Source organism: Streptomyces sp. NPDC088910, assembly GCF_044749865.1.
Lineage (GTDB): Bacteria > Actinomycetota > Actinomycetes > Streptomycetales > Streptomycetaceae > Actinacidiphila.
Genome location: NZ_JBIVIV010000001.1, coordinates 1 through 114385 on the forward strand (window position 1 = coordinate 1; position 114385 = coordinate 114385).

100 protein-coding genes and 2 riboswitches (1 of these 102 cut by a window edge) are annotated in these 114385 nt (G+C 72.1%); of the genes, 33 read left to right on the forward strand and 67 right to left on the reverse strand.

The window, feature by feature from the left end; genetic code table 11:
• Positions 1 to 238: 238 nt before the first annotated feature.
• From ACIP4Z_RS00005 to ybaK, 3 genes are all read left to right on the forward strand, one after another.
• Positions 239 to 1744: an oxidoreductase gene (locus ACIP4Z_RS00005; RefSeq protein WP_401304985.1), complete on the forward strand. Its 1506-nt coding sequence runs from the start codon at positions 239 to 241 to the stop codon at positions 1742 to 1744.
• Positions 1745 to 1907: 163 nt separating this feature from the next.
• Positions 1908 to 2666, forward strand: coding sequence for an LON peptidase substrate-binding domain-containing protein (locus ACIP4Z_RS00010; protein ID WP_355334061.1), 759 nt, complete (start codon positions 1908 to 1910; stop codon positions 2664 to 2666).
• A gap of 20 nt (positions 2667 to 2686) precedes the next feature.
• Entirely contained in the window at positions 2687 to 3208 is a 522-nt protein-coding gene (gene ybaK, locus ACIP4Z_RS00015) for a Cys-tRNA(Pro) deacylase (RefSeq protein ID WP_401303721.1), read from the forward strand.
• 36 nt (positions 3209 to 3244) lie between these two features.
• On the opposite strand, the gene ACIP4Z_RS00020 is transcribed toward ybaK, so the two are convergent.
• The 4 genes from ACIP4Z_RS00020 to ACIP4Z_RS00035 all read right to left on the reverse strand — a co-directional run bounded on the left by ACIP4Z_RS00020 (position 3245) and on the right by ACIP4Z_RS00035 (position 7370).
• Positions 3245 to 3895: a hypothetical protein gene (locus ACIP4Z_RS00020; protein WP_401303724.1), complete on the reverse strand. Its 651-nt coding sequence runs from the start codon at positions 3893 to 3895 to the stop codon at positions 3245 to 3247.
• A 34-nt stretch (positions 3896 to 3929) separates the two neighbouring features.
• Positions 3930 to 4751, reverse strand: coding sequence for an ABC transporter permease (locus ACIP4Z_RS00025; RefSeq protein ID WP_391043990.1), 822 nt, complete (start codon positions 4749 to 4751; stop codon positions 3930 to 3932).
• Positions 4752 to 4929: 178 nt separating this feature from the next.
• Positions 4930 to 6012, reverse strand: a complete 1083-nt coding sequence (locus ACIP4Z_RS00030) for an ABC transporter ATP-binding protein (protein ID WP_401303728.1) — start codon at positions 6010 to 6012, stop codon at positions 4930 to 4932.
• Positions 6013 to 6119: 107 nt separating this feature from the next.
• Positions 6120 to 7370: an NYN domain-containing protein gene (locus ACIP4Z_RS00035; protein ID WP_391043988.1), complete on the reverse strand. Its 1251-nt coding sequence runs from the start codon at positions 7368 to 7370 to the stop codon at positions 6120 to 6122.
• A gap of 226 nt (positions 7371 to 7596) precedes the next feature.
• Between ACIP4Z_RS00035 and ACIP4Z_RS00040 the strand changes: the two genes are divergently transcribed.
• Positions 7597 to 7773 carry a hypothetical protein gene (locus ACIP4Z_RS00040; RefSeq protein WP_355334079.1) on the forward strand — a complete coding sequence of 59 codons (177 nt, stop codon included), beginning with the start codon at positions 7597 to 7599 and terminating at the stop codon, positions 7771 to 7773.
• A gap of 164 nt (positions 7774 to 7937) precedes the next feature.
• On the opposite strand, the gene dnaE is transcribed toward ACIP4Z_RS00040, so the two are convergent.
• Positions 7938 to 11492, reverse strand: a complete 3555-nt coding sequence (gene dnaE / locus ACIP4Z_RS00045) for a DNA polymerase III subunit alpha (protein WP_355334082.1) — start codon at positions 11490 to 11492, stop codon at positions 7938 to 7940.
• 210 nt (positions 11493 to 11702) lie between these two features.
• Here dnaE and ACIP4Z_RS00050 point away from each other — a divergent pair, with 210 nt between their 5' ends.
• Positions 11703 to 12398 carry a hypothetical protein gene (locus ACIP4Z_RS00050; RefSeq protein ID WP_401303733.1) on the forward strand — a complete coding sequence of 232 codons (696 nt, stop codon included), beginning with the start codon at positions 11703 to 11705 and terminating at the stop codon, positions 12396 to 12398.
• Between the two features lie 55 nt (positions 12399 to 12453).
• On the forward strand, positions 12454 to 13236 hold the full coding sequence (locus tag ACIP4Z_RS00055) for a thioredoxin domain-containing protein (RefSeq protein WP_401303736.1): 783 nt from the start codon (positions 12454 to 12456) through the stop codon (positions 13234 to 13236).
• Between the two features lie 96 nt (positions 13237 to 13332).
• Here ACIP4Z_RS00055 and ACIP4Z_RS00060 read toward each other — a convergent pair whose 3' ends face one another.
• Positions 13333 to 13986 carry a dienelactone hydrolase family protein gene (locus ACIP4Z_RS00060; RefSeq protein WP_355334701.1) on the reverse strand — a complete coding sequence of 218 codons (654 nt, stop codon included), beginning with the start codon at positions 13984 to 13986 and terminating at the stop codon, positions 13333 to 13335.
• A gap of 42 nt (positions 13987 to 14028) precedes the next feature.
• On the opposite strand from ACIP4Z_RS00060, the gene ACIP4Z_RS00065 reads away from it, so the two are divergent.
• Complete coding sequence (locus ACIP4Z_RS00065; RefSeq protein WP_401304987.1) at positions 14029 to 15135, forward strand: mechanosensitive ion channel family protein; 1107 nt, start codon at positions 14029 to 14031, stop codon at positions 15133 to 15135.
• 67 nt (positions 15136 to 15202) lie between these two features.
• Here the strand turns inward: ACIP4Z_RS00065 and ACIP4Z_RS00070 are convergent, their stop codons facing one another.
• The 4 genes from ACIP4Z_RS00070 to ACIP4Z_RS00085 form a co-directional block, all read right to left on the reverse strand.
• A complete protein-coding gene (locus ACIP4Z_RS00070; RefSeq protein ID WP_355334089.1) occupies positions 15203 to 16792 on the reverse strand; it encodes a Na+/H+ antiporter in 1590 nt (529 codons plus the stop codon).
• 78 nt (positions 16793 to 16870) lie between these two features.
• Entirely contained in the window at positions 16871 to 17812 is a 942-nt protein-coding gene (locus ACIP4Z_RS00075; protein WP_355334093.1) for an RluA family pseudouridine synthase, read from the reverse strand.
• 67 nt (positions 17813 to 17879) lie between these two features.
• Complete coding sequence (lspA, locus tag ACIP4Z_RS00080) at positions 17880 to 18551, reverse strand: signal peptidase II (protein WP_401303740.1); 672 nt, start codon at positions 18549 to 18551, stop codon at positions 17880 to 17882.
• Between the two features lie 104 nt (positions 18552 to 18655).
• Positions 18656 to 19513, reverse strand: a complete 858-nt coding sequence (locus ACIP4Z_RS00085; RefSeq protein ID WP_401303743.1) for a TraR/DksA family transcriptional regulator — start codon at positions 19511 to 19513, stop codon at positions 18656 to 18658.
• A 582-nt stretch (positions 19514 to 20095) separates the two neighbouring features.
• On the opposite strand from ACIP4Z_RS00085, the gene ileS reads away from it, so the two are divergent.
• Positions 20096 to 23263: an isoleucine--tRNA ligase gene (gene ileS / locus ACIP4Z_RS00090; RefSeq protein ID WP_401303746.1), complete on the forward strand. Its 3168-nt coding sequence runs from the start codon at positions 20096 to 20098 to the stop codon at positions 23261 to 23263.
• A gap of 125 nt (positions 23264 to 23388) precedes the next feature.
• Here the strand turns inward: ileS and ACIP4Z_RS00095 are convergent, their stop codons facing one another.
• From ACIP4Z_RS00095 to mraZ, 17 genes are all read right to left on the reverse strand, one after another.
• Positions 23389 to 24561 carry a DivIVA domain-containing protein gene (locus tag ACIP4Z_RS00095; RefSeq protein WP_355334102.1) on the reverse strand — a complete coding sequence of 391 codons (1173 nt, stop codon included), beginning with the start codon at positions 24559 to 24561 and terminating at the stop codon, positions 23389 to 23391.
• A 46-nt stretch (positions 24562 to 24607) separates the two neighbouring features.
• Entirely contained in the window at positions 24608 to 24895 is a 288-nt protein-coding gene (locus ACIP4Z_RS00100) for a YggT family protein (protein WP_355334104.1), read from the reverse strand.
• Positions 24896 to 24958: 63 nt separating this feature from the next.
• The gene (locus tag ACIP4Z_RS00105) at positions 24959 to 25597 is read right to left on the reverse strand and encodes a cell division protein SepF (protein ID WP_188282131.1); all 639 of its coding nucleotides are present in this window, start codon (positions 25595 to 25597) and stop codon (positions 24959 to 24961) included.
• Positions 25598 to 25690: 93 nt separating this feature from the next.
• On the reverse strand, positions 25691 to 26443 hold the full coding sequence (locus ACIP4Z_RS00110) for a YggS family pyridoxal phosphate-dependent enzyme (protein WP_401303751.1): 753 nt from the start codon (positions 26441 to 26443) through the stop codon (positions 25691 to 25693).
• Positions 26440 to 27201 carry a peptidoglycan editing factor PgeF gene (pgeF, locus tag ACIP4Z_RS00115; RefSeq protein WP_391043968.1) on the reverse strand — a complete coding sequence of 254 codons (762 nt, stop codon included), beginning with the start codon at positions 27199 to 27201 and terminating at the stop codon, positions 26440 to 26442. Before pgeF ends, ACIP4Z_RS00110 begins: the two co-directional genes overlap by 4 nt.
• Positions 27198 to 28418 (reverse strand): cell division protein FtsZ, encoded by a 1221-nt coding sequence (ftsZ, locus tag ACIP4Z_RS00120; protein ID WP_401303754.1) that lies wholly within the window; start codon positions 28416 to 28418, stop codon positions 27198 to 27200. The genes pgeF and ftsZ overlap by 4 nt, the downstream gene beginning before the upstream one ends.
• 250 nt (positions 28419 to 28668) lie before the next feature.
• A complete protein-coding gene (locus ACIP4Z_RS00125; protein ID WP_391159762.1) occupies positions 28669 to 29460 on the reverse strand; it encodes an FtsQ-type POTRA domain-containing protein in 792 nt (263 codons plus the stop codon).
• A 119-nt stretch (positions 29461 to 29579) separates the two neighbouring features.
• Positions 29580 to 30671 (reverse strand): undecaprenyldiphospho-muramoylpentapeptide beta-N-acetylglucosaminyltransferase, encoded by a 1092-nt coding sequence (gene murG, locus ACIP4Z_RS00130; protein ID WP_355334117.1) that lies wholly within the window; start codon positions 30669 to 30671, stop codon positions 29580 to 29582.
• A gap of 6 nt (positions 30672 to 30677) precedes the next feature.
• Positions 30678 to 31961 carry a putative lipid II flippase FtsW gene (gene ftsW, locus ACIP4Z_RS00135; protein ID WP_355334118.1) on the reverse strand — a complete coding sequence of 428 codons (1284 nt, stop codon included), beginning with the start codon at positions 31959 to 31961 and terminating at the stop codon, positions 30678 to 30680.
• A 97-nt stretch (positions 31962 to 32058) separates the two neighbouring features.
• Entirely contained in the window at positions 32059 to 33489 is a 1431-nt protein-coding gene (murD, locus tag ACIP4Z_RS00140) for a UDP-N-acetylmuramoyl-L-alanine--D-glutamate ligase (RefSeq protein WP_355334707.1), read from the reverse strand.
• 62 nt (positions 33490 to 33551) lie between these two features.
• Positions 33552 to 34616 (reverse strand): phospho-N-acetylmuramoyl-pentapeptide-transferase, encoded by a 1065-nt coding sequence (mraY, locus tag ACIP4Z_RS00145; protein ID WP_188282125.1) that lies wholly within the window; start codon positions 34614 to 34616, stop codon positions 33552 to 33554.
• Positions 34613 to 36073: a UDP-N-acetylmuramoyl-tripeptide--D-alanyl-D-alanine ligase gene (gene murF / locus ACIP4Z_RS00150; protein WP_401303759.1), complete on the reverse strand. Its 1461-nt coding sequence runs from the start codon at positions 36071 to 36073 to the stop codon at positions 34613 to 34615. Before murF ends, mraY begins: the two co-directional genes overlap by 4 nt.
• Positions 36070 to 37683 (reverse strand): UDP-N-acetylmuramoyl-L-alanyl-D-glutamate--2,6-diaminopimelate ligase, encoded by a 1614-nt coding sequence (locus tag ACIP4Z_RS00155; RefSeq protein ID WP_355334124.1) that lies wholly within the window; start codon positions 37681 to 37683, stop codon positions 36070 to 36072. The genes murF and ACIP4Z_RS00155 overlap by 4 nt, the downstream gene beginning before the upstream one ends.
• 2 nt (positions 37684 to 37685) lie before the next feature.
• The gene (locus ACIP4Z_RS00160) at positions 37686 to 39812 is read right to left on the reverse strand and encodes a penicillin-binding transpeptidase domain-containing protein (RefSeq protein ID WP_391043961.1); all 2127 of its coding nucleotides are present in this window, start codon (positions 39810 to 39812) and stop codon (positions 37686 to 37688) included.
• A 66-nt stretch (positions 39813 to 39878) separates the two neighbouring features.
• On the reverse strand, positions 39879 to 40373 hold the full coding sequence (locus tag ACIP4Z_RS00165; protein WP_401303762.1) for a cell division protein FtsL: 495 nt from the start codon (positions 40371 to 40373) through the stop codon (positions 39879 to 39881).
• Between the two features lie 356 nt (positions 40374 to 40729).
• Entirely contained in the window at positions 40730 to 41707 is a 978-nt protein-coding gene (rsmH, locus tag ACIP4Z_RS00170; protein WP_401303765.1) for a 16S rRNA (cytosine(1402)-N(4))-methyltransferase RsmH, read from the reverse strand.
• Positions 41708 to 41905: 198 nt separating this feature from the next.
• Positions 41906 to 42337, reverse strand: coding sequence for a division/cell wall cluster transcriptional repressor MraZ (mraZ, locus tag ACIP4Z_RS00175; RefSeq protein ID WP_355334133.1), 432 nt, complete (start codon positions 42335 to 42337; stop codon positions 41906 to 41908).
• 290 nt (positions 42338 to 42627) lie between these two features.
• Between mraZ and ACIP4Z_RS00180 the strand changes: the two genes are divergently transcribed.
• From ACIP4Z_RS00180 to ACIP4Z_RS00195, 4 genes are all read left to right on the forward strand, one after another.
• Entirely contained in the window at positions 42628 to 43191 is a 564-nt protein-coding gene (locus tag ACIP4Z_RS00180; RefSeq protein ID WP_355334136.1) for a carbonic anhydrase, read from the forward strand.
• A gap of 152 nt (positions 43192 to 43343) precedes the next feature.
• Positions 43344 to 44366, forward strand: coding sequence for a MoxR family ATPase (locus ACIP4Z_RS00185; RefSeq protein WP_188283215.1), 1023 nt, complete (start codon positions 43344 to 43346; stop codon positions 44364 to 44366).
• Positions 44366 to 45889 carry a DUF58 domain-containing protein gene (locus tag ACIP4Z_RS00190; RefSeq protein ID WP_401303769.1) on the forward strand — a complete coding sequence of 508 codons (1524 nt, stop codon included), beginning with the start codon at positions 44366 to 44368 and terminating at the stop codon, positions 45887 to 45889. The genes ACIP4Z_RS00185 and ACIP4Z_RS00190 overlap by 1 nt, the downstream gene beginning before the upstream one ends.
• Positions 45886 to 48288, forward strand: a complete 2403-nt coding sequence (locus tag ACIP4Z_RS00195; RefSeq protein WP_391159775.1) for a transglutaminaseTgpA domain-containing protein — start codon at positions 45886 to 45888, stop codon at positions 48286 to 48288. Before ACIP4Z_RS00190 ends, ACIP4Z_RS00195 begins: the two co-directional genes overlap by 4 nt.
• Positions 48289 to 48740: 452 nt before the next feature.
• On the opposite strand, the gene ACIP4Z_RS00200 is transcribed toward ACIP4Z_RS00195, so the two are convergent.
• From ACIP4Z_RS00200 to ACIP4Z_RS00210, 3 genes are all read right to left on the reverse strand, one after another.
• On the reverse strand, positions 48741 to 49169 hold the full coding sequence (locus ACIP4Z_RS00200; RefSeq protein WP_355334142.1) for a DUF3040 domain-containing protein: 429 nt from the start codon (positions 49167 to 49169) through the stop codon (positions 48741 to 48743).
• Between the two features lie 247 nt (positions 49170 to 49416).
• Entirely contained in the window at positions 49417 to 50187 is a 771-nt protein-coding gene (locus tag ACIP4Z_RS00205; RefSeq protein ID WP_391043951.1) for a methyltransferase domain-containing protein, read from the reverse strand.
• A gap of 151 nt (positions 50188 to 50338) precedes the next feature.
• Complete coding sequence (locus tag ACIP4Z_RS00210; protein WP_355334148.1) at positions 50339 to 50836, reverse strand: SAV_6107 family HEPN domain-containing protein; 498 nt, start codon at positions 50834 to 50836, stop codon at positions 50339 to 50341.
• A 164-nt stretch (positions 50837 to 51000) separates the two neighbouring features.
• Between ACIP4Z_RS00210 and ACIP4Z_RS00215 the strand changes: the two genes are divergently transcribed.
• From ACIP4Z_RS00215 to ACIP4Z_RS00230, 4 genes are all read left to right on the forward strand, one after another.
• Positions 51001 to 51615, forward strand: coding sequence for a TetR/AcrR family transcriptional regulator (locus ACIP4Z_RS00215; protein ID WP_355334150.1), 615 nt, complete (start codon positions 51001 to 51003; stop codon positions 51613 to 51615).
• A gap of 281 nt (positions 51616 to 51896) precedes the next feature.
• Positions 51897 to 52505 (forward strand): DUF4126 domain-containing protein, encoded by a 609-nt coding sequence (locus tag ACIP4Z_RS00220; RefSeq protein WP_355334153.1) that lies wholly within the window; start codon positions 51897 to 51899, stop codon positions 52503 to 52505.
• Between the two features lie 35 nt (positions 52506 to 52540).
• Positions 52541 to 54058 (forward strand): phytoene desaturase family protein, encoded by a 1518-nt coding sequence (locus ACIP4Z_RS00225; RefSeq protein ID WP_401303774.1) that lies wholly within the window; start codon positions 52541 to 52543, stop codon positions 54056 to 54058.
• Between the two features lie 219 nt (positions 54059 to 54277).
• Positions 54278 to 56560 (forward strand): germacradienol/geosmin synthase, encoded by a 2283-nt coding sequence (locus tag ACIP4Z_RS00230; protein ID WP_401304989.1) that lies wholly within the window; start codon positions 54278 to 54280, stop codon positions 56558 to 56560.
• A 24-nt stretch (positions 56561 to 56584) separates the two neighbouring features.
• Here the strand turns inward: ACIP4Z_RS00230 and ACIP4Z_RS00235 are convergent, their stop codons facing one another.
• The 5 genes from ACIP4Z_RS00235 to ACIP4Z_RS00255 form a co-directional block, all read right to left on the reverse strand.
• On the reverse strand, positions 56585 to 57547 hold the full coding sequence (locus ACIP4Z_RS00235) for a hypothetical protein (RefSeq protein ID WP_391159781.1): 963 nt from the start codon (positions 57545 to 57547) through the stop codon (positions 56585 to 56587).
• A gap of 44 nt (positions 57548 to 57591) precedes the next feature.
• On the reverse strand, positions 57592 to 58509 hold the full coding sequence (gene metF, locus ACIP4Z_RS00240; RefSeq protein ID WP_355334163.1) for a methylenetetrahydrofolate reductase [NAD(P)H]: 918 nt from the start codon (positions 58507 to 58509) through the stop codon (positions 57592 to 57594).
• A 612-nt stretch (positions 58510 to 59121) separates the two neighbouring features.
• Positions 59122 to 59787 carry a thiamine phosphate synthase gene (gene thiE, locus ACIP4Z_RS00245; RefSeq protein ID WP_401303778.1) on the reverse strand — a complete coding sequence of 222 codons (666 nt, stop codon included), beginning with the start codon at positions 59785 to 59787 and terminating at the stop codon, positions 59122 to 59124.
• A gap of 28 nt (positions 59788 to 59815) precedes the next feature.
• Positions 59816 to 60190, reverse strand: a complete 375-nt coding sequence (locus ACIP4Z_RS00250) for an Rv2175c family DNA-binding protein (RefSeq protein WP_355334168.1) — start codon at positions 60188 to 60190, stop codon at positions 59816 to 59818.
• A gap of 65 nt (positions 60191 to 60255) precedes the next feature.
• Positions 60256 to 61428: an NAD(P)/FAD-dependent oxidoreductase gene (locus ACIP4Z_RS00255; RefSeq protein ID WP_401304991.1), complete on the reverse strand. Its 1173-nt coding sequence runs from the start codon at positions 61426 to 61428 to the stop codon at positions 60256 to 60258.
• Between the two features lie 109 nt (positions 61429 to 61537).
• A riboswitch (TPP riboswitch) is annotated at positions 61538 to 61650 on the forward strand.
• Here ACIP4Z_RS00255 and thiO point away from each other — a divergent pair.
• The 6 genes from thiO (at position 61646) to ACIP4Z_RS00285 (ending at position 67640) form a co-directional block, all read left to right on the forward strand.
• Positions 61646 to 62917: a glycine oxidase ThiO gene (thiO, locus tag ACIP4Z_RS00260; RefSeq protein ID WP_401303780.1), complete on the forward strand. Its 1272-nt coding sequence runs from the start codon at positions 61646 to 61648 to the stop codon at positions 62915 to 62917. Its footprint overlaps the riboswitch before it by 5 nt.
• A complete protein-coding gene (gene thiS / locus ACIP4Z_RS00265) occupies positions 62914 to 63120 on the forward strand; it encodes a sulfur carrier protein ThiS (RefSeq protein ID WP_188284340.1) in 207 nt (68 codons plus the stop codon). The genes thiO and thiS overlap by 4 nt, the downstream gene beginning before the upstream one ends.
• Before the next feature lie 3 nt (positions 63121 to 63123).
• Entirely contained in the window at positions 63124 to 63936 is an 813-nt protein-coding gene (locus ACIP4Z_RS00270; RefSeq protein ID WP_401303784.1) for a thiazole synthase, read from the forward strand.
• Positions 63937 to 64163: 227 nt separating this feature from the next.
• Entirely contained in the window at positions 64164 to 66152 is a 1989-nt protein-coding gene (gene pknB / locus ACIP4Z_RS00275; protein ID WP_401303786.1) for a Stk1 family PASTA domain-containing Ser/Thr kinase, read from the forward strand.
• 40 nt (positions 66153 to 66192) lie between these two features.
• Positions 66193 to 67047, forward strand: a complete 855-nt coding sequence (locus tag ACIP4Z_RS00280; RefSeq protein ID WP_401303788.1) for a deoxyribonuclease IV — start codon at positions 66193 to 66195, stop codon at positions 67045 to 67047.
• Between the two features lie 92 nt (positions 67048 to 67139).
• Entirely contained in the window at positions 67140 to 67640 is a 501-nt protein-coding gene (locus tag ACIP4Z_RS00285) for a DUF4396 domain-containing protein (protein ID WP_401303791.1), read from the forward strand.
• 4 nt (positions 67641 to 67644) lie between these two features.
• On the opposite strand, the gene ACIP4Z_RS00290 is transcribed toward ACIP4Z_RS00285, so the two are convergent.
• Entirely contained in the window at positions 67645 to 68259 is a 615-nt protein-coding gene (locus tag ACIP4Z_RS00290; protein ID WP_355334188.1) for a sulfite oxidase-like oxidoreductase, read from the reverse strand.
• Between the two features lie 159 nt (positions 68260 to 68418).
• Between ACIP4Z_RS00290 and bfr the strand changes: the two genes are divergently transcribed.
• Positions 68419 to 68898: a bacterioferritin gene (bfr, locus tag ACIP4Z_RS00295; RefSeq protein WP_188284346.1), complete on the forward strand. Its 480-nt coding sequence runs from the start codon at positions 68419 to 68421 to the stop codon at positions 68896 to 68898.
• A gap of 57 nt (positions 68899 to 68955) precedes the next feature.
• Here bfr and ACIP4Z_RS00300 read toward each other — a convergent pair whose 3' ends face one another.
• Both ACIP4Z_RS00300 and ACIP4Z_RS00305 read right to left on the reverse strand, forming a co-directional pair.
• Positions 68956 to 69285, reverse strand: coding sequence for a (2Fe-2S)-binding protein (locus tag ACIP4Z_RS00300; RefSeq protein WP_391159792.1), 330 nt, complete (start codon positions 69283 to 69285; stop codon positions 68956 to 68958).
• Positions 69286 to 69436: 151 nt separating this feature from the next.
• On the reverse strand, positions 69437 to 70786 hold the full coding sequence (locus tag ACIP4Z_RS00305; protein WP_355334194.1) for a class II 3-deoxy-7-phosphoheptulonate synthase: 1350 nt from the start codon (positions 70784 to 70786) through the stop codon (positions 69437 to 69439).
• 375 nt (positions 70787 to 71161) lie between these two features.
• Between ACIP4Z_RS00305 and ACIP4Z_RS00310 the strand changes: the two genes are divergently transcribed.
• On the forward strand, positions 71162 to 73927 hold the full coding sequence (locus tag ACIP4Z_RS00310; protein WP_401304993.1) for an N-acetylmuramoyl-L-alanine amidase: 2766 nt from the start codon (positions 71162 to 71164) through the stop codon (positions 73925 to 73927).
• Positions 73928 to 74189: 262 nt separating this feature from the next.
• Complete coding sequence (locus ACIP4Z_RS00315; RefSeq protein ID WP_391043925.1) at positions 74190 to 76142, forward strand: chorismate-binding protein; 1953 nt, start codon at positions 74190 to 74192, stop codon at positions 76140 to 76142.
• An 84-nt stretch (positions 76143 to 76226) separates the two neighbouring features.
• On the opposite strand, the gene ACIP4Z_RS00320 is transcribed toward ACIP4Z_RS00315, so the two are convergent.
• From ACIP4Z_RS00320 to ACIP4Z_RS00340, 5 genes are all read right to left on the reverse strand, one after another.
• Complete coding sequence (locus ACIP4Z_RS00320; protein ID WP_391159794.1) at positions 76227 to 76883, reverse strand: uridine kinase; 657 nt, start codon at positions 76881 to 76883, stop codon at positions 76227 to 76229.
• 154 nt (positions 76884 to 77037) lie between these two features.
• Positions 77038 to 78066 carry a 6-phosphofructokinase gene (locus ACIP4Z_RS00325; RefSeq protein WP_355334200.1) on the reverse strand — a complete coding sequence of 343 codons (1029 nt, stop codon included), beginning with the start codon at positions 78064 to 78066 and terminating at the stop codon, positions 77038 to 77040.
• A gap of 71 nt (positions 78067 to 78137) precedes the next feature.
• The gene (locus ACIP4Z_RS00330) at positions 78138 to 78821 is read right to left on the reverse strand and encodes a response regulator transcription factor (protein ID WP_188285457.1); all 684 of its coding nucleotides are present in this window, start codon (positions 78819 to 78821) and stop codon (positions 78138 to 78140) included.
• Complete coding sequence (gene macS, locus ACIP4Z_RS00335) at positions 78818 to 80140, reverse strand: MacS family sensor histidine kinase (protein WP_401303799.1); 1323 nt, start codon at positions 80138 to 80140, stop codon at positions 78818 to 78820. The genes ACIP4Z_RS00330 and macS overlap by 4 nt, the downstream gene beginning before the upstream one ends.
• 25 nt (positions 80141 to 80165) lie before the next feature.
• On the reverse strand, positions 80166 to 81014 hold the full coding sequence (locus tag ACIP4Z_RS00340) for a lysophospholipid acyltransferase family protein (protein WP_401303802.1): 849 nt from the start codon (positions 81012 to 81014) through the stop codon (positions 80166 to 80168).
• 265 nt (positions 81015 to 81279) lie between these two features.
• Between ACIP4Z_RS00340 and ACIP4Z_RS00345 the strand changes: the two genes are divergently transcribed.
• On the forward strand, positions 81280 to 82104 hold the full coding sequence (locus ACIP4Z_RS00345) for an alpha/beta fold hydrolase (protein ID WP_355334207.1): 825 nt from the start codon (positions 81280 to 81282) through the stop codon (positions 82102 to 82104).
• Entirely contained in the window at positions 82097 to 82777 is a 681-nt protein-coding gene (locus ACIP4Z_RS00350; RefSeq protein WP_391043914.1) for a hypothetical protein, read from the forward strand. The genes ACIP4Z_RS00345 and ACIP4Z_RS00350 overlap by 8 nt, the downstream gene beginning before the upstream one ends.
• Before the next feature lie 34 nt (positions 82778 to 82811).
• On the opposite strand, the gene ACIP4Z_RS00355 is transcribed toward ACIP4Z_RS00350, so the two are convergent.
• The 6 genes from ACIP4Z_RS00355 to ACIP4Z_RS00380 all read right to left on the reverse strand — a co-directional run bounded on the left by ACIP4Z_RS00355 (position 82812) and on the right by ACIP4Z_RS00380 (position 87886).
• The gene (locus ACIP4Z_RS00355) at positions 82812 to 83657 is read right to left on the reverse strand and encodes an endonuclease/exonuclease/phosphatase family protein (protein WP_401303806.1); all 846 of its coding nucleotides are present in this window, start codon (positions 83655 to 83657) and stop codon (positions 82812 to 82814) included.
• Positions 83658 to 83661: 4 nt separating this feature from the next.
• A complete protein-coding gene (locus ACIP4Z_RS00360; RefSeq protein WP_355334214.1) occupies positions 83662 to 84603 on the reverse strand; it encodes an ROK family glucokinase in 942 nt (313 codons plus the stop codon).
• A 55-nt stretch (positions 84604 to 84658) separates the two neighbouring features.
• On the reverse strand, positions 84659 to 85063 hold the full coding sequence (locus ACIP4Z_RS00365; RefSeq protein ID WP_355334216.1) for a DUF5304 family protein: 405 nt from the start codon (positions 85061 to 85063) through the stop codon (positions 84659 to 84661).
• A gap of 148 nt (positions 85064 to 85211) precedes the next feature.
• Positions 85212 to 86495, reverse strand: a complete 1284-nt coding sequence (locus tag ACIP4Z_RS00370; protein WP_401303810.1) for an ArsA-related P-loop ATPase — start codon at positions 86493 to 86495, stop codon at positions 85212 to 85214.
• Between the two features lie 4 nt (positions 86496 to 86499).
• Positions 86500 to 87015 carry an SRPBCC family protein gene (locus ACIP4Z_RS00375; protein ID WP_401303812.1) on the reverse strand — a complete coding sequence of 172 codons (516 nt, stop codon included), beginning with the start codon at positions 87013 to 87015 and terminating at the stop codon, positions 86500 to 86502.
• A gap of 109 nt (positions 87016 to 87124) precedes the next feature.
• The gene (locus tag ACIP4Z_RS00380) at positions 87125 to 87886 is read right to left on the reverse strand and encodes a metallophosphoesterase (protein ID WP_355334223.1); all 762 of its coding nucleotides are present in this window, start codon (positions 87884 to 87886) and stop codon (positions 87125 to 87127) included.
• 243 nt (positions 87887 to 88129) lie between these two features.
• On the opposite strand from ACIP4Z_RS00380, the gene ACIP4Z_RS00385 reads away from it, so the two are divergent.
• Complete coding sequence (locus ACIP4Z_RS00385) at positions 88130 to 89926, forward strand: AMP-dependent synthetase/ligase (RefSeq protein WP_355334225.1); 1797 nt, start codon at positions 88130 to 88132, stop codon at positions 89924 to 89926.
• A 10-nt stretch (positions 89927 to 89936) separates the two neighbouring features.
• Here ACIP4Z_RS00385 and ACIP4Z_RS00390 read toward each other — a convergent pair whose 3' ends face one another.
• A complete protein-coding gene (locus ACIP4Z_RS00390) occupies positions 89937 to 91574 on the reverse strand; it encodes a GMC oxidoreductase (RefSeq protein WP_401303817.1) in 1638 nt (545 codons plus the stop codon).
• 119 nt (positions 91575 to 91693) lie between these two features.
• Positions 91694 to 92824, reverse strand: a complete 1131-nt coding sequence (locus ACIP4Z_RS00395; protein WP_355334230.1) for a glycosyltransferase family 4 protein — start codon at positions 92822 to 92824, stop codon at positions 91694 to 91696.
• 91 nt (positions 92825 to 92915) lie between these two features.
• On the opposite strand from ACIP4Z_RS00395, the gene ACIP4Z_RS00400 reads away from it, so the two are divergent.
• A complete protein-coding gene (locus ACIP4Z_RS00400; protein WP_391043902.1) occupies positions 92916 to 94205 on the forward strand; it encodes a glycosyltransferase 87 family protein in 1290 nt (429 codons plus the stop codon).
• On the opposite strand, the gene ACIP4Z_RS00405 is transcribed toward ACIP4Z_RS00400, so the two are convergent.
• The 6 genes from ACIP4Z_RS00405 to ACIP4Z_RS00430 all read right to left on the reverse strand — a co-directional run bounded on the left by ACIP4Z_RS00405 (position 94202) and on the right by ACIP4Z_RS00430 (position 101524).
• On the reverse strand, positions 94202 to 95335 hold the full coding sequence (locus ACIP4Z_RS00405) for a M48 family metalloprotease (RefSeq protein WP_401303821.1): 1134 nt from the start codon (positions 95333 to 95335) through the stop codon (positions 94202 to 94204). The two genes, ACIP4Z_RS00400 and ACIP4Z_RS00405, sit on opposite strands and share 4 nt — an antisense overlap.
• 137 nt (positions 95336 to 95472) lie before the next feature.
• Complete coding sequence (locus ACIP4Z_RS00410) at positions 95473 to 96753, reverse strand: hypothetical protein (protein ID WP_401303823.1); 1281 nt, start codon at positions 96751 to 96753, stop codon at positions 95473 to 95475.
• Positions 96754 to 96806: 53 nt separating this feature from the next.
• The gene (locus ACIP4Z_RS00415) at positions 96807 to 97865 is read right to left on the reverse strand and encodes an NlpC/P60 family protein (RefSeq protein WP_355334242.1); all 1059 of its coding nucleotides are present in this window, start codon (positions 97863 to 97865) and stop codon (positions 96807 to 96809) included.
• Between the two features lie 224 nt (positions 97866 to 98089).
• Positions 98090 to 99118, reverse strand: coding sequence for an NlpC/P60 family protein (locus ACIP4Z_RS00420; protein WP_355334244.1), 1029 nt, complete (start codon positions 99116 to 99118; stop codon positions 98090 to 98092).
• Positions 99119 to 99464: 346 nt separating this feature from the next.
• On the reverse strand, positions 99465 to 101120 hold the full coding sequence (locus ACIP4Z_RS00425; RefSeq protein WP_401304995.1) for an NYN domain-containing protein: 1656 nt from the start codon (positions 101118 to 101120) through the stop codon (positions 99465 to 99467).
• A gap of 89 nt (positions 101121 to 101209) precedes the next feature.
• On the reverse strand, positions 101210 to 101524 hold the full coding sequence (locus ACIP4Z_RS00430) for a hypothetical protein (RefSeq protein ID WP_391043890.1): 315 nt from the start codon (positions 101522 to 101524) through the stop codon (positions 101210 to 101212).
• Positions 101525 to 101661: 137 nt separating this feature from the next.
• Between ACIP4Z_RS00430 and ACIP4Z_RS00435 the strand changes: the two genes are divergently transcribed.
• Positions 101662 to 102441: a rhomboid family intramembrane serine protease gene (locus ACIP4Z_RS00435; protein WP_355334249.1), complete on the forward strand. Its 780-nt coding sequence runs from the start codon at positions 101662 to 101664 to the stop codon at positions 102439 to 102441.
• Positions 102438 to 102719, forward strand: coding sequence for an Lrp/AsnC ligand binding domain-containing protein (locus ACIP4Z_RS00440; protein WP_188281460.1), 282 nt, complete (start codon positions 102438 to 102440; stop codon positions 102717 to 102719). Before ACIP4Z_RS00435 ends, ACIP4Z_RS00440 begins: the two co-directional genes overlap by 4 nt.
• A 70-nt stretch (positions 102720 to 102789) precedes the next feature.
• On the opposite strand, the gene ACIP4Z_RS00445 is transcribed toward ACIP4Z_RS00440, so the two are convergent.
• Both ACIP4Z_RS00445 and ACIP4Z_RS00450 read right to left on the reverse strand, forming a co-directional pair.
• Positions 102790 to 103377 (reverse strand): TetR/AcrR family transcriptional regulator, encoded by a 588-nt coding sequence (locus tag ACIP4Z_RS00445; RefSeq protein WP_401303828.1) that lies wholly within the window; start codon positions 103375 to 103377, stop codon positions 102790 to 102792.
• Positions 103378 to 103396: 19 nt separating this feature from the next.
• Positions 103397 to 103951 (reverse strand): GNAT family N-acetyltransferase, encoded by a 555-nt coding sequence (locus ACIP4Z_RS00450; RefSeq protein WP_401303831.1) that lies wholly within the window; start codon positions 103949 to 103951, stop codon positions 103397 to 103399.
• A gap of 54 nt (positions 103952 to 104005) precedes the next feature.
• Between ACIP4Z_RS00450 and ACIP4Z_RS00455 the strand changes: the two genes are divergently transcribed.
• Positions 104006 to 104902 (forward strand): NAD(P)-dependent oxidoreductase, encoded by an 897-nt coding sequence (locus tag ACIP4Z_RS00455; protein ID WP_401303834.1) that lies wholly within the window; start codon positions 104006 to 104008, stop codon positions 104900 to 104902.
• Here the strand turns inward: ACIP4Z_RS00455 and ACIP4Z_RS00460 are convergent.
• The 6 genes from ACIP4Z_RS00460 to ACIP4Z_RS00485 all read right to left on the reverse strand — a co-directional run bounded on the left by ACIP4Z_RS00460 (position 104899) and on the right by ACIP4Z_RS00485 (position 112088).
• Complete coding sequence (locus tag ACIP4Z_RS00460; RefSeq protein WP_401303837.1) at positions 104899 to 106269, reverse strand: aminotransferase class V-fold PLP-dependent enzyme; 1371 nt, start codon at positions 106267 to 106269, stop codon at positions 104899 to 104901. The two genes, ACIP4Z_RS00455 and ACIP4Z_RS00460, sit on opposite strands and share 4 nt — an antisense overlap.
• A 164-nt stretch (positions 106270 to 106433) precedes the next feature.
• Positions 106434 to 106550: riboswitch (SAM riboswitch) on the reverse strand.
• Between the two features lie 111 nt (positions 106551 to 106661).
• On the reverse strand, positions 106662 to 107726 hold the full coding sequence (gene trpD, locus ACIP4Z_RS00465; RefSeq protein ID WP_401303840.1) for an anthranilate phosphoribosyltransferase: 1065 nt from the start codon (positions 107724 to 107726) through the stop codon (positions 106662 to 106664).
• A gap of 176 nt (positions 107727 to 107902) precedes the next feature.
• A complete protein-coding gene (locus ACIP4Z_RS00470) occupies positions 107903 to 109537 on the reverse strand; it encodes a cytochrome bc complex cytochrome b subunit (RefSeq protein WP_355334263.1) in 1635 nt (544 codons plus the stop codon).
• Positions 109534 to 110595, reverse strand: coding sequence for a Rieske 2Fe-2S domain-containing protein (locus ACIP4Z_RS00475; RefSeq protein ID WP_355334266.1), 1062 nt, complete (start codon positions 110593 to 110595; stop codon positions 109534 to 109536). Before ACIP4Z_RS00475 ends, ACIP4Z_RS00470 begins: the two co-directional genes overlap by 4 nt.
• Positions 110592 to 111401: a c-type cytochrome gene (locus ACIP4Z_RS00480; protein WP_355334269.1), complete on the reverse strand. Its 810-nt coding sequence runs from the start codon at positions 111399 to 111401 to the stop codon at positions 110592 to 110594. The genes ACIP4Z_RS00475 and ACIP4Z_RS00480 overlap by 4 nt, the downstream gene beginning before the upstream one ends.
• A 66-nt stretch (positions 111402 to 111467) precedes the next feature.
• Complete coding sequence (locus ACIP4Z_RS00485; protein WP_355334271.1) at positions 111468 to 112088, reverse strand: heme-copper oxidase subunit III; 621 nt, start codon at positions 112086 to 112088, stop codon at positions 111468 to 111470.
• A 224-nt stretch (positions 112089 to 112312) separates the two neighbouring features.
• On the opposite strand from ACIP4Z_RS00485, the gene ACIP4Z_RS00490 reads away from it, so the two are divergent.
• Positions 112313 to 112738, forward strand: coding sequence for a hypothetical protein (locus tag ACIP4Z_RS00490; RefSeq protein ID WP_355334273.1), 426 nt, complete (start codon positions 112313 to 112315; stop codon positions 112736 to 112738).
• A gap of 16 nt (positions 112739 to 112754) precedes the next feature.
• Here the strand turns inward: ACIP4Z_RS00490 and ACIP4Z_RS00495 are convergent, their stop codons facing one another.
• Both ACIP4Z_RS00495 and ACIP4Z_RS00500 read right to left on the reverse strand, forming a co-directional pair.
• The gene (locus ACIP4Z_RS00495) at positions 112755 to 114032 is read right to left on the reverse strand and encodes an Ig-like domain-containing protein (protein ID WP_355334275.1); all 1278 of its coding nucleotides are present in this window, start codon (positions 114030 to 114032) and stop codon (positions 112755 to 112757) included.
• Between the two features lie 169 nt (positions 114033 to 114201).
• Positions 114202 to 114385: the end of a cytochrome c oxidase subunit 4 gene (locus tag ACIP4Z_RS00500; RefSeq protein ID WP_188281472.1), read on the reverse strand. 215 nt of this gene lie beyond the right edge of the window; only the last 184 of its 399 coding nucleotides appear in the window; its start codon lies beyond the right edge, outside the window; it ends in the stop codon at positions 114202 to 114204.

Below are 114385 nucleotides of genomic sequence, written 5' to 3' on the forward strand. Positions count from 1 at the left end.
CGCCCGGAGGGCGGGGCTGGCGGTGTCTGGTGCGTGCGATCGCAAGGCGGAGGGTCGTCCTCATAGTGGGCCTATTCGGATGAGCCCGACAACGCGGCGAGCGTGCGTGCCAGGCGCCGCCAGCCAGGCGAGACTTTGCGGACACGCCCTAGCGTGGCGGCGGGTCGTGGGAGGGGGAAGGGTGAGCGAGCGTCGTGGTGAGGGGCCGCCGGGCGACTGGACGGCTGTGGAGCAGGGGATGTGGCGGGCCTTCCGGCTCGGTGCGGCCTTCGGGGCGGGGGCCGGGGGGACGCCCGCGGTACGGGCCGACGCCGTCGCGCAACTGCTGCTGGACGGGCCGCCGCCGGAGCCGGGGCGGGTGGCGGCGCTCAAACTGGCGGGCCTGCGGATCACCGGCCGTCTGTCGCTGGCGGGCGGCACCGTCGCCCCCTACGTGCAGTTCGACGACTGCCGCTTCGAGGACCAGGTGCTGCTGCCGGAGTGCCGGGCGGGCAGTGTCCGGCTGGTGCGCTGCCACCTCCCGCGGCTGGAGGCCGCCCGGCTCCAGATCACCGGTGACCTGCATCTGCCGCAGTGCGTCGTGACCGGCGGCATCCGCCTGACCGACGCCCAGATCGGCACCGACCTCCTGCTCAACCAGCTCACCGTCCGCCGCGACCGCCACGGCCGCGCCATCGCCGCCGACGGTCTCACCGTCGGCCAGGACCTGGACGCCGAACTCCTCGACCTGCGCGGCGAGTTCAGCCTTCGCAGCGCCCGCGTCGGCGGCCGTCTCAACCTGCGCGGGGCCACCCTGCGCAATCCGTACGGCCGCGACGCGCTCAACGCCGCCCGCACGACGGTCGAGCACACCGTCTACCTCACCACCAGTTGGCCCGCGAACCGCTCGCCCGACACGACCGCGGCTCCCGGCGGGACGGACCCCGCGGGCGGCGGCGAGCCGTCCGGCACGGCCCGCAGGGAGTTCAGCGCGGAGGGCGGGGTACGGCTGGACGACGCCCGGGTGGGCAACGCCGTGGTGATCGACCGGGCGCGGTTCCGGCTGGGGGAAGGGCAGCAGCTCTCGCTACGGCGCTTGCAGACGCCCGAGTTGCGGATCACCTTGGGGACGCCGCCCAGCGGGACGGTGTCGTTGGCGGGCGCGCGGGTGGGGCGGCTGACCGACGCGCCGCAGAGCTGGCCGGGGCCGGGGCAGGTCGATCTGACGGACTTCTCGTACGAGGCGCTGACCCCGCGCACCGCCTTCCCGCTGCGCGAGCGCGTCGCGTGGCTGAACGCGGCGACGCCGGAATACAGTCCCGGCCCGTACGAGCGGCTGGCCGCCGCGCTGCGGGCGGGCGGCGAGGACGCGCACGCCCGCGAGGTGCTGCTGGCCAAGCAGCGCCGCCGCCGCGAGTCGCTGCCGCCGGCCGGGCGGGCGTGGGGGTGGCTCCAGGACGTGACGGTCGGATACGGCTACCGGCCCGGCCGGGCCGCGGTGTGGATGGCGGTGCTGTGGGCGCTGGGCGCGCTGTACTTCGCCCTCCACAAGACGCCGCCCCCGGCGGGGAACGACTACCGGCCGCATTGGAGCCCCGCGCTCTACGCCCTTGACCTGCTCCTGCCGGTGATCGACCTCGGCCAGGACAACGCGTGGCGGGAGGTCGGCGTCAACCAGTGGGTGGCCTCCCTGCTCACCCTGCTCGGCTGGACCCTCGCCACCACGGTCGCCGCGGGCGCCTCCCGCATGCTCAGCCGCGGTTGAGCACGGGCGGCTGCCCTCGGCCGCGGTCGAGCCGGACGACAGCCGTCAGGGCCGGGCGGGCGCCGTGTGCGGGAGAGCCGGGCGGCAGCCATGAGGTGCGTCACCCCCGCTCAACCGATCGGCGGCGTTTCGGGGCCCGCCGCGGCACCGAGGGGCGCAGCGGATGCCTAAGGCGGGCGTACTGCCCGTACCCTTGCTCACTGTGACCGATCGTCTTCCGCTCTTCCCGCTCAGTACGGCGCTCTTTCCCGGCCTGGTGCTGCCGCTGAACGTCTTCGAGGAGCGGTACCGCGCGCTCGTGGGCGATCTGCTGGCGCTGCCCGAGAACGCGCCGCGGCGTTTCGGCGTGGTGGCGATCAAGAACGGCCAGGAGGTCGCTCCGACGGGCCAGGACGGCGGGGACACCGGTCCGGCCGCCGGTCTCGGCGAGGACCCGGAGGCGGCGCTGTACGGCTACGGGTGCATCGCGGACGCGGCGGGCATCGCCGAGCGCGACGACGGCGGGTACGAACTGGTGGCCACGGGTCTGATCCGGTTCAAGCTGCTGTCGGTGGACGCGAGCGGGCCGTATCTGACGGCCGAGTACGAGGAGCTGCCGGACGAGCCCGGCGCGGGCGCGGGCGCGCTGGCCTCCGAGGTCTCACGGGTGTTCGGCACGTATCAGAAGCGGCTGGCCGGGGCGCGCGAGCGCACGCTCGCGCCGGGGCAGGAGTTCCCCGACGACGCCACGGTGCTGTCGTATCTCGTCGCGGCGGCGGTGGTCGTGGAGACCTCGGTGAAGCAGGAGCTGCTGGAGGCGGCGGACACCGCCGCCCGGCTGACGGCCGAACTGCGGCTGCTGCGCCGCGAGAGCGCGGTGATCGACAAGCTGCCGTCACTGCCCGCGGTGGAACTCACCCACCAGGCGATCAGCGCCAACTAGCGCGCATCAGGGGGTCGGCGATGGCGAAGAAGGCGCGTACGGCCGGAGGCACCCCGGCCACGGTCGCCCTGGAGAAGGCGGGCCTGCCGTTCACCGTGCACGCCTACGCGCACGACCCGGCCTCCGAACTCTCCTACGGCGCCGAGGCCGCGGCGGCGCTGGGCGCGGCGCTCGGGGTGCCCTCCGACGAGGTCCGGGGCCGGGTCTTCAAGACGCTGGTCGCGGAGGTGGACGGCGCTTTGACCGTGGCGGTCGTCCCGGTCGCGGGCTCGCTCGACCTCAAGGCGCTGGCCGCGGCGGTCGGCGGCAAGCGCGCGACGATGGCGGCGCCGGCCGACGCCGAGCGCAGCACCGGTTACGTGCTCGGCGGGATCTCCCCGCTGGGCCAGCGCAAGCGCCTGCCCACGGCCCTGGACGCCTCGGCGCTCGGCTTCCCCACGGTCTTCGTCTCCGCGGGCAAGCGCGGCCTGGAGCTGGAGCTGTCCCCCGCCGACCTGGTGACGCTCACCTCAGCGGTGACGGCCCGGATCTCCCGTATCTGACCGGGACGTCTCGACCTCGCCTTGAGCGGGAGAGCGTCACTGCGCCGGGGGCGGCGGCGGAGGCGGCGGCGCGCCCCACGGCTGCGGCGCCACGTACACCGGCTGCGGGTCGCGCGGCCCGAAGAGCGAGGTCAGGCCCAGGTGCACCAGCATCGCCGCCGCCGACCAGGCGACCAGCGCGCTCTTGGCGCGCAGCTTCAGCGGCCCGTCGAAGACGACGTTCGGGCCGACCTCCTTGGCGTGTGCCTTGATGTGGACGGTCGGTCCGAGGGCGATGCCCAGCCGCCAGCCGACGATGGAGGCGAGAACGCCGCCGACCGCGAGGCCGAGGACCACGGCGACGCCGCCGCGGCGGTACCAGAGGAAGACGCCGAGGGCGGTCAGCGCGCCCAGGCACAGCGCGATCAGCACGAAGGTGCCGTCGCCGCCGATCGCCTCTTCGCCCTCGGTGTCCTTGAGGTAGATGTACTTGCCGTCCGAGATCAGCGGGACGCGCGGTGACAGCCACGCCCACAGCAGCCCGAGGAACACCCCGCACACCGTGACGGCGACCGCGACGAGCGCGGCGCGGCCCAACTCGGCGACCGGTGAGGGCCGGTCCCCCTTGCCGTCGCCTCCACCGGGGCCTGCGCCCGGGTACGGCGGGAACGGCGGCGGCTGGTCATGCGGCGTCAGGGGTGCGGTCACCCGCCCATCGTGCCAGGTCTGCCTGTCCGTCGCTTCATCGGCAGGCCGCCCTGCGGTAGGCCCAGGTGGCGACGGCCAGCGAGCCGACGCCGACGGCCGCGCACACGGACAGGTCGCCGACGACCGCGGCCCAGTGCGGATGCCCGCCGAAGGTGCGGGCGAACGCCTCGACGCCGTACGTGGAGGGCAACAGATCGCGCGCCCAGGAGATCGGCGCGGGCATGTGCGAGGCGGGCAGCACGCCGAGCAGCAGCGCCGCCGACATGCCCAACTGGCCGAAGAGCGTGGCGATCTCCTGCCGCGGCGCGAGCAGCCCGAGGGCCGCGCCGAGGCCGGAGAGCGCGGCCCCGGCCAGCGGGATCACGACGGCGAGGATCCACAGATTGGCCAGCGGCAGATGGAACAGGACGCAGCCGGTCACGGCGGTCACGAGGGTGCCGGGCACGGTGAAGGACGCGTACGCGCCCGCCGCGCCGAGGACGACGGCGGCCGGCGGCACCGGCAGCGTGGCGTAGTGGTCGAGTCCGCCGGACGCCCTGAGCTGTCCGAAGTACTGCGCGAGCAGATTGAGCGCGACGAAGGCGACCACCAGGACGCTGGAGCCCGCGACGACCGAGCGCGCCGCCTCCCCGTCCCCGCCGTCGACCACTCCGCGCATCATCACCATGATCCCGACGGACTGGAAGGTGGCGACGAACAGCAGCGGTATCCGGGCCACCCGGGCCCGCGAGAGCTGCGCGCGGTAGACCGCGCCGAAGGCGGGCCACAGCCGGGCCCGCGGCGCGAGCGGCGCGGCGCCGGACTGCTGCGCGGCGACGCCCCGGGGCGCGGGAACGGTTTGGGTGAGCACGCTCATACGCAGGCTCCACGCGTCGGTGCGGAACACGGCGGGGCCGTGTCGTACGGCGAAAGCACGGGGTCGCACCGCCTGGGGGCGGGTGCGTACGGCCGGAGGGCGGGGTCGTACGGCCGGAGGGCGGGTGCGTACGGCGCGACCGCCGGCCGGGGCGGCGCGGACCGCGGGGGGACCCGTCTCATGACTTCACCAGGCCCTCTCCCCTGCCGCCGAGCGCGAGGTAGACGTCCTCCAGGCTGGGCATCGCCAGGGTGAAGTCGTCCAGGGCGGCGAAGGCCGGTCCCCCGGTGACCTCGGCGACGGCGGCGCGGGCCCGCTCCTGGGGCAGCCGCAGCGTCCAGCGGCGGCCCGAGATGTCGGCGAGCGGGTGCAGGGCGGCGATGGCGGGCAGCGACATCGGCGGCTCGTCGCGCCACACGAGGTCGAGCCTGACCTCGTCGGCGACCAGCGACCGCAGGCCCGTGGGGGTGTCGCAGGCGATGACCTTGCCGTGGTCGAGCACGGCGACCCGGTCCAGGACGTTCTCCGCCTCGATGACGTTGTGGGTGACCAGCAGCACCGTCGCGCCGTACTCGGTCCTGCGGCGGCCGACCGCGGCCCACACCGCGCGCCGGGCGACCGGGTCCATGCCGGTGGTGGGCTCGTCGAGGACCAGGACGGGCCGCTGGCCGACCAGGACGGCGGCGAAGCAGGCCAGCCGCCGCTGGCCGCCGGAGAGGCGCTTGATGGGGCGTCCCGCGATCGGGCCGAGTTCGAGTTCGTCCAGGACGGCGTCGCGTTCGGCGCGGGCGGCGCGCGCGTCCAGGCCGCGTAGCCGTCCGGTGGTCTCGGCGGCGAGCGCGACGGTCAGCTCGTCCAGCGCGGACGACTCCTGGCCGAGGTAGCCGACCAGCCGGGAGGCCCGGTCAGGGTGGCGTACGAGGTCGTGGCCGAGCAGGTCGATCGATCCGGCGTCGGGCCGCAGCAGGCCGGTGAGCTGGCGGACCAGGGTGGTCTTGCCCGCGCCGTTGGGGCCGAGGATGCCGAAGAGTTCGCCGCGGCCGACGTCGAGGTCGATGCCGTCGTTGGCGCGTACGACACCGGGCCTGGGCGCGGCGGCGGTCTCGGGTGCCTGGTCGGCGGCGGTACGGCGGCGGCGCAGCCCTCGGCCCCTGGCCGCGGAACCGGCCGGGTACGTTCTGACCAGACCGCGCACGGTGCACACCGTGTCGCGGGCTGTGGCGACCGCTGGGGGCGCCGTCTCCTCCGTGCCCGTACTCACGAGGATCGAGAGTACGCGCCGCACGCGGCATCCGGCGCAAGGGGGCCCGGTTCACCCGCTTTCCCCTCGGAGCCGACCGAGGCGCGGGAGGGCGCGGGCCCGGCCGCTCACTCCCCCGCGGGTGCGTGCTCGGCGACCGCGTGGGCGTCGACCTCGCGCCAGAATCCGGCCCTGATCGCGTACCGGTCGTGCTCGTCGATCTGGTCGTCCTTGTGGGCGAGCAGGCCGAAGCGGGCGGCGTAGCGCAGCAGCTCACCGTCTATGCGGTGCGGGACGCGGGGGTAGTGGGTGGAGAGCTGCTGGAGCTGGGAGGTGTCGGTGAGGCGGGCGATCCAGCGGCGGGCGAAGACCTGGCCGACCTCGAAAGGGTCGCCGCTGACCGCCGTGATGTCGGCCTCGCGGTCCGCCCAGCGCTGCTCGGCGGAGGTGAGCTGGGCGAGGGTGGGCAGGCCGCTGGTGTCGGGCAGGTCGGCGCCCGCGCCGCGGTCGGTCCAGCCCTTGTCCGACGACCAGCGCAGGGTGGCGCTGGGGGCCGGCTGGGCCGGCGGCGGCGCGGGGGCGGCGTGGCTGCGGCCGAGATCGGCGAGATCCTTCGGGGTGGGCACGGTGGGACCGGCGGGTTCCGGCGGGGCAACCTTGCCCGGCGGTGTGCTCTCGGCCGCCGCCGGTTCCGGCGCGGTGCCGTTCTTGCCCGGCCGCTCCTCCGGGGGCGCCAGCCGCTCGCCGCCCGAGGCCGACTCGGGCAGCGGCGCGGAGAGGATCGCGGCGATCTCCGGGCGCGGGCCGGGCGGCGGACAGACGCCGGGGATCTCACGGGCCCTGATCGCCGCGGTGATCCACTGGCGGTCCAGCACGCGCCGCTCGTCGGCCTCCGCGACCAGGTCTTCCGACTGGTTGTAGTCCCCGTCGGCGGCCTGGACGGCCCACAGGTGGACGGCGACGCCGTGCTCCTTGGCGGACATCATGCCGGGCAGCAGATCGCCGTCACCGGTCACCAGGACGACGTCGGAGCACGCGCGGTTGCGGGCCAGCTCCGACAGCTCGGCGTGCATGGCGGCGTCCACGCCCTTCTGCGCCCACCGGCCGTCCGTCCGGGTGAGTGCGCCCAGTCGTACGGTCACTCGGGGCATCACCCGCAGCCGACGGTGTTCCGGTTGCGGAACCCGGTCGGGTGCGCCGTCGAACCAGTAGATCCGCAGCAGTGGCTGACCGGTCTCCAACTCGGCACGTTCGCGCAGGCCAGCGACGACGGCGGCATGATCAACGGTGATCCGGGACCGGGAGGGTTCACCCGCCAACAGACTCGCCGCAGCACCCAGTAGGTAGCCTGCGTCCACCAGGACGACGCAGCGGTCCATGTTGCACCTCTTCCGGTCGCCCCCCGGCACGGATTTCCCCCGAGTCTGCCCGAATGCTCGGGGGTTATGACCTCGAACCCGATCATCGGCGTGGCGGTGGTCACTTTTCCGGCCGCCCCACTCCGTCAACTGCCCGAAATGCGCGCTTCGTACTCCCATGCAAATCTGATGGCGGCCGATGGGCCACCAGGCCAACGGCCGACATCCCCCACTAGGAGAGACGATCGTGGCTAAGAACAAGAACCAGAACCGTCAGCGCGAGAACCAGAACCAGCAGCGCGGCGCCGCCGCCACCGAGGAGCGGGAGCGCACGCAGCGCCCGATGGACGAGAACCAGCCGGAGATGGCGCCCGCGCAGGACTTCTCGCACAAGCAGAACAAGCAGAAGTTCGGCCACAACTAGTCCCACCGCGTGGTCGCGGGGGCACCCCTCCACCAGGGGTGCCCCCGCACTCACATCACGCGCGCCGGGCTCGCGCGGCCCGCGCCCCGGCGGTCAACGCGCCCCCGGCCCGGCGGTCAACGCGCCCCCCGCTCCGGCGGTCGACCCGCCCGCCGCGCCGGTGATCAGCCCGCCTGCTGCTGCGCGGCGCCCAGGCACGCGGGGCCCAACAGGGCCTTGAGGTCGCCGAAGAGCGAGGGGTCCGCGGTCACCCGGTGCCGGTCGAGCCGCAGCACCGTGGTCGTGCGCGCGCCCTGGAGCTTCACCCGTACCTCGGTGTTGCCCTTGTGGCTGGAGAGCACTTCGCCGAGCCTGGCCACCAGCGGCGGGGTCACCTTGACCGTCGGGATGGAGATCATCACCGGCGCGTTGGTGCCCACGTCCGACAGGTCGGGGACCATCAGCTCCATCGCCACCAGCCGCGGGATGTCCTCCCGCTTGTCGAGCCGCCCCTTGACGAAGACCACGGCGTCCTCGACGAGTTGGGTCGAGACCAGTTGGTAGGTGGCGGGGAAGAACATGCAGTCGACCGAGCCCGCCAGGTCCTCGACGGTGGCGATCGCCCACGCGTTGCCCTGCTTGGTCATCTTCCGCTGGAGCCCGGAGATGATGCCCCCGATGGTGACGATCGCGCCGTCGGAGTAGTCACCGGCCAGCGCGGCGATCGCGGCGTCCGTCTTGTCGTTGAGGATGTGCTCGATGCCGAAGAGCGGATGGTCGGAGACGTAGAGGCCGAGCATCTCCCGTTCCTGCGCGAGCAGATACGTCTTGTCCCACTCGATGTCGGAGAAGACCACGTCCATCCCGAAGGCCGGGGTGTCGTCGCCCTCCTCCCCCGCGCCGCCGAACAGGTCGAACTGGCCCTCGGCCTCCTTGCGTTTGACCTGCACCACGTTGTCGATCATCGTCTCGAAGTGCTCGGTCAGACCGCGCCTGGTGTGCTTCATCGTGTCGAACGCGCCGGCCTTGATCAGCGATTCGACGGTCCGCTTGTTGCACGCCACCACCTCGACCTTGTCGAGGAAGTCCGGGAAGGTCGCGTACCGCCCCTTGGCCTTGCGGCTGCGGACCACCGACTCCACCACGTTCGTCCCGACGTTGCGCACGGCGGTGAGGCCGAAGACGATCGTGTCGTCGCCGCGCGGTGTGAAGTTGGCGTTGGACTCGTTGACGTCCGGCGGCAGCACCTTGATGCCCATCCGGCGGCACTCGTTGAGATAGAGCGCCATCTTGTCCTTGTCGTCCTTGACCGAGGTCAGCAGGCCCGCCATGTACTCGGCCGGGTAGTTGGCCTTGAGATACGCGGTCCAGTAGGAGACGAGGCCGTACGCGGCGGAGTGCGCCTTGTTGAAGGCGTATCCGGCGAACGGCACCAGCACGTCCCAGACCGCCTGGATGGCCTGGTCGGAGTAGCCGCGCTCGCGCATGCCCGCCTGGAAGGGGATGAACTCCTTGTCGAGGACTTCCTTCTTCTTCTTGCCCATCGCGCGGCGCAGCAGGTCGGCCTGGCCGAGCGAGTAACCGGCCAGCACCTGGGCGGCCTTCTGCACCTGCTCCTGATAGACGATCAGGCCGTAGGTGATGTCGAGGACTTCGCGGAGCGGCTCTTCCAGCTCCTTGTGGATCGGGGTGATCTCCTGCTGCTTGTTCTTGCGCAGCGCGTAGTTGATGTGCGAATTCATGCCCATCGGGCCCGGCCGGTACAGGGCCGAGACGGCGGAGATGTCCTCGAAGTTGTCGGGCTTCATCATGCGCAGCAGGGCGCGCATGGGGCCGCCGTCGAACTGGAAGACGCCCAGCGTGTCGCCGCGCCCGAGCAGCGCGTACGTGTTGGGGTCGTCCAGCGGCAGGGACAGCAGGTCGATGTCGATGCCCTTGTTGGCCTTGATCGACTTGACCGCGTCATCCATGATCGTCAGGTTGCGCAGGCCGAGGAAGTCCATCTTCAGCAGGCCGAGCGACTCACAGCTCGGGTAGTCCCACTGCGTGACGACCGCGCCGTCGTTCTTCGGCGAGAAGATCGGCACGTGGTCGATCAGCGGCTCGGCGGACATGATCACGCCCGCCGCGTGCACGCCCATCTGCCGGACCAGGCCCTCGATGCCCTTGGCCGAGTTGATCACCTTGGTGACGTCCGGCTCGTTCTCGTACATCGCCCGGACCTCGCCCGCCTCGCTGTAGCGCGGGTGGTCCTTGTCGGTGATACCGGAGAGCGGGATGCCCTTGCCGAGGACGTCGGCGGGCATGGCCTTGGTGATCCGGTCGCCCATGGAGAAGGGGTAACCGAGCACGCGGGCCGAGTCCTTGATCGCGGCCTTGGCCTTGATGGTGCCGTAGGTGGCGATCTGCGCGACCTTGTCGGAGCCGTACTTCTCGGTCACGTAGCGGATGACCTCGCCGCGCCGACGCTCGTCGAAGTCGATGTCGACATCGGGCATGGACACGCGCTCGGGGTTGAGGAAGCGCTCGAAGATCAGGCCGTGCGGGACCGGGTCGAGGTCGGTGATGCCCATGGCGTAGGCGACGATCGAACCGGCCGCGGAACCACGCCCGGGGCCGACCGCGATGCCGTTGTTCTTCGCCCACATGATGAAGTCGGCGACGACGAGGAAGTAGCCGGGGAACCCCATCTGGACGATGGTGTCCATCTCGTAGTCGGCGAGCTTCTGCCGGTCCTCGGGGATGCCGGCGGGGAAGCGCCGGGCCATGCCGCGGGCCACTTCCTCGCGGAACCAGGTCACTTCGGTGTAGCCCTCGGGGACGTCGAACCTGGGCATCAGGTTCTTCGTCTCGAACATGCCCTCGGTCTCGATCCGGTTCGCGATCAGGAGCTGGCTGTTGCGGCAGCCCTCCTGCCACGCGTCCGAGGAGTCGATCGCGTACATCTCGGCGGCGGACTTCAGGTAGTAACCGCTGCCGTCGAACTTGAACCGGTCGGGGTCCGACATGTTCGAGCCGGTCTGGATGCACAGCAGGGTGTCGTGCGCCGAGGACTCGTTGGCGTACGTGTAGTGCGAGTCGTTGGTGACGACGAAGGGCGCGTCGATCTTCTTGGCGATCTCCTCCAGGCCCGCGCGGGCCCGGCGGTCGATGTCGATGTCGTGGTCCATGATCTCGACGAAGAAGTTCTCTTTGCCGAAGATGTCCTGGTACTCGCCGGCGGCCTTGATCGCCTCGTCCATCTGCCCGAGCCGGATGCGGGTGGAGATCTCGCCGGAGGGGCAGCCCGTGGTGCCCATCAGGCCCTCGGCGTACTCGCTGAGCAGTTCGCGGTCCATCCGGGGCTTGCGGAAGTAGCCCTCGAAGGCCGCCCGCGACTGGGCGCGGAAGAGATTGTGCAGCCCGACGGCGTTGCGCGCCCAGATGGTCATGTGGGTGTACGCGCCCGCACCCGAGATGTCGTCCCGCTTCTGGTGCGGCGCGCCCCACTTGACGGGCTTGTTGTACCGCCGCGACTCGGGCGCCAGATACGCCTCGATGCCCATCACCGGCGTGACACCGGCGTCCTTGGCCTGGTGGAAGAAGTCGTACGCCCCGTGCAGATTGCCGTGGTCGGTGATGGCCACATGGCTCATCCCCATCTCGTTGCACGCCTTGAACATGTCCTTCAATCTCGCCGCTCCGTCCAGCAGCGAGTACTGGGTGTGGACATGGAGATGGGTGAAGGGCTGGTCGGTCACGGGCGGCGATACCTCCGGCGAGAGGGGCGGACTGCTGGTGCGTCGCTGGCTGATTCTGGCGGCGCTGCGAGTCTACGACTCGGGTCCGACAACGCGGCGCGGCTCCCCGTACCGCCACCCGCGCCGGTCCGCCGGAGGAGTCCGCCGCGTGCCGGCCGCCCTCTGTAGTCCCATCCGTTACCCGCCTTTAGGTCACACATACGCTCGCGCATGGCACACTCTGTCGCCATGGAGGACATACGGCCGAGGCTGAGGGCGCTGCGCGCTGCCCTTTTCGCCGCGCTGTGCGTCACCCTCTCCTCCACCTCCCATGTGCTGATGTCGCACACCCCGCTGCCGCTGACCGTGGTCGGCGGCGCGTTCGGCGGTGTCTTCGCGCTGGCGTATCTGCTCGGCGGCCGGCACGAGCGCGGCTTCTGGCCGATCGCGGGCCTGATGGTCCCGCTGGAACTGGCCGTCGACACCGTCTTCACCGCGGGCCAGCAGGCCTGTTACGGGCCCGCGGGCGGCCCGGTGACCGGTTCGTGGTGGTCGTTCCACGAGACCTTCCTGTGCAACGGCGGCCAGGTCGGCGGCCAGGGGCTGTCCGCGGTGCCGGGCGGCGCCGCCGCGGCGCAGATGCCGTCCACCGCGCTGCCGTGGCTGCTGCTGGCCGTCCATGTGACCGTCGGCCTGGTCGCGTCCTGGTGGCTGCGGCGCGGTGAGGCCGCGCTGCACCGGGTGCTGCGCGTGATGGCCGCCGCCGCCTTCCGGCCGCTGCTGCTGGCCGTGGCCGCCCGCACCGGGCTCGCGGTGCCGCCGCGCCGGTTCCGCCCGGCCGCCCGCGCCTCGGCGGGTCCGCTCGCCTCGCGCCCGCTGCTGCACTCCGTCGTACGCCGTGGTCCGCCCGTCGCGGTCGCAGTCTGACCGTCGTACCGGCACTTCCCTCTCATACCACCACGCGTCATCACGGAGATCCCCCATGAGCAGCAGGAACAGCAAGGCCAGCAAGCAGGCCGCCCGCGAGCGGCTGCGCGCGGAGCGCGAGCGCGAGGCGAAGCGGGCGAAGGTCCGCCGCCAGATATTCGTCGGCGTCGGCGTCGTCGCGGTGCTGGCCATCGCGGGCGGTGTCGCCGTCGCGGTCAACGCGGCGAACAAGCCCAGCTACTGGGAGTCCGCCAAGAAGGACAAGCTGGTCAAGCCCGCGAACACCTCGGGCACCAACGGCTCGACCATCGTGGTCGGCGACCCGAAGAACAAGAACAACCTCGACCTGTTCGAGGACCTGCGCTGCCCGGCGTGCGCGCAGTTCGAGCAGACCTCGGGCGCGGACGTCCTCAAGGGCGCCAAGGACGGCAAGTACAAGATCACGTACCACTTCGGCACGTTCCTGGACGGCAACCTCGGCGGCACCGGTTCCAAGAACGCGCTGAGCGCGGTCGGCGCGGCGGCCAACGTGAGCCTGGACGCCTTCGAGGCGTACCACACGCTGCTCTACTCCAAGGACCACCACCCGGAGGAGTCCGGCCCCGACCTGTTCGCGGACGACGCGAACATGATCAAGCTGGCGCAGTTGGTCCCGGCGCTCAAGGACAACGCCGCGTTCCAGACCGCGGTCAAGGAGGGCACCTACGACAAGTGGGCGCTGGACTCCTCCGACGCGTTCAACGCGGCGGGCATCAAGTCCACGCCGACCATCAGGCTCAACGGCAAGGAGCTGACCGCCGACGGCGTGATGGACCAGATCACGGCGGCCCTGAAGTAGCGGCACACCGCTCCGAACGGCGGGAGCCGGTCCCCTACGCGTAGGGGACCGGCTCCCGCCGTTTCGCGCGGCCCGGTCTCCTGCGGCCCCGCGGTCCTACAGCCCGGCCAGGAAGTCCAGCGCGACCGCCCAGGTCTTCTCGGCGGCCTCGGCGTCGTGGTCCGGCAGGTCGGGGTCGGTGTAGAGGTGGCCGGCGCCCCGGTAGCGGTGCACCTCGACGTCGGCGCCGGCCTTGCGCATCCCCAGGTACCAGGAGTTCAGCCAGTCCTCCGGCTCGAAGGGGTCGGGGTCGGCGACATGGAGCTGTACGGGGATGTCGGTGGCCGCGTCGTCGGCGATGTCCGAGGTGCCGTGCAGGAGCAGCAGCCCGCGCGCCTTCTCGTCGCCGAGCGCCACGGTCTGCGCGAGGGCCCCGCCCAGCGAGAAGCCCGCGTAGACCAGCTCCCGCTCCGAGTACGGCGCCGCCGCGAGGACCGCCCGGCGCAGCAGTTCCTCGTTGCCGATCTCCTCGCGGATCGCCCGTCCCGCCTCGACGGTGTCCACGACCCGGCCGTCGTACAGATCGGGCACGACGACCTCGTGCCCGGCCGCCCGCAGCCGGTCGGCGGCGGCGTGCACGGCGGGACGCGGTCCGTAGACGGAGTGGAACAGGACGATCGTCACAGTGCTGCCTTTGTTCGGGTTCGGTACGCGACCATGGTGCCAGCTACCCTCCTTGGGCGGAGCGCCGCGATACGAAGACCCGATGATCCGGGTTTCCTACAAGAAAGCCGAGGTGGACGCGGGATGGTGATGGACAGCGCGCTGCGCCCGGTTCTCGTCGTCTGTGTGGCGGTCGGGGTCTCGCTGGTCGTGGGGTGGACCGTCGACCGCTCCCTGCGCAAGGTGGACGGACGGCACCCGGAGACCCCGCTGTGGCATCTGCTGCGCCGGTGCGGCATACCCCTCCAGGTGGTGATCTGCACCGCCATACTGCGCGGCGGCTACCGGTCCGCCCATCTGGCGAAGGACCACGCGGAGGCCGTCGGCCAGTTCCTCGTGCTGGTGCTGATCGCCGCGTCCGGCTGGCTGGTGGTACGGGTCGCCGCCGCGGTCATCGACTCCTCGTACGCGCGCTATGTCGCGGTCAGCCACGACGTGCCCAAGATCCGCCGCCTGCGCACCCAGCTCACGCTGATCCAGCGGGTGTTCACCGCGATCGTGACGGTCATCGTCGTCGCGTCGATGCTCTTCACCTTCCCCGCGATGCGGACGGTCGGGGCGTCGGTGCTGGCCTCCGCGGGCATCATCGGCATCGTCGCCGGTGTGGCCGCCCAGTCCACGCTCGCGAATCTCTTCGCCGGTCTCCAGATCGCCTTCGGCGACATGGTGCGGATCGGCGACACCGTGGTCGTGGAGGGCCAGTGGGGTGTGGTCGAGGAGATCACCCTCACCTTCCTGAGCGTGCGCACCTGGGACGAGCGGCGGATCACGATGCCGGTGTCGTACTTCACCAGCAATCCGTTCGAGAACTGGTCGCGCGGCGACCCGCGGATGACCGGCACCGTCCTGCTGCACCTGGACCACTCGGCGCCGGTGGCGCTGATGCGCAAGCGGCTGCTGGAGATCCTGGAGAGCTGCGCGGAGTGGGACCGCAGGGCGTGGGGGCTCGTCGTGATCGACTCCACCCCGACCACGATCCAGGTCAGGGCGCTGGCCACCGCGAAGGACTCGGACGACATCTTCAACCTGCGCTGCATCGTCCGCGAGCAGCTGATCGACTGGCTGCGCTGCGAGCACCCGTACGCGCTGCCCCGGCTCAGCACCGCGCCCGCGCCCGGCCAGGAGCAGGACCCGGGCCGGGAGGCGGCCCCGGCGCCGGAATCGGGCGATCTGGGCCCGGGACCGGGCACCAGGTAAGAGGCTCTTACGCCCCCACGGGGCCCTCACGCTGCGGGGCGTTACGGCAGTAAGAGGCTCTCACCTGTCAGCCGCGCATCGAGCGCAGGTCCAGCTGGCGCAGCACCCGGTCGACGACCTCCGGGTCGTACCCCGCCTCGCTGCGCGCCGACAGCACCTCGTGCCGGGCGGCGGACATCATCTCGTCCTGGATGCGGCGGACCGACTTGAGCCGCTTGACGCGCTTGGCGTGGCTCTCGCGCCGCTCGTCGTCCACGATGTCCGGGCAGATCCGCGCGCCGAGGTCGAAGGCGCGGCGGTGCAGCAGCTCCGACAGGTCGTCGCTCAGCGGCTCGACGGACTCGATGTCGCGCAGCCGCGCCTTGGCGGCCGTCATGGCCCGCAGCGCCAGCATCTTCTCCAGGTCGTGCTCGGCGTCGATGTCGCTGCGCACCCCGAGCCGTTTCACCAGCCACGGCAGCGTCAGCCCCTGGAGCACCAGGGTGCTGAGCACCACCGCGAAGGCGATGAACAAGATCTCCGTGCGGGCCGGGAAGCCGTCGCCGCTGTCGGTGGTCAGCGGGATGGCCAGGGCCAGCGCGACGGACGCCACCCCGCGCATCCCCGACCACCACATGATGACGCTCTCGCGCCAGCTCATCGGGATGTCCTCGTCCAGGTCGCGCAGCTTGTGCATCTTGCGCGCCGCCCAGGTCGCGGGCAGCAGATACAGCAGCCGCACGCCGATGACCACCGCGACCACTATGGCGGCGTGCCGCACCATCGGGCCCCAGTCGCCCGCGCCGACCCGGAACACATTGTGCAGTTCGAGGCCGATCAGGCCGAAGGCGATGCCGGTGACGAGGGTGTCGACGATCTCCCAGAAGGTGTTGCCCGCCAGACGGGCCGTCACGTCGTCGGCCTCGAAGGCGTATTCGGCCAGGAACAGCGCGGTGGTGAGCACGGCCAGGACCCCGGAGCCGCCGAACTCCTCGGCCAGCGCGTAGGAGGCGAAGGGCACCAGCAGTGACAGGCCGATCTGCAAGGTGGGGTCGCCGACGACGCCCATCAGCTTGTTGGCGCCCCAGCCGAGGGCCAGGCCGACCGCGATCGCGACCACGGCGGACAGCACGAGTTCCAGGGCCGCGTGGGGCGCGGAGAAGTTGCCGGACAGCGCCGCCGCGACGGCCACGTGGTAGAGCACGATGGCGGTGACGTCGTTGAACAGCCCCTCGCCCTCCAGAATGGAGATCATGCGCCGGGGCAGTCCGAGGCTGCCCGCGACGGCCGTGGCGGCCACCGGGTCGGGCGGCGCCACGAGCGCGCCGAGCGCGAAGGCCCCGGCCAGTGTGATCTCCGGCACGACCGCGTCGGCGACCGCCGCCACCGCGGCCGTGGTGACGAAGACCAGCGCGACCGCGAGCAGGAAGATCGCCCGCCGGTTCGCGGCGAACTGCCGCCAGGAGGTGCGCTGTACGGACGCGTAGAGCAGCGGGGGCAGCACCAGCGGCAGGATCAGATCGGGGTCGATCTGGACGTTGGGCACCTGCGGGAGCAGCGCGAGGACCCCGCCGAGCAGCGTCATCAGGACCGGCGAGGGCAGCCCGATCCGGTCGCTGAGCGGCACCATGACGATGGCCGCGAGCATGAGGAAGAAGAAGAGAGCGAGCTGATCCACGGCGTCACGATGCCACACCGGCTCCGCGCCGCCGGACCCGCGGCCGCCCCGCCGTGCCTTTCACCGGCCCCGATACGGCTACTCGCTGTCGGCGCGGATCACGTCGAGCGCGTGCCGGAGGTCGTCCGGGTACTCGCTGCTGAACTCCACCCAGCGCCCGTCCGAGGGGTGTTCGAAGCCCAACTGCTTGGCGTGCAGCCACTGCCGGGTCAGGCCCAGGCGCTTGGCGAGCGTCGGGTCGGCGCCGTAGGTGATGTCGCCGACGCAGGGGTGGCGGTGCGCGGACATGTGCACCCGGATCTGGTGGGTGCGGCCGGTCTCCAGCTTGATGTCCAGCAGGCTGGCGGAGCGGAACGCCTCGATGAGGTCGTAGTGCGTCACGGACGCCTTGCCGTCGGCGACGACCGCCCACTTGTAGTCGTGGTGGGGGTGACGGCCGATCGGCGCGTCGATCGTGCCGCTCATCGGGTCCGGGTGGCCCTGCACCAGAGCGTGGTAGCGCTTGTCCACGACACGGTCCCTGAACTGCGCCTTGAGCAGGGTGTAGGCCCGCTCGGACTTGGCGACCACCATCAGGCCAGAGGTGCCGACGTCGAGCCGGTGCACGATGCCCTGGCGCTCGGCGGCCCCCGAGGTGGAGATCCGGTATCCGGCGGCGGCGAGGCCGCCGATCACGGTGGTGCCGGTCCAGCCGGGGCTCGGGTGGGCGGCGACGCCGACCGGCTTGAGGACGACGACGATGTCCTCGTCGTCGTGGACGATCTCCATGCCCTCGACCGGCTCCGCGACGATCCGCACCGGGGCGGCGGCCTCGGGCATCTCGACCTCCAGCCACGCCCCGCCGTGCACCCGCTCGGACTTCCCCGCGGCCGACCCGTCGATCGACACCTTGCCCGCCGCCGCCAGCTCCGCGGCCTTCGTCCGCGAGAAGCCGAACATCCGGGCGATGGCGGCGTCGACACGCTCGCCCTCGAGGCCGTCGGGCACGGGCAGGGAACGGATTTCCGGAACGGTACTCACCACACGAGTATGCCGGACCCGCCGCCCCCGGCCGTACCAGCGCGGGACCGGGCACCTCCGGCGGGAGTCAGTCCTCGCGGTGGACGGTGCCGTCCGGGTCGACGCCGCGGAAGGAGAGCAGGACGATCAGGGCGCCGCCGCAGCAGATGGCGGAGTCGGCGAGGTTGAAGACGGCGAAGTGCTCGGGCGCGATGAAGTCCACCACCCGGCCCTGGAAGCCGCCGGGAGCGCGGAAGACGCGGTCGGTGAGGTTGCCGAAGGCGCCGCCGAGGAGCAGGCCGAGCGCGACGGCCCACGGCAGGCTGTGCAGACGGCGGGAGAGCCGGGCGATCACCACGATGACACCGGCCGCGATCATCGTGAAGACGATCGTCATGCCCTGCCCCATGCCGAAGGCCGCCCCGGCGTTGCGGATCGCGTCCAGCCGCAGGTAGTGGCCGAAGACGTTGACCGGCTCGTGGTTCTCCAGGCTGGTGACCACCCAGATCTTGGAGAGCAGGTCGAGGAGGTACGCCAGCGCCGCCACCCCGATCAGGGTGACGATCCGGCGCCGCCGCCGCGAGACGGCCTGCGGCCCGGCGGGCTCGTCGCCCCGCGCCGGCCCTTCCGTCCCGTCCGCCGCCGGAGCGGCCTGCTCCGACGGCTCGGCGACGCCCGACTCCTCGACGCCCGTCCCGCCGTCAGGCGTCGCGTCCGGCGTCTCCTCCGGCGTGGTGATGGTGCGCTCCGCTTCCGTCACGTGAGTCCCTCAGCCTTTGTGCTCCGTGCCCGCCAGGCCGAATCCTGACTGATGACGAGGGTACGGCACACCCGTACGACCGGGGCCGTCCGCGGGCGGAGCCCTCAGCGCCGCTCCTGCTTCTGCTTGCAGTCCAGGCACAGCGTGGCCCGCGGGAACGCCTGCATGCGGGCCTTGCCGATCGGATTGCCGCAGGACTCGCAGAGGCCGTACGTGCCCTCGTCCAGCCGTTCCAGGGCGTGCCTGGTCTGCGCCAGCATCTCGCGGGTGTTGGCGGCCAGCGCCATCTCGTACTCGCGGGTGATGTTCTTGGTGCCGGTGTCGGCCTCGTCGTCACCCGCGCCGTCGCCCGAGTCGCGCAGCAGGCCCGCCACGGCCGCCTCCGAGGAGCTGATGCCCTCCGTGAGCCGCTGGACCTCGCCCAGCAGCTCGGCGCGGGCCTCCTCGACCTCTTCCGGCGTCCACGGGTCCTCACCGGGGAGGACGGCCAGGCCGCCGGGGCCCGCGGTGCGGGCGGCGGGCACCGCGGACGCGGCCCCCGTGGTCGCGGCCGTACCCGCCGCGGTCTTCTTCGCTGCCACCTTGCCGGCTCCCGTCTTCTTCGCCGTACGGCCCGTCGCCGCCTTTTCGGCCGCCGCCTTCTTCGCGGCCGTCTTCTTCGCCGGCGCCTTCGCGGCGGCGGCCTTCCCTGCCGGAGCCGTTTCCCTGGCTGCCGTCTTCTTCGCCGCTGCCTTCTTCGCCGCCGTCTTCTTGGCTGCCTTCTTGGCCGGGGCCTTCTTGGCAGCCGCCTTCTTCCGCGGTGCCTCCTCGGCCGCGTCGCCCTCCTCCGCATCGATGGCGACCGTGACCGTACGCACGGACTTCCTCGCCGCCGCGGGCCCGCGGGCAGGCGCCACGGACGCCCCGGTCACACCGGGATGGTCGGAGCCGGCCGCAGGCCGTCCCCTTTTCTTCACGACCATGGCCGCGACCCCTTCACATCCGTGATCTTGTTCGCGAATCGTGCCGGAAACGGTAAATCGGCTCCGGACCCGCGGCAACGGGGCGCGCTGCCTGGCCGACCGGTCCGCCCCGGAGGGCGGGCAGGTCTGCATCCGTTGTGCCCAGCTCACCGCCAGGTATTCCGGTACCTGGCGGTAACGATCCGTGACAGTCGCCGTCGGGGCGCGCGGAGCAGGCCATTCGGGTCAGTGGGCGGCCCCGGTAAACCGTTCGGCCGGGCCGCTCCCAGCGCCGTACACTGAGCGCAGCGAAAGGCGTGGATGGGACGAGTAGCGCCGCACGCAGCCATGAGCGACCCGGGGACGGTGGAAGCCCGGGGGTGTGCGCGGTGCGAAGATCACCCCGGAGCCGCCGGAAGAAAGCCCGCGGGAGGCCCCTCAAGGCCCCCGGGCGAGTAGAACCGGCGTCGCTGCCCCAATGAGGGGGCGGTGGGTTCCCCGTGTGCGGGGCGCCTCCACCGCCAAGGAGGGTGGTACCGCGGGAGCGCTCGCTCTCGTCCCTTCGACGGAGTACGCACCAGTGTCCGCCGGAGGAAACCACCGATGAGCGACCACCAGACCGCGCAGGGACAGCCGCAGCCGCCGCAGTACCGGCCGGTGCCCGCCCAGGTCGACCTGCCCGCCCTCGAACACGAGGTGCTCGACCTCTGGAGCGAGCGGAAGACCTTCGCCCGTTCCGTCGAGCAGAGCCGCGGACTGCCCGACTGGGTCTTCTACGAGGGCCCGCCGACCGCCAACGGCATGCCCGGCGCCCACCACATCGAGGCCCGCGTCTTCAAGGACGTCTTCCCGCGCTTCAAGACCATGCAGGGCCACCACGTGACCCGCAAGGCCGGCTGGGACTGCCACGGGCTGCCGGTCGAGCTGGCGGTGGAGAAGGAACTGGGCTTCACCACCAAGCAGGACATCGAGGACTACGGCGTCGCGGAGTTCAACGCGAAGTGCCGCGAGTCGGTGACCCGGTACACCGACGCCTTCACCGACCTGACCACGCGCATGGGCTACTGGGTCGACCTCGACAACGCCTACCGGACGATGGACCCGGAGTACGTCCAGTCCGTGTGGTGGTCGCTCAAGCAGATCTTCGACAAGGGCCTGCTGGTCCAGGACTACCGGGTGGCGCCCTGGTGCCCGAAGGACCAGACCGGCCTGTCCGACCACGAACTGGCCCAGGGCTACGAGACGGTCGTCGACCCGTCGGTCTTCGTCCGCTTCCCGCTGACCGGCGGCCCGCTGGCGGGCGAGGCCGCGCTGCTGGTGTGGACGACCACGCCCTGGACGCTGGTCTCCAACACCGCCGTCGCCGCGCACCCCGACGTGACGTACGTCGTCGCCACCGACGGCACCGAGAAGCTGGTCGTCGCCGAGCCGCTGCTCGGCAAGGCGCTGGGCGAGGGCTGGACGGCGACCGGGCAGTCCTTCACCGGCCGCGAGATGGAACGCTGGACGTATCAGCGGCCGTTCGACTTCGTCGAGATCCCGGACGCGCACTATGTGGTGAACGCCGAGTACGTCACCACCGAGGACGGCACGGGCCTGGTCCACCAGTCCCCCGCCTTCGGTGAGGACGACCTCAAGACCTGCCGCGCGTACGGCCTTCCGGTGGTCAACCCGGTGCGCCGCGACGGCACCTTCGAGCCGGACGTGCCCCTGGTCGGCGGGGTCTTCTTCAAGAAGGCCGACGAGGCGCTGGTCGCCGAACTCCAGGCTTCGGGACGGCTGTTCCGGCACCTGCCGTACGAGCACAGCTACCCGCACTGCTGGCGCTGCCACACCGCGCTGCTCTACTACGCGCAGCCGTCCTGGTACATCAGGACCACCGCGGTCAAGGACGCCCTGCTGCGGGAGAACGAGAAGACCAACTGGCACCCGGACTCCGTCAAGCACGGCCGCTTCGGCGACTGGCTGAAGAACAACGTCGACTGGGCGCTGTCGCGCAACCGCTACTGGGGTACGCCGCTGCCGATCTGGCGCTGCGAGGACGGCCATCTGACCTGTGTCGGCTCGCTGGCCGAACTCGGCGAACTGACCGGCACCGACCAGTCCGGGCTCGACCCGCACCGCCCGTACATCGACGCGGTCACCTTCGGCTGCCCGTCCTGCGGCGGCACCGCGACCCGCGTCCCCGAGGTGATCGACGCCTGGTACGACTCGGGTTCGATGCCGTTCGCGCAGTGGGGCTACCCGTTCCACAACAAGGAGGTCTTCGAGCGCACGTACCCGGCGCAGTTCATCGCGGAGGCGATCGACCAGACCCGCGGCTGGTTCTACACGCTGATGGCCATCGGCACGCTCGTCTTCGACAGGTCGAGTTACGAGAACGTGGTCTGCCTCGGCCACATCCTCGCCGAGGACGGCCGCAAGATGTCCAAGCACCTGGGCAACATCCTCCAGCCGATCCCGCTCATGGACCAGCACGGCGCCGACGCGGTGCGCTGGTTCATGGCGGCCGGCGGCTCCCCGTGGGCGGCCCGCCGGGTCGGCCACGGCACGATCCAGGAGGTCGTCCGCAAGACGCTGCTCACGTACTGGAACACGGTCGCCTTCCAGGCGCTGTACGCCCGTACGTCCGGCTGGGCCCCCTCGGCGGCCGACCCGGCCGTCGAGGACCGCCCGCTGCTCGACCGCTGGCTGGTCGGCGAGCGGAACGTGCTGGTGCGCGAGGTGACCGACGCGCTGGAGTCGTACGACACCCAGCGCGCGGGCAAGCTGCTGTCGGCCTTCGTGGACGACCTGTCGAACTGGTACGTGCGCCGTTCGCGGCGCCGCTTCTGGCAGGGCGACCCGGCCGCGCTGCGCACCCTGCACGACGTGGTGGAGACCGTGACGCGGCTGATGGCCCCGCTGGTGCCGTTCATCACCGAACGGGTCTGGCAGGATCTGGTGGTGCCGGTGGTCCCCGGTGCCCCCGACTCGGTCCACCTCTCGTCCTGGCCCGTCGTGGACGAGCGGCACGTCGACCCGGCCCTGTCGGAGCGGATGCTGCTCGTACGGCGGCTGGTCGAGCTGGGCCGTGCCACGCGCGCGGAGTCCGGTGTCAAGACGCGTCAGCCGCTGTCGCGCGCGCTGGTCGCCGCCGCGGGCTTCGAGGGGCTCTCGGCCGAGCTGCGGGCGCAGATCACCGAGGAGTTGAACGTCAGCTCCCTGGCGTCGCTGTCCGAGGTCGGCGGGTCGCTGGTCGACACCACGGCCAAGGCCAACTTCCGCGCGCTGGGCAAGCGTTTCGGCAAGGGCGTCCAGGCCGTGGCGGCCGCGGTCGCCGCCGCCGACGCGGCGGCCCTGTCGGCGGCGCTGCGCGACGGCGGTACGGCCTCGGTGGTCGTGGACGGCGAGGAGGTCGCGCTCGCTCCTGAAGAGGTCATCATCACCGAGACCCCGCGCGAAGGGTGGTCGGTCGCCTCAGACTCCGGCGCCACGGTCGCGCTCGACCTGGAGATCACTCCCGAACTCCGCCTGGCCGGGCTCGCCCGCGACGCCATCCGGCTGATCCAGGAGGCCCGCAAGACCTCCGGCTTCGACGTGGCCGACCGGATCCACGTCCGCTGGGCCACGGCCGAGCCCGACGTCTCGACGGCCCTGTCCGCCCACGCCCCGCTCATCTCCGAGGAGGTCCTGGCGGACAGCTTCACCGACGCGTCGGCCGATGCCTCCTTCGGCCCGGCGTTCACGGACGAGTCCCTGGCCCTGACCTTCCACCTGCGCAAGAGCTGAGCCGCGTAGGGGGCGAAGTCCCCTACGCACGGTGGTCGTCGCACAGAACAGGGCCGGGCCCCGCGGGGAAAAAGGATTCCCCGGGGGCCCGGCCCTGTGTGGTGCGGGTCCAGCCGACCGCTAGGTCAGTTGTCGTCCTCGTCGATCAGGAAACCGCGCATCGGCGTCGGCGCCTGCTGCATCGGCTGCGGCGCCTGCGGCCGTACCGGTGCCATCGGCTGGGTCATGGCAGGAGACATCTGCTGCTGGCCGCCGTACGTCGGGCCGGGGGTGTGACCGCCGCCCATGCCCTGGCCGCCGTAGGACGGCGCGGAGCCCGCGTGTCCCATACCGGCGCCCGCGCCGGCCGGTGCCATGCCGTTGCCCATACCGCCGTTGCCCATGGATCCGCCCATCGAGCCGCCCATGGTGGACGCGGCCGGGAGGGAGGGAGCCGCGGGGGTGGTACGCGGCGGAGCCAGCGAGTCGTCGGCCTGGTTCTCGAGCTGACGGAGCTGGGACTCCAGGTAGGACTTCAGACGCGTGCGGTACTCGCGCTCGAAGCCGCGCAGGTCCTCGACCTTGCGCTCCAACGTGGCGCGGGCGGACTCCAGGGAGCCCATCGCGACGCGGTGCTTCTCCTGGGCGTCCCGCTCAAGAGCGTCCGCCTTGGCGCGGGCGTCCCGCTCCAGGCCCTCGGCGCGGCTGCGGGCCTCGCCGACGATCTTGTTGGCCTCGGAACGCGCTTCCGCGATGGCCTGGTCCGCCGTCTGCTGCGCGAGCGAGAGCACGCGGGCGGCGCTGTCGCCACCGGGTCCCTGCTGCTGCATCGGGTGGTGCTGCTGCTGTTGTTGCTGCTGCATCGGGTGCTGGCCCATGGGGCCGGGTCCCTGCTGCTGCATCGGGTGCTGGCCCATCGGACCAGGCCCCTGCTGCTGCATGGGGTGCCCCATCTGCTGCTGCATCGGGCCGGGCCCGTGCTGCTGCTGGGCGCTGGGGCCGGGCGGCAACTGCGGCATACCGCCCTGCTGCTGCGGCGGACCCATCTGCTGCTGCGGCACCGGCTGCGGACCGGATATGGCAGCGGGCACCGGCCGGTCCTGCTGTTCGGGCTTGCGCATGCCCTGTTGCTGGTTCTGGGCGGCGGCACGGGTGGCCGCGGCCAGTTTGGCGCGCAAGTCCTCGTTTTCGCGGAGCAATCGAGTCAGCTCCGCCTCCACCTCGTCGAGGAAGGCGTCGACCTCATCCTCGTCATAGCCCTCTCGGAGGCGGACGGTCGTGAACTGCTTGTTCCGAACGTCCTCGGGGGTCAGCGGCATCTCTTCACCTCAACGTGATCGTCGACATATCGGGAGCCCGCACCGTTCACATCAAGTTCCCCACGACGGAGATCAGGATGTACACGATGATCATCAATACGAAGAAGGACAGGTCGAGCGCCACGCCCCCGAGACGTAGCGGCGGGATGAACCGCCGCAAGAGCTTGAGTGGCGGATCGGTGACAGTGTAGGTGCCCTCCAGGACCACCACCATCGCCTTCCCAGGGTGCCATGAACGGGCGAACTGGAAGACGTAATCCATCACCAATCGGAAGATCAGCACAAACAGGAAGCAGTACAGCGCGATGTACAGCACCTGGAGTGCGACACTCATCGCGCTTCCCTCTCCCCTGCTCGTCTTCGGCCCGGTGGCCGGGTCCCTGCGGTTGCGTCTCGTTCAGCTCTGGTTGAAGAACCCGCCCTCGGCGATCCGGGCTTTGTCCTCCGCCGTGACATCGACGTTAGCAGGCGACAGGAGGAACACCTTCTGCGTCACCCGCTCGATGCTTCCGTGAAGACCGAAGACCAGGCCGGCGGCGAAGTCGACAAGACGCTTCGCGTCCGTGTCGTCCATCTCCGTCAGATTCATGATCACCGGCGTTCCCTCGCGGAAGTGTTCCCCGATGGTACGGGCTTCGTTGTAGGTCCGGGGGTGCAGTGTCGTGATCCGGTACGGCTCTCGCTCTGACACGACCTTGGGCATGATCACCGGTGCGTTCTTCTCCAGGCTGTGACGTTCGGGTGTGATGGACGCCACGGGGGCGATCCGCGGTTCACGGGGCGCCGGGGCGTGTACGAGACGCGCCGGTTCGTCCTGCGACGACTGGTGCTGGCTCTGTGGTACGTGCTGCGGTACGTGCTGGCTGACCTGCTGCTGACGGCGAGGGGCACGCTCGGGGTCGGCGCTGGCCCGTGCTGCGGGCGGAGCGGCCATCTCGGGCTCGAACTCGTCGTCGGGGTCAAATCCCGGCCCGTCGTATCCGTCGTCCTCCACGAGGCCGAGGTAGACCGCCATCTTGCGCATCGCGCCGGCCATGCTCTGCGTCCTCTCAGCGGGGTTGCGGTCCTCGGCCGCCGCTCGGACGGCCGCCACACCATATTTATGCTGTGGTCCGACTTGTTGGTGACGTTACCCGAGCCCGGGACGGACTCCGAGTACCGCCGTACCGACGCGTACATGTGTCGCTCCGGCCGCAACGGCTTCGTCGAGGTCCTGGCTCATCCCTGCCGAGACCATGGTCGCAGCCGGATGGGTCTCGCGCAGGCCGGATGAGATTTCCATCAACCGATCGAAGGCGGCGCGGGGTTGGCCCGCGTATGCCCCGGCCAGCGGCGCGACGGTCATCAGGCCGTCGAGACGCAGCCCCGGTGCCGCCGCGATCGCGTCGGCGAGCGCGGCGACCGCGTCGGGTGCCACCCCGCCGCGCTCTCCCTGAGCGCCCGACTCCGCGTCCAGGGCGACCTGAACGAGGCACCCGAGCCGCTTTTCCGCGGCGGTCGCCGCGGTCGACAGCGCGCCGGCCAGCCGGAGCCGGTCGACCGAGTGCACATGATCAGAGTAACGGACCACTGAACGAGCCTTGTTGGTCTGCAACTGCCCCACAAAATGCCAAGTAAGCGGAAGATCGGCGCACGCCGCCGCCTTGGGCGCGGCGTCCTGGTCGCGGTTCTCCGCCACATGCCGGACGCCGAGGCCGGCCAGCAGCCGGACGTCGCTCGCCGGGTAGGTCTTGGTGACCACGATCAGGGTCACGTCCGCGCGGTCCCGCCCGGCCGCCTCGCAGGCGGCGGTGATCCGCTTCTCGACACGGTCCAGATTCGCGGCGAGTTCCGCGCGCCTGGCGCCGTCCTCGGCCTCGGGGTCGGTCTGATGCTCGGTCACGCGGCGCCGTCCAGCCAGACATAGCCCGCCAGTCGACCGGTGACACCGTCGCGGCGGTAGGAGAAGTGATCGGCGGACTCCAGGGTGCACACACCCGCGCCCGGCCCGTCGGATGATCCGGCGCTCGGCCCGAGGTTCACTCCGGCGCGCGCGAGTTGGGCGCGCACCCCCGAAGCCACGTCGACCGCCGGAGTGCCCCAGCTCGTCTCGGCGTACGCCTCCGGCACCGCCCGGGCGACCTCGTCCCGCATCGCGGCGGGCACTTCATAGCACTTTCCGCACACGGCGGGGCCGAGCAGCGCGGTGATCCGCGCGGGGTCGGCCCCCCGCACCGTCATCGCCTCGACGGCGGCGGGCACCACACCCGCGACCAGTCCCGGCCGTCCCGCGTGCGCGGCGGCCACGACACCGGCCACCGGGTCGGCGAGCAGTACGGGCACGCAGTCGGCGGTGAGTACGGCGAGCGTGAGGTCGGCGCGGGTGGTGACGAGCGCGTCGACGGCCGGGACCGGCCGGTCGCCCCACGGGGCGTCCACGACGGCGACCTCGCGGCCGTGCACCTGGTTCATCCACACCACCCGGTCGGGGTCGCGGCCGAGATCGGCCGCGGCGCGCTCGCGGTTGGCGCGTACGGCGGCGGGGTCGTCCCCCACCGCGCCGCCGAGGTTGAGGCTGTCGTGCGGAACGGCGCTCACCCCGCCCCACCGGTCGGTGAAGGCGAAGTGCGCGCCGCTCGCTGTCTGGCGGTGCCCTATCACTTCAAGAAGTCGGGTACGTCGAGCTCTTCGGCCGCGGTGTCCTGGTAGGGACGGGCCGGCGGCACGTGCGGGGGCGGGACCGGGGTCGGCGCCTCCGCGACGGGCTCGTTGTCGCTGTCGCGGTCCGACGAGGCGACCGGGACACTGCCGAGGCCGGTGTACGAGGTCGCCGGGCGGGCGGGTTCGGGCTGGCTGGCGATCCGCGCGCCGGAGACGGGGGTCGTGTCGCGGTATCCGTCGAGCGCCTTGGCACTGCTCTTGGTGGGCGGCTGGCCGCCGTCGAACCCGGCGGCGATCACGGTGACCCGCACCTCGTCGCCGAGCGCGTCGTCGATGACCGCGCCGAAGATGATGTTGGCCTCGGGGTGGGCCGCCTCGCTGACGAGTTGGGCCGCCTCGTTGATCTCGAACAGGCCGAGGTCGGAGCCGCCGGAGATGGAGAGCAGCACCCCGCGGGCGCCGTCGATGGAGGCTTCGAGCAGCGGCGAGGAGATCGCCATCTCGGCGGCGGCGACCGCACGGTCGTCACCGCGCGCGGAGCCGATGCCCATGAGGGCCGAACCCGCCTCGGACATCACGGACTTCACGTCGGCGAAGTCGAGGTTGATCAGGCCGGGGGTGGTGATCAGGTCGGTGATGCCCTGCACGCCGGAGAGCAGGACCTGGTCGGCCGAGCGGAAGGCGTCGAGCACGCTGACCTGGCGGTCCGAGATGGACAGCAGACGGTCGTTGGGGATGACGATCAGGGTGTCGACGTTCTCCCGCAGCCCCGCGATGCCGTCCTCCGCCTGGTTGGCGCGGCGGCGGCCCTCGAAGGTGAAGGGGCGGGTGACGACCCCGATGGTCAGGGCGCCGAGCGAGCGGGCGATGTTGGCGACGACGGGTGCGCCGCCGGTGCCGGTGCCGCCGCCCTCACCCGCGGTGACGAAGACCATGTCGGCGCCCTTGAGCACCTCTTCGATCTCCTCGCGGTGGTCCTCGGCGGCCTTGCGGCCCACGTCGGGGTTGGCCCCGGCGCCGAGGCCCCGGGTCAGTTCACGGCCGACGTCGAGCTTGACGTCGGCGTCGCTCATCAGGAGGGCCTGCGCATCGGTGTTGATCGCGATGAACTCGACGCCCTTGAGACCGACCTCGATCATCCGGTTGATGGCGTTGACGCCACCGCCGCCGATGCCGACGACCTTGATGACTGCGAGGTAGTTCTGCGGTGCTGCCACGTCGAAGGCCTCTCGCCTCGAGTTACGTATCTTGTGGGACGGTCGGTACGCTCGCCGATGCCGTTCCGAACCCTAACCGTGAGGTTTAGGGTTACCAGTATGCATGTCCCATGTGTTCCTTGGGACGAGACACTAAGTCGACAAGCGGTAGTGGTTCAACGAACACGCCGAACCTACCGTTTTTCTTTTGACCCTATGTGATCACGTCACCGGCTGGTGGGCCAGGGGTCGAATAATGCCATAAGGGGCGTCAACTCCCTGACGCCGCAGGGGCGCTGGGGGCACTCACGTCGTAGTGGGAGGCGTGTGGCTGGACCTTCAGGAGCGCATTGAGCACCGCGGCCTTCCGCGCGCCCTGTTCCGCGCTCCCCCACATCACGCTGCGTCCGCGCGAGAGTTCGACGGTGATGTTGTCGTAGGAACGGACCCGGATCGCGGTCGCCTGGCCGTGCAGCGATTCCGGAAGATCGGCGGCGACCGCAATGGCGGCCCGCAGCAGGCTCTTTGTTCCGAAATGCCGAAGGCTCGGCGACTGATCCGGCGTCAATTGCACGAGCGGTACGCCGCGCGGCGCGGTGTCGACCGTCGCGAATCGCACACCGCCCGGGTCCACTTCGGTGAACTTGTCGCCGCTTTTCAGTACGGCGGAGGCCGTTCGTTCGGTCACTTTCACCCGGACCGTGTGCGGCCACGACCGTTCCACGTCCACATGGTCGATCCGCGGCAGCGCGGTGAGCAGCCGCCTGCGGACCGCGCCGGTGTCCACGGAGGCCAGCGCGCCGCCCAGCGGTACGCCCGCGGCGCGCTCGATCTGCTGCGGCGTCAGCACGTCGTTGCCCGTGACGGTCACGCGCGTGGCGCGGAACCAGGAGGAGCCGTAGACGGCCCAGGTGCCGCCCGCGACGAGGACGGTGAGGACGACCAGTGTGATGATCGCCGTCCGGCGGCTGGGGAGGGTCAGCCGGGGGCGCGGGCGCCGTCCGGCGCCGGGCGCCGCCCCGTCCCGGTCGGCGCCGACCGGCTTCGCTTGCGTCCCGGTCACCCCGGTCACCCGGCCTCCCCGCGTCGACGGATGCGGAGCGCGTCCGCGCCCCGCGGGCCCTATCGTGCCAGGCCCGGTCCGCCGCGCCGCGGGACACGCCCTCGGCGCGGCGGCCACCGTCAGCGGCGGCCCGCGGCCACCGCCTCGTACACCATGGCGACCAGCAGGTCGTCCGCGTCGCGGCGGCCGAACTCGGCTGCCGCGCGCGACATGTCGTACAGGCGGTGCGGGTCCGTCAGGACGGGCAGCACGTGTCCCAGCACCCAGTCGGGGGTGAGTTCGGCGTCGTCGACCAGCAGCCCGCCGCCGGCCTTCACCAGCGGCTGGGCGTTGAGCCGCTGTTCGCCGTTGCCGATGGGCAGCGGCACGTAGGCGGCGGGCAGTCCGACCGCGGACAGTTCGGCGACGGTCATGGCACCGGCACGGCAGAGCATCATGTCGGCGGCGGCGTAGGCGAGATCCATCCGGTCGACGTAGGGCACCGGGCGGTACGGCGGCATGCCGGGCATGTTGTCGGACCGCGGGAGTTCGTTCTTGGGGCCGACCGCGTGCAGGATCTGCACGCCGGACTGCTGGAGCCGCGGCGCGACGGTGGCGATCACCTCGTTGAGCCGCCGGGCGCCCTGGGAGCCGCCGGAGACCAGCAGGGTGGGCAGGTTCTGGTCGAGGCCGAACGCGTGCCGGGCCTCGGGGCGGGCGGCGGCCCGGTCGAGGGTGGCGATGGTGCGGCGCAGCGGGATGCCGATGTAGCGGGCGTCGCGCAGCTTGCTGTCGGGGGTGGAGACGGCGACCGCGTGCGCGTACCGCGACCCGATCTTGTTGGCCAGGCCCGGCCGCGCGTTGGCCTCGTGCACGACGATCGGCACGCCGAGCCGCTTGGCGGCCAGGTAGCCGGGCAGCGCCACGTAGCCGCCGAAGCCGACCACGCAGTCCGCCTTGGTGCGTTCCAGGATCTGCTCGGCGGCCTTGATGGTGCCGCGCAGCCGTCCGGGGACGGTGATCAGTTCCGGGGTGGGGCGGCGCGGCAGCGGGACGGCCGGGATGAGCGCCAGTTCATAACCGCGTTCCGGCACCAGCCTGGTCTCCAGGCCCTTCTCGGTGCCGAGGGCCGTGATGCCCACGGTCGGGTCCTGCCTGCGCAGGGCATCGGCGAGCGCGAGCGCAGGCTCGATGTGGCCGGCGGTCCCCCCGCCGGCGAGTACGACATGCACCGAAATTCACCGCTCTCCGGACGGCCGCCTGGTGACGTACCGCCGCATCGTCCGTGTCATTGCCCCGCTGAAAGCACTACGCCCCCGCATGGCCAGGGCCGCTCGCGCTCCGGGCTCGTTTCTCGCGAAGGAGATGAGCAGCCCGATCGCGAACATGGTCGGCAGGATGGCTGAACCTCCGTAGGAGAACAGCGGGAGCGGGACTCCGGCGATCGGCAGCAGGCCGAGCACCGCACCGATGTTGATCACGGCCTGGGCCGTGATCCAGGTGGTCACGCCACCCGCTGCGAACCTGACGAAGGGGTCCTCCGTACGACCGGCCACGCGGATACCCGCGTAGCCTAGTGCCGCGAAGAGGGCGAGTACCGACAGCGTCCCCGCCAGACCCAATTCCTCCCCGGTTACGGCGAAGATGAAGTCGGTGTGCGGCTCCGGGAGTTCACCCCATTTTTCCACACTCGCCCCGAGTCCCGACCCGAACCAGCCACCGGAGGCGAGGGCGTAGATCCCGTGCACGGCCTGCCAGCACTGGTCGTTGGTGCCGGGGTCGGTGGCGGCGATGCAGTGCAGCCGGCCCATCCGGTTGGGGCTGGTGATGATGGCCAGGGCCGCCAGCGCCGCCGCGCCGGACAGCACGCCCGCGAAGAGCCTGGTGGGGGCGCCCGCGAGCCAGAGCATGCCGAAGAGGATCGCGGTGAGGATCATCGTGGTGCCCATGTCGCCGCCGAGCATGATCAGTCCGAGCAGCAGGAACGTCACGGGCACGAGCGGCACCAGCAGGTGCTTCCACTGGATCAGCAGATTCCGGTCGCCCTTGCGGGCGAGCAGGTCGGCGCCCCACATCACCAGGGCCAGCTTGCCGAATTCGCTGGGCTGGATCTGGAACGGGCCGCCGATGGAGATCCAGTTGGTGTTGCCGTTGACCGTCTGCCCTATTCCGGGGACCTGGACCAGGCACATCAGGAAGACGGCGCCGAGCAGCAGCGGGTACGCGAGCGCGCGGTGCAGTCTGACCGGCATCCGGGCGGCGGCGTAGAGCAGCACGGAGCCGAGGGCGACCGCGAGGAGCTGCTTGCGGAAGTAGTACGTGGACGGCAGGCCGTAGCGCAGCGCCTGGATCATCGAGGCGGAGTACACCATCACCAGGCCGAGCACGGTGATCAGCAGGGCCGCGCCGAGGATGACGTAGTACGCCGTCAGCGGGCGGTCCCAGGCGGCGCGTACCCGCTCGGGGAGCCGGGCGGCGCCCCGGAGGGCGCTGCCGCGCTGCCGGGCCGGGTACGTGCTCATACCCGCCCCCCGCGGGGGCGGTGCGCGGGGCGGCGGGGGGACGCAGTGGCCGTCATGGGACCTCCATCGGAGCGAGGGCGCCGCACGACACCTGCGGCTAGGGCTCGTCGCTGTCGCTGTCGGCGGCGCCCAGGCGCCGGACGGCTTCCGCGAACATATCGCCGCGCTCGTTGTAATTGGCGAACATGTCCATCGACGCACAGGCCGGTGCCAGCAGAACGGTGTCGCCGGGCTGGGCCCGGTCGCGTGCCACGGCGACGGCGGCGGCCATCGCCCCAGTGTCGGTCCGGCCCAGCTCGACCACCGGGACCTGGGGGGCGTGTCGCGCGAGCGCTTCACGGATCAGGGCGCGGTCGGCGCCGATCAGGACGGCGGCCCGCAGCCGGTCGGCGGACTTGATGACCAGGTCGTCGAAGACCGCGCCCTTGGCGAGGCCGCCGGCGAGCCAGACGATCGACGGGTACGCGGCCAGCGACGCCTCGGCCGCGTGGGTGTTTGTGGCCTTGGAGTCGTCGACCCAGGTGATGCCGTCGCGGGTGGCGACCTCGGCGATGCGGTGCGCGTCCGGACGGAAGGCCCGCAGGCCCTCGCGTACGGCGGCCGGTTCGACGCCGTAGGCGCGGGCGAGGGCGGCGGCGGCCAGCGCGTTGGCGATGTTGTGCGGGGCCGGCGGGTTGACGTCGGCGGTCTCGGCCAGCTCCTGCGCGCTGTTGACCCGGTCGTCCACGAAGGCGCGGTCGACCAGGATGCCGTCGACCAGACCGAAGTCGGAGGGCCGGGGCGCGTCGAGGGTGAAGCCGATCGCCCGGCAGCCCTCTTCGACGTCGGCCTCGCGGACCAGCCGCTCGGTCTCCGGGTCGGCGCGGTTGTAGACGCAGGCGACCTGGTTGCCCTGGTAGATCCGGCCCTTGTCGGCGGTGTACGCCGCCATCGAGCCGTGCCAGTCGAGGTGGTCGGGCGCCAGGTTGAGCACGGCGGCGGAGTGCGGGCGGATGCTGGGCGCCCAGTGGAGCTGGTAGCTGGACAGCTCGACGGCGAGGACGTCGTACGGCTCGTCGCCGAGGACCGCGTCCAGCAGGGAGACGCCGATGTTGCCGACGGCCGCGGTGCGCAGGCCCGCCGCGGTGAGGATCGCGGCGAGCATGCGGGTGGTGGTGGTCTTGCCGTTGGTGCCGGTGACCGCGAGCCAGGGGGCCGCGCCGGGCTTCCTGAGCCGCCAGGCCAGTTCGACGTCGCCCCAGATCTCCACGCCCGCCTTGGCGGCGGCCGTGAACAGCGGGCTGCTCGGCTTCCAGCCGGGGGCGGTGACCACGAGTTCGGTGCCCTCGGGCAGGGTCGCGCCGTCACCGAGGCGCACGGTGATGCCGAGCGCCTCCAGTTCGGCCGCCTCGGCCCGCTGCCGCTCGCCCGCGACGCCGTTGACGACGGTGACGCGGGCGCCGAGGGCGTGCAGCGCCTTCGCGGCGGGCACGCCGGAGACGCCGAGCCCGGCGACGGTGACGCGCAGGTCCGTGAAGTCGGGGTTCACGAAGCCCTGCCCGGCGGCGGACGGGGAGGCCGGAGACTCCGGGAACGCCGGGGAGTCGGTCGTCACGACGCGGCCACCCAGCCCGCGTAGAAGATGCCGAGTCCGACGGCCATGCACATGCCCTGGATGATCCAGAATCTGACCACGACCAGGACTTCGCTCCACCCCTTGAGTTCGAAGTGGTGCTGGAGTGGCGCCATCCGGAAGACCCGCTTGCCGGTGAGCCGGAAGGAGCCGACCTGGATGATCACGGACATCGTGATCAGGACGAAGAGGCCGCCGAGGATGGCCAGCAGCATCTCGGTGCGGGAGCAGATCGCCAGGCCCGCGAGCGCGCCGCCCAGGGCCAGGGAGCCGGTGTCGCCCATGAAGATCTTGGCCGGTGAGGTGTTCCACCACAGGAAGCCGAAGCAGGCTCCCATCAGGGCCGCCGCGACCACCGCGAGATCGAGTGGGTCGCGGACCTCGTAACACGCGCCGTTCGCGCTGACCGGGGCCCCGCACCACTGGCCGTACTGCCACACGCCGATGACGGTGTACGCGGCGAAGACCATGGTGGAGGCGCCGGTGGCCAGGCCGTCGAGGCCGTCGGTGAGGTTCACGCCGTTGGACATCGCCAGGATCATGAACAGCGCCCAGACCACGAAGATCACCGGGCCGATGGACCAGCCGAAGTCGGTGGTGAACGACAGCTTGGTGGAGGCCGGGGTCTGGCCGCGGGAGTCCTTGAAGTTCAGCGCGAGCGCCGCGAAGGCGATGCCGACGATGAGCTGGCCCGACATCTTCGCCTTGGCGCGCAGGCCGAGGCTGCGCTGCTTGACGATCTTGATGTAGTCGTCGAGGAAGCCGACCAGGCCCATACCGGCGAAGAGGAAGAGCACCAGCACGCCGGACATGGTCGGCTTGTCACCGGTGATCAGCTTGGTCGCCGCGTAGGCGATCAGCGTGGCCAGGATGAACGCGATACCGCCCATGGTGGGCGTGCCGCGCTTGCTGTGGTGCGCCTTCGGACCGTCGTCCCGGATCATCTGTCCGTAGCCCTTGCGGGCCAGCAGGCGGATCAACAGCGGTGTGCCGACCAGCGACAGGAAGAGCCCCAGGACGCCGGAGACGAGAATCTGCTTCACAGGGCGGCACCCTCACGGGCCGAGCCGTCGAAGCCGTCGGCTTCGAGCAGCGCCAGGGCGACGGACTCCAGGCCGACCGACCTCGATGCCTTCACCAGTACGACGTCCCCCGGGCGCACTTCGCTGCGCAACAGGTCGATCGCCGCCTCCGCGTCGGACACGTGCACCGACTCCTCACCCCACGAACCCTCGTTATAGGCGCCCATTTGCAGCCAGGCGGCTTCGGTACCGCCCACGGCCACGAGCTTGCTGACGTTGAGCCGGACGGCCAGCCGCCCCACCGCGTCGTGCTCGACGAGTGCTTCCCCGCCGAGTTCGGCCATCTTTCCGAGCACCGCCCACGTGCGCCCCCCGCGCGCCTGTGAGGATCTGCCCATCGCTGCGAGTGTGCGCAGGGCAGCCCTCATGGATTCGGGGTTCGCGTTGTAGGCGTCGTTGACGACCGTCACGCCGTCGGGCCGCTCGGTGACCTCCATGCGCCAGTGCGAGAGCGTGCCGGCCTCGGAGAGCGCGGTGGCGATCTCGTCGACGGGCATGCCCAGTTCACGGGCTACGGCGGTCGCGGCGAGCGCGTTCGACACGTGGTGCTCACCGTACAGGCGCAAGGTCACCTCGGCGCACCCGGTGGGTGTTCGCAGCGTGAAGACGGCCTGACCCCGGTCGTTGAGCCGGACATTCTCGGCGGTCACCTCGACGTCCACGCCGTCGACCGACCTGGCCGACTCGCCGAAGTACACGACGCGCGCCTTGGTACGGGAGGCCATGGCGCGGACCAGCGGGTCGTCGGCGTTGAGTACGGCGATGCCGCCCTCGGCCGCCGCGGGCAGCGCCTCGACCAGCTCGCCCTTGGCCTGGGCGATCTGCTCCCGGCCGCCGAACTCGCCGATGTGCGCGCTGCCGACGTTGAGCACCAGGCCGATCCGCGGCGGGGTCAGTCCGGTCAGGTAGCTGATGTGGCCGATACCGCGGGCGCCCATCTCCAGCACCAGGTGCCGGGTGTGCTCGTCGGCGCTCAGCGCGGTCAGCGGCAGCCCGATCTCGTTGTTCAGCGAGCCCGGTGTCCACACGGTGGGCGCGTGCCGCTCCAGGAGCTGCGCGATGAGGTCCTTGGTGCTGGTCTTGCCCGCGGAGCCGGTCAGCGCCACCACGGTGGCGCCCAGCCGCTCGATGACGTGCTTGGCGAGGGCGCCGAGCGCGGTCTGTACGTCGTCCACGACGATCGCGGGTACGCCGACCGGCCGGGTGGCGAGCACCGCCACGGCGCCCGCCGCGACCACGTCGGCGGCGAAGTCGTGGCCGTCGGCCTTGGCTCCGGCGAACGCCACGAAGAGCGCGCCGGGCACCACCTCGCGGGAGTCCCTGACCACCGGGCCGGTGACACGTACTTCCGTGTCCGGTATGTCGTGCGTGCTCCCGCCGACCGCGCGTGCGACCTCGGCGAGGGTGAGGGGGATCACAGTGCTTGTCGGTCCTTCTCGATCGCGGCGCGCAGCACCTCTCGGTCGTCGAAGGGGCGTACCTCTCCGGCGATGTCCTGGCCCTGTTCATGGCCCTTGCCCGCCACCACCACGATGTCGCCGGGCTCGGCCCGTGCGACGGCGGCGGCGACGGCGGCGGCTCTGTCGGGTTCGACGATGACGTGTCCGCGCTGCTGCGCGGGGACCTCGCACGCGCCGTTCAGCATCGCGGCGAGGATGGCCAGCGGGTCCTCCGACCGCGGGTTGTCGGAGGTCAGTACGGCGGTGTCGGCGAGCCGGGCGACCGCCGCGCCCATCGGCCCGCGCTTGGTGGTGTCGCGGTCGCCGCCGCAGCCGAGCACGGCGTGGATCCGGCCGCGGGTGGTCTTGCGCAGCGCGCGCAGCATCAGCTCCACGGCGTCGGTCTTGTGCGCGTAGTCCACGACCGCCAGATACGGCTGTCCCGCGTCGACCCGCTCCAGGCGGCCGGGGACGCCGGGGACGGCGGCGATGCCGTCGGCGGCGGTCTGCGGGTCGAGGCCCGCGGCGGCCAGCGCGGTGATCGCGGCCAGGGTGTTGGCGACGTTGAAGGGGCCGGGCAGCGGCGCGGTGGCGTCCACCCGCTCGCCCTTGGGGCCGAGCACGGTGAAGGTGCTGCCGTGCAGCCCCGCCTCGACGTCCTCGGCCCGCCAGTCCGCGTCCAGCCGCCCTTCGGCGGAGAAGGTGACCAGCGGGACGGTGGCCTCGCCGACCAGCCTGCGGCCGTACGCGTCGTCCAGGTTGACCACGCCGAGCCGGCTGCGGCGCGGGGTGAAGAGCTGCGCCTTGGCCTGGAAGTAGTCCTCCATGCCCGCGTGGAACTCCATGTGCTCGGGGCTGAGGTTGTTGAAGACGGCCACGTCGAACACCGCCCCGTCGACCCGGCCGAGCACCAGGGCGTGGCTGGAGACCTCCATGACCACCGACTCGACACCGCGTTCGCGCATCACGGCGAAGAGCGCCTGGAGGTCGGTGGCCTCCGGTGTGGTGCGCTCGCTCTTGATCCGGTCGTCGCCGATCCGGGTCTCGACGGTGCCGATGAGGCCGGTGCCGCCGTCGCGCGCGGCGCGCAGGCCGCCCTCGACGAGGTAGGCGGTGGTGGTCTTGCCCGACGTGCCGGTGATCCCGACCCGCAGCAGGCCGTCGCCCGGCTGGTCGTAGACGGCGGCGGCCAGTTCGCCCATCCGGGCCCGCGGGTCGTCCACGGTCAGGACGGGCAGTCCGGTGGCGGCGGCGCGCTCGGTGCCCGCCGGGTCGGTCAGTACGGCGACGGCTCCGGCGGCGGCGGCCTGCGCGGCGAAGTCCGCGCCGTGGAAGCGCGCGCCGGGCAGCGCCGCGTACAGGTCACCGGGGCGGACCGCGCGCGAGTCGTGCGTGATGCCGGTGACCTGCGCGGTGGGGCCGTCCGGCACCCGCGTACCGAGAGGTCCGGTGAGTTCCGCGAGTTCGTGCAGGGTTTTGGGGCGGATACGCGTCGGGCGCGGCGCGCCCGGCTGGGTGAGGGTGGGCTGATCAGCTTTGGGCACGGCGGTGAGGTTACCGGGCTGGCCGGGGTGCGAGCCAAAATTCATGATCACCGCGCCTTGTCCGTGCCGGGCTTCGCGGTGCCGGGCGGCGTCGCGGGCTGGGCCGGGTCGAAGTCGACCGGCAGATGGGGAGCCTTGGTGCCGGACGGCGGGACCTTCAGCGTCTTGAGCGCGAATTCCATGACCTGCTTGAAGACCGGGCCGCAGATGGAGCCGCCGAAGTAGCTGCCCCTGGTCGGGTTCTGGATCACGCAGGAGACCGTGACGCGCGGGTCGTCGGCGGGCGCGAACCCCAGGAACGACGATGTGTAGCCCTTGTACTTGCCGGTCTCCGGGTCCACCCGGTTGGCCGTACCGGTCTTGCCCGCGACACGGTATCCGGCGATCCGCGCGTGGAGTCCGGTGCCCTGTTCGTCGCCGACGACCGATTCGAGCATCGTGGAGAGCGTCTTGGCGGTCTGCGCGCTGACCACCCGGGTCTTCTTGGCCGGGTCCGCGGGGACGTAGCGGCCGTCGGGTCCCGTGGTGCCGCGGATCAGCGTGGGCTGGACGCGTACGCCCCCGTTGGCGATCGTCGAGTAGACCGAGGTGGCCTGGAGCGCGTTGACCGACAGGCCCTGGCCGAACGGGATGGTGAACTGCTGGGAGGCGTTCCAGTCCTGCGGCTTGGCCAGGATGCCGGGTGTCTCGCCGGGGAAGCCGATGCCGGTGGGATCGCCGATGCCGAATTTCTTCAGGTACGAGTAGAGCACCCGGTTGGCCTGCGGCTGGGTCGTGCCGAGCTGCTGGCTGGCCAGGATGGTGCCGATGTTGCTGGACTTGGCCAGGACGCCGTTGAGCGTCAGGTACCAGGTGCCGTGGTCGACGTCGTCGTGGAAGACCCGGTCGGCGCGCGGCAGGGTGCCGGGGACGGTGACCCGGGTGTCGGGGGTGGCGGTGCCGGTGTCGAGGATCGCGGCCATCGACATCAGCTTGCTGACGCTGCCGGGCTCGTACGCGTCCTGCATCGCCGCGTTGCCGAGCGCGCGCGGGTCGGCGTGGGCGAGGTCGCCGGGGTCAAAGCCGGGGGCGTCGGCCATGGCCAGCACCTCGCCGGTTCTGGAGTCCTGGACGATCACATAACCGCGGTCGGCCTTGGACTTCTGCACCTGGGCGGTGATCGCGCTCTGGGCGGCCCACTGGATGTCCCGGTCCAGGGTCAGCTCGACGTCGGAGCCGGGCACGGCGGGGTGTTCCTGGACGCCCGCGGTGGGCACCTGGCGGCCGTCGGACTGGGCGTAGCGGATCTTGCCGTTCTTGCCCGCGAGTTCCTTGTTGAGCATGGATTCGAGGCCGCCGCCGCCCACGCCCTGGCTGTTGACGAAGCCGAGGACGCCCGCGGCCAGGTCGCCGCCGGGGTAGACGCGTTTGGTGTGGGTCTCGCTGAAGACCCCGGCCAGCACGTTGGCGCCCTGTCCCCTGGCGTACGTGGCGGCGAACGCCTTCTTCAGGTCCTTGATCTGGTTCCAGACCTGCGGGGACTGCTGGCGGGCGATCACCTGGTAGCGGGACTTGGGGGTGGCCAGCGCCTTGGCGATGGCCGTCGGGTCGCCGCCGACGATCGGCGCGAGCAGTTCGGCGGCCTGGAGCGGCGCGTCCTTGGTCTTGGTCTGTTCCGGGGTGAACAGATACGGGTCGGCGGTGATGTCGTACGCGTCCACGGTCGTGGCCAGGTCGACGCCGGAGCGGTCGGTGATGGTGCCGCGGTCGGCGGTGACGTCGTGGGTCACCCAGCGGTTCACCGCGGCCTTGGCCGCGTAGGTGGAGGCGTCCACGGCCTGGACCTGGAGCAGCCGGATCACGAAGGCGGCCATCACCAGGGTGAGGGCGACGCCGACCAGCCGCAGCCGGGGCTTGGGCCTGCCGAGCTTGACCAGCCGGGGGCCGCGGGGGGCCCGCGGCGGCGGGGCGGTGCGGCGCGGGCGGGGGGCGGCAGGGCGCTGGCCGAGCCGCTGGCCCGCGCGCTGGGCGGGTCGGGGCGCGGCGCCTTCGGGGCGGGGGCGGCGAATCCGGCCCGCGGGGGTTCCTGCGGCTCCGGCCGCCGCGCCGCCCGCGTTGCCCGCTCCGGACGCGCGGGGGCGGGGCGCGCCGGGGCGCGGGGCGCGGCCCGGCTGCGGTCGTCTCGGCTCGCTCACCGGCCGGCCCTCCGCGCGGGGCGCGGGGAACGGGCGGTCGGGGAGGGTGGCTGAGGCTTCACGAAGTCACCTGCCGGGAGGAGTGGGAGTGGTCGTGGCGGCGGCGTGCGCGCCGCCGGGGGTCGTGGGTGCCGAAGGAGTGGTGCCGGGCGCGCCGGTCGGCGACCCGGTCGCGGCGGCGTCGGCCGCCCCGGTCGGGGTGCCGCTCGGCGGGGTCGCGGTGGGCGTGCCGGTCGGGGCCGGCGGCGCCTTGCTGGTCGGCGGCGGCGCGGGCGGCGCCGTGGCCTCCTCGGGGGTGCCCCGGACGCTGCCGTCCGGGTTGAGGAAGGCCGGGTTGCCGCCCGGCACCATGCCGAGCTGCCGGGCGCGCTGTTCCAGGCCGCCGGGGGCCGCGTACTGATCGACCTCCTGCTGGAGCTGCTGCTGCTCGTCCGTGTAACCGTTGGTCTCCTTTTGAAGCTTGTTCAGCTCGAAGGAGTCCTGGTTGACCGCTCCGTTGAGCAGCAGCAGGGAGAGCAGGCCGCCCGCGAGGAGGGTCACGACAAGAAGGACGAACGGCATACGGGCGGCGGTTGCGGACCGGGCGGACCCGCGGCCCGCGGACGGCCGCACGGACAGGCCGGGCGCGCGCGGCGGCCTGGGCACCCTCGCGGTCCCGCGGCGCGGCTCCCCACGGTCCTGGCGCGGCGGCCGGTCCTGGCGGGCGGCCCGCTCGCGGGACGGTTCCTGACCGGCGGCCCGCTTACGGGGCGGTTCCTGGCGCGGGGCGCGGCCACGGGCGGGGTCCTCGCGCGGGGTGCGTCCGCGCGCCGGTTCCCCGCGTGCCCGGCCGTCGCCCGGCCGGCCCTCAGGTGACCGGTCCCGGCGTGCCCGGTCGTCGCCGGGGGGCCGTCGCCGGTCCCCCGGCCGGTCCTGGCTCACCGCGCGTCCTCGCGGATCCGCTCGGCGCCGCGCAGCCGGGCGGGCGCGGCCCGCCGGTTCTCGGCGATCTCGTCCTCGGTGGGCAGTTCCGCGCCGCGGGTGAGCAGCTTGAGGCGGGGCTGGTACTGCTCGGGCACCACCGGCAGGCCGGGCGGCGCGGTCGTGGCGGCCCCGGCCGCGAGGACCTGCTTGACCAGCCGGTCCTCCAGCGACTGGTACGACAGCACGGCGATCCGGCCGCCGACCGCGAGCGCCCCGACGGCCGCCGGGACCGCGCGCTCCAGCACCGACAGCTCGCCGTTGACCTCGATCCGCAGGGCCTGGAAGGTCCGCTTGGCCGGGTTGCCGCCGGTGCGCATCGCGGCCTGCGGCAGCGCCGTACGGATCAGCTCCACCAGGCGCGCGCTGTTGCTGAACGGCTCCCGTTCCCGCTCGCGCACCACCGCGTCCACGATCTTGCGGGCGAATTTCTCCTCGCCGTAGGCGCGCAGGATGCGCACCAGGTCGCCCGGCGGATACGTGTTGAGCACCTCGGCGGCGCTGATCCCGGTGGTCTGGTCCATCCGCATGTCCAGCGGCGCGTCCTGGGCGTACGCGAAGCCGCGGCCGGCCTCGTCGAGCTGCATGGAGGAGACGCCGAGGTCGAACAGGACGCCCTGGACGCGGACGATGCCGAGCCGGTCCAGGACGTCGGGCAGCTCGTCGTAGACCGCGTGCACGAGGGTGGCGCGGTCGCCGAAGGGCGCGAGTCGATCGGCGGAGAGCTTCAGCGCCTCGGTGTCGCGGTCGAGCGCGACCAGCCGGGCGGCGGGGAACGTGCTGAGCAGCGCCTCGCTGTGGCCGCCGAGGCCGAGGGTGGCGTCCACGACGACCGCGCCCGGCTCGGCGAGCGCGGGGGCCAGCAGGTCCAGGCAGCGCCGGAGCATGACCGGCACATGGCGCGGCTCGGGCTGCGCGGGGGTGGTGTCGCTCATGGGGCCCTTCTCGGCGGTACGGGGGACGTAGAACCGGGTCCCCGCCCGCTCGAAAGGAAACGTTCCCCTGGCACCGGGGAAGTGGTGCCAGCGGAGCGGCAGAGCGGGAGGAGGCCGGGCCGTACGTCCGCGCGGTGGTACGGAGTCAAGCGTGGGGTGCGCGCAGGTGCGCCGGGGCGCGGACCGGTCGGGCCGCGCTCACAGTAATCCGGGCGGAACCTCCTCGGACAGGGCCGAAAAGGTGTCTTCCTGGGCCGCGAGATAGCCCTCCCAGGCGGTCGCGGACCAGATCTCCACCCGGCTGCCCGCGCCGATCACCGCGCAGTCCCTGACCAGCCCGGCGTAGGCGCGCAGCGGCTGCGGCACCGTGACCCGGCCCTGCTTGTCGGGGACCTCGTCATGCGCCCCGGCGAACAGCACGCGCAGGTAGTCCCGCGCGCCCTTCGAGGTCAGCGGGGCGTCGGACAGGCTTCTGGTGGCGGCCTTGAAGCCGTCGACCGACCACACGCACAAGCAGCGTTCCTGCCCCTTGGTGATCACCAGTCCGTCGGCGAACTGCTCGCGGAACCTGGCGGGCAGCACCAGCCGGTTCTTGTCGTCGAGCCGCGGGGTGTACGTCCCGAGGAACATGCACACCTCCAGCAGACGGCACCACTTCGCGCCACTTTACTCCACCGGCCCCCACGGTCAACGCAGAGCGGAGCCGGGCGCGTCACGTCCCGCGCGGCCTCCGCGTCACCCTTCGCGTCATCTCGCGTCACCCCTCACGTCCCCTCGCGTCACCCCTTTCCGGTGAGCCCCGGAGGGCGTGTGGGCTACCTCACACATCGTGGAATTGCCGATGCTTATCCTTTTTGAGCCGAAATTTCGTGGGAACTCACAGCAGGTGGAACGGCACCCGGAGCCGTACCGTCAGAGACATGTCGATATCTGCCAGTGGTTCCCCAGCGCCGACCGACGTCAGCGGCCGCTCCGGAGACACCGCCACCGCGTCCGTTACCGACCGGCTCGTCGCAGCCAACCAGCGCTACGCCGACGCGTTCCAAGACCCCGGCATGGATGCCAGGCCCGTTCTGAAGGTCGCCGTCGTGGCCTGCATGGACGCCCGCATCGACCTGCACCGGGCGCTCGGCCTGGAGCTGGGCGACTGCCACACCATCCGCAACGCGGGCGGCGTGGTCACCGACGACACCATCCGCTCCCTCACCATCAGCCAGCGCGCGCTGGGCACCCGCTCCGTCGTGCTGATCCACCACACCAACTGCGGCCTGCAGAGCATCACCGAGGACTTCCGTACCGAACTGGAACGGGAGGTCGGCCAGCGGCCGACCTGGTCGGTGGAGGCGTTCACCGATATCGACCAGGATGTCCGGCAGTCGATGAACCGGGTGCGCACCTCGCCCTTCCTCGCGCACACCGACGACGTGCGCGGGTTCGTCTTCGACGTGCACACTGGTCTACTCCGGGAAATCACGAACAAGTAACGGCAGGCGAGTGACGTGGGGTGCCGCGTAAGGGAAGAATGCATCGTGCGGCACCGCACTGCCTCGCCCGGCGCGAGCACGAGCGGCACGCAAGTGGGGTGGGCCGGTCCAGGGATGACCGTGTCCCGAGGAACATGGCCGAGGAGTACCGGGTGACGACCTTTGACGCACGAGCAAGCCTGAGCGATCTGACGACGACCGCTGACCGGGTGCGCCGCAGTGTGGAGAACGTGATCGAGGGCAAGCCCGAAGTCGTCCGCATCGCACTGACGGTGCTGCTCGCCGAGGGACATCTGCTGATCGAGGACGTGCCGGGTGTCGGTAAGACGATGCTGTCCAAGGCCCTGGCACGGTCGATCGACTGTTCGGTGCGGCGCATCCAGTTCACACCCGACCTGCTGCCGTCCGACATCACCGGTGTGAGCGTCTTCGACCAGCAGCGGCGGGACTTCGAGTTCAAGCCGGGCGCGATCTTCGCGCAGATCGTGGTCGGCGACGAGATCAACCGCGCCTCGCCCAAGACCCAGTCGGCGCTGCTGGAGTCGATGGAGGAGCGGCAGGTCACCGTGGACGGCACCACGTACGAACTGCCGAGCCCCTTCATGGTGATCGCCACCCAGAACCCGGTGGAGATGGAGGGCACCTATCCGCTGCCCGAGGCGCAGCGGGACCGGTTCACCGCCCGGGTCTCGATCGGCTACCCCAGCCCGGACGCCGAGTTGAAGATGCTCGACGTGCACGGCGGTGTCTCGCCGCTCGACGACCTCCAGCCCGTCGCGCACGCCCACGAGATCGTCAAGCTCGTCGAGGCCGTACGGATGGTGCATGTCTCGGAGCCGGTACGGCGGTACGCGGTGACGCTGGTCGGCGCCACCCGCAACCACCCCGATCTGCGGCTCGGCGCCTCGCCGCGCGCCACCTTGCACCTGGTGCGGGCCGCCAGGGCCTCCGCCGCGCTGGACGGCCGGGACTACGTGCTGCCCGACGACGTGCAGGGCCTGGCCTCCTCCGTACTGGCACACCGCCTGCTGCCCACCGCGCAGGCGCAGTTGAACCGGCGCACCCCCGAACAGGTGGTCGCCGAGATCGTGCAGCGCGTCCCGGTGCCCGACCCGGCGGCCGGCGGCTGGCCGCAGAAGCCGTCCGCCCGCCCGCAGGGCCTGCGGGGCCTGTGATGGCGACGCCCGGCGCCGGGACCCCGCCGCCGACCCGACCGCCGCAATCCGCGCCGCAGCCGCAGCGCGGTCCGGCGCAGGGCCGCCAGGGCGGCCCGCCGGGCGCCGCGGGACCGCAGCAGGCGAGCGGCGGATTCCGTACCGCGCTCGGCGGACTCACCACCCGGGGCCGGTCCTTCGTCGCGGCCGGGGTCGCCGCCGGGATATGCGCCTACGTGCTCGGCCAGCCCGACCTGCTGCGGGTCGGACTGCTGCTGGCGATCCTGCCGCTGGTCTGCGTCGCCGTCCTGTACCGCACCCGCTACCGGGTCGCGGGCAGCAGGCGGCTCGCCCCGTCGCGGGTGCCCGCCATGTCGGAGTCCCGCGTGCACCTGCGGGTCGACAACGTCTCGCGCATCCCCACCGGACTGCTGATGCTCCAGGACCGGGTGCCGTACGTGCTCGGCCCGCGCCCGCGCTTCGTGCTGGACCGGGTGGAGCCCGGCGGCCACCGCGAGGTGTCCTACCGGGTCCGCTCCGACCTGCGGGGCCGCTACCCGCTCGGCCCGCTGCAACTGCGGCTGACCGACCCCTTCGGCATGTGCGAACTGACCCGCTCCTTCAGCGCGTTCGACACCCTCACCGTGGTGCCGCGCGTCGAGGCGCTGCCGCCGGTACGCCTGGCCGGTGAGGCCAACGGCTACGGCGAGAGCCGCACCCGCGCGCTGGCCTTCGCCGGCGAGGACGACGTCATCCCGCGCGGCTACCGGCACGGCGACGACCTGCGCCGGGTGCACTGGCGCTCCACCGCCAAGTACGGCGAGCTGATGGTGCGCCGCGAGGAGCAGCCGCACCGCGCGCGCTGCACCGTCCTGCTGGACACCCGGCGCTCCGCCTACTACGGCGCGGGCCCCGACTCGGCGTTCGAGTGGGCGGTCTCGGCCGCCGCCTCGGTCTCCACCCACATGCTGGAACGCGGCTTCGCGGTACGGCTGCTGACCGACACCGGCAGCAGCGTCCCCGGCCCCGAGGGCACCGGCGGCTACGTCGGCGACTCCTCGGACATGGCGGGCGTCCTGCTGGACACCCTCGCCGTGGTCGACCACTCCGACGACCTGGCGCAGTCGCCCGGCTCCGGCTCCGGCCCCGACGCCGCGCACAGCGACGGCCTGTCGCGCGCCTACGAGGTGCTGCGGTCCAGCCACGAGGGCCTGCTGGTGGCCTTCCTCGGCGACCTGGACGAGGAGCAGGCGGCCAACGTCGGCCGGATGCGGCAACGGGCGGGCGGCGCCGTCGCGTTCGTCCTGGACAGCGACGACTGGACGGCCCGCGAGCCGGGCGCCAGGTCGGAGCCCCCGGCCGAGCACGGCGCGCGGGAGACCGGCGCCGAGGACGACGACACCCCGACACCGCTGCGGATGCTCCGCGAGGCGGGCTGGACGGTGCTGTCGGTACGCGCCGGGGACTCGCTGCCGGAACTGTGGCAGCGGGCCGACCGTTACCGCTCACGCGAGGAACAGCAAGAGGCAGGGGCCACAACATGAGCGGACGTGCCCGGCTGACGGTGTGTGCGGCGGCCGCCTCCGTGATGGCCGCCTGCTCGCTGCTGCCGCTGGCCACCCCCGCGGGCTGGATGTTCCAGGCCGTGCTCTTCGTGGCACTCCAGTCCGGGGTCGGCGCGCTGGCCCGACGGGTGCCGCTGGCCCGGCCGTTGACCGTCCTCGCGCAGGCGGTGGTCTCACTGCTCGTGCTGACCGTGATGTTCGCGCCGCACCAGGCGCTGGGCGGCGTCATCCCCGGTCCCAACGCCTTCGTCCACCTCAGCGACCTGGTACGCGACGGGCTGACCGACGTCAGCCAGTTCGCCATCCCGGCGCCGGTCACCCCCGGCATCAGGATGCTGCTGGTCGGCGGTGTGCTGGTGGTCGCGCTCGCGGTGGACGCGCTGGCCGTCACGTACAACAGCGCGGCCCCCGCGGGACTTCCGCTGCTGGCGCTGTACTCGGTGGCCGCGGGGCTGTCCAACGGCGGTGCGCAGTGGCTGTACTTCGTGGTCGCCGCCGCCGGTTACCTGCTGCTGCTCCTGGCCGAGGGCCGGGACCGGCTCTCGCGCTGGGGCCGCGTGTTCGGCGGCGGTCCGCCGGCCAACGGCTGGGGCGGCTCCGCCAACCCGGCCTCCGGCAGCCGGGCGCTGGCCCCGGTGCGCACCGGCCGCAGGATCGGCGTGATGGCGCTGGGCCTGGCCCTGGTCGCGCCCGCCGTGCTGCCGTCGCTGGGCAGCGGCCTGCTGGACACCTCGGGCACCGGTACGGGACCGGGGCGCGGCGGCACGATCTCCGCGGTCAACCCGGTGGTGGCCCTCCAGGACAACCTCAACCAGCAGGACAACCGCGAAGTCCTCTCGTACAGGACCAACTCCACCGATCTGTCCAGCATGTACTTGCGGATCGTGGCGCTCGACCAGTTCGACGGCACGCAGTGGCAGCCGTCGAAGCGGAAGATCGAGGACATCCCGTCGGTGCTGCCGCAGCCCGCGGGCATGGCCTCCGACGTGAAGTACTCCAAGGTCCAGACGACGGTGAAGGTCGACGACGGCTACGCGCAGGGCTGGCTGCCGATGCCCTTCCCGGCGCTGGGCGTCGACGTGTCGGGGCACTGGCGGTTCGAGCCCGAGGGCCGGACGATCATCGGCGACCGCGGGCAGAACACCTCGGGTCTGACGTACTCGGTCACGAGCATGCAGGTGCAGCCGACGGCCGCGCAGCTCGCCGCCGCGCCCCCGGCCACCGGACGGGTCGCCGAGGAGTACACCAAGGTGCCCGGCTCGCTGCCGAAGGTGGTCGCGCAGACCGCGCAGCAGGTGACGGAGTCGGCGAACAACGACTACGAGAAGGCGCTGGCGCTCCAGCGGTACTTCACCTCGGGCGCGTTCGTCTACAACACCAAGGCGCAGTCGGGCACCGGCGTGGACGCCATAGCGCGGTTCCTGCGCACCAAGGAAGGCTTCTGCATCCACTTCGCCTTCACCATGGCGGCGATGGCCCGCACGCTGCACATCCCGGCGCGGGTGGCGGTCGGCTTCACCCCCGGCTCGCAGCAGGGTTCGGACGGCACGATGTCGGTGGGCCTCAAGGACGCGCACGCCTGGCCCGAGCTGTACTTCGAGGGCATCGGCTGGACCCGTTTCGAGCCGACCCCGTACCGGGGCACGGCCCCCTCGTACACCCAGACCACGACGCCCTCGGGCACCAACGAGCCCGCCGACCAGGGGCAGCACGGCACGGCGACGACGCCGACCCCGACGCCGTCGGCGAGCGCGAGCTGCGGCAGCGACAACCGGGCGCAGAGCTCCTGCGACAACACGGCGGTGGCCGCTTCCGGCGGTTCCGGCGGCGGCGGATTCGGCGGCGGCAGGATCGCCGTGCTCACGCTGCTCGCGCTGCTGGTGCTGGCCGTCCCGCTGCTGCCCATGCTCTGGCGGCGCCGACAGCGGTCCAGAAGGCTCGGCGGCGGACGTGACAGGGCCGAAGGGCTCGCCCTGTCCGCCTGGCGCGAGGTGGTCGACACCGGCTGGGACTACGGCGTCCCGCCGGACGACTCCGAGACCCCGCGGCGGGCGATGGCCCGGCTGGTCCAGGACGGCGGTCTGACCGGCCAGGCCGCGGTCTCCGCGGGCGCCCTGGCCACGGCGGTGGAGCAGGTGCTCTACTCGCCCAGGCCCCAGCCGGTCACCGGGTTGCCGGCCGATGTCCGGCACGTCCGCGAGGGCCTGCACGCGGCGGCCGGGCGCCGCGGTCGCCTTCGGGCGGTGCTTCTGCCGCGTTCCTCCGCCCGGGTGATCTGGCAGCTTTCTGACCGGTGGTCCGCGGTCACTCTCCGTCTGTCCGAGGCCGGGCATCGCCTTGTCGCTCCGCTGAGGAGGCGCCTGGCCCGCCAGGCGTGAGTCCCCACCGCGCGGGTGGGGCGCCCCTCAGGGGGCTGCGCCGTCCGCGCGGGGCGTGCCCCCGTCAGGGGCGGGAGGAACAGCGCGCCCGCCCCCAGGGGCCGGTGGTCCGGGATCGACCGGACTGCCCCGCCGGGGCGGGTGGTGACCTGCGGGAGCGCGGCCGGCGACTGACCGCGCGGTTCCTCAGCGCGGCCGGCGACTGACCGCGCGGTTCCTCAGCGCGGCCGGCGGCGGACGGCGCGGTTCCACCCCCCGGCTAACGCTGGGAGGTGCCCCCAGCGCCCTTCCGGGGCACAAGCCTCGCGCCGGCACGGCCTCAGGGGCCGCGACCCTCAAGGATCGGCTCGCCGCACGGCGACAGGTGGGCGCCCAGGGGGCAAAAAGATCGGCGCACCGCCGGGAGGGTGCGGGACCCTCGGACGGTGCGCCGTGCTGGCGGAAGTGACCCTCTAGCGGCCACCCTGCTGCTCGTCGCGGCGGCGCTGCCACCGCTCCTCGATCCGGTCCATGACCTTGCCCCGCTTGGCCTGGTTGCGGCGGCTGAGCCGCCGGCCGGGTGCGCCGGGGGCACCGGGAACCCCGGCGGCGGGCGCCGCCTCGCCCGGCTTGCCCGCCTTGCGCCAGCCGGTGACGGCCAGCACCGCACAGGCCAGCATGACCAGGAAGCCCACCACACTGATCCAGGGCTGCTTGGCGATCATGCCGCCCATGAGCAGCGCGATACCGACCAGGAAGCCCGCCACCGACTGGTAGACACGCCGCCTGGTGTACGTGCGCAGCCCACTTCCCTCAAGCGCCGACGCGAACTTGGGATCTTCGGCGTACAGCGCTCGCTCCATCTGCTCGAGCATGCGCTGCTCGTGCTCCGAGAGCGGCACGGAGTCCTCCTACTCGTCGGTCGCAGGGGGGCGACCGGTCCGACCCTTTCAGGATAGGCAGGGATTCGCCCCCATGAAACCCGCCCCACTACGCCAATCCGACGGGGGCTTCATTCCCCGTCCGCCGTTACGTCATGCCAGCATACGGTCAGCAATGGCGGTACGGGGGGCCTGTGACCGACTACTCCGGCCGGTGGCGGGGGCGGGTGAAGCGGAAGAGGTCCTTCCGGGGGTCGCGCGGGCTCCGTCAGCCGCGCTCGCCGAGGACGTGGAGCTGGGTGGCCACCGAGTGGAATCCGGGCTCCTCCGCCGCTGCCAGCTCCAGCCGCAGCAGCGCCTCCAGGGCGCCCGGCTCGGTGTCGACCAGGACGCCGGGGACGAGGTCGGCGAAGACCCTGATGCCGTGCACGGCGGCGGCCCGCAGGCCCGCGTCGGTGACCAGCCGGGTGAGCTGGTCCGCGGTGTAGCGGCGGGGCAGCGAATCGCCGTCGCCCCATCGGCCGTCCGGGTCACCGAGGGCGTGCTGGGCCTCCGCGAAGTGCCCGGCGAGGGCGCGGGCCAGTACAGCGCCGCCGCGGCCCGCCGCGAGCAGGCTGAGGGCGCCGGAGGGGCGGAGCGCTCCGACCACGTTGCGCACGGCCTCCGCCGGGTCGTCCACGTACTCCAGGACGCCGTGGCACAGCACCATGTCCCAGCTCGCGCGGGGCACGATGTCGGGCAGCCCGTGGGTGTCACCCTGGACGGCGCTGACCCGGTCGGTGACCCCGGCCTCGGCGGCTCGGCGCTCCAGTGCGAAGAGCGCGTCGGGGCTGGGGTCGACGACGGTGACGCGGTGGCCGAGCCGGGCGACGGGCACCGCGAAGTTGCCGGTGCCGCCGCCGGTGTCCAGGACGTCGAGTGCCGCCGTGTCCGCGGTCTTGGCCCGCCGTTCGAGAGCGTCCTTGAGGACCTCCCACACCACGGCGGTACGCAGACTGGCACGGGGGCGCATCGGGTCCACCCCTCCTTGACGGGACATGGCGCGCGGCTCCTCGCAGGGGCTGGTCACATCGGGCGGCTCCACTCTAGAGCCCCCGGCCGAGGTGGGGCCGCCGCGCGCGCGGCCGGGTGTCATGGTCCAGGTGCTCGTGCGTGACCAGGACGACGGGGCCGCCGCGCGCGGCCGGGTGTCAGTTGGCGCGTCTGCGGGGTGGCTCCGCGGCCGCGGGGGCCGGGATCAGGGGCGGCTTGCCCGCGAGCGCGGGCTGGAGGAGCAGCATGCGCTCCACCAGGCGCAGGAACATGGTCGCGGCGCGCAGCAGGTCGTCGGCGTCGCGGGGGCCCGCGGCTCCGGCTATGCCGGCCTCGGCGCGGGCCCTGCGGGCCGCGCCCGCCTCGAACAGGGCGCTCCACTCCGCCAGTTCGGGCGCGACCTCGGGCAGCACCTCCCAGGCGGTGCGTATCCGCTGGCGGCGGCGCGGGGCGGGCTCGGGTCGGCCGCGTACCGCGAGCACCGCGGCGGCGGTGCGCAGGGCGGCGAGGTGGGCGGTGGCGTAGCGCTCGTTCGGAGTCTCCAGGACGGCGGCCTCTTCGAGGCCGAGGTGTGCCTGGGTGAGCAGGTCAAGGGCGGCGGGTGACGCGGTGGCGCGGCGCAGCACAGGATGGATGTCGCTTACGGGAGCTGCCATGGCGAGCCTCCTTTCTCCGTGCCACCCATAGTGGGGGCTACCACTGACAATCGGTCCTGACCTGGGGTAACGCCCGAAAACGGGACATTGGCGCGGTGGCCGGAATCCGCCGGGTGAACGTGCCCGGTGAACATGCCGGACGCCGGACAGGCAGAATCGGCACCATGACCACCGCACGACGCCAGGCCACTCGTCAGAAGCTGTACGAGGCCGCCGTCACCCTCATCGCCGAACAGGGCTTCTCCGCCACCACGGTCGACGAGATCGCCGAACGGGCCGGGGTCGCCAAGGGCACCGTCTACTACAACTTCGCCAGCAAGAACGACCTGTTCGAGGAGTTGCTGCGGCACGGCGTGGGTCTGCTGACCGTCTCGCTGCGCGAGGCCGCGCAGGACGCGGAGGCCAAGGGCGGCGGCAAGGTCGACGCGCTGGACGCGATGATCCACGCGGGGCTCGACTTCATCGTGCGCTACCCGTCCTTCACGCAGCTCTACGTGGCCGAGCTGTGGCGCACCAACCGCGCCTGGCAGGACACGCTGATGATCCTGCGTCAGGAGGCGGTGGCGGTGGTCGAGAAGGTGCTGGGCGAGGCCGTGGCGGCGGGTGAGCTGAACGACGAGATCGACGTACCGCTGACGGCGTCCGCGCTGTTCGGGATGGTGCTGGTCGCCGCGCTGGACTGGCAGGCGTTCCAGCCGGAGCGCGGTATCGACGAGGTGCACGCGGCGCTGTCCCGGCTGCTCCAGGGCAGGGTCGGCGGGCGTTCGGCGCGCCAGTGAGCGGTCCGCGGGTGCGCTGTTCTGGCAGGGTCCGGTCCCCCGCAGGTCCGTGCCAGAACAGCGCCTCCCCCGTGCGCCCCCCGTTCACGTACGGACCGGTGTACTTCCGCCGCCCCGTGTCGGCGGTTCTGGCACCGAAGCCCGTCCGCGGTCCCCACTCTTCCGGTTTCCCGGCCGACGCCCCATCCGCGAACGTACTCAACCGCGCGTCTAGGTACGGATACTCATGACCGCGCGATTTCACTCGGTGACAGTGGGCGCGGTTCGCTAGAGTCCCGCGCATGTCCGTACTTCCGCTGGTCTTCACCAGCGGCTGGGCGAGCGGGATCAACGCCTACGCCGTCGTGCTGCTGCTCGGTGTGATGGGCAGGGCGGGTATCACCGACGAGGTGCCGCTCTCGCTCCAGCGCACCGATGTGCTGCTGATCGCGGCCGCCCTGTTCCTCTGCGAGGCGGTGGCCGACAAGATCCCTTACGTGGACTCGGCGTGGGACGCCGTGCACACGGTGATCAGGCCGGTCGCGGGCGCGGTGGTGGCGGCGCTGCTGGCCGGGCAGTCGGGTTCGCTGTCGGAGCTGGCGGCGGGCGCGGTCGGCGGGTCCACGGCGCTGGCCAGCCATCTGGTGAAGGCGGGCACGAGGCTGGCGGTGAACACCTCGCCCGAGCCCGCGAGCAATATCGTGGTCAGCCTCGCCGAGGACCTGGGCGTCGCGAGCATCGTCACCTTCGCGCTCTTCCATCCGCTGCCCGCCGCGATCATCGCGGCGGTGCTGCTGGTGCTCGGCATGACCGTCGTGCTCCTGCTGCTGTCCCGGATCCGGCGCGCGCTGCGCCGCCGCAGGGAGCGCAGGGAGCGCAAGAACCGGAACGGCACCCCGGCGCCCACCTGAGAGCCTGTCGGGCGGCCTTCGATACAGTCCCTGCCATGGCACGGATTGCGGTGATCGGCGCGGGTATGGGCTCGCTGGCGGCGGCGGCCAGGCTCGCCATCGGCGGCCACCGGGTGGTGGTGCACGAGCGGTCGGCGACGTACGGCGGCGGTGTGGGCCGGGTCGAGAGGGACGGTTTCGCCTTCGACACCGGCCCCGGTCTCCTGCTGCTGCCCGCCGTGCAGCGCGATCTGTTCGTCAAGACCGGCCGGGAGTCGCTCGAACAGTCCGTCGGTCTGGCGCAGGCCGATCCGGCCGCCCGCCACGTCTTCGCCGACGGTACGGATCTGACGCTGCCCAACGCGTCGCGCTCCGGGGTCATAGAAGCGCTGGACGGCGCTCTGGGGGCCGGGAACGGCGAGCGGTGGAGCGAGGTCATGCTGCGCGCCCGGGAAGCCTGGGAGGCCACTCGCAGGCCCTTGTTGGAGGACGCGGTGTCCGGGGCGACCGCCGCGCTGCGCGAGGATCCGTATCCGGCGGCCGGGAAGCGCGGTCTGCTGCGGCGCGCGGCGCGGGCGCGGACCCTGTCCGCCGTCGCGGACGGCGAGTTGCGCGACCCCCGGCTGGCCGCGCTGCTGGAGAGCTATCCGCTCGACTACGGCCTCGACCCGCGCACCGCTCCCGCCTCGGCGACCGTACTGGCGTACGTGGAGCAGACCTTCGGCGTCTGGTACGTACCCGGCGGGCTGCGGGCGCTGGCCGACGCGGTGTACGCGCGCTGCCTGGCGCGGAAGGTGGAGTTCCGGTTCGGCGCCGAGGTCACCGGGGTGCTGGAGAAGGACGGCCGGGCCGCCGGGGTGGAACTGGCCGACGGCGGTACGGCGGAGGCCGACTTCGTGGTGGCGGGCGCGCCGCTGCCCGCGCTCTACCGGGACCACGTGCTGCCCTGGGAGTCCGAGGACGAGTTGCCCGACTGGGGCCCGCGGCACCCGCGGGGCGTCCTCACCGTCCACATGGCGCTGCGCGGCGCGCGCCCGGCCGACGCCGTGCACCGTACGGTCGTGCACGCCCCGGACCGCGAGCGCGCGCTGACCTGGGCATTCGACTCCCCCGGCACCACGGACGCCGTCCCCACGGTGACGGTGCTGCGGCCCGACGACCCCGCGCTGCGCCCGGACGACGGGCACGAGGCGGTCACCGTGAGGGTGACCGTGCCGCCGCACGGCCGGGCCGGCCTGGACTGGACGGCTCCCGGCGCCGCCGACGCCGCCGCCGAGCGGGCGGTGGCCGCCGCGGAGGCGGCCGTACCCGGCCTGCGGGAGCGGGAGTTGTGGCGGATCGTGCGGACACCGGCGGACACGGAACGCGAGACCGGCGCACCGGGCGGCTCGGTCCCCGCCCCGGCGCTCGCGGGCGCGCACGGCTCACTGCTGCGCTCCCCCAACGCCGACGCGCTGCCCGGTCTCTACCGGGTCGGCGGCTGGGCCCACCCCGGCGGCGGACTGCCGCACGCGGGCATGTCGGGCGCGATCGTGGCCGACCTGATCATGGGCGGGCCCGGCGGCAGCCGGTGAACGGGCGTGCGCCGCGCGCTCGTTGACGGCTCGCTCGACGGATTCCCGTCCGCTGTCCGCCTCTTGCCGCCCCCGTTACCGTCGCGAAGATCCTTAAGCGGACCACCGCCCGGATTCAACCGATCGGACGGAAAAGCCCGGCGGGCGCTCCGGGGGCGCGCGGTGGCCGCCTAGCGTGAACGGTGGCCCGTGATCACCGAGCGGAAGGCCGTACGAAGCATGCCGCAGCCCTTCGAACTCCCGCAGTTCTACGTGCCGTATCCGGCGCGGCTCAACCCCCACCTGGAACGGGCCAGGGAGCACTCCAAGGCGTGGGCCCGCGAGATGGACATGATCGAGGGCTCAGGGATCTGGGACGAGGCGGACTACGACGCCCACGACTACGCGCTGCTGTGCGCGTACACCCATCCCGACGCGTCGGGTCCCGAACTGGACCTGGTCACCGACTGGTACGTGTGGGTGTTCTTCTTCGACGACCACTTCCTGGACATCTTCAAGCGCAGCCAGGACATGCAGGGCGCGAAGGCGTACCTGGACCGGCTGCCCGCCTTCATGCCGGTGGATCCCGGACAGCCGGTGCCGGAGCCGACCAACCAGGTCGAGGCGGGGCTCGCGGACCTGTGGGCGCGCACGGTGCCGACGATGTCGCAGGACTTCAGGGAGCGGTTCCACGAGAGCACGTACTACCTGCTGGAGGAGTCGCTCTGGGAGCTGTCCAACATCAACGCGGGCCGCGTCTCGAATCCGATCGAGTACATCGAGATGCGCCGCAAGGTGGGCGGCGCGCCCTGGTCGGCGAATCTGATCGAGCACGCGGCGGGCGCCGAGGTACCGGCGCGGATCGCCGGGAGCCGTGCGATGCGGGTGCTGCGCGACTGCTTCGCGGACAGCGTGCACCTGCGCAACGACCTGTTCTCGTACCAGCGGGAGATCGAGGACGAGGGCGAACTCTCCAACGCCGTCCTGGTCCTTGAGCGGTTCCTCGATCTGACCGCCCAGCAGGCAGCGGACCGGGTGAACGACCTGCTGACCTCGCGGCTGCACCAGTTCGAGCACACCGCGCTCACCGAAGTGGAGCCGCTGTTCGGGCAGTTCGGCCTGACCCCGCAGGAACGTCTCGGCGTCTTCGCGTACGTCAAGGGACTCCAGGACTGGCAGTCGGGCGGCCACGAGTGGCACATGCGCTCCAGCCGGTACATGAACGGCGCGGACGGCAGTTCCCGCGCGGTGGGCGCGGGCGCCGGTATCGGCGGCGGCGCGATCGGCGGGCCGACGGGCCTGGGCACCTCGGCCGCGCAGATCCTGCACTCGCTGGCCGCGACCTTGCCGCAGCGCGCCCGGTCCTTCTCGCACGCCCCGCACCAGCGCACCGACACGGTCCGGCGCGCCGAGATCCACATGCCGTTCGAGACCACGCTCAGCCCGCACTTGGACACCGCCCGGCGGCACAACATGGAGTGGGGCCGGGCGATGGGCATCCTCGGCGCGGAGCCCGGCTTCCCCGTCCCCGGCGGGCTGTGGAACGAACGCAAGCTCGCCGACTACGACTTCGCGCTGTGCGCGGCGGGCATCCACCCGGCGGCCTCGCCGGAGGAGCTGAACCTCACCACGGACTGGCTGACCTGGGGCACCTACGGCGACGACTACTACCCGCTGGTCTTCGGCCGGTCCCCCGACGCCGGAGCGGCCCGGCTGGCCACCGAGCGGTTCAAGCTGTTCATGCCGCTGGGCGACGAGCCCGCGCCCACGCCGGTGAGCGCGCTGGAGCGGGGTCTGGCGGACCTGTGGCGGCGCACCGCGGGCCCGATGTCCCCCGACGCGCGGGGCAAATTCCGCTTCGCCGTCGAGGACATGTGCGAGAGCTGGCTGTGGGAGCTGGCCAACCAGAAGCAGAACCGGGTGCCGGACCCGGTCGACTACATCGAGATGCGCCGCAAGACCTTCGGCTCCGACCTGACGATGAGCCTGTCGCGGATCGGCCACGGTGACGCGCTGCCGGACGCCGTCTACCGCTCGCGGCCCGTGCAGTCCATGGAGGTGGCCGCCGCCGACTTCGCCTGCCTGCTCAACGACGTGTTCTCGTACCGCAAGGAGATCGAGTTCGAGGGGGAGATCCACAACGCGGTGCTCGTCGTGCAGAATTTCCTGGACTGCTCGCCGCAGGAGGCGATGGACGTGGTCGGGGATCTGATGGCCGCGCGGATGCAGGAGTTCCAGCACATCACCGAGAACCAACTGCCCACGCTCTTCGAGGAGTTCGCACTCGACGACGCGGCGCGCGAGGTGCTGCTCGGCTACGCGCAGGAGCTGCGCGACTGGCTGGCGGGCATCCTCACCTGGCACGAGGGCTGCCACCGCTACGAGGAGGAGACGCTGCGGAGGGACTTCCCGCACGTGGCCGCCGTGCTGCCCGCCCAGACCTGGGCCGCGCCCAACGGCCTGGGCACGGCGGCGGCCCGGCTGCCGTCACTGCTGCACGCGGCCCGCACCCAGGCCGGGTAGCGGGGCGGCCGGCGGGGCGAACTCTCAGTAGCGGTAGGGGTCGTACGGGTCGGCGTACTGCGGCTGCTGCTCCTGCTGGGGCGGTTGCTGCTGCTCGTACGGCGACTGGTACTGCTGCTGGGGGATGTACGGCTGCGCCTGCGGGTCGGGCTGCTGCTGGTACGGGTAGCCGTACGGGTCGCTGCCCAGCGGCTGTTGCTCCTGCTCCTGCTGACCGCCGTAGGTCTCGTACCGCGGCTGGGGCTGCGGATACGGGTACGGGTAGGGCTCGCCGCCGCCGGCCGGGGTGTCGTAGCCGTAGGGGGCGGGGGCGGGCTCCTGGTAGGCGCCCGGGTCGTAGCCGTATTCGTGGCCGCCCCAGCCGGACTGGTCGGAGCCGTCACCGGCGTAGGAGGCCGCCGCGGGCTGGGGTTCGCCGCCCCAGCCCGCATAGCCCTGCGCGCCGTACCCCTCGTAGCCGCCGCTGGTGTACGGGTCGGGGGTGTACGTCGACTGGCCGTCGTAGACCGGGTATTCGCCGCTGTCCTCGTGCATCGGGACCGGCTGGTAGATCTGGCCGGAGTCCAACGGCCGCCCGCCGCCGAACAGATCGGGCTCGTCCGCGTCGAGTTCGTCGCGCGGACCCGGCTGCCGGGCGGCGGCGAATTCCTCCGGGTACTCCTCCTCGACCGGGCTGACCTCCAGCACCGGCTCGGTCACCCCGCCCTTCCTGCGGCGGCGGCTGGAGCCGGGACGCCCGCCGAGCGCCCAGCCGGTGGAGAAGCCGCGCTTGTAGGAGAGCGTCACGAAGGACTGGCCCGCGCCGAAGGCGAGCGCGCCGAGCACGATGATGATCACATTGCGCTGGGACACGCCGACGACCACGCCCAGGAACCCGGCGAAGGCCAGTACGCGATAGCGCAGCCGCGCCTTGTACTGGAGCAGTACCTCACCGAGCAGCCACAGCGCGACGATTCCGAAGGCGACGTACAGCACCGAGTAGCCCATGCGCCCACTTCCTTAACTGGACCGAGCCGACTGTACCGAGCCGGTCACGTCCGCTGGTGCAGACCGAGGTTCTCGTAGATCTCCAGCGACGCTGTCGAGTGGTTAAGAGTAATGAAGTGCAGCCCCGGAATGTCCTCCGCCATCAGACGGCGGCACATCTCGGTGGTGAACTCGATGCCGATCGCCCGGACCGCGACCGGGTCGTCCTGCACCGCGAGGATGCGTTCGGCCAGGTCGGAGGGGAAGGGGGCGTTGCCGAGCTGGGCGAAACGCTCGATCTGCCGGACGTTGGTGACCGGCATGACCTCGGGAATGATCGGGGTGCTGCACCCCGCCGCGTCGACCCGGTCGCGCAGCCGCAGGTAGTCCTCCGCGTCGAAGAACATCTGCGTGATGGCGAAGTCGGCGCCCGCGCGGCACTTGTCCAGGAAGTGCCGGGTGTCCTCGGCCGGGTCGGTGGAGCGCGGGTGCATCTCGGTGAACGCGGCCACGCCGACGCAGAAGTCGCCGGACTCCTTGATCAGCCGGACCAGTTCCGCCGCGTACGTCAGGCCCTCCGGGTGCGGCACCCACTCCGCGAGCGGGTCGCCCGGCGGGTCCCCGCGCACAGCCAGGATGTTGCGGATTCCGGCGTCCGCGTACTGCCCGATGATGTTGCGCAGCTCGGCCACCGAGTGGTTCACGGCCGTGAGGTGCGCGCACGGGGTCAGCGTGGTGTCCGACACGATCCGGTCCGTGGCCCGCACCGTGCCCTCCCGCGAGGAGCCGCCCGCGCCGTAGGTCACCGACACGAACGTGGGGCCGACCGCCTCGATCCTGCGGATCGCGTTCCACAGCGTCCGCTCGCCCTTCTCCGTCCTCGGCGCGGCGAATTCGAACGAGTACGAGCGCTCGCCCCGCGCCAGGAGCTCACGGATCGTGATCGCCCGGTCTGTTCGCGTGGAAGGTGTCCCCAAAGCCATGCCTTGAAGGCTAGCCCCGGCTGGCCACCGTCCGTAACCGGACGGGGCGATATGACCTCGTACGTCCATTTCCTGGCCACCGGCGGTCCACGGATTGGACACCGGGTGGGCTTGGCGCCCATGCCCGCGCCTTCCCCGGGGCTCGCCCCCCGTCGGGCCCCGCCGAAGCCACCTTCCCCTCCCGCGGGTCCCCGCTTTCCCGGGGCGCGACCCCGGGCGGTCTCTCTGCCGGGGGCGGCACCGTGTAGTGAGGGGCGCGCCCCCGGGCGGTCCCTCTGCCGGGGGCGGCACACCGTGTTTTCCGGGGGCGCGGGCCCAGGCGGTCCCTCTGCCGGGGGCGGTACGCCGGGTTTTTAGGGGCGCGGGGAACTGCGCGCTCGGCCACGGCGGTGGCGCGCCTTTGGAAACCGGCCCCAGCGGGGCAGACGCTGTTGTTTCCGGGCTGACAGCCCGGTGGGGGCGGGCCGCGCAGTTCCCCGCGCCCCTCAAGAGATCGGCCAGCCGCCCTGGCAGAAAGACCGCCTCGGGGCCGCGCCCCGGAAAGACCGGCTTGCCGCCTGCGGGAAAGGACCGTCCAGGGGCCGGGCCCCGGGAATGCTCACCGCCTAGGTGTCAGGCGAGGGCAGCGCGGAGGGCGGAGGCCGCGCCGGCGGGATCGGCGGCCTCGGTGAGGGCGCGGACGACGACGACGCGGCGCGCACCGGCGGCGCGGACCTGGGAGATGTTGTCGAGGGAGATGCCGCCGATGGCGAACCAGGGCCGGTCGGTCGTGAGCCCGGCGGCGTGCCGGACCAGGTCGAGCCCCGGGGCGGGACGCCCCGGCTTGGTGGGCGTGGGCCAGACGGGCCCGGTGCAGAAGTAGTCGGCGCCGGGCTCCACGGCGGCGGCGTCCACCTCGGAAGCGGCATGGCAGGACCGCCCGATCAGCACCTCGTCGCCGAGGATGGCGCGCGCGGCCGGGACCGGCAGGTCCCCCTGGCCGAGGTGCAGGACGTCGGCCCGGGCCGCGTGCGCCACATCGGCGCGGTCGTTGACCGCGAGGAGCTTGCCGTGCCTGCGGCAGACCTCGGCGAGGACGGCGAGGGCCGCCAGTTCGGCCCCCGCCTCGATGCCCTTGTGCCGGAGCTGGATGACGTCCACCCCGCCGCTCAGTGCCGCGTCCGCGAACTCGGCGAGGTCGCCGCGCTCGGTCCTGGCGTCGGTGCACAGATAGAGCCGGGCGGCGGCGAGCCGGTCACGGGCGGTGCCCACGGCGGTGGCGGCGGCGGTGGTCGTCATGCGGGCGGTTCCCCCTGAGGCGTACGGGTTACACGGCGAGCGCCTGCGCTCGGCGCTTCACCTCGGTCCCGCGATTCTCGCGCAGTGCCTGGGCGGGGGTGCCGGGGAGGCTCGGGTCGGGCGTGAAGAGCCATTCCAGCGCCTCATCGTCCGAGAACCCGTCGTCCTTGAGCACGGTGAGCGTGCCGGACAGGCCCTTGGTGATGGCGCCTTCGCCGACGAAGTCAGCGGGCACCATGAGCACCTTGTTCTCACCGCGGCGGACCGCGATGAGCTGGCCCTCCTTGATGAGGGGGCGAATCCGGGTGATGTCGAGTCCGAGCCGCTCCGCGACCTCGGGCAGCGTGAGCCACGAGGGGACGAGAGCGTCAATGTGTGCGTCAACCGACGAGAAAACAGTCACAGGACAAGGGTGCCACCCGCCGCCGACAACCGCTGCGGCACTGCGCCGTTAGCGGGACGCCCCGCTCAGCGCAGGGCCGCCGACTTGAGCTGCACCGCCGGGTCGGCGGCGAGCGCCGGGTCCAGCACCGCCGCGCGGGCGACCAGCTTGCGGGCCTGCGCCAGGTCCCGCGGCCGGTCCACGGCCAGCAGCGCGGCCAGGGCGCCGCCGCGCAGCCAGCACACCGACCAGGACGGGCTCGCCGGGTCGCCGCGCAGCAGCATCGTGTCGGCGCCCGTGTGGTGCCCTGCGTACTGCACGAAGCGGCCGAACTGCTCGGACCAGAAGTACGGCACCGGGTCGTACGCCTCGTCGCCGCCGAGGACGTTGGCGGCGGCGGTCCGCGGGCCCTGCACGGCGTTGTCCCAGTGGTGGATGAGCAGCCGCTCGCCGTAGCGCGCGGACGGGAACGACGCGCAGTCGCCGACGGCGTACACGTCGGACGCGGTGGTGCGCAGCCGGTCGTCGGCGAGTACGGCGCCGTCCGGACCGAGGCCGACGCCGGAACCGGCCAGCCAGCCGGTGGCGGGCCTGGCGCCGATGCCGACCACGACGGCCGCGGCGGGCAGCCGGGTGCCGTCGGCGAGCACCACGGCGCCGGGTTCGACCTCGGCGACGGCGGTGCCGGTGAGCAGCCGTACCCCGGCGTCGGCGTACCAGGCCCGCATGTGGCCGGTGATGGTGGCGGGCAGCGCGCCGGACAGCGGCCGGTCCGCGGCCTCCACGACAGTCACCTCGCAGCCCGCCTGCCGCGCCGCGGTGGCGAATTCGGCGCCGATCCAGCCCGCGCCGACCACCACGACGTCCTTGTGTGCGTCCAGCACCGGGCGCAGCGCCGCCGCGTCGTCCAGGGTGCGCAGCAGGTGGACGCCGGGCAGGCCCGCCGTGCCGGGCAGCGCCACGGGGTAGGCGCCGGTCGCGACGACGAGACGGCCGTAGCGTAGGCCGCCCTTGTCGGTGACGACCTCGTGGTCGCCTGGCCGCAGCCCCTGCGCCCGTACGCCCAGGCGCAGATCCACGTCCAGGGCGTCGAAGTCGACGTCGAAGCGGACGTCGGTGTCCTCGCCCGCCGTGCCGAGCAGGACCGCCTTCGACAGCGGCGGGCGGTCGTACGGAGGGTGCGGCTCGTCGCCGACCAGCACGATGCCGTCCCGCCAGCCCTGCTCGCGCAGGCAGACCGCCGTCTGCACCCCGGCCATCCCGGCCCCGACAATCACGACGTCGTTCACATGATTCACGGTAGTCGGTACGGGCCGCCGACGACGCCGGGCCACCCCCGGGCGGCGGGCGGGGATATGGTGTCGGGGCCAGAGAACACGCGGGAGCCCGGACGCACCGGGCTGAGAGGGCGGCTGGACGGCCGCCGACCGTACGAACCTGATCCGGGTCATTCCGGCGAAGGGAGGGCGGTATTCGATGGGTACACCTGAACCGGCGGCGCCGAGCGGACCGGCGGCTCCGACGGCCGCGCCGCGGAGTTCCCGCGCGGCGGCGTCGTACGACGTCCTGGTGGTGGGCGGCGGCATCATCGGCCTGGTCACCGCCTGGCGGGCGGCGCAGCGCGGCCTGCGGACCGCCGTGGCCGACCCGGACCCCGGCGGCGGCGCGGCGCGGGTGGCGGCGGGCATGCTGGCCGCGGTCACCGAATCGCAGTACGGCGAGCAGACGCTGCTGGACCTCAATCTGGCGTCGGCGCGCCGATACCCGGATTTCGTGGCCGAGTTGACCGAGGCGACCGGCCTCGACGTCGGCTTCCGCGCCTGCGGCACCCTGACCGTCGCGCTGGACGCCGACGACCGCGCGCACCTGCGCGATCTGCACGCCTTCCAGACCTCGCTGGGCCTGCCCTCGGAGTGGCTGAGCGGCCGGGACTGCCGCCGCCTCGAACCGCTGCTCGCCCCCGGTGTCCGCGGCGGACTGCGGGTGGACGGCGACCACCAGGTCGACCCGCGCCGTCTCGCCACGGCGCTGCTGCGGGCCGCGGAGCTGGCCGGTGTGGTCCTGCACCGCTCGGCGGTGACCCGCGTCGAGATCTCGGGCGGCCGGGCCGTCGGCGCGCTGCTCGACGACGGTACGGCGGTCACAGCCGGTCGTACGGTGCTGGCCGCGGGCAGCGAGAGCGGCCGGATCGCGGGCGTGCCCGAGGCCGCGCTGCCGCCGGTACGGCCGGTGAAGGGGCAGATCCTGCGGCTGCGCATCCCGCCGGGCCACGCGCCGTTCCTGTCCCGTACGGTCCGGGCGGTGGTACGCGGCAGCCATGTGTACCTGGTGCCGCGCGAGAACGGGGAGCTGGTACTCGGCGCGACCAGCGAGGAGTTGGGCTGGGACACCACGGTGACCGCGGGCGGGGTCTACGAACTCCTCCGGGACGCCCACGAGTTGGTGCCCGGCATCACCGAACTGCCGCTCACCGAGACCCTGGCGGGTCTGCGGCCGGGGTCCCCGGACAACGCCCCGCTCCTCGGCCGCGGCGCGCTGGACGGCCTGCTGCTGGCCACCGGCCACCACCGCAACGGCGTGCTGCTCACCCCGATCACCGGCGACATCATGGCGGAGGCGCTGGTCACGGGCGAACTGCCCGCGTACGCGCGCCCGTTCGCCGCCTCCCGCTTCGCGGCCGTCCCGGTGCCCGTCTTCCCGGTACCCGCTCCCCCGGCCGCCGCCGCGCGTGAGGAGCAGACCGTATGACGATCACGGTCCTGGTGAACGGCGAGCGCCGCTCCCTGCCCGCGCCCCTCGCCCTCGACGCCCTGGTGGCCGACCTCACCCCGGCCGCCTCCGGCGTGGCCGCCGCCCTCAACGAGACGGTCGTCCCGCGCACCCGGTGGGCGGCGACGCCGCTGTCCGACGGTGACCGCGTGGAAATCCTCACCGCCGTGCAGGGGGGCTGAGGGATGACGACTTCCGCTGTCGACGTCAGCGACTCGTTGCGGATCGGGGATGCCGTCTTCTCCTCGCGGCTGATCATGGGGACCGGCGGGGCGCCGAGCCTGGAGGTGCTGGAGCAGGCGCTGCTCGCGTCCGGTACGGAGCTGACCACCGTCGCCATGCGGCGGCTCGACCCCACGACGAAGGGGTCGGTGCTGTCGGTGCTGCGGCGGCACGGCATCCGTGTGCTGCCCAACACCGCCGGGTGCTTCACGGCCGGTGAGGCCGTGCTGACCGCGCGGCTGGCGCGTGAGGCCCTCGGCACCGACTGGGTGAAGCTGGAAGTCATCGCGGACGAGAGGACGTTGCTGCCCGATCCGGTCGAACTCCTCGACGCCGCCGAGACATTGGTGGACGACGGCTTCACGGTACTGCCGTACACCAGCGACGATCCGGTGCTGGCACGGAAGCTGGAGGATGTGGGGTGCGCGGCGATCATGCCGCTCGGGTCGCCGATCGGGTCGGGGCTCGGAATCCGCAACCCGCACAATTTTCAACTCATCACCGAGCGGGCCGGTGTTCCCGTGGTCCTCGACGCCGGGGCGGGGACGGCGTCCGACGCCGCGCTCGCCATGGAACTCGGGTGCGCCGCCGTCATGCTGGCCTCGGCCGTCACGCGGGCGCGGCAGCCGGTTCTCATGGCCGAGGGCATGCGTCACGCCGTTACGGCCGGGCGCCTGGCCTTTCGTGCCGGGCGTATCCCCCGCCGCCACTTCGCCCTCCCCTCCTCCCCGCCCGAAGGTCTCCCCTCCCTCGACCCCGAACGCCCCGCCTTCTAGGTCCAGGGCCCCGCGTCCACCGCGCACAGGACGTGCCCACCACGACCCTTGAAGGATCGGGCCGCCGCCCTCCGTGAAGGGCCGTACAGGGGCGGAGCCCCGGGGAAGGGCGCCGACCCGGGCAGGGGGACGGGAGGTCACGGAAGCGTTGCGGCACGCAACAGGTGGGGTACAGACCGGGCGCGCAGCGCCGTTCGGGGCATTCCGGCCTCGTAGAATCGGCGATCGTGGACACGACCGTGCAGGACCCGCTCGTCGGGCAGACGCTCGACCGCCGTTACCGGGTCGAGGCGCGCATCGCTGTCGGGGGGATGGCCACGGTGTACAGGGCCGTGGACACCCGCCTCGACCGGGTGCTCGCGCTCAAGGTGATGCACCCGGCCCTGGCGACCGACACCGGCTTCGTCGAGCGCTTCATCCGCGAGGCCAAAGCCGTGGCGAAGCTGGCGCACCCGAATGTCGTCGGGATGTTCGACCAGGGCGCCGACGGCACCTACGTGTATCTGGCCATGGAGTACGTGGCCGGCTGCACGCTGCGCGACGTGGTGCGCGAGCGCGGGGCGCTCCAGCCGCGGGCGGCGCTGGACATCATGGAGCCGGTGCTGGCGGCGCTCGGCGCCGCGCACCGCGCGGGCCTGGTCCACCGCGACATGAAGCCGGAGAATGTGCTGATCGGGGACGACGGCCGCGTGAAGGTCGCCGACTTCGGCCTGGTCAGGGCGGTGGACACTCAGACCAGCGCGTCGACCGGCTCGCTGCTGGGCACCGTCTCGTACCTCGCCCCCGAGCAGATCGGGCACGGCGTGGTCGACCAGCGCACGGATGTGTACGCGTGCGGGGTCGTGCTGTACGAGACGCTGACCGGCCGCAAGCCGTACGACGGGACGACGCCCGCGCAGGTGATGTTCCAGCACCTCAACGAGGACGTGCCAGCCCCGTCCTCGGTCGTCGCCGGTCTGGCACCCGCGCTGGACGCCCTGGTGGCGCGGGCCGCCTGCCGTGACCCGCGGGGCAGGCCCGCGGACGCCGTGGACCTGCTGGCCGAGGTGCGCGACGTGCGGGCGGCGCTGACCCCGGCGCAGCTGGACCGCGAGCCCGCGGACACCATCGGCGAGATGAGCGGCGCCGGGTCCGAGGACCCGACCAGCGTCGTCCACCGCTATCCGTCGGCGGCCTTCGCGTCGGAGCCGATGCCCGCCTCCGCGCCGCCGGTACCGGCGGCGGCCGACAGCGGCGAGCTGAACCGTACGAGCAGGCTGCTGCTGCCGCCCCCGCCGCCCGAGGAGCCGCCCGCGGGTCCGCGGCAGCCGCGGCGGCGGGGCCGCGGGGACGGTGCGCCGCGGCGGCGCGGGCCGCTGGCGGTGGTGCTGGCGCTGCTGGTGCTGCTCGGGGTCGGCGCGGGCGTCTGGTACATCAGCGACGGGCAGTTCACGAAGGTGCCCGCGGTGCTGGCGCTGTCGCAGGCCGACGCGGAGAAGAAGCTGGACGCGGCGGGGCTGCGCGCGAAGGTGACGCGGGACTTCTCGATCACGGTGCCGCGCGGCAAGGTGATCTCGACGGATCCGGGTCCCGGCAAGCGCGTCCGGGACAACGGCACGGTGACGCTGAAGGTCTCCAAGGGCCCGCAGCAGGTCCAGGTGCCCGACGTCCGGGGCAAGCCGCTGGAGACCGCGCGCAAGGAGCTGAAGGACGCGGGTCTGACGCCCGGCACGGTGGCCCAGGAGTTCAGCGAGGACGTGCCCCGCGGTCAGGTGGTCTCCACCGACCCCGCCGGCGGCATCCGGCGGGCGCCCGACACCCCGGTGGCGATCAAGGTGTCGCGCGGGGCTCCGGTCGACGTGCCGGACGTGATCGGCGACTCGGTCACCGACGCGCAGCAGCAGCTCGAGGACGCGGGTCTGAAGGTCGTCCTGGCGCCGGACAAGGTGTTCTCCGACGTCGCGGACAAGGACAAGGTCGCGCTGGCGTCCCCGGAGGTGGGGACGCAGGTCGGCACCGGCGACACGGTGACGATCACCGTGTCCAAGGGCCAGCAGCAGTTCGACGTGCCGGGCGTGACGGGCAAGAAGAAGGACGAGGCCAAGCAGATCCTCCAGGACGCGGGCTTCGACGTCCGGGTGATCACCGTGTTCTTCGGCGACACCGTCTTCAGCCAGTCCCCCGACGGCGGCGGACAGGCGCCCAAGGGCGCGACGATCACCATCTGGGTGCGCTGATGCGCGTGGTGACGGACGCGCCGACGGGTGCGGCGGGCTGATGCGGTCGCGCAATCCGGTGGGCAGCCATGTGCCGGTGGCCGGCGGGCTGGCCACCGTGGGGCTGGGGTACGCGGAGCGGATCGGCGCGGAGACCGTCCAGGTCTTCGCGGCCAATCCGCGCGGCTGGGCGACTCCGCCCGGCAGCCCTGCCCAGGACGAGGAGTTCCGGACGCGCTGCGCGGAGCTGGACCTGCCCGCGTACGTGCACGCGCCGTATCTGATCAACTTCGGCTCGCACACCGAGGCGACGGTGGACCGCTCGGTGGAGTCGCTGCGGCACTCGCTGCGCCGGGCGCGGGCGATCGGCGCGCTGGGCGTGGTGGTGCACACCGGCTCGGCGACCGGCGGCAGGACCCGCGAGGTGGCGCTGGCGCAGGTGCGCGAGCGGGTACGGCCGCTGCTGGACGAGCTGACGCACGACGACCCGTGGCTGCTGCTGGAACCGACGGCGGGGCAGGGCTCCTCGCTGTGCTCGCTGGTCGCGGACCTGGGCCCGTACATGGCGGCGCTCGACCGGCATCCCCGGCTCGGGGTGTGCCTGGACACCTGTCACGCCTTCGCGGCGGGGCACGACATGGCGGCGCCCGGCGGGATGACGGCGATGCTGGACGAACTGGCGGCGACGGCGGGCGAGGGGCGGCTGCGGCTGGTGCACGCCAACGGCAGCAAGGACGTGTGCGGGGCGCGCAAGGACCGGCACGCGAACATCGACGCGGGCCATCTGGGCGCGGAGCCGTTCCGTGAGCTGCTGCGGCACCCGGCGACGGAGGGCGTGCCGCTGGTCATCGAGACGCCGGGCGGGCCCGAGGGGCACGCGTCGGACGTGAAGCTGCTGAAGGAGCTGCGCGGCTAGGGGCTGCTCCCGGCTCAGGAATACCCCCAGGGGGTATGTGGTTGTGCTGACCGCAAGGCACCGCACGCACTTCCTGAGGACGGGGACATCCCATGGCGTACGAGCACACGGCCCACGACCACGCGGCGCACGCGCACCACGGCGGCAGCGGCGGCGGGGCGGGCTGGCGGACGGCCGCCCAGGCGACCCTGCACTGCCTCACCGGCTGCGCCATCGGCGAGGTCCTCGGCATGCTGATCGGCACGGCGCTCGGCTGGGACAACGTGCGGACGATGCTGCTGGCGATCGTGCTCGCCTTCGTCTTCGGCTACTCGCTCACCATGCGCGGCGTGCTGCGCGCGGGCCTGGACCCGCGCTCGGCGCTGCGGGTGGCGCTCGCCGCCGACACCGTGTCGATCATCTTCATGGAGCTGGCCGACAACGGCACGATCCTGGTCTTCCCCGGCGCCATGGACGCGACCTTGGCCGACGCCCTGTTCTGGGTGAGCCTGGCGCTCTCCTTCGTGGTGGCCTTCGCCGTCACGACCCCGGTCAACAAGTGGCTGATCGGGCGGGGCAAGGGCCACGCGGTGGTGCACCAGTACCACCACTGAGCCGCTACAGCTCGGGCCCGTCGCCCGGCTCCTCCTGGTACGAGTAGCGCTGCTCGTTCCAGGGGTCACCGAGGTTGTGATAGCCGCGCTCCTCCCAGAAGCCGCGGCGGTCCGCCGTCATGTACTCCACCCCGCGGACCCATTTGGGGCCCTTCCAGGCGTAGAGGCCGGGGACGACGAGGCGGACCGGAAAGCCGTGTTCCGCGGTGAGGGGTTCGCCGCCCTTATGGGTCGCGAATATCGACTTGTCGTCGATGAAGTCCTCGATCCGCAGATTCGAGCTGAATCCGTATTCGGCCCACACCATCACATGCGTGACGTCGTCGGCGGGCGGCGCCAGTTTCAGCACGGTATCGGTGGAAACCCCGCCCCATTCGATGCCGAGCATCGAGAACTTCGTGACGCAGTGGAAGTCGGCGACGACCGTGGCATACGGCAGCGCGGAGAACTCCTCGTGGTTCCAGCAGGTCTTGTCGTTGTCGGCGGTCGCGCCGAAGACCCGGAACTCCCAGCGGTCCGCCGTGAAACGGGGTACGGGGCCGTAGTGCGTGACCGGCCAGCCCCGCTGGATCCGCTGCCCCGGAGGAAGCTCCCCCGTCTGGCGTTCGGACTGACCCATGTCTCCATGGTGACAGACGGGGCGTGATGCTTCCGACCGGGCGGGGTCTTTCCGGGCAAGCCGGGCCCCGGAACGTAAGCCTGCACTTACTGGATCAGATGCCTGAGCAGTGCGAAGATGCGCGGAACCTGACAGCCCGATCGGAAGGACGGCGTTGCCATGCAGGGCGACCCCGAGGTCATCGAGTTCCTCAACGAACAGTTGACCGCTGAGCTGACCGCGATCAACCAGTACTTCCTGCACGCGAAGATGCAGGAGAACTTCGGCTGGACGAAGCTCGCGAAGTACACCCGGTCGGAGTCGTTCGACGAGATGAAGCACGCGGAGATCCTGACCGACAGGATTCTCTTCCTCGACGGGCTGCCGAACTACCAGCGGCTCTTCCATGTCCGGGTGGGCCAGACGGTCACCGAGATGTTCCAGGCCGACCGCCAGGTCGAGGTCGAGGCGATCGACCGCCTGCGGCGCGGCATCGAGGTCATGCGCGCCAAGGGCGACATCACCTCGGCGAACATCTTCGAGTCGATCCTGGAGGACGAGGAGCACCACATCGACTACCTCGACACCCAGCTCGAACTGGTCGAGAAGCTGGGCGAGCCGCTGTACATCGCGCAGCTCATCGAGCAGCCGGAATCCTGACGGACGGTCCCGCCGGCCGGCGCCCCGCGGTCCCGTAGCCGCGCTTCGCGGCCCCGGTCAGGCCGCCTGCGCGGCGGCGGGCGGCTCGTTGGCGCCGGGCACGGCGATCCGCTCGGCGCGGGCCGCCGCCGGGACGTCCGGCTCCACCCGTGCCGCGGCCGGCTGCTCCGCGCCGCGGGCGTCCGCGAGCATCGCCGCGAGGCGCTGGGTGCGGGTGGTGGCCGGGGCGGCGCCGCGGCCGAGGAGGCCCTGGATGCGCTTGACGCAGGAGCCGCAGTCGGTGCCCGCCTTGCAGGCGGAGGCGATCTGGCGCGGGGTGCAGCGGCCGTCGTCGGCGTGCTGCTTGACCTGCTGCTCGGTGATGCCGAAGCAGGAGCAGACGTACACGCGGTCACCGCCGATCAGGGCCCAGGAGTGCCTCAGGAGCTGAGGTTACCCTTACCTTACCCGGCGCCCCTGGTCAGGAAAAGCGCCGAGGGGCGCGGATCGGTGTGATCCGCGCCCCTCTGGACGAAACGGCCGGTGGGGCCGCCGCGCGCTACTGCCCGCGGTACATCTCGGCCACGAGGAAGGCCAGGTCCAGCGACTGGCTGCGGTTGAGCCGCGGGTCGCAGGCCGTCTCGTACCGCTGGTGCAGGTCGTCGACGAAGATCTCGTCGCCGCCGCCGACGCACTCGGTGACGTCGTCACCGGTCAGCTCGACGTGGATGCCGCCCGGGTGCGTACCGAGGGCGTGGTGCACCTCGAAGAAGCCCTTGACCTCGTCGAGCACGTCGTCGAAGCGCCGGGTCTTGTGGCCGGAGGCCGCCTCGAAGGTGTTGCCGTGCATCGGGTCGGAGACCCAGGCGACCTGCGCGCCGGACGCGGTGACCTTCTCCACCAGCGTCGGCAGCTTGTCGCGCACCTTGTCGGCGCCCATCCGCACGATGAAGGTCAGCCGCCCCGGCTCGCGCTCCGGGTCGAGGCGCTCGATGTAGGAGAGCGCCTCCTCCGGGCTGGTGCCGGGACCGAGCTTGATGCCGATCGGGTTGCTGATCCGGGACGCGAACTCGATGTGCGCCCCGTCGAGCTGCCGGGTCCGCTCGCCGATCCACACCATGTGGCCCGACACGTCGTACAGCCGGCCGGTCCGCGAGTCGGTACGGGTCAGCGCGGTCTCGTAGTCGAGCAGCAGCGCCTCGTGGGAGGCGTAGAACTCGACCGTGCGGAACTCGGCCGGGTCGGTGCCGCAGGCGGCCATGAAATTCAGCGCGTTGTCGATCTCGCGGGCCAGCGCCTCGTAACGCTGCCCGGACGGCGAGGACTTGACGAAGTCCTGGTTCCACGCGTGCACCTGGCGCAGGTCGGCGTAACCGCCGGTGGTGAAGGCGCGCACCAGGTTCAGCGTGGACGCGGACGCGTGGTACATCCGCTTGAGCCGCTCGGGGTCCGGGATGCGGGCCTCGGGGGTGAAGTCGAAGCCGTTGACCGAGTCGCCGCGGTAGGTCGGCAGGGTCACGCCGTCGCGGGTCTCGGTCGGCTTGGAGCGCGGCTTGCTGTACTGCCCGGCGATCCTGCCGACCTTGACCACCGGCACGGACGCCGCGTAGGTGAGCACCGCTCCCATCTGGAGCAGCGTCTTGAGCTTGTTGCGGATCTGGTCCGCGCCGACGGCGTCGAACGCCTCCGCGCAGTCACCGCCCTGGAGCAGGAACGCCTCACCCTTGGCCACAGCCGCCAGGCGACTGCGCAACTGGTCGCACTCCCCCGCGAAGACGAGCGGCGGATACGAGGCGAGGTCGGCGATCACATCGCGCAGAGCCTCGGAGTCGGGCCACTCAGGCTGCTGCGCCGCGGGAAGAGAATGCCAGGTGTTGTCACCGGCGTGGATATCTGCGTTCACGGTCACGGGCCCAACATTACGGGGTCGTGTCACGTGCTTATGGCCCCGCTCAGGAAGTGAGACGGACCCGGTGGCCACCATCGGTCGAAAACGGAGGCGAAAGGTCCGGCGGGCGACACGGACCCGGTCCACTCCTGCCCCTTCCGTGACTGCTAATGTCTGGCCGCCTAGGCCCGTCGGGCTGATTGCACGAGCGGTCCAGCAGCCGAAGGGGCCGTTCGCGATCCGCCGGACCGGCCCCAGGGCCGGTGACCGCCAAACCCCGCGGTCATCAAGGGGAGGGCGCGCGACTCGCGTGCCGGAATAGCCGAGGGCTGCGCGTTGACACGTAGACACCGCCGGAAGAAATCACTGATCGCTTACGGAGCCGCCGCCGTCGTGCTGGCCTCCGTCGCCACCTACGGCACCATCGCCATCGCGACACCGTCATCCGGGGGCGGGACGGACGCGAAGGCGGATGGCTCCACCACCTCGTTGCAGGACGCCTTCGCGTCCGCGGCGAAGGAGTTCAAGGTCCCGCAGAGCGTGCTGATGGCCGTTTCGTACCAGCAGACGCTGTGGGAAGCGCACAACGGACAGCCGAGCACCACGGGCGCGTACAACGTCATGGGGCTGACCCAGGTCGAGCCCGAGGACCTGGAGGAGTCGAGCACCGCCGACAAGCTGGCGGAGGTGAACCTCAGCGGCGACCCGGTGGTCACCAAGCACTTCAACGCCGCGCGGGCGCTCAAGTCCGACCCGGCGAAGGTGAACACCGACGACCCGCGGCTGCACACGCTGGACGCGGCGGCCAAGCTGACCCGTACCTCGCAAGAGGACGTACGCACCGACGAGCGGCAGAGCGTCCGCGCGGGCGCCGCGCTGCTCGCGCGGTACCAGAAGGAGGCCACCGGCTCGCTGCCGGCCGACCCCGGCCAGTGGTACGCGGGCATCGCGCGCTACAGCCAGTCGACCGACCCGCAGGGCGCGCAGCTCTTCGCGGAGCGCGTGCTGGGCTCGGTGAAGACCGGCGTCAGCCGGGTCACCACCGACGGCCAGTCGCTGACGCTGCCCGCCGACCCGACGGTGCGGGTGGTCAAGCCCGCCAAGGTCCCGGTGACGGCGACGTTCGCGAGCACGGCGGCCGTCCCGACCCCGGAGTGCCCGGCCGAGCTGCACTGCACCTTCGACCCGGCCGCCTACGCCAAGGCCGGTTCCGCGGCGGACGACTTCGGCAACTACAACGAGTCGAACCGGCCCGCCAACGGCGAGGACATCCGCTACATCGTCATCCACGACGCCGAGGGCACCTTCGCGGGCACCCTGGCGACGTTCAAGGACGTGTCCCGGTACGCCAGCGCCCACTACGTGGTCGGCGGCCAGGGCCAGGTCGCCCAGGCCGTGGAGACCAAGAACGAGGCGTGGCACGCTGCCAACAAGACCGTGAACATGCACTCGGTCGGCATCGAGCACGAGGGCTACGCGATCAAGAACGGCCAGTGGGTCTCCGAGCAGGAGTACCAGTCCTCGGCGACGCTGGTGAAGTACCTGGCCGCGAAGTTCAACATCCCGCTGGACCGTGAGCACATCATCGGCCACGACGAGGTGCCGGGCGTGCTCGACACCAACGTCAGCACGCAGCACTGGGACCCGGGACCGTTCTTCGACTGGAACCACTACATGTCGCTGCTCGGCGCGCCCGACGGCGCCGGCGGCGCGGGCGGTCCGGTCAAGGCCGGCCAGCTCGTCCGGGTCGTCCCGCCGTACAGCACGGCGAACCAGCCGAAGCTGACCAACGGCGGCACCGCGGTGGCCGCGCAGCCCGCGAACTTCCTGTACCTGTACACCTCGCCGTCCACCACAGCCGCGCAGCCGACCGACCCGTACGTCGGTACGGGCCCGCTGCCGACCGAGGGCTCCAACTGGTCGAACAAGGTCCTCGCGGGCGGCGCCTACGTCGTCGCCGAGGCGCAGAACGACTGGACGGCCATCTGGTACGGCGGCAAGAAGCTGTGGTTCCGCAACCCCGGCGGCCAGTACACCTCGGTCGTCACGCCGACCAGCGTGATCACCCCGAAGACCGGCGCGACCTCGATCCCGGTCTACGGCCGGGCGTACCCGGAGGACGCGGCGTACACCGGCACCAACGTGCCGGTGCAGTCGCAGAACAACGCGTCGCTGACGAAGTACAGCGTGCTGTCCGGGCAGGCGTACCCGACGGCGGGTGTGCAGAAGGCGGGCGACTACTGGTTCGCGGGGACCTTCGCGGGCACCGCGGCCGGTGACCGCACGCTGGTGCAGGGCAAGACGAACCTCTTCTACCCGATCCGGTACAACCACCGGATCGCCTGGGTGAAGGCCAGCGACGTCCAGCTCAAGACCAGCACGGCGGCGGACTCCGGCACCACGCGCTACAACCTGCTGGCCCGCGACGCCTCCGGCGGCCTGTACCAGTACCAGGGCACGGGCAGCGCGACCACGCCCTTCTACACGAAGTTCAAGGTCGGTCCCGGCTGGCAGATCTTCAACACGGTCACCGCGATGACCGCGCTGCGCGCGGACGGCACCGGTGACCTGGTGGCCCGCGACACCTCGGGCGTGCTCTGGTACTACCAGGGCAGCGGCAAGCCGTCCGGGCCGTTCAAGGCGCGGCTGAAGACCGGGGCGGGCTGGGGCGTCTACAACATGATCACCGGCGCCCGGGACATCACCGGGGACGGCAAGCCGGACCTGATCGCGCGCGACTCCTCGGGCAACCTGTGGCTGTACAAGGGCACGGGCAACCCGGCGGCGCCGTTCGCGGCCAAGGTGAAGATCGGTCCCGGCTGGAACATCTTCAATATGCTGATCAGCACGGGTGACATCACCGGCGACGGCAAGGCGGACCTGCTGGCCCGCGACACCGCCGGTGTGCTGTGGCTGTACAAGGGCACCGGCAGCCCCACCGCCCCGTACGCGGCGCGGGTGAAGGTCGGCGGCGGCTGGAACGCGTACAACACCATCGTCGGGGTCAGCGACCTCAACGGCGACGGGAAGCCGGACGCCGTGGCGCGGGACGCCTCGGGCACCTTGTGGTTCTACAAGGGCACCGGGACCGCGACGGGCGGACCCTTCGCTGCCAAGTCCCAGATCGGCGGCGGCTGGAACGCGTACAACCTGCTGTTCTGACCCACCGCCGCCGCGCGTGACCACGGGCACGGCCCGCGGGTGGAATCGGCTGTCCCACCCGCGGGCCGTGCGCTAAGGTCGGCGGTATGAACGCGCCGACAACGACGATTCAGTCGCTGAACCAGAACTGGTGGTGGACCGCTCCTCCGGCGGCCCACTGATCGCGCGCACGACACTTCGCGAAGGCCGCCCCCAGGGGCGGCCTTCGGCGTTTCCCCGCCGGGCCGGCCGCCCCTTCCGAACTCCCTTGGAAGGAACCGCCGTGCACGTCACCCAGCCCACCCCGCACGCCCTCGTCGAGCGCCTGACCGCCCCCGGCTGCCCGCCGTTCGCGCTGCTGCACCGCCGTACGCCCGGCCGCCCGGACGCCGTGGTGGAGGTGCTGCTCGGCCCGGTCGGGTCCGTCGAGCGGCTGGCCGACATCCCGCTGCCGACGGGTGCGCCCGCCGACGGCTCCCCGGCCACCGACGCGCTCGCCCTCGTCCCGTTCCGGCAGATCCGCGAGCGCGGCTTCGACGTCCACGACGACGGCACCCCGCTGACCGTCCTGCGGCCCGACGAGTCGTACGCGTTCGCGCTCGCCGACCTGCTGGCCGCGCTGCCCGACCGCGAGGTACGCGTCGAGGGCGGCGACTTCGACGTGGACGACGACACGTACGCGGGCATCGTCGAGCGGGTCATCGAGGACGAGATCGGGCGCGGCGAGGGCGCCAACTTCGTGATCCGCCGCACCTTCCGGGGCACGGTCGCCGACCACGGCCCGGACGCGGCGCTCGCGCTCTTCGCCCGGCTGCTGCGCGGCGAGCGCGGCGCGTACTGGACGTATGTGGTGCACACGCCCGAGCGCACCCTGGTCGGGGCGAGCCCCGAGGTGCACGTACGGATGTCGGGCAGCGCGGTGGTGATGAACCCGATCAGCGGCACCTACCGCTATCCGGCCGAAGGGCCGTCGGCCGAGGGGCTGCTGGCGTTCCTGCACGACCCGAAGGAGGTGGAGGAGCTGACGATGGTCGTGGACGAGGAGCTGAAGATGATGTGCACCGTCGGCGACCTCGGCGGGGTCGTCGTCGGCCCGCGGCTGAAGGAGATGGCCCATCTCGCGCACACCGAGTACGAGTTGCGCGGGCGCTCCACCATGGACGTGCGGGACGTGCTGCGCGAGACGCTGTTCGCCGCGACCGTGACCGGCTCACCGGTGCAGAACGCGTGCCGGGTCATCGAGCGCTATGAGCCGGTCGGGCCCGACGGCGCGGGGCGCGGCTACTACGCGGGCGCGCTCGCCCTGCTCGGCCGCGACGCGGGCGGCGCGCAGACCCTGGACTCGCCGATCCTCATCCGCACCGCCGACATCTCCCCGGCCGGCGAGCTGAAGGTGCCGGTCGGCGCGACCCTCGTCAGGCACTCCGATCCGTACGGCGAGGTCGCCGAGACCCACGCCAAGGTCGCCGGGGTGCTGACCGCCCTCGGGGTCCGCCCGGCGCCCGCGGCCCCGGCGAGCGGGGTACGGCCGAGGCTGGCCGACGACATCCGGGTACGGGCGGCGCTGGACGCCCGGCGGGCGCACCTCGCCCCGTTCTGGCTGCGGATGCGGACCGCGCGCACGGACGAGGCGCCGCCGGCCGGGCACGCGCTGGTGGTGGACGGCGAGGACACCTTCACCGCGATGCTCGCGCACGTCCTGCGCTCCTCGGGGCTGGCCGTGACGGTACGGCGCTTCGACGAGCCCGGTCTGCGGGAGGCCGCCCTGGGCCACCCGGGGCCGGTCGTCCTCGGCCCCGGGCCCGGCGACCCGTCGGACACCGCCGACCCCAAGATGCGGCTGCTGCGCGGCCTGGCGGCCGATCTCGTCGCCCGGCACCGGCACGGCATCCTCGGGGTCTGCCTCGGCCACGAACTGCTCGCCGCCGAACTCGGCCTCGACATCGTCCGCAAGGCGCGTCCCGCGCAGGGTGCCCAGGAGCGGATCGACTTCTTCGGGCGCCCCGAGACCGTCGGCTTCTACAACACCTTCACCGCCCGCTGCGCCCCCGGTTCCGCCGTCGCGGAGGAACTGGCCATGCACCAGGTCGAGTTGAGCCTGGACCCCGCCACCGGCGACGTCCACGCCCTGCGCGGCCCCGGCTTCGCCGGCGTCCAGTTCCACCCCGAGTCCGTCCTGACCCTGAACGGCCCCGCCGTGGTGGCCGAGCTGCTGACGTCGGTGACGGTCGCCTGAAGGTCCGCCCGGCGGGCGGCGGTTCCTCGTTCCTCAGGGGCGCGAGGAACCGCGCGGCCACGTCCCACCGGCCGGTGGGAGGGATCAGACCGCGAGCGGCTCGGCCTGCGGGGCGAGCGCCGCCACGCTGTGGCTGATCGCGCAGCTCCCCGCGCTCCTCGGGGGCAGCGTCATGAGCGCGGTCACCGCACGCAGCATCGACGCGCCGTCCGCCGTGCCGTCGAGCACGAGATCGGCACGGGCCCGGGACGGGGCGACGTAGGCCGCGTGGCGTTCGCGTCCGCTCTGGAGGTAGTTGAGGAGGGAGAGCCGCGGGTCCTGGCCGAGGACGTCGATCTTGCGGAGGATCTTCCGGGCCAGCCGGATGTCGTCCGGCGTGTCGACGTAGACGCGCCAGGTGGCGCGGGCGACGACGGCGGGGAGGGTGAGGGCGAACAGGCCCTCGACGACGACCAGCCGGTACCGCCCGCCGGAGGTCGCGGCGTCGACGGCCGCCGTGACGGCCCCCTCGTCGATGGAACCCGGATGGTTCCAGTCCAGCGTGTCGGCGCCCGAGGCGCTCCGCGTACGTACCCCGCGCACAGGATCGTGCGCGGGGACGTAGAAGTCGTCGAGATGGATGAGACCGACGGTCTCCGGGTCATGCCGCGCCAACGCCTCGGCAAGCGTGGACTTGCCGGATGCGGTGCCGCCTGCGACCGCCAGTAGGGGCACGTGCTGCCCACTCGCCACACCCGTCATACCGGGCGCTCCTCATGTGCTCAATGGGGGGAAACGAAGCGGCGGGACTGGACAGGTCCGATGCCGGGTGGAGGGAGAATAGGGCGAGGAGATCGCTGGTGACAAGCGGTGTCGGGCAAGCGACGGGCAAAAGAATTTCCGGCGGGGAGCAGCCCTAGCCGAAGAAGACGCCGACCTCCTCGTAGAGCAGCGGATCGACGGTCTTGATACGGGCGGTGGCGTCCGCGATCGGCACCCGGACGATGTCGGTGGCGCGCAGCGCGACCATCGTGCCGAAGTCCCCGTCGCGGACCGCCTCGATGGCGTGCAGGCCGAAGCGGGTGGCGAGCCAGCGGTCGAAGGCGCTGGGGGTGCCGCCGCGCTGGACGTGGCCGAGGACGGTGGTCCTGGCCTCCTTGCCGGTGCGCTTCTCGATCTGTTTGGCCAGCCATTCGCCGATCCCGGAGAGCCGGACGTGGCCGAAGGAGTCCAGGGTGCCGTCCTTGAGGACCATGTCGCCGTCCTTGGGCATGGCGCCCTCGGCGACGACCACGATCGGCGCGTAGCGGATCTTGAAGCGGCTCTCGACCCAGGCGCAGACCTGGTCGAGATCGAAGCGCTGTTCCGGGATGAGGATGACGTTGGCCCCGCCCGCGAGGCCGGAGTGCAGGGCTATCCAGCCCGCGTGCCGTCCCATGACCTCGACGACCAGGACGCGCATGTGGGACTCGGCGGTGGTGTGCAGCCGGTCGATGGCCTCGGTGGCGATGTTGACCGCGGTGTCGAAGCCGAAGGTGTAGTCGGTGGCGTCGAGGTCGTTGTCGATGGTCTTGGGGACGCCGACGACCTTGACGCCGTGTTCGTCGTGGAGGGTGGCTGCCACGCCGAGGGTGTCCTCGCCGCCGATCACGATGAGCGCGTCCACGCCCTGTTCGACGAGATTGCGCTGGACGCGCTCCACGCCGCCCTCGACCTTGAGCGGGTTGGTGCGGGAGGACCCGAGTATGGTGCCGCCGCGCGGCAGGATGCCGCGCACGGCCGGGATGTCGAGCGGCACGATGTCCCCTTCGAGGGGACCGCGCCAACCGTCCCGGTAGCCGGTGAATTCGTACCCGTACTCCTGGACGCCTTTACGGACGATGCCGCGAATGACCGCGTTGAGACCTGGGCAGTCACCGCCGCCGGTCAGAACTCCGACCCGCATGGACTCTTCCCTTCGTCGCAAGCCAGCTGTGCCGGATGTGACAAACACCGGCCAAGCTAGCGTGACTTGGGTCACATGTCGCCGTCCAGGTCGCCGTCAAGACCGGCCTCGATCGCGTATCGGACAAGCTCGACGCGATTGTGGAGCTGGAGTTTGCCGAGGGTGTTCTGCACGTGGTTCTGCACGGTCCGGTGGGAGATGACCAGGCGCTGCGCGATCTGCTTGTAGCTCAGGCCCTTGGCGACCAGCCGCAGCACCTCGGTCTCGCGTTCGGTGAGCCGGGGCGCGGCGGGTTCGCCGGTCGTGGCGGGCGGCGGCACGGTCGCGAGCCTGCGGTACTCGCCGAGCACGAGTCCGGCCAGGCCCGGTGTGAACACCGGGTCCCCGACGGCGGTCCTGCGCACCGCGTCGACCAGTTCGTCGCGGCCCGCGGACTTCAGCAGATAGCCGGTGGCACCGGACTTCACCGCCTCCAGGACGTCCTCGTGCTCGCCGCTGGCGGACAGCACCAGGACGCGGACGGCGGGGTCGTCCGACATGACCTGCTTGCACACCTGCACGCCGGAGGCGCCGGGCAGGTTGAGGTCGAGGACGATCACCTGCGGGCGGGCGGCGCGCGCCCGCCTGATCGCCTCGGGGCCGTCGCCCGCGGTGGCCACCACCGTGAAGCCGGAGTCGGACAGATCGCGGGCCACGGCGTCGCGCCACATGGGGTGGTCGTCGACGACCATCACCGTCACGGACTGATCGGTCATGCGGTCCTGCTTCCCTCTGTCTCGCTGAGTACGGGCACGGGCCGGGACACGGGGTCAGGGCCGGATACGGGCGCGGGGTCGGATACGGGTGCGGGGTCGGTGTCCTCCGGCTCGGACACGGGCGGGGGTCCGGGCTCGGACACGGGCGCGCGGTCGGGCTCGGCAGCGGGCGCGGTGTTCTTCGACGGCCCCCTGGGCAGCCGCAGTTCGACCTCCGTGCCCTGGCCCGGCACCGACTCCACCACGGCGGTGCCGCCGAGGTCCCGCAGCCGGCCGCGGATCGACTGGGCGACACCGAGCCGCCCCTCGTCCTCCGCCGCGGCCAGCCGCCCCTCGGAGATGCCCGGGCCGTCGTCCCGCACGCTGACCAGCACCGCGTCCGGCTCGTCCTCGACCAGAATCCAGGCGTGCGCGCCGTCACCCGCGTGCTTGCGCACATTGTCCAGCGCCGCGCCCACGGCGGCGGTCAGTTCGGCCGCCGCGTCCGGTGCGAGCAGGACGGGCGTGCCGGGCGCGGACAGCGTGACGCTCGCCGAGGCGTACGGCGTGAGGAGCGTGGTGAGGTCGTGCGGGCCGGAGGTCAGCGCGTCACCGGCGCCGCGCGCCTCGGGCAGCGGGCCGCCGGTGATCAGGGTGCGCAGCGCGGCCTCCTGCTCGCCCGCCATCCGGCCCAGCTCCGCGGCCTCTCCCCCGGCCTGGTTGCCGCGCCGCTGCACCATGGCGAGCACCTGGAGGACGCCGTCGTGGATGTCGCGGGCCAGCCGCTCGCGCTCCCGAGTGGCGGCCTCGATCTGGAGGGCGCGGGCCAGGGTGCGCTCACTGGCCCGCGCGACCTCGACCACATAGCCGATGGCGATGCTCGCCACCCAGATCAGCACGACATTGTGCAGGGTGTCGCGGCTGGGGGTGCCGCGCTCGATCAGGTCAGCGGCGGCGACCAGCGTGGAGGCGACCGCGGCCCACCGCCAGCCGCCCTTGACGGCGAAGGCCAGCACCGAGCCCGCGGTCCATATCGACGGCAGCGTGAAGGAGCCCGAGTCGATCCTGGCCTGGGTGTCGACCACGGCGGTGAGCAGGATGCCGGTGATCGCGACCGTGAGGTCGATGGTCAGGAAGCGCTTGGTGCAGCGCTCGGCCGACATCACGCGGCCGAGCGTGGACAGCGTCCACACCGCGAGCACCAGCATGTACGCGCCGGCGCCGAGCGGGTGCAGCAGGTCGTGGTACGCGTAGACGTACAGCGACAGCGCGTAGCCGAGGGTCAGGACACGGTAGGCGACCAGCGCGCGCCACAGCGGCTGTTCGACGGACATCCTCATGCCGGGTCCCCTCCCCCGCGGCCGGTCACTGGCCTGCGGGTTGCTCCTGCTTTATGTCGCCGGGGCCGCCCTCGCCGGTTCCCCCGGTGCCGGAGTCCCCGGTGCCGGAGTCCCCGCCCGTACCGGATTCCCCGCCCGTACCGGAGTCCCGGCCCCCCGCCTTCTCCAGTTCGGCGGCGCGCTTGGCGGCCTCGGCGATCTGGCGCTTGGCGGCGGTGGCGTAGATGTCCACGTACTCCTGGCCGGACAGCTTCATGATCTCGTACATCACCTCGTCGGTGACCGAGCGCAGGATGAAGCGGTCGCCCTCCATGCCGTGGTAGCGGCTGAAGTCCAGCGGCTTGCCGATCCGGATGCCGGGGCGGATGGAGAGCTTGGGCATCACCTGGCCGACCGGCTGCACCTTCTCGGTGTCGATCATCGCGACCGGGATCACCGGGGCGCCGCTGGCCAGCGCGACACGGGCGAGCCCGCCGGGCTTGCCGCGGTAGAGGCGGCCGTCGGGCGAGCGGGTGCCCTCGGGGTAGATGCCGAACAGCTCACCGCGCTCCAGCACCGCGATGCCGCTCTTGACCGCGGCCTCGCCCGCGCCGCGCGCGCCCGAGCGGTCCACCGGGAGCTGTCCGACGCCCTTGAAGAAGGCGGCCGTCAGCTTCCCCTTGACTCCGGGGGAGGTGAAGTATTCGGCCTTCGCGATGAAGGTGACCTTGCGGTCCAGCATCGCGGGCAGGAAGAAGGAGTCCGAGAAGGACAGGTGGTTGCTCGCCAGGATCGCCGGCCCTTCCCTGGGGATGTTCTCCAGGCCCTCCACCCAGGGGCGGAAGGCAGCCTTGAGCGGCGAGCCGATGGCGATCTTCATCGCACCGTAGAACAACCGAGGACCTCCTGTAGCCGACGGGAAGACCTTAACGCCAGTCGGGCCCGGTCTCTCCCCACGCACCCCGGCACCGCGGCCACGCCGTGACGACATCACGGCACCGTCGTGCCGCCGCCATGAAGGTGCCATGGTCACGCCACGGCCGCCCGGGCCACGCTCGCCGCGGCCACCGACGGGGCTTACCGCTTGGTATCCGGTCCGCGTACGCTGAACCTCTCACCTTCGTGTACCCGCGATCGCGCCCTCGAACAGGAGACCCACGGTGCCGCTCATGCCCGGAGCCGAGCCGTACCGCCATGACGGCGGCGAGATCGGCGTCCTGATCTGTCACGGATTCACCGGTACACCGCAGTCCATGCGTCCCTGGGGCGAATATCTGGCCGCCCGCGGGCTGACCGTCTCCGTTCCCCTGCTGCCCGGCCACGGCACCCGCTGGCAGGACATGCAGGTCACCGGCTGGCAGGACTGGTACGCCGAGGTCGACCGCGAGCTGCGGTCGCTGTCCGACCGCTGCTCGCAGGTCTTCGTCTGCGGTCTGTCGATGGGCGGCACACTGGCGCTGCGGCTGGCCGAGCGGCACGGCGCCGCGATCAGCGGGCTCGTGCTGGTGAACCCGTCGGTGAAGGCCGACAGCCTCCAGCTCAAGGCGGTGCCCGTGCTGCGGCACCTGGTGCCGTCGGTGCCCGGTATCGCCAGCGACATCGCGCGTGAGGGCGGCGCCGAACTCGGCTACGACCGGACGCCGCTGCACGCCGTGCACTCGCTCAGCAAGTTCTGGCCCGTCGTGCACGCCGGGCTGCCGCAGGTCACCCAGCCGCTGCTGCTCCTGCACAGCAGGGTCGACCATGTGGTGCACCCGTCGAATTCGGCGGTGGTGCTCAGCAAGGTCTCCTCGACCGATGTCACCGAGCGGGTGCTGGAGCGCAGCTTCCACGTCGCCACGCTCGACCACGACGCCGAGCAGATCTTCACGGAGTCGTACGACTTCATCCAGCGGCTGTCCCGGCCGGGTGGGGAGCCCGCAGGGGACCTCGCCGAGGGCGGCGCGGCCGACGAAGCGGTAAAGGGGGGTACGGCCGGTGGCTGACCGCGAGGACGAGGGCACCGCACCGCAGGAGGAGCCGGCCCGTCCGCCGCTCGACGAGGACGCGGCGTGGGCCGCGCTGATCGCCGGATACGACGACGAGCCCGAGCCGGGGTCGGTGGCGTGGCCGGACTCGGAGAACGTCACGGAGACGGCCTCGGGACCCACCACGTCGGGCACGGGTCAGCGGCCGGGCGACCGGTCGGCGGACGGCTCGGGGGCCGGCTCCGGGCGCGCCTCGGGGAACAGCCCGGGGGACGGCTCGGCGGACGCGGAGAAGGACGGCGAGAAGGACGACGAGGGCGAGGCCGGGACCGGCACGAAGGCGGACGCCGGACGTCCCGCGCTGCCCGGCTCCAGCCGCAGCATCGTCGTGCACCCGGTCATCCAGGGTCCGCGCGACTACGAACTGGCCGACGACGACGAGGACGCGCATTACGTGCCGCCCGAGCCGCCGCCGCTGCCCGACGCGGACGTCACCACGAAATTCGCCTGGATCGCGGTCCTGGGCGGACCGCTGCTCATGCTGGGCTTCGTCCTCTTCCAGGTCGAACTCACCTGGTGGGCCATCCTCTTGGGCGTCGGCGGCTTCCTCGGCGGCTTCACGACGCTGGTCGCGCGGATGCGTACGGGAGAGGACGACGACGACCTGCCGGGCGGCGGGGCCGTCGTCTGAGGCCCCGCGTCCCTGACGAGGAGCGGCGGCGGGGCTATCCCGCCGCTTCCGCCTCGGCTTCTGCCTCGGTACCGGCCCGCGCGTCCGCCCCGGCCTCCGTTTCCGCGTCGCCCTCCGCTTCCGCCTCCATCGCGGTGGCGGGTACGCGGAGCGCGGCGAGCACCGGCATGTGGTCGGTGGCCGCGTACAGATCGGCCTCGTTGACTCCGGGCAGGCCCAACGGGACCCCGCAGCCCAGCACCTCGATGCCCGGTGTGCTGAAGACGGCGTCGATCCGCTGGAACGGCGCCCGGTGGTTGGTGATCTCGGCGCCCCACGGCGCGGTGGCGTAGCCGTCCTGGAGGACGTCGGCGATCCGGGAGAAGCCGGGGCGGTCCGGCGGCTCGTTGAAGTCGCCGCCCAGCACCACATACGGCTCGCCCATCGCGGCCACCCGGTCCAGTACGTATCCGGCCTGCTCGTACCGCTCGGCGGGCGACAGGCTCAGGTGGGTGGAGACGGCGGCCAGGCGCGCGCCGCCGATCCTGAGCACGGCGGTCGCGAACCCCCGCTGGTGCAGCGGGGGCCGGTGCGGCATGAGCGGATCCTCCACCCGCTCCACATGCGCGCGGAGCGAGGAAAGGATCATCGGGCCCGCGGCGGTCGCCCCGCCGGTCACGTACACCAGGCCGGACGCACGGGCGAGGCGGGCCGCGGCCTTACGCCATCGGAAGAACCGCGGAGCCTCTTGGACGAGGACGAGATCGGGGGCGCAGGCTCGGATCACCCGGGCCAGCGCCGCCGTGTCGTCCCGCATGGAACGGATGTTGTAGCTGAGCACGCGGACGACCGCCGAGCCCCCCGGCTCGGTGGCGGAACTCGGCAGATCCTCCACTGTCATCGTGTCAGCCCTGTCGTGCCAGGTCGGCCGCGCCCACCAGCCCCGCCTTGCCGCCGAGTTGGGCGGCCAGCACCTGCGCGTGCGGACGCCACTCCCCGCCGATCAGCCAGCGCCGGAAGGACTTGCGGATCGGGTCGAGGACCAGTTCGCCCTCGTCCGACACACCGCCTCCGACGATGAACGCCGACGGGTCGAAGAGCGAGGCCAGGTCGGCCAGCCCCGCGCCCGCCCAACGGGCCAGCTCGCGGAAGGAGTCGACGGCGACCGGGTCGCCCTGGCGGGCGGCGGCACTGATGTGCCTGCCCTCGATGCCGTCCACCGTGCCGTCGCCGAGGGCGAGCAGCACTTCCGCGTTCTCCGGGGTCGCGTTGGCCCGCTGCTTCGCGTACCTGACCAGCGCGCGCCCGGACGCGTACTGCTCCCAGCAGCCCTGACTGCCGCAACCGCACAGCAGCCCGTCGGGCACGACCCGGATGTGACCGAACTCGGCCGCGACGCCGAACCGGCCGCGCCGCAGCTTGTTGCCGATGATGATGCCGCCGCCGAGACCCGTTCCGAGCGTGATGCAGATCACATCGGAATGGCCCTGCCCGGCACCGAACCGGTACTCGCCCCAGGCCGCCGCGTTGGCGTCGTTCTCCACGACCACGGGGAGCCCGACACGCTGCTCGACCTTGTCCTTCAGTGCCTCGTGCCGCCAGTTGATATTGGGGGCGAAGAGGACGGTGGCGCGCTTGTCGTCGACATAGCCGGCGGCGCCGATGCCGACGGCTTCGATCTGGTGACCGGTGCTGACCTGGCGTACCGCCTCCACGATCGCGTCGATGACGCCCTCGGGAGTCGGCGGCGTCGGCACCTTGACGGTCTCGAGAATCGAGCCTTCCTCGTCGACCACGCCGGCCGCGATTTTGGTGCCGCCGATGTCGACGCCGATGGTGAGTCCCATGTGTCCCTCAGTTTTCGGTCGATCCCCGCTTAGGAGAACCGTACCGGAGGGGAGGTCAGTCGAGGTCGATGTGTTCAGTCGGTGAACTCGGAGCGCGGTCCTCGCCCGTCCACCGCGTCTCGTGTTGGGCCACCGCAGAGCGGTATGCGGCGAGCAGTTCGGCTCCCGCGGCCGTCAGATGGTCGAACACATCCGGATTACGGTCCTTGATGGGTTCGACAACTGAACGCACCTGGGACATGACGCCCTGGGCGGCCATCTGTACCGCGGGGTTCCGCAGCGCCCCCAGTTTGTCCGTGACGGCCTCGCCGAACGCCTCCGCGAGGCGGCGCAGCTCCTCGCCCGCGCTGCCGACTCCCTGCCCCGCCTGCTCGCGCCGTCTGGCGTGCTCGGCCGCGATGTCCTCGGCGCTGGCCTTCGCCCAGGCGTCGGCGTCGGGACGTTCCGTGGATTCGCTCATGATCGGCTCCAAAAGGGGCGCTCCGGGCTGGTTGCGTCGGCTCCCTCGACGGTACCCGACCGGCCGACGGGACAGCGGGTACCGGCGGCAGGCAGCCGGGAACGGGCAGCCGGCGCCGGGGAGCCCGGGGAGGGCCGGGGGCGCCCGCTCAGTTCGGCCAGAGCGCCGGGTCGGGCGTGAACCGTACGCGCAGCACGCCGTCCCGCAGCGCGGCGCCGGAGACCGTACAGCGGCGCAGGGCGGACGGCAGCGGCACGATCCGCCGGAAGCCGCCCGCGTCCAGGACGAGTTCGTCGCCGCGGCGGACCAGGTCGAGCCCTTCGCGGCTCGCGCCGGGCAGCGGCAGCGACCACACGAAGTGGCCCTCGGCCGCGAGGCGGTCGTCGACGGTCCAGGGGTCCGCGGCCCGCGAACCCGAGACACCGGCTTGCGGAGAGCGGTGCTCGAAGGTGTCGACGGCCAGCGCCGCCAGTTCCGCGGGTCCTCGCGGTTCCGCGCCCAGGTGCGGCAGTTCGCGCAGCGCCACCGCGTCGGCCGCACAGGTCTCGGCCATCGCCTTGAGCCGGTCCTGCTGGCGGGCGCCGAGCCCGGCGAGGAAGGGGTCGGCGGAGTCGGCGGGCAGCAGCCGGTTGGCGACCACGGCTTCGAGGCGGTGGCCGAACAGGGCGAGTCCGGTACGGGCGTCGCGCAGCACGCGCTCGGCGTGCGGTCCCGGCTCCACGACGACCGCCACGGTCGTCCCGGTGTCCTCGATCACCGACTGCACGGCGGACAGCTCGCGGTCGGCGCGGGCGGCGGCCTCGTACGCCCACTCGGCGGGCATCGGGACCCCGGCGAGCTGGGCGAGCACCGGGCGCAGCGCGCGGGCGGCCTGCCGGTCGGCGGGCAGCAACCGCCGCAGGTAGCGCCGCAGTTGTTCCGGCAGGGCGAGCAGCGCGACGGCGTCGCGCACGGGCGGCAGGTCGACGACGACCAGGTCCCACGGCGGCCGGTCGTCGTGGCCGACGGTGTGCACGTCGCGCAGCGCCCGCAGCAGGGCGAGCGCGTCGGCGCCGGGGACCTCGGTCAGCTCCTCGGGGTCGAGGGGGGCCGCGCCGAGCATGTCGAGCAGGGTGCCGATCCGCTGCTGGAGGTCGAGGGTGGCGGCCCGGTAGGAGGCGGCGGTGTCGACGGCCGCGACCCGCAGTTCCGGCACGCCGTCCACCGCGCTGGGGCGGCCGAGCGCGGGTGATCCGGACAGCGGTCCGGCGGCCTCGGGCGCGGCGGACAGCGGCAGCAGGGCGGCCACGTCGGCGCGGTCGCCGGTGAGCAGCACCGTACGGACGCCGGCGCGGGCGGCGGCCACGGCGGTCGCCGCCGCGACCGTGGTGCGGCCCGCGCCTCCGTGGCCGGTGACGAGCAGGGTGCGGGGCGGTCGCGGGGCGCGGGTCACCGGGTCAGGCCGGGTCGTCGGGCTTGGCGGCGGAGTCGGCCGCGGAATCCGGCACGCCGGCCGCGTCCCCGCTCTCGCCGCTCCCGGACTCGACGCGCTTCTTCAGGCCCGCGAGCGCCCGGTCGATGATGACCTTCTCCGCCTTGCGCTTGATCATGCCGAGCATGGGGATCTTGACGTCCACGGTGAGCTGGTACGTCACCTCGGTGCGCGTGCCGCCGTCGCGCGGCGCGAGGGCGTAGGAGCCGTCGAGGGTGCGCAGCATCTGGGACTTGACCAGCGACCAGCGCACCTCGGTGGCGCTGATCCAGGTGTACGCCAGGGTGTGGTCGTCCTTGATCGCCCCGGCGTCGAGCACCAGCCGGACCTGCTCGGCGCGGCCTTCGGCGTCGGTGGCGAGGACTTCCGCCTCCTTGACCTCTCCCGTCCACTCCGGGTAGCGGCCGAAGTCGGCGATGACGCCCATGACGGCGGCCGGAGCCGCCTCGATCGTGATGCTCGACTTCGTGTGTTCCGCCATCGCCGTAGCCCCTCCGGGACATCGCATGCCATTGCTGCTGAAGGCTACCGCGTGCAGGTGGGGCGGCCGTCACCGCTGCGGGCGCCGCCGGTCGCGTCCGGCGGCCGGGTCACCACTCCAGGACCCACGGCCGACGGGTGTGGTTGAAATGCCCGACGTTGACGCATTCGGTGCGGCCGATCCGGGTGCGCGGCACCAGCGGCTGGTGGACGTGGCCGAAGAGCGCGAATTTGGGCCGGACGGTGTGGATCGCCTCCAGCAGCGCCTGGCTGCCGCGCTCGAAGCGCCGGGCGGCGGTGTCGTAGCAGAGTTCCGGGATCGCGGGCGGGATGTGGGAGCAGAGCACGTCGACCGGGCCGAGGGCGGCGACCTTGGCCGCGTACTCCTCCTCGGAGATTTCGTACGGGGTGCGCATCGGGGTGCGCAGGCCGCCGCCGACGAAGCCGAAGACCCGGCCGCCGATCTCGGCGGTCGCGCCGTCCAGGACGGTGGTGCCGGGGCCCGCGTACTCCGGCCAGAGGGCCGGGATGTCGACGTTGCCGTAGGTGGCGTACGTCGGGGCGGGGAAGGCGGCGAACAGCTCCGCGTACTGCTTGCGTACCGCGGACTCGATGGCGGTGCGCCGGTCGGTCCCGGCCCACAGCTCCTGGTCCAGGACCCTGGCCTCGTCGAAGCGGCGGGCGGTGCGCAGCTCGACCATCCGGTCGGCGTTGGCGACGCCGAAGAGGTCGGGGAAGATGCCGCGGGAGTGGTCGGCGTAGTCGAGGAAGAGGACCAGGTCGCCCAGGCAGACCAGCGCGTCCGCGCCGTCCCCGGCCCGGCTCAGGGCCTCGGCAGCGCCATGGACGTCACTCACCACATGGACCCGCATGCGGACACTTTATAGCCGGACAGACCCTAGCGGGTCAGCGGCGGCCCGGCCGGGCGCTGGACTACTCTTCCGGGCAGGAACCCAGCCGCTCCGCCCCGGTGTGTGAAGCGCGTGTGATGTGTGTGTGACGCTGAGAACATCTGTACGGCCCCCCCTATCGCCAGAGCTTTACCGATGGGTAACGTCCACGCCGTCCACATCTTCCCTCCGGGTGCGCCGTGGCACCGATGAGGAGCAGCCGCCTTGCGTGAGTTCAGTCTTCCGGCCCTGTACGAGGTCCCCGCGGACGCCAATCTGACGGATCTGATCCGCCGCAACGCCGCTCAGCATCCGGACACCGCCGTCGTCGCCCGCAAGGACTCCGCGGGCCGGTGGCAGGACGTCAGCGCGACGGGTTTCCTCGCCGAGGTGCGCGCCGCGGCCAAGGGTCTGATCGCCTCGGGCGTGCAGCCGGGCGACCGGGTGGCCGTGATGTCCAGGACGCGGTACGAGTGGACGCTGCTGGACTTCGCTATCTGGAGCGCGGGCGCGGTCACCGTGCCGGTCTACGAGACGTCGTCGGCGTCCCAGATCGAGTGGATCCTCAGCGACTCGGGCGCGGTCGCGGCGGTCGTGGAGTCCGAGCCGCACGAGAGCGCGGTGGAGTCCGTACGGGAGCGGCTGCCGCGGCTCAAGCACCTGTGGCGGATCGACACCGGCGCGGTGGACGCGCTGAACGCGGCGGGTACCGACATCTCCGACGCGGTGGTGGACGAGCGCAGCGCGAGCGCGGGCGCCGACTCCCCCGCGACCGTCGTCTACACCTCGGGCACCACGGGCCGCCCCAAGGGCTGTGTGCTGAGCCACCGCAGCTTCTTCGCGGAGTGCGGCAACGTGGTGGAGCGGCTGAGCCCGCTGTTCCGTACCGGCGACTCCTCGGTGCTGCTCTTCCTGCCGCTGGCCCACGTCTTCGGGCGGCTGGTCGAGGTCGCGGCCGTGATGGCGCCGATCAGGCTCGGCCATGTGCCGGACGTCAAGAACCTCACCGACGACCTCGGCTCGTTCCGGCCGACGATGGTCCTGGGGGTACCGCGGGTCTTCGAGAAGGTCTACAACACCGCGCGGGCCACGGCGGAGGCGGGCGGCAAGGGCAAGATCTTCGACCGCGCGGCGGCCACCGCGATCGAGTACAGCCGGGCGCTGGACACCACGGCGGGCCCGTCGCTGAAGCTGCGGTTCACGCACAAGGTCTTCGACCGGCTCGTGTACGCCAAGCTCCGCGCGGTCCTCGGCGGCCGGGCCACCCACGCGATCTCCGGCGGCGCGCCGCTGGGCGAGCGCCTCGGCCACTTCTACCGCGGTATCGGCTTCACGGTGCTGGAGGGCTACGGCCTCACCGAGTCCTGCGCGGCCACGGCCTTCAACCCCTGGGACCGTACGAAGATCGGTTCGGTCGGCCAGCCGCTGCCGGGGTCGACCGTGCGGATCGCGGACGACGGCGAGGTGCTGCTGCACGGCGAGCACCTGTTCACCGGGTACTGGAACAACGAGGCGGCGACCGCGGAGGCGGTCTCCGACGGCTGGTTCCACACCGGTGACCTGGGCTCGCTCGACGAGGACGGCTATCTGTCGATCACCGGCCGGAAGAAGGAGATCATCGTGACGGCGGGCGGCAAGAACGTCGCGCCCGCGGTGATCGAGGACCGGATCAGGGCGGACGCGCTGGTCGCCGAGTGCATGGTGGTCGGTGACGGGCGCCCGTTCGTGGCGGCGCTGATCACCCTGGACGAGGAGTTCCTGCCGCACTGGGCCGAGCAGCACGGCAAGGCGGGCGCGGGCGTCGCCGAGCTGGCGGCCGACCCGGAGCTGCTGGCGGCCGTGCAGCGCGCGGTGGACGAGGGCAACGCGGCCGTCTCCAAGGCCGAGTCGGTGCGGAAGTTCCGTATTCTGCCGACCCAGTTCACGGAGGAGTCCGGCCACGTCACGCCGTCGCTGAAGCTGAAGCGGAATGTCGTCCTGACGGACTTCGCGGCGGAGATCGAGGCCCTTTACCAGCGCTGAGGTTCTGTCCTCACACGCCGGACGGGCTGATTTCGGCGAGCGCGCTGTCCATGAGCCGCTCCGCGAGCGCGGTGATCGTCACGAACGGGTTGACGCCGATGGAGCCGGGGATCAGGGAGCTGTCGGTGACGTAGAGGTGGTCGTAGCCGCTGACACGGCCGTACGCGTCGGTGGCGCGGCCGAGCGGCAGGCCGCCCAGCGGGTGGTAGCAGAAGTCGTCGGCGAAGGCTTTGTTGCCGCCGAAGAGGTCGTAGCGGTAGATCGTGCCCTGCTTGCGGTTGATCCGGTCGAAGAGGGTCTTGGCGGCCTTGACCGAGGGCTGGTTCTGGGCGAGCGTCCAGTTCAGCCGGGCGGAGTCGGTGGCGGAGTCGTAGGAGAAGGTGCCGCGTTCGGGGTTCTTGGTGATGGCCAGGTAGAGGCTGATCCAGGTCTCGAAGCCGATCGGGAGCGGGGCGATCTCGGCGAAGACCGGGTTGCTCGCGTTGGACCAGTCGTCGATGCCCATGACGGGGATGGTGGACTGGTGCGCCCCGGTGGGATTCCACAGGTAGTTGGCGCGGGCGAGCATGATGTTGCCGTTGCCGCCCCAGGCGGTGCCCACGCTCGCGTTGAGCCGCGGGAGGGTGCCGGTCTCGCGGGCCCTGACCAGGATCTCGGTGGAGCCGAGGCTGCCCGCGGCGAGGAAGAGGTAGCGACAGCCGACCTCGCGGGTCTCCACGACCGCGCCGGTCAGGTCGATCCGGTCGACGGTGAGGACGTACGTGCCGTCGGCCGCTCTTCTCACGGCTCTGACCCGGCTGAGGGTCTCTATGGTGACGTGCCCGGTGCCGAGCGCCGAGGCCAGATAGGTCTTGTCGACGCTGCGCTTGCCGTGGTTGTTGCCGTAGATGACCTCCTGGTCCAGCGCGGACTTGGTGGCGGTGCCCGCGGCCTCGGCCTTCATGTACGAGAAGTCGTACACGTTCGGCACGAAGGTGGTGCTGAGGCCGGCGCTGTGGGCCTGGTCGCGGGAGACGCGGGCGAACTGGTACCACTCGGTGGACTCGAACCAGGCGGGGTCGACGGTGTTGACGCCGAGCATGCTGGTGGCGCGCGGGAAGTACGTGGAGTACATCGCGGTGGAGTCGACCTGCGGGAGGACTTCCTCGAAGTACGCGCGGGACGGGGTGACGGCCATGCCGCCGTTGACCAGGGAGCCGCCGCCGACGCCGCGGCCGACGTAGACGGACATGTCGCCGTAGTGCACACGGTCCAGGACGCCGGGGTAGGGGGTGATGTCCTTGTTGACGAGGTCGAGCCAGAGGAAGGTCGCCAGCGGCGCCTCGGTGCGGCTGCGGAACCACATCGACCGCTGGTCGGGCGAGCTGGTGTTGCAGAAGATCTTGCCGTCGGCGGCGGGGGTGTCCCACAGCCGTCCCATCTCCAGGACGGTGGTGGTGACACCGCGCTGGCCGAGCCGGAGGGCGGCGACGGCGCCGCCGTAGCCGGAGCCGATCACGATCGCGGGGCTGAAGGTGGTGGCGGCGGGCTCCGCCTGCGCGGCGGACGCGGGGGTCGCGGAGAGCGCGATACGGGTGAGGCCGAGTGCTGCTGCGGTTTGGAGGGCGCCGAGTCCCAGAAAGTGACGGCGCGTCAGGTCTGATGTCATGCGCGCATGATGGGCGGGTCCGCGTGAACCCTCCATGCCCATGACGCATGGTCTTTTACGGCGGCCGGTTCTCGTACGACGACGGCGCCGGGACGGCGGCCGTGACCGCGCCCATCGGGTTACAGCAGGGACGTGAGCCGCTGCGCCAGCAGGTCCCAGCGCCAGGCGTCCTCGACCCAGCGACGGCCGCGCTCGCCCATCCGGGCGCGCAGTTCGGGGTCGCGCAGCAGGGTCAGGACGCGGTCGGCGCACTGCGCGGGCGAGCCGCCCGCGACCACCCAGCCGGTCTCGCCGTCCAGGACCGCGTCGGGCGCGCCGCCGGAGTCGCCCGCGATCACCGGCAGCCCGGTCGCGGACGCCTCCAGGTAGACGATGCCGAGCCCTTCGACGTCCAGGCCGCCGCGCCGGGTCCTGCACGGCATCGCGAAGACGTCACCGGCGCCGTAGTGGGCGGGCAGCTCCTCCCACGGCACGGGCCCGGTGAAGCGCACCGCGTGGCCGACGCCGGTCCGCTCCGCCAGCTTCTCCAGGTCTCCCCGGTACGGTCCGCCGCCGACGATCAGCAGCGCGGTGTCCGGCACCTCGTGCAGAATCCGGGGCATGGCCTGGATCAGCGTGTCCTGGCCCTTGCGCGGCACCAGCCGCGACACGCACACCACCACCGGGCGGTCGGCGAGGCCGAGCCTGGCCCGTACCACCGCGCCGCCCGAGCCGGGGTGGAAGGTCTTCTCGTCGACGCCCGGCGGCAGTTGGACCATCCGGGCGGCGGCGGCCGGGGTCAGCGCGGCGGCGATCCGGGAGCGGGTGTACTCGCCGAGGTAGGTGAGGGTGTCGGTGCCCTCGCCGATCCGGCGCAGCAGCGAGCGGCTGGCGGGGAGCTGCGCCCAGCCCGCCTCGTGCCCGTGCGTGGTGCCGACCAGCCGCCGCGCCCCTGCCTTGCGCAGCGCGGGCGCCATCAGGCCGAGCGGGGCGGCGGCGCCGAACCAGACGGAGGAGCAGCCGTGTTCCCGCAGCAGGTCGGCGGCGCGCCGGGTGACCCTGCGGGTGGGCAGCAGCATCGAGGTGCGGTCGCGGACCACGGGGAAGGGCTGCTCCGCGTCGAAGCGGGCGACCTCGGCGCCGTCCTTCCAGGTGGAGGTGTAGACGACGACCTGTCCCGGGTCCATCCGCAGCGCCATGCTGTGCACGAAGGACTGGATGCCGCCGGGCCGGGGCGGGAAGTCGTTGGTCACGATCAGGGTCTTGTCCATCGCCGCCGACAGTACCCGCTCACGCGGTGTTCACCCGGCTGGCCGCCACCGGCCGCGTCCGTCCCGCGACCGGGCCGCCGCTCACCGCATGATGCGTATCGTGACAAACACACATATCAGCGGTCGGGGCTGGGCCGTGCTCACCTGGGTCGTCACCCGAGCCGCGTTCTTGTTGTTCGTGTTCGAGGTCGTCCACTTTCCCGGCCAGTACATCGCCCACGATGTCTCGTCCGTCTACCACCGCTGGTACGGGGTGCTGAGCACGGGCAGCTTCCCGCTGCACGACGTGACCTGGCAGTACCCGCCGGGGGCCGCGCTGGTGATCCTCGCGCCCGGCCTGCTGCCCTTCCTCAGCTACACCGCCGCTTTCTTCTGGCTGGCCTTCCTGGCGGACGCGGTGATCCTGGCGGTGCTGCTGCGCGACTCGCGGGTCAGGCGCGGCGGCCGGATGGCCGGGGTGTGGGTCTGGGTCGGCGGCGGCGCGCTGCTCGGCCCGATCATCTACGCCCGCTACGACGTGATGGTCACCGCCGTCGCCGTGGCGGGGCTGCTCCTGCTGCCGCGCCGCCCGAAGGCGGGCGGGGTGCTGGCCGGGGTGGGCGCCATGCTCAAGGTGTGGCCGCTGCTGCTGCTCATCGGGACGCCTCGCGGCCGTACCACCCGGCGGTCGTGGATCTCGGCGGCGGTGACGATGGCGGTGATCGCGCTCGCCTTCCACCTGGCCATGCCGGGCTCGCTGTCCTTCCTCACCTTCCAGCGCGACCGCGGCACCGAGGTCGAGTCGCTGGGCGCCACCGTCTTCCACATCGCCCGGCACTTCGGCTGGCACGGCACCGCGCGGATGCACTACGGGTCGGTCGAGTTCATCGGCCCGCATGTGCACCTGGTGAGCACCGCGGCGATGGCGCTGTCCCTGCTGGCCTTCGCCTGGCTGCTGCTGTGGCGGGTGCGGGCCCGCTCGTACTCGGTCGCCACGCCCTTCGACGCGGCCTTCACCGCGGTGCTGGTCTTCACCACCACCAGCCGGGTGATCAGCCCGCAGTACATGGTGTGGCTGGTCGGCATCGGCGCGGTCTGCATGACGCTGCGGGAGTCGGTGGTACGGCGGCCGGTCGCGCTGATGCTGGGCGCGACGCTCTTCACCACGCTGGAGTTCCCGATCTTCTTCGAGGACATCGCCCACAGCGACAAGCTGGGCGTGGCGCTGATCGTCACCCGTAACGGCCTGCTCGTCCTGGCGTCCCTGAGCGCCTGCCGTCGGCTGTGGGCGGCCACCGTGCCGCGCCGCGCGGCGCGCGGCGCGGTCGAGGGGGAACCCGCCGACGCCCCGGCCGCGGTGCTCACCCGAGCCGAGCGGGTCGGGGTGCACGACAAGGGCTAGAACGTGTCCTGCGGGGCGGGCGGGCGCCAGGCGCGGGCGGCGGCGATGCGTTCGGCGGGGGTGGGGTGGGTGCCGAACATCAGGTGCAGGGCGCGCGGCGGGTCGGGGTCGCCGATGTTCGCGACCGTCAGGCGGCGCTGCATCGCGATGAACTCGGCCGGGTCCGCGGTCAGTTCGAGGGCGTGCCGGTCGGCGCGCCGCTCGACCCCGCGGCTCACCGCGCAGCCCAGCGGCCCGGCGACGGCGCCGCCGACAGTGGCGACGGCCGCCAGCAGCCAGGCGGAGCGCGGGTCCGCGAAGTCGTCGGCGCCCGCGAGGTCGAGCAGGGGCCGCCAGGTCACCACGGCGGCCAGGACGCACACGCCGACGGCCGCGCCCAGCGCGCCGAGCGCGGTGCCGCGCGGCACGTCCCGGTGCACGACGTGGCCGAGTTCATGGGCGACCACCAGTTCCACCTCGCGCGGCTGCGCCGTGGTCAGCAGGGTGTCGTAGACGACGATGCGGCGGGTGCGGCCGAAGCCGGACACGTACGCGTTGAGCGCGGTCGTACGGCGCGAGGCGTCGGCGACCAGGACATCCTCGACGGTGACGCCGTCGCGGGCGGCGAGCGCCAGCAGGGCGTCCCTGAGGGGGCCCGGCTCCATCGGCGTGAAGCGGTTGAACAGCGGCTCGAAGATCATGGGCGCCGCCCAGGACATCACGACGGTCAGCGCGGCGGCGCCGAGCGCGGCCCACACCCACCAGTGGCCGGTCGCCCCGGCGAGGGCGTAGACGGCGAAGAGCGCACCGAAGGTCAGCGGCAGCGAGATCAGCAGGCCGCGCAGCACGTCCGCCCACCACCCGCCCCAGCCCTGCGTCACCAGGCCGAACCGGCGGCGGACCACGCGCCCGCGCGCCGCGAAGGGCAGCCCCAGCACCTCGGGCAGCAGCACCAGGGACACCGCCGCGCCCGCCACCCGGCCGCCCCACGTCCCGCCGCCGAACGCCGCGACCAGCCCCGCTCCCCCGGTCGTCAGCCCCAGCCCCAGCATCAGCCCCAGCGCTGCCACCCGCCCGCCGAGCGCGACCGGCCACACCCCCCGCCGCAAAGCCCGCGCCCGCCCGACCTCCTCCGCACTGAAGTCCCCCACCCCCGCAGCCGAAGACCCGGCGTCCGCCGCAGGCGAAGATCCTGTTGGCTGCGGCGGGGTGTGCGGGGGGCGTCCTGGGGCGGCGTTCGACGGAGGCGGGGGCCGGTGGGCCGGGGGTTCCGCGGCGGGGTCACGGGTCATGGCAGCTCCTGGTGGAGGTAGGCGCGCCAGCGGGCGGTGAAGGCGGGGAGGGTGGTGCCGAGAGTGGTGCGCAGGTGGGAGTCGACGGTGCCGCCGGAGGCGACGGCGCGGTAGAAGGCGACGAGCGCGTCCGGGGACCACTGGTCGGCGATCAGGCGGCAGGCGAGCCAGCCGCCCTCGTAGGCGCGGGAGAGGGTGTCGGCGTCGGCGGAGTGGAAGTCGGCGTCGGCGGGCAGCGCGGCGGGGACGCGGCCCGCGGCGACGGCGGCGGCCAGCTCCGGGGCGAGCTCGCGGGCGGTGCGGCCCGCCGTACGGTAGGCGGTCCAGTCGGCGGCGCCCTCGGAGAGCCACAGCGGGGTGCGGGCGGTGGTCCACGCGCGGGTGGCGACATGCGTGGTCTCGTGGGTGAGCACGGTCTGCCGGCCGAAGGCGGAGAGCCCGCTGAACGCCTCGGGGTTGATGATCACCCGGTCGGAGCCGACCCGCGCGCTGCCGCCGCCCTCCCCCGTGGTGACGGCGGCGATGTTGCGGTAATCGGCCGGGTCCGCGTCGGCCAGCGCGGCCATCTGGTCCAGCGTGCGCGGCACCTCGACCACCACCTTGCCCGACCACCCGGCGCCGCCCCAGGTCCGCCGGACCTCCGGCACCGCCCGGTCCACGTCCTCGGCGTAGCCGCGCAGCCCGGCGGCGTCGCCGAGCCCGAGCACCAGGCTGTCCGTGCCGCGCACCACCGTCACCCGGCCCTGGTCCCACAGCTGTACGGCGCCGCGGTGCCCGGACGCGGCGCCGTCGTCGTCCCCGGCCACGTACCAGCTCCCGCCCCGCCGGGACAGCGTCAGGTAGTCGGTCGCGGCGACCGGCGCCGCGTCGAATCCGCTGAGCCGGTACCGCAGTTGGACCTCGGCCGCGGCCCGTACCGTGCCGTCGGCGGTCGGCGGCAGGCCGAACGCGCCGGTCCGCACCAGCCGGTAGGACCAGTCGGCCAGCGGCACGTCCGCGATGTCGGTGAACATCGCCTTCTGCCGGTCGAGGAAGCGCGTCGCCCGCGGGTCGATCCCGGCGAGGAAGGCCGCCCGGTCGTGGTGCAGCACCGCGGAGGCCCGCCGGTCGAGCGCCTGCCGGATCCCGGCGTCGGTGGCGTCCACCGTGGGCCGCCCGCCCGAGGCGGTCCCGCCGCACCCGGCGACGAGCGCCGCCAACAGCGCCAGGGGCAGGCCGAGCGCCGCCGCCCGGACACGGGAAGCGGTCGGCGTACGTCGGAGGGGCGCCACGGCCATGGGCCCGATCGTACGGCCCCGAGGACGCCCCCCACGGCCGGGGCGCCGCGCCCTTACGGCCGGGTCACGGCCGTGATCGGCATCATGCCGACCGGGTCGTAGCGGACCCTGGCGCCGGGGTAGGGGGCGTGGATGACCTGGCCGCCGCCGACGTACATCGCGACATGGCTGGCGTCGCCGCGGTAGATCACCAGATCGCCGGGCCGCGCCTGGTCCAGCGGCACCCGCTGCCCGGCGTTCATCTGCTCCTGCGAGGTGCGCGGCAGCGCGACCCCGGCCCGTGCGTACGAGTACTGCATCAGGCCCGAGCAGTCGAAGGAGTTGGGCCCGGTGGCGCCCCAGACGTAAGGGGCGCCGACCATCTGGCGGGCGGCGGCCACGGCCATCGCGCCGCGCCCCGAGGCGGCGGGCAGATTCGGGATGGCCGGCAGGTCGGCGGTCGTACGGTCGCGGGAGGCGCGCCCGGCGTCCATGCCGGGACGGTATCCGGCGCGCTGGGCGGCGGGCATCGCGTTGAGCAGCCGCTGGGCCTCGGCGAGCGCCCGCTGCACCGACCGCTTGCGGTCCTGGAGCACCGCCCCGGCCTTGTCCAGTTCGGCGAGCTTGCCCGCCGCCTGGGAGCGCTGCTGGAGCAACAGCCGCTCGGCCTCCTGGAGTTGGCGCAGCCGCCCGGCCTGCTGGGCGCTGAGCCGGTCCAAGGTGGTGGCCCGGTCCAGGTACTGGTCGGGGTCCGAGGACATCATCAGGGCGAGCGAGGGGTCGATGCCGCCGCTGCGGTACTGCTCGGAGGCGAGCGAACCCAGCTCCTGCCGCATGTCGTTGACCCGCTGCTGCCCCTCGGCGGCCCGGTCCTGGAGGGTGGTCAGGTCGGCGCGGAGCCGCTTGGCGTGCTCCTGCGCCGCGTTGTACTTCTCGGTGGCCTGCTCGGCCTGCTGGTAGAGCCGGTCGAGCCGGGACGCCGTGTCGGGTGCGCCCCCGCCGGGATCGGCCGAGGCGACCTGCGCCGCACCGCCGGACAGCGCCGCGGTGGCCGCGGCGGCCGCGGACAGCACGGTGACCCGGGTGGTGCGGGCGGCGAAGCCCGGCTGTGGGGAGCGTCGATGGGAAGCCACGGGAGCTGACAGTAGTCAGCGCGACGCGGAGAGTTCAAAGAAGGCGCGGCCCCCGCATCGCCGCGCCGCGCCTCCCGCCCAGGTCACACACCCGCACCGGGCGGCACCGGGCACTTGTTCATCACCCGAACGCCGTAGGAGTCCGAACGCCGTATGAACGCACCGGGGTCCGCGGGAGACTCCCGCGGACCCGTGAGATCGGTGAGGAACGACGCCGGAAGGCGTCAGATGCGGACGCCGAACTGGAACGGCATGTTGCCGATCGACTCGTAGCGCACCGAGGCGCCCGGCTTCGGCGCGTGCAGCACCATGCCGTTGCCCGCGTAGAGGCCGACGTGGTGGTAGTCGCCGTAGAAGATGACGAGGTCGCCGACGGCGAGCTGGGAGGTGGAGTAGATCCGGGTCCCGGCGTTCGCCTGGGCCTGCGAGGTGCGCGGTATCGTCACGCCGGCCTGGTTGTACGCCCACGAGGTGAGGCCGGAGCAGTCGAAGGAGCTGGGGCCCGAGGCGCCGTACACGTACGGCAGGCCGACCCTGGACTGCGCGGCGGAGAAGGCGGCGGCGGCGCGCTGCGAGGCGGGCTTCGCGTCGCCGAGGTCCACGCGGGTGGTGGAGCGGTTGGCGCGGGCGTCGGCGGCGGCGATGGACGCGCGCTGCGCGGCCGTCAGCGAGTTGAGGATCTGCTGGGCCTGGGCCAGCTTGTCCTTCGCCTCGGCCTTGCGCTTGGCCAGCTCGGTGCGGGTGGTCTGGAGCTCGGTCAGCTTGGCGGTCGCCTCGGCGCGCTGCTGGTCCAGGGTCCGCTTGGCGTCCTGGAGTTGGTGCAGCGAGTCGGTCTGGATCGACGTGAGCTGGTTGAGCGTGGTCGCCTGGTCCAGGTAGTTGTCCGGGTTGGACGACAGGAAGAGCTGGAGCGACGGGTCGATGCCACCGCTGCGGTACTGGGACGCGGCGATGGCGCCGAGGCCGTCCCTGAGCTGGTTCAGGTGCTGCTGCTGCCTGGCCACCTGGTCCTGGAGAGTGCCCGCCTCCTTCTGGAGGGTGTGCAGCTTCTCGTTGGCCCCGTCGTACTTCTCTGAGGCCTGCTCAGCCTGCTCGTACAGCGCGTCCACCTTCGCCTTGGCGTCCTTGACGGTCGGCTTGGCGGGGGCGGCCTGGGCCGCCTGGGAGGTGAGGGCCACCGCGGCTGCGGCGGTGGCGGTCAGCACGGTCACGCGCGTGCGGCTTGCCGGCTTGGGACGACGGTGGGACGCCACGAAGGCGAGCTCCTTCTTCCTTCAGCCGCCTACCGGTTGACTGGCGGGCGGCCCCCGGCGCGCCATCCGGATTGGATGATCGACTGCGCGGAGGTTCGACGCCCGACCTTAGTGACCTATCTGTGATCGGTTCAAATCCTTGTTGGCAAAATCTCGACCGGTTCGCACATTCTTTACGACCTTCGTACGCGCAGTGAGGGTGGATCAACGCTCCGTCGACGATGGCGCGTTCGTGAACCGAATACTCGAACGAATAGTGATCTGTTCGGTGGTTCAGTGCTGCGGCGGTGCGGCGGTGCGGCGACGAGGAGCCGGGGGCGCGGGCGGCGCGAGCGGCAGGCGCGGTTCAGACGCGTGCGAGACGTTTCAGCAGCAGGACGGAGGCGACCGGGCGGGCGCCCGCCTTGGCCACGCCGTCGGCGACTTCGCGGTCCGCGGAGACCACCACGATCTGCCGGCCGGGCGGTTCCGCCCGCACCAGCCGCCGGATCAACTCGTCAGCGGTCTCACCGGCCTTGCTGAACAGCACCCGCACCCCGCGCGGCGGCGCGAGCAGCACCGGCATGTCCAGGTCGGCGCCGTCGAAGACACAGGTGACCTCGGCGCCGCTCTGCGCGGCCAGCGCCGCGAGCCCGCCGAGCAGCCGCAGCCGCTGTTTCTCCAACGGCATCGACGGATAGCCGGTCTTGGTGACGTTGTAGCCGTCGACGACGAGGTGCGCCTGCGGCAGCGCGAGCAACTGGTCGAGCAGCGCCGGGTCGGTCTCGGACAGCGCGCGGGTGGCGATGTCACGCGGGCTGAAGGCCCCGGGCGCGACCGCGTCCACCGTGTCGGCGGGGCGTACGCCCAGGGTGTCGCGCGGCGGCAGCGCCAGTTCACGGCGGAGCCCCGAGGCCGCGTCGAGGACGGTGTCCAGCAGCAGGCGCAGCCGTACGTCCTCGATACTGCGGCCCTCACGGGCGGCGCGGCGGCCCGACTCGACCGCCGCCTCGGCCTCGGCGAGCCGGGTGCGCAGCCGCCGTGCCTCGCTCTCCGCGGCGGCCTTGTCCTGGGCGGCGGCGGCCCGCGCCTCGTCCAGCTCCGCCTGGATCTTGCGCTGGGCGGCCTCGGCCCGCTTGACGTCGCTGAGGGCGCTGCGCAGCTTGCGGTGCACCGAGTCGCCCTCCTTGCGGACGGCGTCCAGTTCGGCGCGGGCCCGTACGGCGTCCGAGCGCAACTGCGTGTGCAGGCCCTGGACCTCCTCGCGGAGCTTGGCCAGTTCGCGCAGCGTCTCCTCGTCGGCCCGCTCAGCGTGCGCCCGTTGGGCCTCCTCGCCCGCGGTGGTGACAAGCTTGGCCCAGCCCGCGGGGCGCAGCAGATAGGCCGCGGCGGCCACGTCGAGCGGGTCCGCGGCGGGCGGCGGGGTGCCGGCGTCCAGCGCCCCGGTCAGCTCCGGCTGCGCCTCGCGCAGTTTGCCCGCGACCTTGTGCCGGAAGGCCGGGTCGCCCTCCAGCGCGGTGGCCAGCGCGGTGGCCGCGTATTTCACACGTCTGGACGGGGTGAAACGGGCGTACGGCCGCAGCGAGACCGGCAGTTCGGCGAAGGTGAACCCGCCGAAGGCGTCGGCGGCGACGGCGACGACGCGGTGGCGTACGCCTTCGGGCAGCGGCCGGTCGAGCGCGGGTTCATGAGCGGCGTCGTCATGAGCGGCGTCGTCATCGGCAGTGACACCGGTATCGGCGGGGTCGGCGGTATCACCGGTGTCGGCGGGGTCACCGGGAGCGTCGGCGCCGGGGGCAGCGTTGCCGTCGGGAGCGCTGCCGGAGACGCTGCCGGTAGAGCCGTCGGGAGTGCCGCCGCCGTCACGGCCGGGCGGTGCTTCGGCGCCCGGTTCGTCGTCGGCCCGCGGTGTGTCGGGGTCCTGCGCCGCGGCGCCGGACGCGTCGGCGCCCGGCCCGTCGGCGGCATCCGTCTCGGACCCCCTCGCCTCGGCCCGCGGAAAGCCGCCGATACCGTCCACCAGTCACTCCCGTCCGGTTACACGGCGCCTCCCCGGCCCCCTTCGATCCCTCCGGCCGCCGCCTCTTGCATCCATTGTCCCCGTAAGGAGGCTCAGTCCCGCGCCGAACCGGTCTCCGCGTCCGCGCCGGAGTCCGTTTCCCCGGCCGTTCCCTCGGACGTTCCCGCGGCCACGGCCGCGCCCGGCCGGTCGACCAGCTCGATCTGGTCCGCGGCGTTGCACCAGCGGCACCGCACGGACTCGACCGTCTCGGTCAGCACGTCGGTCTCCTCGATCCGCGGCTCGCCGCCGAGGTCGAGATGGACGTACTCCACGACCCGCGTGGAGCGGGTCACGTCGAACCGGGTCAGATTGCCGCACTGCGTGCAGCGCCACCGGGTGGTGGCGGTGGGCATGGGCACCGGCATCGGTCCTGCACCTCTTCCTCGGTCGGGCGTATCAGTGCTGACGGGCGTACGTCGGGGTCACCTTACGGCCTCCGACCCGCGACGCGCTGCGGCGAGGCGGCCTATGTCCGTTACGACCGCTGCGTCATCATCGGTCCATGGTCATCCCGGTGTACGACAAGAACCCGGTCCGCCGCACGCCGGTCGTGACGTATGCGCTGATCGCCCTGTGCACCGTGGTCTTCCTCCTCGGACCGCTGTCCGGCTTCAACCCCTCCTACGGCACGGGCGACAAGCTCCAGTGCGCGCAGGCCGTCTACTTCGCGCACTGGGGTGTCATCCCCAGTGAGCTGTTCCACGGCCGGCTCCCGATGGACCGGCTCGACCTGCCCGCGGGCTGCGCGGCCCCGCACGCGTACGCGAAGTCGCCGCTGCTGTCGGTGCTCACGGCGATGTTCCTGCACGGGAGCTGGCTGCACCTGATCGGCAACATGCTCTTCCTCTACGTCTTCGGCGACAACGTCGAGAACCGGATGGGCCGGGTGCGCTTCGCGCTCTTCTACCTGGTCGCGGGCTATCTGGCGACGTACGGCTTCGCGCTCGCCAACCCCGAGTCGACGCAGAGCCTGGTCGGCGCGTCCGGGGCGATCTCCGGGGCGCTGGGCGCGTATCTCTATCTGTATCCCAAGGCCCGGGTGACGAGCCTGTTCCCCTTCCTCTTCTTCATCCCGCTGCGCTTCCCCGCGTGGATGGTGCTCGGCTTCTGGTTCGTCCTCCAGTGGCTCGCCGCCCAGACCGGCAACAACGGTCCGGGGGTGGCGTATCTCGCCCATGTCGTCGGCTTCGCCTTCGGGTTCCTGTGCGCCTGGGTGTGCTACCGGCCGCGTCGTAAGCTGAGCGTCGTAGTCGGGTCGACCCAAGGAGACATCCAGCCGTGATCACCGCGATCGTGCTCATCAAGACTTCCGTCGACCGGATTCCGGAGATCGCCGAGGCCATCGCCGCGCTGGACAACGTCAGCGAGGTCTACTCCGTGACCGGCACGTACGACCTCGTCGCGCTGGTCCGCGTCGCCCGCCACGACGACCTGGCGGACATCATTCCGGGCCGGATCTCCAAGATCCCCGGTGTCGAGGCCACCGACACCCATGTCGCCTTCCGTACGTACTCGCAGCACGACCTGGAGGCCGCGTTCGCGATCGGCCTCGACGCCTGAGGCTGATTCCCTCTACGGATTCCGCCTACGGGTTCGTCCTACGGATTCGTCCTGCGCTCCCGGTACGCGGTCACGCGCGGGCCGCGTCCAGCAGCGGGCCCAACTCCCGTGCGGCGGTGGTGAGGGCGCGGACGTCGCGCTCCGCCCTGGCGATCAGGATCGCGCCCTCCAGGGTGCTGATCATGAGGGTCGCCAGCGGTACGGACCGGTCCTCGGGAACGCCCATGCCGGTCAGCGCCGCGGCCACCGGCGCGGTCCAGGCCGCGAAGGCGGCGGCGGTCGCCTTCCGGGTGGACTCGGTGGTCCGCGCGCAGTCCACCGAGGCGGCGGCGACCGGGCATCCGGCGTCGAAGCCGTCGGCCGCGTACTCGTCCGTCCACTGGCCGACCATCGCGGCGAACAGCCCGCCGGGGGTCGGCTCGGGCAGCGCGGCCAGGAAGCGGGCGACGCGCTTGGCGGCGTAGTTCCCCGCCCAGGCGACCGCCTCGTTGACGAGCTGTTCCTTGCCGTCGGGGAAGTAGTGCTGGAGCGAGCCGCGCGGGGCGCCCGCGTGGGCGGCGACCTCGCGCATGCCGGTCGCGCCGACGCCCTCGCGCCGGATGAGCTGGGCCGCGCTGAAGACCATCCGCTCGCGCGGTCCGCGTTCTGACCCGGCCATCGTCGACACCTCCACGGAGCTACTGCGTTCCGACCCCCGCCGCCCGGGTCGTCCGGGCCACCTTATAGACGGCGGTCAGACCGTCCGGGGTGTACGACGCGCGGACCGGTTCCAGGCGGCGGCCGAGCGCGGCGAGCAGGCCCCGCCTGCCGTGCGGGACGTTCACCGTCACGTGCTCGACACCCCTGGCCCCCGCGCGGGCGAGCAGCAGGCCGACCATGGCGGTGCCGACGCCCCGGCGCTGCCAGGCGTCCACCACCAGCACGCCCAGCTCGCCACCGGTTCCCGGCCCGGCGGTGTCGTCCGCCGCGAAGCCCGCGATTCCCACCAGGCGGTCCCGGCCGCCGCGGTACGCGACCACGGCGTCGTGCGCCGCGGGCGGTCCTGCCAGCAGACGGTCCAGGTGGGCGCGGGGGAATTCGCGCGCGCCGCCGAGGAAGCGCAGCCGGACCGTCTCCGGAGAGCAGGCCGCGAAGAGGGCGGCCACCGCGTCCGCGTCGGCGGGCCTGAGCAGGTCGATCCCGTCGGCGGAAGCGGCCGCCCGCCGATCCGCACCCTCTATGACCACTGTCATAACGACCAGTATTATGACGGCTGTCATAAACGGCAAGAGAGGCGGCGGTGCGTCGTGGACATCGGTTTCCTGGGGCTCGGGGTCATGGGCCGGCCCATGGCGCTCAATCTCCTCCGCGCCGGGACCCCGCTGGTGGTGTGGAACCGCAGCGCGCCCGCCGCCGAGGCCCTGCGGGCGGCGGGCGCCGAAACCGCCGACAGCCCCGCCGACCTCTTCCGCCGCGCCGGGACCGTCTTCGTGATGCTCGCCGACGGCGCCGCCATCGACTCCTGCCTCGGCCGCGGCACCCCCGCCTTCGCGGCGAACGTCGCGGGGCACACCCTCGTCCACATGGGCACGACCTCGCCCGAGTACTCGCTCGGCCTCGAAGCCGAGGTCCGCGCGGCGGGCGGCCACTACGTCGAGGCCCCGGTCTCCGGCTCCCGCGCCCCGGCCGAGGCGGGCCGCCTGGTGGCGATGCTCGCGGGCGAGGACGCCGCCGTCTCAGCGGTACGGCCGCTGCTGGCGCCCATGTGCCACGAGACCTTCGTCTGCGGGCCGGTGCCCGGCGCCCTGCTCATGAAGCTGTCGGTCAACCTCTTCCTGATCACCGTGGTCACCGGGCTCACCGAGGCGTTCCACTTCGCCGAGCGGCACGGCGTCGACGCCCGTCAGTTCCTCGCCGTGCTCGACGCGGGACCGATGGCCAGCGGCGTCTCCCGTATGAAGTCCCCCAAGCTGCTCGCCCGCGACTTCACCGTCCAGGCCGCCGCCGCCGACGTCCTCATGAACAACCGCCTCATCGCGGAGGCCGCCCGCGCCTCCGCCACCGCCACTCCCCTGCTCGACACCTGCCTCGCCCTGTTCACCGAGACCGCCGCCACCGACCCGGCCGCGGACATGATCGCCGTCCTGAAGGCCATCGAGTCCCGCACCGAAGGCGCCGTTCGTGTTCGGCCGGACAGGCGCTAGCGCCTGTCCGGCACGCAGCGGCCGTCCTCCGTGCGGTAGTTCCACTGGGCGCCGTCGCGCACGAGGGTGCGGACGGCGTGGACGAAGCGGTCGACGTGCTCCTCGGGGGTGCCCGCGCCGAAGCTCACGCGGATGGCGTTGAGGACGCGCTCGCCGGGCGCGGCCTCGGGAGCGCCGCACTCGCCCGGGTCGTCGCCCTCGGCCCCGAGGAGCGTACGCACCAGCGGGTGGGCGCAGAAGAGACCGTCGCGGACGCCGATCCCGTACTCGGCGGAGAGCGCGGCGGCGAAGTGCGAGCTGTTCCAGCCCTGGACGACGAAGGAGAGCACGCCGACCCGGGGCGCGTCCTCGCCGAACAGGGAGAGCACCCGCACCTCGGGCACGGAGGCGAGCCCTTCCCGCAGCCGGGCGAGCAACCGCTGCTCACGGGTGACGAGTTGGTCGAACCCGGCCTCGGTCAGCGCCTTGCAGGCCGCGGCGATGGCGTAGACGCCGATGACGTTCGGCGACCCGGCCTCGTGCCGCGCCGCGGTGGTGTGCCACTCGACGTCGACTCCGCCGTCCGCGCGCCGCGCGACCTTGCGGCTGGCGCCGCCGCCCGCGAGGTACGGCTCGGCCTCGCGCAGCCAGTCGGCGCGGCCCGCGAGGACACCGGAGCCGAAGGGCGCGTACAGCTTGTGGCCGGAGAAGGCGACCCAGTCGACGTCGAGCGCGGCGATGTCCACCGGGTGGTGCGGGGCCAGTTGGGCGGCGTCCAGGACGATACGGGCGCCGTGCCGGTGCGCGGCGGCGGCCAGCTCCCGCACCGGCCACAGCTCACCGGTGACGTTGGAGGCGCCGGTGACGCAGACCAGCTTGGGCCCCTTGGGGGCGCCGTGCAGGGCCACGTCGAGCGCGGCGACGGCCTGCTCGGGCGTCCGCGGCGCGCCCAGGACGGTGACCCGCGCGTCGTCCCGCGTCTGCCACGGCAGCAGCGAGGCGTGGTGCTCGGTCTCGAAGACGAAGACGTGGGTGCCCGCCGGGATGACGGCGGCGAGCAGATTGAGCGAGTCGGTCGTCGAACGGGTGAAGATCACCTGGTCCTCGGCCCGACAGCCGAGGAATTCCGCGACCGTGGCCCGGCTCTGCTCGAACAGGTCGGTGGAGAGCTGCGAGAGGTAGCCGGCGCCGCGGTGCACGCTGCCGTAGTAGGGGGCGTAGGCGGCCACGTCGTCCCACACCCGCTGGAGCGCGGGGGCGCTGGCGGCGTAGTCGAGCGCGGCGTACGTCACTTCGCCGCCCGTCACGAGCGGCACGAGGACGTCCCGGCCCAGAACGGGCAGCGGGGTACAAATCTCACGGTCGGTGGCAGCGATGGACACAGTCATGGCGATCTCCCGGATTACGGCAGGCGAAATCACCGCACATCTGAAGCCGAAAAGGAATGGCTCGCGGTACAGAAGCGCGGGATGGAAACGTCGAACGAAAGGCGGAACGGCGGAACCGGGCCGACAGGCCCTATCGCATTCGCTTGCTCATGAAAGAACTCCCCAAGTCCGGCTTGCCATGAGCCTCGCTGCTCACGGCCTGGTCATCACCCGGGGCACCCCGCCTCGGACGGAGGGTTGCCGGACAGCGAGCCGGGGCCTTGACGCTGTCACTCGTGACCTGGACAGCATTCTGCCACAAGGCGCCGAACGCACAAGACGCGGTCCAGAAATTGGACAGCGTCGTGTGCTCGGTCCCCGGGGGACCTATCCGAATTCCGCCACCGTGGCGATTACGCGTTGCTCGCCGCCGCCCACCGCTCCAGCGTCGCCGCCGCCGCGCCCGAGTCGATCGACTCGGCCGCCGTCACCAGACCGGCCGCGATCTGCTCCTCCAACGGCCCGCTGCAGGGCCGCAGGGCCACCAGCGCCGCCGCCGAGTTGAGCAGCACGGCGTCCCGTACGGGCCCGGTCTCGCCCGCGAGCAGCCGCCGGGCGACGTCCGCGTTGTGGGCCGCGTCGGCGCCGCGCAGCGCCTCCACGGGCACCAGGGGCAGGCCGACATCCCGCGGGTCGAAGGCGGTCTGCTCCACCTTGCCGTCGCGCACCACCCACACCTGGGAGGTCGCGGTGGTGGTCAGCTCGTCCAGGCCGTCGTCACCGCGGAAGACCAGTGCGGACGAGCCGCGTTCGGCCAGCACCCCGGCCATGATCGGCGCCATCCGCGGGTCCGCGACCCCGGTGGCCTGCGCCCGCACCCGGGCCGGATTGGTCAGCGGGCCGAGGAAGTTGAAGACGGTCGCCACCCCCAACTGGCTCCGGGCGGTGCCCGCGTGGCGCAGCGCGGGGTGGAATTTGATCGCGAAGCAGAAGGTGATGCCCGCCTCCTCCGCGACCTCCACGACCCGCTGCGGCGTCAGTTGCAGATTGACGCCGAGCTCTCCCAGGACGTCGGAGGCGCCGCTGGCCGAGGACGCGGCGCGGTTGCCGTGCTTGACGACCTTCGCCCCGGTGCCCGCGACCACGATCGCCGACATGGTGGAGATGTTGACGGTCTTCGCCCGGTCGCCGCCGGTGCCGACGATGTCCACGGTCGCGCCGGGCACCTCGATGGTGTTCGCGTGCGCGTACATCGACCGCACCATGCCGGAGACCTCTTCGACGGTCTCCCCCTTCGCCCGCAGCGCGACGACGAACCCGGCGATCTGCACGTCGCTCGCCTCGCCGCGCATGATCGCGTCCATCGCCCACGCGGTGTCGTCCCCACCCAGATTCCGCCCTGCCAGCAGCGTGGTCAGCACGTCCGGCCAGGACCGCGTCGCCGGACTCTCGCCGCCTGCCGGGGTCACAACGCTCATGGTCCACGCTCCTGGTGGTGGGATGGGGAACTGCGCGCTCAGCCTATCCGCGCCGCGGGGCCCGACGGCTCCCTGCCCGCACTGCGGACGGCGGACGCCGAAGGGCCGGGCCCGGGACTCCCCTGAGGGGGATTCCCGGGCCCGGCCCGTGGGTGGCTCAGCTCAGCGGCGGCGGCTCAGTGGTGGCCGTGTCCGCTGGTGATCTCCTCGTACTCCTCGGCCGTGGGCTTCGGAATCTGGCTGTGCTCGCCGTAGAAGCCGCGGGAGAGCTTGGCCCGCGCCTTCTCGATCGGGTTGAGCTTGCGCTCCACGCCGTTCTCGTCCACCTCGGGGCCCGCGTCGATCGGCTCCGGCTGGACGTGCGCGGTGAGGATGTGCCGCTGCTCCTGCGAGATCGGCTCGTGCACCTCGATGTACTCACCGTGCGGCAGCCGCTTGATGATGCCGGTCTCGCGACCGTGCAGCACCTTGTCGCGGTCACGGCGCTGGAGACCCAGGCAGATCCGCTTGGTGATGATGAAGGCCAGGACCGGCGCGACGAAGAAGCCGACGCGGACGAACCAGGTGATCCAGTTGATCGACAGGTGGAAGTGCGTGGCCCACAGGTCGTTGCCGCCACCGATCAGCAGCACGAAGTACTCGGTCAGCCAGGCCACACCGAAGCCGGTGCGCACCGGGCGGTTGCGCGGCCGGTCCAGCAGGTGGTGTTCGCGCTTGTCCCCGGTGACCCACGCCTCGATGAACGGGTAGACGGCGATGGCCGCCAGCACCACCGGGAAGACCATCAGCGGGATGAACACGCCCAGGACGAGTGTGTGTCCCCAGGCGTTGATCTCCCAGCCGGGCATCACACGGATCAGGCCCTCGGAGAAGCCCATGTACCAGTCCGGCTGGGCGCCGGTGGACACTTGGTCCGGCCGGTACGGTCCCATCGACCAGATCGGGTTGATCGACACGGTCGCGGCGATGGCCGAGATCACGCCGAAGACCAGGAAGAAGAAGCCGCCCGCCTTCGCGGTGTAGATCGGCAGCAGCGGCATGCCGACGACGTTCTTCTCGGTCTTGCCCGCACCCGGGAACTGCGTGTGCTTGTGGTAGAAGACCAGGATCAGGTGGGCGGTCAGCAGACCGGCCATCAGACCCGGCAGCAGCAGGATGTGGATCGAGTAGAACCGGCTGACGATGTCGTGCCCGGGGAACTCCCCGCCGAACAGGAAGAACGACAGGTACGAGCCGACCACCGGGGTGGCGAGTACCGCGCCGTCGGCGAACCGGATGCCGGTGCCGGACAGCAGGTCGTCCGGGAGTGAGTAACCGGTGAAGCCGGTGAACATGCCGAGGAACAGCAGCGTCCAGCCGAACAGCCAGTTGATCTCACGCGGCTTGCGGAAACCGCCGGTGAAGAACACGCGCATCATGTGCACGATCATCGCCGCGATGAAGATCAGCGCGGCCCAGTGGTGGATCTGCCGGATCAGCAGACCGCCGCGCACCTCGAAGCTGATGTGCAGGGTGGAGGCGTACGCCTCGGACATCCGCACGCCCTGGAGCGGCGCGTACGGGCCGTGGTAGACGACCTCGTTCATGCTGGGGTGGAAGAACAGCGTCAGATACACACCCGTGAGGATGAGGATGACGAAGCTGTAGAGGCAGATCTCGCCCAGCATGAAGGACCAGTGGTCCGGGAAGATCTTCCGCATGTTGGCCTTGGCCAACTTGTAGATACCGAGCCGGGGGTCAGTCCACTCGGCGGCCCGCTGGCCGACCGGCTTTTTGCCCCGACGGGTCGAGCTTTCCGTCGTAGTACTCATCCGCGCTCCCAGAATGCCGGACCGACGGGCTCATCGAAGTCGCCGAGAGCGACGAGATTGCCCTCACCATTGACGCTGATCCGAAGCTGCGGCAGCCGGTGCCCCGCCGGGCCGAAGATCACCCGCGCGCCGTCCGACAGGTCGAACGTCGACTGGTGGCACGGGCAGAGCACGTGGTGCGTCTGCTGCTCGTAGAGGCTGATCGGGCAGCCCACGTGTGTGCAGATCTTGGAGTAGGCCACGATTCCCTCGTGGGCCCAGTCACGCTCGCGCTTGTCCTTGATGTCGTCCGGCTTGATCCGGACGATCATCAGAGCCGCCTTGGCGATCTGCTCCTGGAAGTCCTCCTGGGACTCCTCCAGACCCTCGGGCATCGCGAAGGTGAGCGAGCCCACCACGATGTCCTCGGGGCGCAGCGGCTTGTTCGTGTTCTGGTTGATCAGCACCTTGCCCTTGGCCCACAGGGTGTGCCGGAGCTTGTCCTCCGGCAGCGGGCCGAGGTCGCGCAGGATCACGACACCGGCCAGCGGGACCAGGGTCAGGGCGCCGAACATCGTGTTGCGGATCAGCTTGCGCCGTCCGAACCCGCTCTCGCGGGCGCCCTGCGCCCACTGCTGCTCGATGTTCTCGCGCAGTTCCTCGTCCGCGCCCGCCGCGTGGCGTTCGTCGGCGAACTCCTCGTCGGACATCAGGGTGCGGGCCCAGTGGACCGCGCCCGCGCCGATGCCCAGCAGCGCCACGGCGAGCGTGAGGCCGAGCGAGAAGTTCAGCGCGCTCACGTTGCCGAACGGGAAGATGAAGACGATCTTGTCGACCGGGAAGATCACGAAGCAGGCGATGAACGCGACGGTGCCGAGCATCGACAGGCCGAACAGCCCCGCCACGACCCGCTCGGAGTGCTTCTCGGCCCGCTCGTCGATGTCCTGACGGCGGTACTCGTGGGGGGGATGGCCGGGGTTGGCGAACGGGTCGTCGGGGACCGCTGGTTCGCTCCCGTGAGCGCCGTGCTCACTTGGCAGGTTCTCTGACACGTCTTTGTGAGATCCAGTCTCGCTCATGACTTCTTGGCCTTGGTCGTCCGGGCGGCGATCCAGGTGGTGCAGACGAGCAGGAAGCCGAGGCCGAAGACCCAGGCGACCAGACCCTCGGACACCGGACCGATGCTGCCCAGCGAGAGACCGCCGGGGTTCTTCGTCTCGCTGCTGTTGACCTCGTGGAGGTACGCGATGATGTCCGCCTTCGTGTCCTGCGGCATCGTGCTGTCCGGGAAGGACGGCATGCTCTGCGGACCCGTCAGCATGGCCTCGTAGATGTGCTTGGGCGAGGCGCCCTGGATCGTCGGCGCGTACTTGCCGTTGGTCAGCGCACCGCCCTTGCCGACGAAGTTGTGGCACTGGGCGCAGTTGGTGCGGAACAGCTCCCCGCCCTTGCCGGCGTCCGCGCCCGCGGGGTTGTACTGGTCCTTGCTCGGCACGGCGGGGCCGGGGCCGAGGGACGCGATGTACGCGGCGAGCTGGTCGATCTCGGCCTGGTCGTAGATGACCTTCTTCTTCGGGATCTGCGCGCCGGGCTGCTGCGCGGGCATCCGGCCGGTGCCGACCTGGAAGTCGACGGCGGCGGAGCCGACGCCGACCAGGCTCGGTCCGTCGGAGCTGCCCTGGCCCGAAGTGCCGTGGCAGCTTGCGCAGCCGACGGAGTACAGCTTCTTGCCCTCAGTGATCGCGAGGGACTGGGCCGCGTCGTCGGCCTGCGCCTTCGGCGCCGGCGCGAGCGCGGCGTACAGCCCCCCGGTGACCGCGAGCGCGAAGAGTAGGACGACAAGCGCCGCCAGCGGGTGGCGCCGTCGTGCGGAGAGCTTTTTCACGGATTACCCCGGTGTCAGGATCTCTTGCGTCGATGCTTCTGGAATGTGTGTGCGGTGTGCGACCGGCTACTTGATCAGGTAGATCGTGGCGAAGAGGCCGATCCACACGACATCGACGAAGTGCCAGTAGTAGGACACGACGATGGCTGCGGTGGCCTGCTGGTGGGTGAACCGCTTGGCCGCGTACGTCCGCCCGAGTACCAGCAGGAACGCGATCAGTCCGCCCGTCACGTGCAACCCGTGGAACCCGGTCGTCAGGTAGAACACCGAGCCGTAGGGGTCCGAGCTGAGCGAGATGCCGTCCTTCTTGACCAGTTCGGTGTACTCGAAGATCTGCCCGCCGATGAAGATCGCACCCATGATGAAGGTCACGATGAACCAGGAGCGGAGCTTCTTCACGTCGCCGCGCTCAGCGGCGAAGACGCCCATCTGGCAGGTGAAGGAGGAGAGCACCAGGATCGTCGTGTTCGTCGCCGAGAACGGGACGTTCAACGCATGGGCGTGTTCCTTCCAGAAGTCGGCACCCGTGACCGACCGAAGGGTGAAGTACATCGCGAAGAGGGCCGCGAAGAACATCAGCTCGGAACTCAGCCAGATGATGGTTCCGACGCTGGTGAGGTTCGGCCGGTTGACCGACGGGTGCGCGTGCCCGGTATCTACTGCTGTTGCTGTCGCCACGTCCGACATTATGTCGGTCGCTTATCTGGCGCTGACTCCGGGGGGTGCCATTCGGTGTGTCAAGGCCCGCAGGAGACCCGCGTGGCCTAGCGGCGCCGTCCCCCGAAGGAGGGATGACGGTGCGTCGGACGACCGGGCCGCCGATCTTCGCGGGGTACGAACCCTCCTCGCGAAGGCGCTGGCGGGAGTAGCATCCGACGCACTTGAGAACGCCTTCACGAGGAGGAACCACGATGCAGGCGACCGCCACGGTGCTGGTCTACAGCGACGACGCGAACACCCGGGAGCAGGTCCGGCTCGCCGTCGGCCGCAGGCCCGCCGCCGACCTGCCGCCGGTGGAGTACGTGGAGTGCGCGACGATGCCCGCGGTTCTCACCGAGTTGGAGCGCGGCGGCATCGACGTCTGCGTCTTCGACGGTGAGACCTCCCCCGCCGGCGGCATGGGGGTGTGCCGTCAGGCGAAGGACGAGATCTTCCGCTGCCCGCCGGTGCTGGTGCTGATCGGCCGTCCCCAGGACGCCTGGCTGGCGACCTGGAGCCGGGCCGACGCGGCGGTCGCCCACCCCGTCGACCCGGTCGCCCTCAGCGAGTCCCTGGCGGGCCTGCTGCGGGCCAGGCTGGCGCCGAGGACCACCGCCGTGGCGACGACGGCGCACTGAGCGCCGCGGCGGCCGGTCAGAGCGCCTGGGGGCGCAGCCGGGCCGGGTTGGAGACGGTGGCGGTGGTGGCGGTGTTCTGCGTCGCCGCGGACTGACCCGCGGCGCCGAGGGCACTGCCCTTCTTCCACTGCGCCCAGCTCAGATTCCAGTCGCCGAAGCCGTTGTCGAACGGCGTCATCGTGTCGCCGAGGCTGTGGGTGACCTCGACGATGTCGCCCTGCCGCACGTTGTCGAAGAACCAGTGGGCGTTGTCCATGCTCATGCCGGTGCAGCCGTGGCTGACGTTGGCGTACCCCTGCGAGCCCTCGGACCACGGCGCGGCGTGCACGTATTCACCGCTCCATGTCACCCGGGTGGCCCAGTAGACCGGCAGGTCGTAGGAGTCGGAGCTGCCCGCGGCGATGCCGATGCTCTCGCTCTGCATCCGGACGAACTGCTCCTTGCCGAGCACCACCTTGACGCCGTTGCGGGTGGAGAAGCCGGGCTTGCCGGTGGTGACGGGGAGCGTACGGACCACCTTCCCGTTCCGCTTGAAGGTCATCTGGTGGGTGCCCGCGTCGGTGAGCGCCTCGACCCGGTCGCCGGTGTGCAGCTCCAGGGACTTGTCGGTGCCGCCGTAGAGCCCGTCCTGGACGCGTACGCCGTTCAGGGTGCTGGTCACGTCGATCGTGGCGTCCGCGGGCCAGTACGTGCTGGGCCGGTAGTGCAGGGTGCGGTCGTCGACCCAGTACCAGGAGCCGGGGGCGGCCTGGGGGGTCGAGCTGACCTTGAGGTTGCCCTCGACGGCGGCGCGGGCCGCCGGGTCCTTGACCGGGACGCTCAGCTCGGCGGTGATCGGCTGTCCGACGCCGTACGTACCCGCGTCGGGGCCGAAGGCGACGTGCAGTCCCGCGTCCGCGGGCGTGGTGTCGAAACCGAGCGTCTTACGGCCGGGGCGGCCGTCGGAGTCCTCGGTGCTCACCCGGACCGTGTAGTGCGCGCCTGCGGCCAGCGCGCCGGTCGAGTGCCAGCTCAGGCCGTCGGAGCCGAGTTCGCCGCGTACGTAGCGCCCTGCGGCGTCCGTAGCGGTCACGTCGGTTATCCGGCTCCCGTCCTTCTTGATGGTCACCTGGAGTGGTTTGGACGGGTCGGCCTTGCCTCCGGCCGCGGAGCCGAACGCGACCTTGGCGGCGGCGTCGTGCGGCGTGGCGGCGAGCGGATTGCCGCCGCCGCCACAAGCGGTGAGCCCCACCGCGAGGGGCGCCACCAGCAGGGAGCAGCGCAGCGCGTTACGGCGTAGAGAATTGTGGCTCATGCACTCAAGTTAGGAACAACCGGGTGATTTCGCTCGGTGGATACGTGCAAAAGAGGTCGGGCGCGCGAACGGGCGGGCCCGGACACCTGAGTCGGTGTCCGGGCCCGCCCGTACTTCTGTTCCCCGGGTGACGCGGGTCCCGTGGGGGCCGCGTCACCGCCCTGCCCGGCTACTGGGTGCGGTTCTCACCGCGGTAGTACTCGAACACCCAGCCGTACACGCCGATCAGGATCACCGGCAGCGAGACGAACAGCAGCCACCAGCCGAAGATGATGCCCATGAACGCCAGCGCGCCGCCGGTGGCCAGCGCGAGCGGCTGCCAACTGTGCGGGCTGAAGAAGCCCAGCTCGCCG

Coding starts and splice junctions, on each gene's coding strand:
- ACIP4Z_RS00005 (WP_401304985.1), top strand. CDS start 239: ATGTGGCGGGCCTTCCGGCTCGGTGCGGCCTTCGGGGCGGGGGCCGGG.
- ACIP4Z_RS00010 (WP_355334061.1), top strand. CDS start 1,908: ATGCCTAAGGCGGGCGTACTGCCCGTACCCTTGCTCACTGTGACCGAT.
- ybaK (WP_401303721.1), top strand. CDS start 2,687: ATGGCGAAGAAGGCGCGTACGGCCGGAGGCACCCCGGCCACGGTCGCC.
- ACIP4Z_RS00025 (WP_391043990.1), bottom strand. CDS start 4,751: ATGAGCGTGCTCACCCAAACCGTTCCCGCGCCCCGGGGCGTCGCCGCG.
- ACIP4Z_RS00035 (WP_391043988.1), bottom strand. CDS start 7,370: ATGGACCGCTGCGTCGTCCTGGTGGACGCAGGCTACCTACTGGGTGCT.
- ACIP4Z_RS00050 (WP_401303733.1), top strand. CDS start 11,703: ATGGCACACTCTGTCGCCATGGAGGACATACGGCCGAGGCTGAGGGCG.
- ACIP4Z_RS00055 (WP_401303736.1), top strand. CDS start 12,454: ATGAGCAGCAGGAACAGCAAGGCCAGCAAGCAGGCCGCCCGCGAGCGG.
- ACIP4Z_RS00065 (WP_401304987.1), top strand. CDS start 14,029: ATGGACAGCGCGCTGCGCCCGGTTCTCGTCGTCTGTGTGGCGGTCGGG.
- ACIP4Z_RS00085 (WP_401303743.1), bottom strand. CDS start 19,513: ATGGTCGTGAAGAAAAGGGGACGGCCTGCGGCCGGCTCCGACCATCCC.
- ileS (WP_401303746.1), top strand. CDS start 20,096: ATGAGCGACCACCAGACCGCGCAGGGACAGCCGCAGCCGCCGCAGTAC.
- ACIP4Z_RS00095 (WP_355334102.1), bottom strand. CDS start 24,561: ATGCCGCTGACCCCCGAGGACGTTCGGAACAAGCAGTTCACGACCGTC.
- ACIP4Z_RS00100 (WP_355334104.1), bottom strand. CDS start 24,895: ATGAGTGTCGCACTCCAGGTGCTGTACATCGCGCTGTACTGCTTCCTG.
- ACIP4Z_RS00105 (WP_188282131.1), bottom strand. CDS start 25,597: ATGGCCGGCGCGATGCGCAAGATGGCGGTCTACCTCGGCCTCGTGGAG.
- ftsW (WP_355334118.1), bottom strand. CDS start 31,961: ATGAGCACGTACCCGGCCCGGCAGCGCGGCAGCGCCCTCCGGGGCGCC.
- ACIP4Z_RS00155 (WP_355334124.1), bottom strand. CDS start 37,683: ATGAATTTTGGCTCGCACCCCGGCCAGCCCGGTAACCTCACCGCCGTG.
- ACIP4Z_RS00165 (WP_401303762.1), bottom strand. CDS start 40,373: ATGCCGTTCGTCCTTCTTGTCGTGACCCTCCTCGCGGGCGGCCTGCTC.
- rsmH (WP_401303765.1), bottom strand. CDS start 41,707: ATGAGCGACACCACCCCCGCGCAGCCCGAGCCGCGCCATGTGCCGGTC.
- mraZ (WP_355334133.1), bottom strand. CDS start 42,337: ATGTTCCTCGGGACGTACACCCCGCGGCTCGACGACAAGAACCGGCTG.
- ACIP4Z_RS00180 (WP_355334136.1), top strand. CDS start 42,628: ATGTCGATATCTGCCAGTGGTTCCCCAGCGCCGACCGACGTCAGCGGC.
- ACIP4Z_RS00190 (WP_401303769.1), top strand. CDS start 44,366: ATGGCGACGCCCGGCGCCGGGACCCCGCCGCCGACCCGACCGCCGCAA.
- ACIP4Z_RS00195 (WP_391159775.1), top strand. CDS start 45,886: ATGAGCGGACGTGCCCGGCTGACGGTGTGTGCGGCGGCCGCCTCCGTG.
- ACIP4Z_RS00205 (WP_391043951.1), bottom strand. CDS start 50,187: ATGTCCCGTCAAGGAGGGGTGGACCCGATGCGCCCCCGTGCCAGTCTG.
- ACIP4Z_RS00210 (WP_355334148.1), bottom strand. CDS start 50,836: ATGGCAGCTCCCGTAAGCGACATCCATCCTGTGCTGCGCCGCGCCACC.
- ACIP4Z_RS00215 (WP_355334150.1), top strand. CDS start 51,001: ATGACCACCGCACGACGCCAGGCCACTCGTCAGAAGCTGTACGAGGCC.
- ACIP4Z_RS00220 (WP_355334153.1), top strand. CDS start 51,897: ATGTCCGTACTTCCGCTGGTCTTCACCAGCGGCTGGGCGAGCGGGATC.
- ACIP4Z_RS00225 (WP_401303774.1), top strand. CDS start 52,541: ATGGCACGGATTGCGGTGATCGGCGCGGGTATGGGCTCGCTGGCGGCG.
- ACIP4Z_RS00230 (WP_401304989.1), top strand. CDS start 54,278: ATGCCGCAGCCCTTCGAACTCCCGCAGTTCTACGTGCCGTATCCGGCG.
- ACIP4Z_RS00235 (WP_391159781.1), bottom strand. CDS start 57,547: ATGGGCTACTCGGTGCTGTACGTCGCCTTCGGAATCGTCGCGCTGTGG.
- metF (WP_355334163.1), bottom strand. CDS start 58,509: ATGGCTTTGGGGACACCTTCCACGCGAACAGACCGGGCGATCACGATC.
- thiE (WP_401303778.1), bottom strand. CDS start 59,787: ATGACGACCACCGCCGCCGCCACCGCCGTGGGCACCGCCCGTGACCGG.
- ACIP4Z_RS00255 (WP_401304991.1), bottom strand. CDS start 61,428: ATGGCCGGGGTGCAGACGGCGGTCTGCCTGCGCGAGCAGGGCTGGCGG.
- thiO (WP_401303780.1), top strand. CDS start 61,646: ATGGGTACACCTGAACCGGCGGCGCCGAGCGGACCGGCGGCTCCGACG.
- thiS (WP_188284340.1), top strand. CDS start 62,914: ATGACGATCACGGTCCTGGTGAACGGCGAGCGCCGCTCCCTGCCCGCG.
- ACIP4Z_RS00270 (WP_401303784.1), top strand. CDS start 63,124: ATGACGACTTCCGCTGTCGACGTCAGCGACTCGTTGCGGATCGGGGAT.
- ACIP4Z_RS00280 (WP_401303788.1), top strand. CDS start 66,193: ATGCGGTCGCGCAATCCGGTGGGCAGCCATGTGCCGGTGGCCGGCGGG.
- ACIP4Z_RS00285 (WP_401303791.1), top strand. CDS start 67,140: ATGGCGTACGAGCACACGGCCCACGACCACGCGGCGCACGCGCACCAC.
- ACIP4Z_RS00290 (WP_355334188.1), bottom strand. CDS start 68,259: ATGGGTCAGTCCGAACGCCAGACGGGGGAGCTTCCTCCGGGGCAGCGG.
- bfr (WP_188284346.1), top strand. CDS start 68,419: ATGCAGGGCGACCCCGAGGTCATCGAGTTCCTCAACGAACAGTTGACC.
- ACIP4Z_RS00320 (WP_391159794.1), bottom strand. CDS start 76,883: ATGACGGGTGTGGCGAGTGGGCAGCACGTGCCCCTACTGGCGGTCGCA.
- ACIP4Z_RS00325 (WP_355334200.1), bottom strand. CDS start 78,066: ATGCGGGTCGGAGTTCTGACCGGCGGCGGTGACTGCCCAGGTCTCAAC.
- ACIP4Z_RS00330 (WP_188285457.1), bottom strand. CDS start 78,821: ATGACCGATCAGTCCGTGACGGTGATGGTCGTCGACGACCACCCCATG.
- macS (WP_401303799.1), bottom strand. CDS start 80,140: ATGAGGATGTCCGTCGAACAGCCGCTGTGGCGCGCGCTGGTCGCCTAC.
- ACIP4Z_RS00355 (WP_401303806.1), bottom strand. CDS start 83,657: ATGACAGTGGAGGATCTGCCGAGTTCCGCCACCGAGCCGGGGGGCTCG.
- ACIP4Z_RS00360 (WP_355334214.1), bottom strand. CDS start 84,603: ATGGGACTCACCATCGGCGTCGACATCGGCGGCACCAAAATCGCGGCC.
- ACIP4Z_RS00365 (WP_355334216.1), bottom strand. CDS start 85,063: ATGAGCGAATCCACGGAACGTCCCGACGCCGACGCCTGGGCGAAGGCC.
- ACIP4Z_RS00375 (WP_401303812.1), bottom strand. CDS start 87,015: ATGGCGGAACACACGAAGTCGAGCATCACGATCGAGGCGGCTCCGGCC.
- ACIP4Z_RS00380 (WP_355334223.1), bottom strand. CDS start 87,886: ATGCGGGTCCATGTGGTGAGTGACGTCCATGGCGCTGCCGAGGCCCTG.
- ACIP4Z_RS00390 (WP_401303817.1), bottom strand. CDS start 91,574: ATGACATCAGACCTGACGCGCCGTCACTTTCTGGGACTCGGCGCCCTC.
- ACIP4Z_RS00395 (WP_355334230.1), bottom strand. CDS start 92,824: ATGGACAAGACCCTGATCGTGACCAACGACTTCCCGCCCCGGCCCGGC.
- ACIP4Z_RS00400 (WP_391043902.1), top strand. CDS start 92,916: ATGCGTATCGTGACAAACACACATATCAGCGGTCGGGGCTGGGCCGTG.
- ACIP4Z_RS00410 (WP_401303823.1), bottom strand. CDS start 96,753: ATGGCCGTGGCGCCCCTCCGACGTACGCCGACCGCTTCCCGTGTCCGG.
- ACIP4Z_RS00430 (WP_391043890.1), bottom strand. CDS start 101,524: ATGCCGGTGCCCATGCCCACCGCCACCACCCGGTGGCGCTGCACGCAG.
- ACIP4Z_RS00435 (WP_355334249.1), top strand. CDS start 101,662: ATGGTCATCCCGGTGTACGACAAGAACCCGGTCCGCCGCACGCCGGTC.
- ACIP4Z_RS00445 (WP_401303828.1), bottom strand. CDS start 103,377: ATGGCCGGGTCAGAACGCGGACCGCGCGAGCGGATGGTCTTCAGCGCG.
- ACIP4Z_RS00450 (WP_401303831.1), bottom strand. CDS start 103,951: ATGACAGTGGTCATAGAGGGTGCGGATCGGCGGGCGGCCGCTTCCGCC.
- ACIP4Z_RS00460 (WP_401303837.1), bottom strand. CDS start 106,269: ATGACTGTGTCCATCGCTGCCACCGACCGTGAGATTTGTACCCCGCTG.
- trpD (WP_401303840.1), bottom strand. CDS start 107,726: ATGAGCGTTGTGACCCCGGCAGGCGGCGAGAGTCCGGCGACGCGGTCC.
- ACIP4Z_RS00470 (WP_355334263.1), bottom strand. CDS start 109,537: ATGAGTACTACGACGGAAAGCTCGACCCGTCGGGGCAAAAAGCCGGTC.
- ACIP4Z_RS00475 (WP_355334266.1), bottom strand. CDS start 110,595: ATGAGCGAGACTGGATCTCACAAAGACGTGTCAGAGAACCTGCCAAGT.
- ACIP4Z_RS00485 (WP_355334271.1), bottom strand. CDS start 112,088: ATGTCGGACGTGGCGACAGCAACAGCAGTAGATACCGGGCACGCGCAC.
- ACIP4Z_RS00490 (WP_355334273.1), top strand. CDS start 112,313: ATGCAGGCGACCGCCACGGTGCTGGTCTACAGCGACGACGCGAACACC.
- ACIP4Z_RS00495 (WP_355334275.1), bottom strand. CDS start 114,032: ATGAGCCACAATTCTCTACGCCGTAACGCGCTGCGCTGCTCCCTGCTG.